Source organism: Enterobacter sp. DTU_2021_1002640_1_SI_PRY_ASU_LCPMC_013 (genome assembly GCF_032389435.1).
GTDB classification, from domain to species: domain Bacteria; phylum Pseudomonadota; class Gammaproteobacteria; order Enterobacterales; family Enterobacteriaceae; genus Enterobacter; species Enterobacter hormaechei_C.
Genome location: NZ_CP135594.1, coordinates 3,333,938 through 3,449,280 on the forward strand (window position 1 = coordinate 3,333,938; position 115,343 = coordinate 3,449,280).

Annotated in this window: 104 protein-coding genes and 1 tRNA gene (2 of these 105 running past the window's edge); 32 read left to right on the forward strand and 73 right to left on the reverse strand. The window is 56.4% G+C overall.

From position 1 onward, the window contains the following. Positions 1 to 770, reverse strand: the 5' portion of a protein-coding gene (locus tag RS584_RS15960; RefSeq protein WP_039270334.1) for a porin OmpC. 325 nt of this gene lie to the left of the window's left edge; 770 of the gene's 1,095 nt are visible here — the first part of the coding sequence; the start codon lies at positions 768 to 770; the stop codon falls past the left edge of the window. A 744-nt stretch (positions 771 to 1,514) separates the two neighbouring features. On the opposite strand from RS584_RS15960, the gene rcsD reads away from it, so the two are divergent. Further along, positions 1,515 to 4,187, forward strand: coding sequence for a phosphotransferase RcsD (rcsD, locus tag RS584_RS15965; RefSeq protein ID WP_017383411.1), 2,673 nt, complete (start codon positions 1,515 to 1,517; stop codon positions 4,185 to 4,187). A 16-nt stretch (positions 4,188 to 4,203) separates the two neighbouring features. Continuing rightward, positions 4,204 to 4,854 (forward strand): response regulator transcription factor RcsB, encoded by a 651-nt coding sequence (rcsB, locus tag RS584_RS15970; protein WP_003859405.1) that lies wholly within the window; start codon positions 4,204 to 4,206, stop codon positions 4,852 to 4,854. A gap of 84 nt (positions 4,855 to 4,938) precedes the next feature. On the opposite strand, the gene rcsC is transcribed toward rcsB, so the two are convergent. Next, the gene (rcsC, locus tag RS584_RS15975; protein ID WP_047741413.1) at positions 4,939 to 7,785 is read right to left on the reverse strand and encodes a two-component system sensor histidine kinase RcsC; all 2,847 of its coding nucleotides are present in this window, start codon (positions 7,783 to 7,785) and stop codon (positions 4,939 to 4,941) included. Positions 7,786 to 7,920: 135 nt separating this feature from the next. Then, on the reverse strand, positions 7,921 to 10,557 hold the full coding sequence (gyrA, locus tag RS584_RS15980; RefSeq protein WP_015572288.1) for a DNA topoisomerase (ATP-hydrolyzing) subunit A: 2,637 nt from the start codon (positions 10,555 to 10,557) through the stop codon (positions 7,921 to 7,923). Positions 10,558 to 10,703: 146 nt separating this feature from the next. Here gyrA and ubiG point away from each other — a divergent pair, with 146 nt between their 5' ends. The 4 genes from ubiG to yfaE all read left to right on the forward strand — a co-directional run bounded on the left by ubiG (position 10,704) and on the right by yfaE (position 15,560). Then, on the forward strand, positions 10,704 to 11,432 hold the full coding sequence (gene ubiG / locus RS584_RS15985) for a bifunctional 2-polyprenyl-6-hydroxyphenol methylase/3-demethylubiquinol 3-O-methyltransferase UbiG (protein WP_006811346.1): 729 nt from the start codon (positions 10,704 to 10,706) through the stop codon (positions 11,430 to 11,432). Positions 11,433 to 11,781: 349 nt separating this feature from the next. Continuing rightward, complete coding sequence (gene nrdA / locus RS584_RS15990; RefSeq protein WP_023295072.1) at positions 11,782 to 14,067, forward strand: class 1a ribonucleoside-diphosphate reductase subunit alpha; 2,286 nt, start codon at positions 11,782 to 11,784, stop codon at positions 14,065 to 14,067. A 108-nt stretch (positions 14,068 to 14,175) separates the two neighbouring features. Continuing rightward, positions 14,176 to 15,306, forward strand: coding sequence for a class Ia ribonucleoside-diphosphate reductase subunit beta (gene nrdB / locus RS584_RS15995; RefSeq protein ID WP_026080618.1), 1,131 nt, complete (start codon positions 14,176 to 14,178; stop codon positions 15,304 to 15,306). Then, positions 15,306 to 15,560 carry a class I ribonucleotide reductase maintenance protein YfaE gene (gene yfaE / locus RS584_RS16000; RefSeq protein WP_003859419.1) on the forward strand — a complete coding sequence of 85 codons (255 nt, stop codon included), beginning with the start codon at positions 15,306 to 15,308 and terminating at the stop codon, positions 15,558 to 15,560. Before nrdB ends, yfaE begins: the two co-directional genes overlap by 1 nt. Positions 15,561 to 15,662: 102 nt before the next feature. Here yfaE and glpQ read toward each other — a convergent pair whose 3' ends face one another. Continuing rightward, entirely contained in the window at positions 15,663 to 16,721 is a 1,059-nt protein-coding gene (glpQ, locus tag RS584_RS16005) for a glycerophosphodiester phosphodiesterase (RefSeq protein WP_315748326.1), read from the reverse strand. A gap of 11 nt (positions 16,722 to 16,732) precedes the next feature. After that, positions 16,733 to 18,085 (reverse strand): glycerol-3-phosphate transporter, encoded by a 1,353-nt coding sequence (glpT, locus tag RS584_RS16010; protein WP_023295074.1) that lies wholly within the window; start codon positions 18,083 to 18,085, stop codon positions 16,733 to 16,735. Positions 18,086 to 18,335: 250 nt separating this feature from the next. Between glpT and glpA the strand changes: the two genes are divergently transcribed. From glpA to glpC, 3 genes are read left to right on the forward strand one after another with little or no spacing between them, the layout of a single operon-like run. Beyond that, positions 18,336 to 19,964: an anaerobic glycerol-3-phosphate dehydrogenase subunit A gene (gene glpA / locus RS584_RS16015; protein ID WP_193042309.1), complete on the forward strand. Its 1,629-nt coding sequence runs from the start codon at positions 18,336 to 18,338 to the stop codon at positions 19,962 to 19,964. Then, positions 19,954 to 21,171, forward strand: coding sequence for a glycerol-3-phosphate dehydrogenase subunit GlpB (glpB, locus tag RS584_RS16020; protein ID WP_193042310.1), 1,218 nt, complete (start codon positions 19,954 to 19,956; stop codon positions 21,169 to 21,171). The genes glpA and glpB overlap by 11 nt, the downstream gene beginning before the upstream one ends. Beyond that, positions 21,168 to 22,352: an anaerobic glycerol-3-phosphate dehydrogenase subunit GlpC gene (gene glpC, locus RS584_RS16025; protein WP_315748327.1), complete on the forward strand. Its 1,185-nt coding sequence runs from the start codon at positions 21,168 to 21,170 to the stop codon at positions 22,350 to 22,352. Before glpB ends, glpC begins: the two co-directional genes overlap by 4 nt. Positions 22,353 to 22,383: 31 nt before the next feature. On the opposite strand, the gene RS584_RS16030 is transcribed toward glpC, so the two are convergent. From RS584_RS16030 to tctD, 4 genes are all read right to left on the reverse strand, one after another. Then, positions 22,384 to 23,583 carry a nicotinamide mononucleotide deamidase-related protein YfaY gene (locus tag RS584_RS16030; RefSeq protein WP_017693016.1) on the reverse strand — a complete coding sequence of 400 codons (1,200 nt, stop codon included), beginning with the start codon at positions 23,581 to 23,583 and terminating at the stop codon, positions 22,384 to 22,386. 94 nt (positions 23,584 to 23,677) lie between these two features. Continuing rightward, positions 23,678 to 24,220, reverse strand: a complete 543-nt coding sequence (locus RS584_RS16035; RefSeq protein WP_003859436.1) for a YfaZ family outer membrane protein — start codon at positions 24,218 to 24,220, stop codon at positions 23,678 to 23,680. Positions 24,221 to 24,348: 128 nt separating this feature from the next. Continuing rightward, positions 24,349 to 25,758 carry a sensor histidine kinase gene (locus tag RS584_RS16040; protein WP_315748328.1) on the reverse strand — a complete coding sequence of 470 codons (1,410 nt, stop codon included), beginning with the start codon at positions 25,756 to 25,758 and terminating at the stop codon, positions 24,349 to 24,351. Further along, on the reverse strand, positions 25,745 to 26,419 hold the full coding sequence (tctD, locus tag RS584_RS16045; RefSeq protein WP_193042312.1) for a transcriptional regulator TctD: 675 nt from the start codon (positions 26,417 to 26,419) through the stop codon (positions 25,745 to 25,747). The genes RS584_RS16040 and tctD overlap by 14 nt, the downstream gene beginning before the upstream one ends. A 152-nt stretch (positions 26,420 to 26,571) precedes the next feature. Between tctD and RS584_RS16050 the strand changes: the two genes are divergently transcribed. From RS584_RS16050 to RS584_RS16060, 3 genes are read left to right on the forward strand one after another with little or no spacing between them, the layout of a single operon-like run. Further along, complete coding sequence (locus RS584_RS16050; protein ID WP_315748329.1) at positions 26,572 to 27,552, forward strand: Bug family tripartite tricarboxylate transporter substrate binding protein; 981 nt, start codon at positions 26,572 to 26,574, stop codon at positions 27,550 to 27,552. 11 nt (positions 27,553 to 27,563) lie between these two features. Next, positions 27,564 to 27,995: a tripartite tricarboxylate transporter TctB family protein gene (locus RS584_RS16055; protein WP_003859443.1), complete on the forward strand. Its 432-nt coding sequence runs from the start codon at positions 27,564 to 27,566 to the stop codon at positions 27,993 to 27,995. Between the two features lie 11 nt (positions 27,996 to 28,006). Then, positions 28,007 to 29,521, forward strand: a complete 1,515-nt coding sequence (locus RS584_RS16060) for a tripartite tricarboxylate transporter permease (protein ID WP_104469198.1) — start codon at positions 28,007 to 28,009, stop codon at positions 29,519 to 29,521. Here the strand turns inward: RS584_RS16060 and menE are convergent, their stop codons facing one another. The 8 genes from menE to RS584_RS16100 all read right to left on the reverse strand — a co-directional run bounded on the left by menE (position 29,522) and on the right by RS584_RS16100 (position 37,433). Further along, the gene (menE, locus tag RS584_RS16065; protein ID WP_315748330.1) at positions 29,522 to 30,883 is read right to left on the reverse strand and encodes an o-succinylbenzoate--CoA ligase; all 1,362 of its coding nucleotides are present in this window, start codon (positions 30,881 to 30,883) and stop codon (positions 29,522 to 29,524) included. It abuts the gene before it with no gap. Continuing rightward, positions 30,880 to 31,845 carry an o-succinylbenzoate synthase gene (gene menC / locus RS584_RS16070; protein ID WP_163313250.1) on the reverse strand — a complete coding sequence of 322 codons (966 nt, stop codon included), beginning with the start codon at positions 31,843 to 31,845 and terminating at the stop codon, positions 30,880 to 30,882. The genes menE and menC overlap by 4 nt, the downstream gene beginning before the upstream one ends. Further along, complete coding sequence (gene menB / locus RS584_RS16075) at positions 31,845 to 32,702, reverse strand: 1,4-dihydroxy-2-naphthoyl-CoA synthase (protein ID WP_003859452.1); 858 nt, start codon at positions 32,700 to 32,702, stop codon at positions 31,845 to 31,847. Before menB ends, menC begins: the two co-directional genes overlap by 1 nt. After that, on the reverse strand, positions 32,699 to 33,475 hold the full coding sequence (menH, locus tag RS584_RS16080; RefSeq protein ID WP_315748331.1) for a 2-succinyl-6-hydroxy-2,4-cyclohexadiene-1-carboxylate synthase: 777 nt from the start codon (positions 33,473 to 33,475) through the stop codon (positions 32,699 to 32,701). Before menH ends, menB begins: the two co-directional genes overlap by 4 nt. Then, a complete protein-coding gene (gene menD / locus RS584_RS16085; RefSeq protein ID WP_315748332.1) occupies positions 33,472 to 35,142 on the reverse strand; it encodes a 2-succinyl-5-enolpyruvyl-6-hydroxy-3-cyclohexene-1-carboxylic-acid synthase in 1,671 nt (556 codons plus the stop codon). The genes menH and menD overlap by 4 nt, the downstream gene beginning before the upstream one ends. An 88-nt stretch (positions 35,143 to 35,230) precedes the next feature. Further along, complete coding sequence (gene menF, locus RS584_RS16090; protein ID WP_315748333.1) at positions 35,231 to 36,526, reverse strand: isochorismate synthase MenF; 1,296 nt, start codon at positions 36,524 to 36,526, stop codon at positions 35,231 to 35,233. 86 nt (positions 36,527 to 36,612) lie between these two features. Then, positions 36,613 to 36,918, reverse strand: coding sequence for a stress response protein ElaB (gene elaB / locus RS584_RS16095; RefSeq protein ID WP_017693006.1), 306 nt, complete (start codon positions 36,916 to 36,918; stop codon positions 36,613 to 36,615). Positions 36,919 to 36,968: 50 nt separating this feature from the next. Then, positions 36,969 to 37,433, reverse strand: a complete 465-nt coding sequence (locus RS584_RS16100) for a GNAT family N-acetyltransferase (RefSeq protein WP_017383427.1) — start codon at positions 37,431 to 37,433, stop codon at positions 36,969 to 36,971. Between the two features lie 71 nt (positions 37,434 to 37,504). On the opposite strand from RS584_RS16100, the gene rnz reads away from it, so the two are divergent. Beyond that, the gene (gene rnz / locus RS584_RS16105; RefSeq protein ID WP_315748334.1) at positions 37,505 to 38,422 is read left to right on the forward strand and encodes a ribonuclease Z; all 918 of its coding nucleotides are present in this window, start codon (positions 37,505 to 37,507) and stop codon (positions 38,420 to 38,422) included. Between the two features lie 64 nt (positions 38,423 to 38,486). Next, positions 38,487 to 39,491, forward strand: coding sequence for a chemotaxis protein (locus RS584_RS16110; protein WP_315748335.1), 1,005 nt, complete (start codon positions 38,487 to 38,489; stop codon positions 39,489 to 39,491). Between the two features lie 105 nt (positions 39,492 to 39,596). On the opposite strand, the gene nuoN is transcribed toward RS584_RS16110, so the two are convergent. The 14 genes from nuoN to lrhA all read right to left on the reverse strand — a co-directional run bounded on the left by nuoN (position 39,597) and on the right by lrhA (position 56,107). Beyond that, entirely contained in the window at positions 39,597 to 41,054 is a 1,458-nt protein-coding gene (gene nuoN / locus RS584_RS16115) for an NADH-quinone oxidoreductase subunit NuoN (RefSeq protein ID WP_315748336.1), read from the reverse strand. A gap of 6 nt (positions 41,055 to 41,060) precedes the next feature. Then, positions 41,061 to 42,590 carry an NADH-quinone oxidoreductase subunit M gene (gene nuoM, locus RS584_RS16120; RefSeq protein WP_003861498.1) on the reverse strand — a complete coding sequence of 510 codons (1,530 nt, stop codon included), beginning with the start codon at positions 42,588 to 42,590 and terminating at the stop codon, positions 41,061 to 41,063. Between the two features lie 76 nt (positions 42,591 to 42,666). Then, positions 42,667 to 44,508 (reverse strand): NADH-quinone oxidoreductase subunit L, encoded by a 1,842-nt coding sequence (gene nuoL / locus RS584_RS16125; protein ID WP_003861497.1) that lies wholly within the window; start codon positions 44,506 to 44,508, stop codon positions 42,667 to 42,669. Beyond that, the gene (gene nuoK / locus RS584_RS16130) at positions 44,505 to 44,807 is read right to left on the reverse strand and encodes an NADH-quinone oxidoreductase subunit NuoK (protein WP_003861496.1); all 303 of its coding nucleotides are present in this window, start codon (positions 44,805 to 44,807) and stop codon (positions 44,505 to 44,507) included. Before nuoK ends, nuoL begins: the two co-directional genes overlap by 4 nt. Next, positions 44,804 to 45,358, reverse strand: coding sequence for an NADH-quinone oxidoreductase subunit J (gene nuoJ / locus RS584_RS16135; RefSeq protein WP_003861493.1), 555 nt, complete (start codon positions 45,356 to 45,358; stop codon positions 44,804 to 44,806). Before nuoJ ends, nuoK begins: the two co-directional genes overlap by 4 nt. A gap of 10 nt (positions 45,359 to 45,368) precedes the next feature. Further along, positions 45,369 to 45,911: an NADH-quinone oxidoreductase subunit NuoI gene (gene nuoI, locus RS584_RS16140; protein ID WP_003861491.1), complete on the reverse strand. Its 543-nt coding sequence runs from the start codon at positions 45,909 to 45,911 to the stop codon at positions 45,369 to 45,371. Positions 45,912 to 45,925: 14 nt separating this feature from the next. Continuing rightward, on the reverse strand, positions 45,926 to 46,903 hold the full coding sequence (gene nuoH, locus RS584_RS16145; RefSeq protein ID WP_003861490.1) for an NADH-quinone oxidoreductase subunit NuoH: 978 nt from the start codon (positions 46,901 to 46,903) through the stop codon (positions 45,926 to 45,928). After that, positions 46,900 to 49,623 (reverse strand): NADH-quinone oxidoreductase subunit NuoG, encoded by a 2,724-nt coding sequence (gene nuoG, locus RS584_RS16150; RefSeq protein WP_003861488.1) that lies wholly within the window; start codon positions 49,621 to 49,623, stop codon positions 46,900 to 46,902. The genes nuoH and nuoG overlap by 4 nt, the downstream gene beginning before the upstream one ends. Positions 49,624 to 49,677: 54 nt before the next feature. Further along, positions 49,678 to 51,015, reverse strand: coding sequence for an NADH-quinone oxidoreductase subunit NuoF (nuoF, locus tag RS584_RS16155; RefSeq protein WP_003861487.1), 1,338 nt, complete (start codon positions 51,013 to 51,015; stop codon positions 49,678 to 49,680). After that, complete coding sequence (nuoE, locus tag RS584_RS16160) at positions 51,012 to 51,512, reverse strand: NADH-quinone oxidoreductase subunit NuoE (RefSeq protein ID WP_006176513.1); 501 nt, start codon at positions 51,510 to 51,512, stop codon at positions 51,012 to 51,014. The genes nuoF and nuoE overlap by 4 nt, the downstream gene beginning before the upstream one ends. Positions 51,513 to 51,514: 2 nt before the next feature. After that, complete coding sequence (nuoC, locus tag RS584_RS16165) at positions 51,515 to 53,317, reverse strand: NADH-quinone oxidoreductase subunit C/D (RefSeq protein WP_072204069.1); 1,803 nt, start codon at positions 53,315 to 53,317, stop codon at positions 51,515 to 51,517. Between the two features lie 89 nt (positions 53,318 to 53,406). Then, entirely contained in the window at positions 53,407 to 54,081 is a 675-nt protein-coding gene (gene nuoB, locus RS584_RS16170; RefSeq protein WP_003861482.1) for an NADH-quinone oxidoreductase subunit NuoB, read from the reverse strand. A gap of 15 nt (positions 54,082 to 54,096) precedes the next feature. Beyond that, positions 54,097 to 54,537 carry an NADH-quinone oxidoreductase subunit NuoA gene (gene nuoA, locus RS584_RS16175; protein WP_003861475.1) on the reverse strand — a complete coding sequence of 147 codons (441 nt, stop codon included), beginning with the start codon at positions 54,535 to 54,537 and terminating at the stop codon, positions 54,097 to 54,099. 631 nt (positions 54,538 to 55,168) lie between these two features. Next, positions 55,169 to 56,107, reverse strand: coding sequence for a transcriptional regulator LrhA (lrhA, locus tag RS584_RS16180; protein WP_017693002.1), 939 nt, complete (start codon positions 56,105 to 56,107; stop codon positions 55,169 to 55,171). A gap of 937 nt (positions 56,108 to 57,044) precedes the next feature. On the opposite strand from lrhA, the gene alaA reads away from it, so the two are divergent. Next, on the forward strand, positions 57,045 to 58,259 hold the full coding sequence (alaA, locus tag RS584_RS16185) for an alanine transaminase AlaA (protein WP_003861471.1): 1,215 nt from the start codon (positions 57,045 to 57,047) through the stop codon (positions 58,257 to 58,259). A 117-nt stretch (positions 58,260 to 58,376) separates the two neighbouring features. Beyond that, positions 58,377 to 58,976: a 5'-deoxynucleotidase gene (yfbR, locus tag RS584_RS16190; protein WP_033487380.1), complete on the forward strand. Its 600-nt coding sequence runs from the start codon at positions 58,377 to 58,379 to the stop codon at positions 58,974 to 58,976. A gap of 80 nt (positions 58,977 to 59,056) precedes the next feature. Here the strand turns inward: yfbR and RS584_RS16195 are convergent, their stop codons facing one another. From RS584_RS16195 to yfbV, 4 genes are all read right to left on the reverse strand, one after another. Then, positions 59,057 to 60,889, reverse strand: coding sequence for an SLC13 family permease (locus RS584_RS16195; RefSeq protein ID WP_315748337.1), 1,833 nt, complete (start codon positions 60,887 to 60,889; stop codon positions 59,057 to 59,059). Positions 60,890 to 60,964: 75 nt separating this feature from the next. Continuing rightward, positions 60,965 to 61,624, reverse strand: a complete 660-nt coding sequence (locus RS584_RS16200) for a sugar phosphatase (RefSeq protein WP_315748338.1) — start codon at positions 61,622 to 61,624, stop codon at positions 60,965 to 60,967. A gap of 11 nt (positions 61,625 to 61,635) precedes the next feature. Continuing rightward, complete coding sequence (locus tag RS584_RS16205) at positions 61,636 to 62,130, reverse strand: YfbU family protein (protein ID WP_003861461.1); 495 nt, start codon at positions 62,128 to 62,130, stop codon at positions 61,636 to 61,638. Between the two features lie 92 nt (positions 62,131 to 62,222). Then, on the reverse strand, positions 62,223 to 62,678 hold the full coding sequence (yfbV, locus tag RS584_RS16210) for a terminus macrodomain insulation protein YfbV (RefSeq protein WP_017383434.1): 456 nt from the start codon (positions 62,676 to 62,678) through the stop codon (positions 62,223 to 62,225). Between the two features lie 337 nt (positions 62,679 to 63,015). On the opposite strand from yfbV, the gene ackA reads away from it, so the two are divergent. Together ackA and pta are read left to right on the forward strand one after the other, a co-directional pair. Continuing rightward, positions 63,016 to 64,218, forward strand: a complete 1,203-nt coding sequence (ackA, locus tag RS584_RS16215) for an acetate kinase (protein ID WP_015572267.1) — start codon at positions 63,016 to 63,018, stop codon at positions 64,216 to 64,218. A gap of 75 nt (positions 64,219 to 64,293) precedes the next feature. Continuing rightward, positions 64,294 to 66,435: a phosphate acetyltransferase gene (gene pta, locus RS584_RS16220; RefSeq protein WP_063619654.1), complete on the forward strand. Its 2,142-nt coding sequence runs from the start codon at positions 64,294 to 64,296 to the stop codon at positions 66,433 to 66,435. Between the two features lie 108 nt (positions 66,436 to 66,543). Here pta and RS584_RS16225 read toward each other — a convergent pair whose 3' ends face one another. From RS584_RS16225 to RS584_RS16245, 5 genes are all read right to left on the reverse strand, one after another. Continuing rightward, the gene (locus RS584_RS16225) at positions 66,544 to 67,497 is read right to left on the reverse strand and encodes a transketolase family protein (protein WP_015572265.1); all 954 of its coding nucleotides are present in this window, start codon (positions 67,495 to 67,497) and stop codon (positions 66,544 to 66,546) included. Beyond that, positions 67,490 to 68,320, reverse strand: coding sequence for a transketolase (locus RS584_RS16230; protein ID WP_039270261.1), 831 nt, complete (start codon positions 68,318 to 68,320; stop codon positions 67,490 to 67,492). The genes RS584_RS16225 and RS584_RS16230 overlap by 8 nt, the downstream gene beginning before the upstream one ends. Beyond that, positions 68,317 to 69,708 carry a PTS ascorbate transporter subunit IIC gene (locus RS584_RS16235; RefSeq protein ID WP_017383437.1) on the reverse strand — a complete coding sequence of 464 codons (1,392 nt, stop codon included), beginning with the start codon at positions 69,706 to 69,708 and terminating at the stop codon, positions 68,317 to 68,319. Before RS584_RS16235 ends, RS584_RS16230 begins: the two co-directional genes overlap by 4 nt. Before the next feature lie 21 nt (positions 69,709 to 69,729). Then, positions 69,730 to 70,002: a PTS sugar transporter subunit IIB gene (locus tag RS584_RS16240; protein WP_003861447.1), complete on the reverse strand. Its 273-nt coding sequence runs from the start codon at positions 70,000 to 70,002 to the stop codon at positions 69,730 to 69,732. A 79-nt stretch (positions 70,003 to 70,081) separates the two neighbouring features. Further along, positions 70,082 to 70,525, reverse strand: coding sequence for a PTS sugar transporter subunit IIA (locus RS584_RS16245; protein ID WP_017383438.1), 444 nt, complete (start codon positions 70,523 to 70,525; stop codon positions 70,082 to 70,084). Positions 70,526 to 70,761: 236 nt separating this feature from the next. Here RS584_RS16245 and RS584_RS16250 point away from each other — a divergent pair, with 236 nt between their 5' ends. After that, positions 70,762 to 71,781: a LacI family DNA-binding transcriptional regulator gene (locus RS584_RS16250; protein WP_017383439.1), complete on the forward strand. Its 1,020-nt coding sequence runs from the start codon at positions 70,762 to 70,764 to the stop codon at positions 71,779 to 71,781. Between the two features lie 3 nt (positions 71,782 to 71,784). Here the strand turns inward: RS584_RS16250 and yfcD are convergent, their stop codons facing one another. The 3 genes from yfcD to yfcF are packed head-to-tail and all read right to left on the reverse strand — an operon-like array spanning position 71,785 to position 73,659. Further along, positions 71,785 to 72,351, reverse strand: a complete 567-nt coding sequence (yfcD, locus tag RS584_RS16255) for an NUDIX hydrolase YfcD (RefSeq protein ID WP_006811396.1) — start codon at positions 72,349 to 72,351, stop codon at positions 71,785 to 71,787. Between the two features lie 55 nt (positions 72,352 to 72,406). Further along, on the reverse strand, positions 72,407 to 72,958 hold the full coding sequence (yfcE, locus tag RS584_RS16260; protein WP_003861437.1) for a phosphodiesterase: 552 nt from the start codon (positions 72,956 to 72,958) through the stop codon (positions 72,407 to 72,409). A gap of 56 nt (positions 72,959 to 73,014) precedes the next feature. Beyond that, a complete protein-coding gene (gene yfcF / locus RS584_RS16265; RefSeq protein WP_017692996.1) occupies positions 73,015 to 73,659 on the reverse strand; it encodes a glutathione transferase in 645 nt (214 codons plus the stop codon). A gap of 140 nt (positions 73,660 to 73,799) precedes the next feature. Here yfcF and yfcG point away from each other — a divergent pair, with 140 nt between their 5' ends. The 4 genes from yfcG (at position 73,800) to RS584_RS16285 (ending at position 76,358) form a co-directional block, all read left to right on the forward strand. Then, positions 73,800 to 74,429: a GSH-dependent disulfide bond oxidoreductase gene (yfcG, locus tag RS584_RS16270; RefSeq protein ID WP_003861434.1), complete on the forward strand. Its 630-nt coding sequence runs from the start codon at positions 73,800 to 73,802 to the stop codon at positions 74,427 to 74,429. A 75-nt stretch (positions 74,430 to 74,504) separates the two neighbouring features. Continuing rightward, the gene (folX, locus tag RS584_RS16275) at positions 74,505 to 74,873 is read left to right on the forward strand and encodes a dihydroneopterin triphosphate 2'-epimerase (RefSeq protein ID WP_149603781.1); all 369 of its coding nucleotides are present in this window, start codon (positions 74,505 to 74,507) and stop codon (positions 74,871 to 74,873) included. 13 nt (positions 74,874 to 74,886) lie between these two features. Further along, positions 74,887 to 75,780, forward strand: coding sequence for a TIGR01777 family oxidoreductase (locus RS584_RS16280; protein ID WP_315748339.1), 894 nt, complete (start codon positions 74,887 to 74,889; stop codon positions 75,778 to 75,780). 44 nt (positions 75,781 to 75,824) lie between these two features. Continuing rightward, positions 75,825 to 76,358 carry a GNAT family N-acetyltransferase gene (locus tag RS584_RS16285; RefSeq protein ID WP_252010711.1) on the forward strand — a complete coding sequence of 178 codons (534 nt, stop codon included), beginning with the start codon at positions 75,825 to 75,827 and terminating at the stop codon, positions 76,356 to 76,358. A gap of 97 nt (positions 76,359 to 76,455) precedes the next feature. On the opposite strand, the gene hisP is transcribed toward RS584_RS16285, so the two are convergent. The 15 genes from hisP to pdxB form a co-directional block, all read right to left on the reverse strand. Further along, positions 76,456 to 77,229, reverse strand: a complete 774-nt coding sequence (gene hisP / locus RS584_RS16290; protein ID WP_315750002.1) for a histidine ABC transporter ATP-binding protein HisP — start codon at positions 77,227 to 77,229, stop codon at positions 76,456 to 76,458. 9 nt (positions 77,230 to 77,238) lie between these two features. Then, the gene (locus tag RS584_RS16295; protein ID WP_003861424.1) at positions 77,239 to 77,952 is read right to left on the reverse strand and encodes an ABC transporter permease; all 714 of its coding nucleotides are present in this window, start codon (positions 77,950 to 77,952) and stop codon (positions 77,239 to 77,241) included. Further along, a complete protein-coding gene (locus tag RS584_RS16300) occupies positions 77,949 to 78,635 on the reverse strand; it encodes a histidine ABC transporter permease HisQ (RefSeq protein WP_315748340.1) in 687 nt (228 codons plus the stop codon). Before RS584_RS16300 ends, RS584_RS16295 begins: the two co-directional genes overlap by 4 nt. An 88-nt stretch (positions 78,636 to 78,723) precedes the next feature. Next, positions 78,724 to 79,506: a histidine ABC transporter substrate-binding protein HisJ gene (hisJ, locus tag RS584_RS16305; RefSeq protein ID WP_023295090.1), complete on the reverse strand. Its 783-nt coding sequence runs from the start codon at positions 79,504 to 79,506 to the stop codon at positions 78,724 to 78,726. A 226-nt stretch (positions 79,507 to 79,732) separates the two neighbouring features. After that, entirely contained in the window at positions 79,733 to 80,515 is a 783-nt protein-coding gene (gene argT, locus RS584_RS16310) for a lysine/arginine/ornithine ABC transporter substrate-binding protein ArgT (protein WP_015572255.1), read from the reverse strand. A gap of 290 nt (positions 80,516 to 80,805) precedes the next feature. Next, positions 80,806 to 81,375: a UbiX family flavin prenyltransferase gene (locus RS584_RS16315; protein ID WP_015572254.1), complete on the reverse strand. Its 570-nt coding sequence runs from the start codon at positions 81,373 to 81,375 to the stop codon at positions 80,806 to 80,808. 89 nt (positions 81,376 to 81,464) lie between these two features. After that, complete coding sequence (gene purF, locus RS584_RS16320) at positions 81,465 to 82,982, reverse strand: amidophosphoribosyltransferase (RefSeq protein WP_006811407.1); 1,518 nt, start codon at positions 82,980 to 82,982, stop codon at positions 81,465 to 81,467. Positions 82,983 to 83,015: 33 nt separating this feature from the next. After that, positions 83,016 to 83,504, reverse strand: coding sequence for a colicin V production protein (cvpA, locus tag RS584_RS16325; RefSeq protein ID WP_000262116.1), 489 nt, complete (start codon positions 83,502 to 83,504; stop codon positions 83,016 to 83,018). 221 nt (positions 83,505 to 83,725) lie between these two features. Beyond that, a complete protein-coding gene (dedD, locus tag RS584_RS16330; protein ID WP_017383444.1) occupies positions 83,726 to 84,421 on the reverse strand; it encodes a cell division protein DedD in 696 nt (231 codons plus the stop codon). Further along, the gene (gene folC, locus RS584_RS16335) at positions 84,411 to 85,679 is read right to left on the reverse strand and encodes a bifunctional tetrahydrofolate synthase/dihydrofolate synthase (RefSeq protein ID WP_023295092.1); all 1,269 of its coding nucleotides are present in this window, start codon (positions 85,677 to 85,679) and stop codon (positions 84,411 to 84,413) included. Before folC ends, dedD begins: the two co-directional genes overlap by 11 nt. A gap of 70 nt (positions 85,680 to 85,749) precedes the next feature. Next, positions 85,750 to 86,655 (reverse strand): acetyl-CoA carboxylase, carboxyltransferase subunit beta, encoded by a 906-nt coding sequence (accD, locus tag RS584_RS16340; RefSeq protein WP_014884667.1) that lies wholly within the window; start codon positions 86,653 to 86,655, stop codon positions 85,750 to 85,752. A gap of 154 nt (positions 86,656 to 86,809) precedes the next feature. After that, positions 86,810 to 87,469, reverse strand: a complete 660-nt coding sequence (locus tag RS584_RS16345; protein ID WP_003861406.1) for a DedA family protein — start codon at positions 87,467 to 87,469, stop codon at positions 86,810 to 86,812. Positions 87,470 to 87,497: 28 nt separating this feature from the next. Beyond that, positions 87,498 to 88,310, reverse strand: a complete 813-nt coding sequence (gene truA, locus RS584_RS16350; protein WP_001286071.1) for a tRNA pseudouridine(38-40) synthase TruA — start codon at positions 88,308 to 88,310, stop codon at positions 87,498 to 87,500. Further along, positions 88,310 to 89,323 carry an aspartate-semialdehyde dehydrogenase gene (locus RS584_RS16355; protein WP_015572252.1) on the reverse strand — a complete coding sequence of 338 codons (1,014 nt, stop codon included), beginning with the start codon at positions 89,321 to 89,323 and terminating at the stop codon, positions 88,310 to 88,312. Before RS584_RS16355 ends, truA begins: the two co-directional genes overlap by 1 nt. 66 nt (positions 89,324 to 89,389) lie before the next feature. Beyond that, positions 89,390 to 90,526 (reverse strand): 4-phosphoerythronate dehydrogenase PdxB, encoded by a 1,137-nt coding sequence (gene pdxB, locus RS584_RS16360; protein ID WP_315748341.1) that lies wholly within the window; start codon positions 90,524 to 90,526, stop codon positions 89,390 to 89,392. A 111-nt stretch (positions 90,527 to 90,637) separates the two neighbouring features. Here pdxB and flk point away from each other — a divergent pair, with 111 nt between their 5' ends. Next, positions 90,638 to 91,642 carry a flagella biosynthesis regulator Flk gene (gene flk / locus RS584_RS16365; protein ID WP_315748342.1) on the forward strand — a complete coding sequence of 335 codons (1,005 nt, stop codon included), beginning with the start codon at positions 90,638 to 90,640 and terminating at the stop codon, positions 91,640 to 91,642. A gap of 86 nt (positions 91,643 to 91,728) precedes the next feature. Here flk and RS584_RS16370 read toward each other — a convergent pair whose 3' ends face one another. Together RS584_RS16370 and fabB are read right to left on the reverse strand one after the other, a co-directional pair. Then, the gene (locus tag RS584_RS16370) at positions 91,729 to 92,856 is read right to left on the reverse strand and encodes an MFS transporter (RefSeq protein WP_315748343.1); all 1,128 of its coding nucleotides are present in this window, start codon (positions 92,854 to 92,856) and stop codon (positions 91,729 to 91,731) included. Positions 92,857 to 92,924: 68 nt separating this feature from the next. Next, the gene (gene fabB / locus RS584_RS16375) at positions 92,925 to 94,142 is read right to left on the reverse strand and encodes a beta-ketoacyl-ACP synthase I (protein ID WP_017383449.1); all 1,218 of its coding nucleotides are present in this window, start codon (positions 94,140 to 94,142) and stop codon (positions 92,925 to 92,927) included. Between the two features lie 158 nt (positions 94,143 to 94,300). On the opposite strand from fabB, the gene mnmC reads away from it, so the two are divergent. Beyond that, positions 94,301 to 96,298: a bifunctional tRNA (5-methylaminomethyl-2-thiouridine)(34)-methyltransferase MnmD/FAD-dependent 5-carboxymethylaminomethyl-2-thiouridine(34) oxidoreductase MnmC gene (gene mnmC / locus RS584_RS16380; RefSeq protein WP_315748344.1), complete on the forward strand. Its 1,998-nt coding sequence runs from the start codon at positions 94,301 to 94,303 to the stop codon at positions 96,296 to 96,298. A 58-nt stretch (positions 96,299 to 96,356) separates the two neighbouring features. On the opposite strand, the gene RS584_RS16385 is transcribed toward mnmC, so the two are convergent. From RS584_RS16385 to prmB, 6 genes are read right to left on the reverse strand one after another with little or no spacing between them, the layout of a single operon-like run. Next, positions 96,357 to 96,635, reverse strand: coding sequence for a YfcL family protein (locus tag RS584_RS16385; RefSeq protein ID WP_017383451.1), 279 nt, complete (start codon positions 96,633 to 96,635; stop codon positions 96,357 to 96,359). 13 nt (positions 96,636 to 96,648) lie between these two features. Then, positions 96,649 to 97,194, reverse strand: coding sequence for an elongation factor P hydroxylase (locus RS584_RS16390; protein ID WP_003861390.1), 546 nt, complete (start codon positions 97,192 to 97,194; stop codon positions 96,649 to 96,651). Then, positions 97,194 to 98,003: a sulfite exporter TauE/SafE family protein gene (locus RS584_RS16395; RefSeq protein WP_003861386.1), complete on the reverse strand. Its 810-nt coding sequence runs from the start codon at positions 98,001 to 98,003 to the stop codon at positions 97,194 to 97,196. Before RS584_RS16395 ends, RS584_RS16390 begins: the two co-directional genes overlap by 1 nt. After that, entirely contained in the window at positions 98,003 to 98,827 is an 825-nt protein-coding gene (gene mepA / locus RS584_RS16400) for a penicillin-insensitive murein endopeptidase (protein WP_315748345.1), read from the reverse strand. Before mepA ends, RS584_RS16395 begins: the two co-directional genes overlap by 1 nt. A 2-nt stretch (positions 98,828 to 98,829) precedes the next feature. Further along, positions 98,830 to 99,915 carry a chorismate synthase gene (aroC, locus tag RS584_RS16405; protein ID WP_015572247.1) on the reverse strand — a complete coding sequence of 362 codons (1,086 nt, stop codon included), beginning with the start codon at positions 99,913 to 99,915 and terminating at the stop codon, positions 98,830 to 98,832. A 60-nt stretch (positions 99,916 to 99,975) separates the two neighbouring features. Further along, entirely contained in the window at positions 99,976 to 100,908 is a 933-nt protein-coding gene (gene prmB, locus RS584_RS16410) for a 50S ribosomal protein L3 N(5)-glutamine methyltransferase (RefSeq protein ID WP_003861381.1), read from the reverse strand. Positions 100,909 to 101,053: 145 nt separating this feature from the next. Here prmB and smrB point away from each other — a divergent pair, with 145 nt between their 5' ends. Beyond that, positions 101,054 to 101,605 carry an endonuclease SmrB gene (gene smrB / locus RS584_RS16415; protein WP_015572246.1) on the forward strand — a complete coding sequence of 184 codons (552 nt, stop codon included), beginning with the start codon at positions 101,054 to 101,056 and terminating at the stop codon, positions 101,603 to 101,605. A gap of 46 nt (positions 101,606 to 101,651) precedes the next feature. On the opposite strand, the gene sixA is transcribed toward smrB, so the two are convergent. From sixA to RS584_RS16435, 4 genes are all read right to left on the reverse strand, one after another. Next, entirely contained in the window at positions 101,652 to 102,137 is a 486-nt protein-coding gene (gene sixA / locus RS584_RS16420; protein WP_003861375.1) for a phosphohistidine phosphatase SixA, read from the reverse strand. Between the two features lie 209 nt (positions 102,138 to 102,346). Next, positions 102,347 to 104,494 carry a fatty acid oxidation complex subunit alpha FadJ gene (gene fadJ, locus RS584_RS16425; protein ID WP_023295098.1) on the reverse strand — a complete coding sequence of 716 codons (2,148 nt, stop codon included), beginning with the start codon at positions 104,492 to 104,494 and terminating at the stop codon, positions 102,347 to 102,349. Further along, the gene (gene fadI / locus RS584_RS16430; RefSeq protein ID WP_193042327.1) at positions 104,494 to 105,804 is read right to left on the reverse strand and encodes an acetyl-CoA C-acyltransferase FadI; all 1,311 of its coding nucleotides are present in this window, start codon (positions 105,802 to 105,804) and stop codon (positions 104,494 to 104,496) included. Before fadI ends, fadJ begins: the two co-directional genes overlap by 1 nt. 228 nt (positions 105,805 to 106,032) lie before the next feature. Beyond that, complete coding sequence (locus tag RS584_RS16435; protein WP_017383455.1) at positions 106,033 to 106,317, reverse strand: YfcZ/YiiS family protein; 285 nt, start codon at positions 106,315 to 106,317, stop codon at positions 106,033 to 106,035. 372 nt (positions 106,318 to 106,689) lie between these two features. On the opposite strand from RS584_RS16435, the gene fadL reads away from it, so the two are divergent. Further along, positions 106,690 to 107,973, forward strand: a complete 1,284-nt coding sequence (gene fadL / locus RS584_RS16440; RefSeq protein ID WP_032102746.1) for a long-chain fatty acid transporter FadL — start codon at positions 106,690 to 106,692, stop codon at positions 107,971 to 107,973. 44 nt (positions 107,974 to 108,017) lie between these two features. On the opposite strand, the gene mlaA is transcribed toward fadL, so the two are convergent. Next, positions 108,018 to 108,770, reverse strand: a complete 753-nt coding sequence (mlaA, locus tag RS584_RS16445) for a phospholipid-binding lipoprotein MlaA (RefSeq protein ID WP_003861365.1) — start codon at positions 108,768 to 108,770, stop codon at positions 108,018 to 108,020. Positions 108,771 to 109,084: 314 nt separating this feature from the next. Between mlaA and RS584_RS16450 the strand changes: the two genes are divergently transcribed. Beyond that, positions 109,085 to 110,014, forward strand: a complete 930-nt coding sequence (locus RS584_RS16450; protein WP_048229778.1) for a formate/nitrite transporter family protein — start codon at positions 109,085 to 109,087, stop codon at positions 110,012 to 110,014. Positions 110,015 to 110,089: 75 nt separating this feature from the next. After that, positions 110,090 to 110,161, forward strand: a tRNA-Arg gene (locus tag RS584_RS16455). Positions 110,162 to 110,174: 13 nt separating this feature from the next. Here the strand turns inward: RS584_RS16455 and RS584_RS16460 are convergent. Further along, the gene (locus RS584_RS16460; RefSeq protein ID WP_315748346.1) at positions 110,175 to 111,554 is read right to left on the reverse strand and encodes a diguanylate cyclase; all 1,380 of its coding nucleotides are present in this window, start codon (positions 111,552 to 111,554) and stop codon (positions 110,175 to 110,177) included. Positions 111,555 to 111,822: 268 nt separating this feature from the next. Between RS584_RS16460 and lpxP the strand changes: the two genes are divergently transcribed. Then, positions 111,823 to 112,743: a kdo(2)-lipid IV(A) palmitoleoyltransferase gene (gene lpxP / locus RS584_RS16465; protein ID WP_086524742.1), complete on the forward strand. Its 921-nt coding sequence runs from the start codon at positions 111,823 to 111,825 to the stop codon at positions 112,741 to 112,743. Between the two features lie 359 nt (positions 112,744 to 113,102). After that, positions 113,103 to 113,174: a membrane protein YpdK gene (gene ypdK / locus RS584_RS16470; protein ID WP_099458937.1), complete on the forward strand. Its 72-nt coding sequence runs from the start codon at positions 113,103 to 113,105 to the stop codon at positions 113,172 to 113,174. 57 nt (positions 113,175 to 113,231) lie between these two features. Here ypdK and alaC read toward each other — a convergent pair whose 3' ends face one another. After that, positions 113,232 to 114,467 (reverse strand): alanine transaminase, encoded by a 1,236-nt coding sequence (alaC, locus tag RS584_RS16475; RefSeq protein ID WP_234664949.1) that lies wholly within the window; start codon positions 114,465 to 114,467, stop codon positions 113,232 to 113,234. 386 nt (positions 114,468 to 114,853) lie between these two features. Between alaC and RS584_RS16480 the strand changes: the two genes are divergently transcribed. Continuing rightward, positions 114,854 to 115,343, forward strand: the 5' portion of a protein-coding gene (locus RS584_RS16480) for a LytS/YhcK type 5TM receptor domain-containing protein (RefSeq protein ID WP_193042330.1). Its footprint extends 1,208 nt past the window's final position; 490 of the gene's 1,698 nt are visible here — the first part of the coding sequence; its start codon is at positions 114,854 to 114,856; its stop codon lies off the right edge, out of view.

The following is a 115,343-nucleotide window of genomic DNA, read 5'->3' on the forward strand; positions in this document are numbered from 1 at the left end:
GTATACTGTGCAGCCAGGTAGATGTTGTTCGCGTCGTATTTCAGACCACCGGTATAGGTCTCTGCGCGATCGCCTTCACCGTAGTAGCCCGCAGCGTTCTGGTCAGCAGTACGTTTAGAACTGGTGACTGCCGTACCGATAGCGAAGCCTTCGCCCAGATCGTAGGTCAGAGAGCCGCCGTAGCCATCACCGTTCTGACGCAGCGCGTCACGACCGTTGTTGGTCTGGCCTTCGCCGCTTGGGCTGCCGTTTTTACCCTGGTACTGCAACGCGAAGTTCAGACCATCAACCAGACCGAAGAAGTCCTGGTTACGGTAGGTCGCGAAGCCGTTACCACGCTGCTGCATGAAGTTGTCAGAACCGTAGGTATCGCCGCCGAATTCCGGCAGAACGTCGGTCCATGAAGTCACATCGTAAACAACGCCGTAGTTACGACCGTAGTCGAATGAACCCGCATCCGCGAATTTCAGACCTGCGAACGCCACACGCGTCCATGAGTTGTTTTCGTTCTCACCAGAGTTACCCTGGATCTGGTATTCCCACTGGCCGTAACCGGTCAGCTGGTCGTTAACCTGAGTTTCGCCTTTGAAGCCCAGACGCATGTAGGTCTGGTCGCCGTCTGCACTGTCGTCATCAGAGAAATAGTGCAGACCATCCACTTTACCGTACAGATCTAATTTGTTGCCGTCTTTGTTATAAATTTCAGCCGCATTTGCTGCGCCTGCCACCAGCAGAGCTGGTACCAGGAGGGACAGTACTTTAACTTTCATTTTATTAACCCTCTGTTATATGCCTTATTATTTACCACTGCTTACTGGTCAACCCTCTTAACCAGTCGGCAAGTTCATTCTCCTCAAAAATGCAGAATAATCCAACAGGAATATGATACGAAAACTTTGAAGATGTTTCACTTTACCATCAACATGTTTCAATTTGTAAATTTGAAGGAACTTTTACAGAGCATAAATAGTTTAAAAATATAGCACGGATAATCAAAACAAAAATATATTCTATTTAATACAAGTGATTAGCTTAAAAAACAGTACAGCACTGAATGACAAAAAAATTCCCTTCAACACCACTAAAATAACTCTCGCTATCATCATTAACTTTATTTATTACCGTCATTCAGTTCTGAATGTCTGTTTATCCCTAATTGAACCGGATGCTTCGCATTCGGTTTTTTTTTACCTTTCTTTACGTCAGCCTACATTTTATGTGCTACCCCTCAGAAATGATAACGACTATTAACTAAATCCAGCATCCGGCTTTCGCTGAATTCTTTTTTATGCTATTGAAATTAATTTCTTGTTTATTCGTGCTATTTTCCTGCCGGTGCGATCGCGTATTTATACATTTCACGGGGTTTTGTACACCTTTCATCCGGGGACGTTGAAGCCGGTTACCCGGATAAAAAGTCAAGGTCATACCGTTAACGACGCTGGAAATTCAGTTATTACCCTTTATACTGCCCTATCCCATTACCGCGCGGCCATTACGGGTTAAACACATCGATGAGTCAGACTGAAACTACCGCCCCGAGCAAATTCTCCCTTCTACCGGGCAGCATCACCCGTTTCTTTCTTCTGTTGATCGTTGTGCTGTTAGTCACAATGGGGGTGATGGTTCAGAGCGCCGTTAATACCTGGCTTAAAGATAAAAGCTATCAAATCGTCGATATCACCCATGCGGTGCATAAGCGCATTGATACGTGGCGCTATGCGACCTGGCAAATCTACGACAATATCGCTGCCGCGCCTGCCACCTCGTCAGGCGAAGGGTTGCAGGAAACGCGCCTTAAGCAGGATGTGTATTACCTTGAAAAACCGCAGCGCAAGACGGAAGCCCTGATTTTCGGCTCGCACGACAGCGCAACGCTTGAGATGACGCAGCGGATCTCCTCCTATCTGGATACCCTGTGGGGCGCCGAGACCGTACCGTGGTCAATGTATTACCTGAACGGTCAGGACAACAGCATGATCCTGATCTCGACCCTGCCGCTTAAGGATCTCTCCTCCGGCTTTAAAGAGACCACCGTTGGCAGTATTGTGGATTCCCGTCGGGCAGAAATGCTGCAACAGGCCAACGCGCTGGACGAGCGAGAAAGTTTCTCGTCACTACGCCGTCTTGCCTGGCAGAATGGCCACTACTTTACGCTGCGAACCACCTTTAACCAGCCGGGCCATCTGGCGACCGTGGTTGCCTTCGACCTGCCGATTAACGATCTCATCCCACCGGATATGCCGCTGGACAGTTTCCGTCTGGAGCCAGACAACAGCACCCAAAATATGCGCACGCCGTCGGATAAAGAAGGCGCGGACAGCGTAGCGATCTCCTTTAATGGCTCAAAGATTGAGATTGCCTCATCGCTCAACTCAACCGGTATGCGTCTGGTGTGGCAGGTGCCGTTTGGCACCCTGATGCTTGATACTCTGCAAAACATTCTGCTGCCGCTGTTGCTGAATATTGGCCTGCTGGCGCTGGCGCTGTTTGGCTACAGCACCTTCCGTTTCCAGTCGGGCCGCCAGAGCGACTCGACGTCGGTATCAGCCGGGACCAGCAACGAGTTGCGCATTCTTCGTGCCCTGAATGAAGAGATTATTTCCGTGCTGCCGCTTGGGGTGCTCGTTCACGACCAGGAGGCTAACCGCACGGTAATGAGCAATAAAATTGCCGATCACCTTCTGCCGCATCTTAACCTGCAAAATATTACGGCCATGGCGGACCAGCACCAGGGCGTTATTCAGGCCACCGTTAATAATGAACTGTATGAGATCCGTCAGTTCCGCAGTCAGGTCGCCTCGCGCACGCAAATCTTCATCATTCGCGATCAGGATCGCGAAGTGCTGGTGAATAAAAAGCTCAAGCAGGCGCAAAGGCTGTACGAGAAAAACCAACATGGCCGCGCGGCGTTTATGCAAAATATTGGCGATGCCTTTAAACAACCGTTGAAGTCACTCGCCACGCAGATTGCTGATCTGAGCACGCCGGAAAGCCGACAGCTAAGCAGCCAGGCCGACTCCCTGGTTCGTCTGGTGGACGAAATCCAGCTTGCGAACATGCTGGAAAATGATATCTGGAAGGGCACCCCTACGCTCTTCTCCATCCAGGACCTGATTGATGAGGTGGTGCCGGAAGTCCTGCCGGTGATCAAGCGCAAGGGACTCCAGCTGCTGATCAACAACCATTTACCGGCCAACGACGAACGTCACGGCGATCGCGATGCCCTGCGTCGCATCCTGATGATGTTGATACAGTATGCCGTCACCACGACGCAGATCGGCAAGATCACCCTTGAAGTCAGCACCGATGAGTCCACCGACGATCGTCTGACGTTCCGCATTCTGGATACGGGCGAAGGCGTCACAGTGAGCGAAATTGATAACCTGCACTTCCCGTTCCTGAACGATACCCAGCGCGACCACTACGGTAAGGCGAATGCCCTCACCTTCTGGCTTTGCGATCAGCTGGCGCGTAAGCTGGGCGGTCATCTGAACATTAAGGCCCGCGAATCCCTCGGCACCCGCTACTCTTTACACGTGAAAATGGCGGCGAATCCCCAGGAAGAGGATGAAGAGCGTCTGCTGGACGATGTGGTGGTGATGGTGGATGTGACCTCCAGTGAGATCCGAAATATCGTCGTTCGTCAGTTGGAAAACTGGGGGGCGTCCTGCATTACCCCGGACGAAAGGCTCGCGAGTCAAGAATTTGATCTATTTTTAACTGATAATCCGTCTAATCTTACTGCCTCAGGCTTGCTTTTAAGCGATGATGAGCCAGGCGTGCGGAAAATCGGCCCTGGGCAGCTGCGCGTCAACTTTAATATGAGCAATGCAATGCAGGAAGCTGTATTACAACTGATTGAAGAGAATCTGGCGCAGGAAGAGATCCTGGAGTCACCGTTAGGCGGCGATGAAAATGCCGAACTCCATGCCAGCGGATATTATTCGCTCTTCGTTGATACAGTACCAGATGATGTTAAGCGGTTGTATACTGAGTCCGCTGCGCAGGATTTTGCAGCGCTGGCACAGACAGCACACCGGCTTAAAGGGGTGTTTGCCATGCTTAATCTGGTTCCCGGCAAGCAGTTATGTGAAACGCTGGAACATCTAATTCGTGAGAAAGATGCCTCTGGCATTGAAAAATACATCAGCGACATTGACGCTTACGTCAAGAGCTTGCTGTAGCAAGGTAGCCTTATACATGAACAATATGAACGTAATTATTGCCGATGACCATCCGATTGTACTGTTCGGTATTCGCAAATCACTTGAACAGATCGAGTGGGTGAATGTAGTCGGTGAATTTGAAGATTCCACAGCCCTCATTAACAACCTGCCTAAACTTGATGCGCACGTGCTCATTACCGATCTCTCCATGCCTGGAGATAAGTACGGTGATGGGATCACGCTCATCAAATACATTAAACGCCACTTCCCGGACATTTCGATCATTGTTCTGACCATGAACAATAACCCGGCGATCCTGAGCGCCGTTCTGGATCTCGATATTGAAGGGATTGTGCTGAAACAAGGCGCACCTACCGATCTGCCAAAAGCGTTGGCGGCGCTACAGAAAGGGAAAAAATTCACTCCTGAGAGCGTCTCACGCCTGCTTGAAAAAATCAGCGCGGGTGGTTATGGCGACAAGCGTCTCTCGCCTAAAGAGAGTGAAGTTCTGCGTCTGTTCGCTGAAGGTTTCCTGGTCACTGAAATCGCCAAAAAGCTGAACCGCAGTATTAAAACCATCAGTAGCCAGAAAAAATCCGCGATGATGAAGCTGGGTGTGGATAACGATATCGCCCTGCTGAACTATCTCTCTTCCGTGACGCTGAGCGCAACGGACAAAGATTGATCTTCGCTGTCTACGCCGGGTGGCGCTCGCGCTTACCCGGCCTACAGCCGCCGGAGAAATAAAAAAGGCCCTTTCGGGCCTTTTTTATTGTCTCGCTTTTCGTACCCGCTCCGCATACACGGACAGCGTCTGCTTCAGTACATCCAGCGTGACCGGCTTCGACAGGCAGCTGTCCATTCCTGACTCCAGACAGCGCTGCTTCTCCTCCGCCAGCGCGTTGGCTGTCACCCCGACCACCGGCAGCGTCAGCCCCAGCTGTCGGATACGCTGCGTCAGACGGTAGCCGTCCATGTTAGGCATGTTCACATCGCTGAGCACAATATCAATATGGTTCTTACTTAAGACATTCAGGGCATCCACGCCATCATTGGCCGTTTTACACTGATAGCCCAGAGAGCCAAGCTGATCTGCGAGCAGACGACGGTTAATTGGATGATCGTCGACGACCAGAATCATCATATCGTCGTTCACCGACGCCAGCTCATCAGGGGAAGCCAGCACGGTGGCGCCGTCGTTGTCCTCAAGCTGCACGCTGTAAATACGCGCCAGCAAGCCCAGCAGCTCGTGCGGTGTCGCCACGCTGTGCACCCATACCCCAGGCGAACGCTCAAGCGGAATACCGATATGACGGCGGCAGAACATCACTACGCCCCGCCCCGCCCACGCCTGCTCCGGCTCAACGTCGGTGATCAGCATGTCATCCGCGTCCGGCGTCTGGCCTTCGTAGCGTGAAACCCGCACGCCGCTGCTGGTCAGCATCGAGGTCAGGAAATCATGTAAGGAGGCGTTGTGCACCGCCAGCCAGCAGTGCTTATCGCTCAGCCCGTCGACGGTGGTTTTCGCCGGATAGTGCGCCGAATAGAGCGGAATACGAATGGTGAACTGGCTGCCCATGCCTGGCTCTGTATCGACGGAGATATCTCCATCCATCATACTGATAAGCTTCTCGCAAATCGCCAGACCTAGCCCGGTCCCCTGGAAATTACGCTGGACGCCGGTTCCCACCTGGAAGAACGGATCGAACAGGCGAACGACCTCTTTCGCCGGAATGCCAACACCCGTGTCGCGCACGCGAATGGTCAGGTACTCCCCTGCCCGACAGACGTGCAGCACAATACAGCCGATATCGGTGAATTTGATGGCGTTGCTCAGCAGGTTTGAGATGACCTGTTGCAGACGCATCGGATCGCCATGCAGCGTCAGCGGCACATCCGGCTCGATAAAGCAGTACAGCCCAAGCTGTTTACGCACCACCAGCGGCAGGTAGTTAGCGCAGATATGGTTCATCACTTCGCGCGGGGAGAACTCGCGCGGCTCTATTTTCAACTGCTCGGATTCAATTTTAGAGAAATCGAGAATATCGCTGATGATTTTCAGCAGCAGGCTGGACGAGTTGTTCATGGCCGTCACCAGCCGGTCGACCCCTTTCGGCAGCTCTTTGGTCTGGAGCAGGTCGAGGTTACCGATAATGCCGTACAGCGGCGTTCGCAGCTCATGGCTGACGGTCGCGAGGAACATCGATTTCGACTGACTGGCCTGCTCCGCCGCCTGCGCCATATCCTGCAATGACTCTTCCATTTTCACGCGCGCAGAGACGTCCACCAGCACGCAAATGGCCACGTTTTCATTGCGGTAGCGAGAATGGACGAAGCTGATTTGCAGGTTGGTGTGGGTGCTGGTCAGCACATCCACAAAGTTAACCTGCTGACCGCAGATGATCTGCGTTAACCGCTGGCGGTCTTCATGCGTGAGCATGTTCAGGTAGTTATGGGCAAGCTCGTTACTGAGGATATTTGTCCCGTCCTGAGTACGCAGGATGCAGATCCCCACCGGCGCCGAGGCGACAATTTTACGGTTAAACTGCTCATGCTCTTCCAGACGCTGAGCATCCGCTTCCGCCGGAATAAAGATCCGCCGCTCATACATTCTCGCCAGCATAAACAGCGCGACGCCTACCGCGATGTTCAGCAAAATGGCGTTAAGGATCAGGATGCGAATGCGCTCCAGGACCTTGTCCACCGGCAGCGAGTAGACAATGCTCAGCGACGATGGCGGTAAACTTTTCTTCAGCACCAGCTCGCGGAACCCGGAGGTATAGCCAAACCATGACCGCTCCTGCATCCAGCTGGGTTCCACCTTCAGGCGGTTTTCAGGCCCGGTAAGGGAGATGAGCGGATGGCCGTTTTCATCCAGAATGGTCACGCCCATCGGCAGACTGCCCGGCGTGAAGAAGTTTTCCATACGGATGGTTTGTTCAATCCCCAGCAGCGCTTGCAGGCGGTTTCCGAGGTAAACCGGAGTCAGGGCATAGAAATAGCCGACGCCCATGCGCGGCCCCTGGCTTATCCAGAAGATGTTGTTCCCGCGCTCTTCCTGAGGCGCATTGCGGTATTTCACTATACGCTCATGCAGACTTTTCAGCGCGTCTTCGCGTTCGACGGGCATATCCCGCAGGCCGAAATCCGCCATGCAGAGATTTTCGTTGCCAATCAGGTAGACACGGTTCAGATCGTAGGCGGCCGAGAAATTATCGCGCCAGTAGCGCATAAACCATGAGAGGGACTCCAGTGAACCACGCCAGGCTTTGCTCATGGCGGAACAATCGGAGTCCGGGAAGAGCGGTTCGAAATCAGGTACTTCGGTTTTTTCATCCCGACCGCGGATAGCAAGAATGCCGTTCTCCGCCGTGAGTCGATTCTCAGCAATATACTTAAGCTCTTTCATCACGTCAGACGTGCGCTGGATATAGCGCTGAGCCTGATCCGAGCTTAAGTTAAACTCCTGGCGGATCTCCGCTTCTTTCTGGTGTAACGCGTTAACGATGTAAAACACCGAGAGCAGTGCCACCAGCAACCATAGCAGTAGCGCAAGCGCCCGAAACAGATAGCGAGAGACTTTTAACGTGGTACGAAAGGAGACGAGGTATTTCAAAGGGGCGAGGCTCCGCCGTCGGGGTCAAAAAGAATGTGGTTAAGGTAGCGGTAAACGCGGCTTGTCGCAACGTTCACTTGTCTGCTTGCGCAAAACAAAAGGGCCGGAAACCGGCCCTTTATGCGTCAGGAGACGTTACTCGTCAGCGTCATCCGCTGCTTCATCATCGGTGTCCGCTTCCGGGGCGATTTCATCATCCCCTTCCGCAACGCTGCCGTCGATAGAGTCGAGCTCTTCGTCATCCACCGGCTCAGCAACGCGTTGCAGACCGACGACGTTTTCATCTTCCGCAGTGCGGATGAGGATAACGCCCTGGGTGTTACGACCCACCACGCTGATCTCAGACACGCGGGTACGCACCAGCGTACCGGCATCGGTGATCATCATGATCTGGTCCGCGTCGTCCACCTGCACCGCGCCAACAACGGAACCGTTGCGCTCGGTCACTTTGATGGAGATAACGCCCTGCGTGCCGCGTGACTTGGTCGGGTATTCGCTTTCCGCCGTACGTTTACCGTAGCCGTTCTGGGTGACGGTCAGGATTGCGCCTTCGCCACGAGGAACGATCAGGGAAACCACGCTGTCTTCACCCGCCAGCTTGATACCACGCACGCCGGTCGCCGTACGACCCATTGCGCGCACGGCGTTCTCTTTAAAGCGCACCACTTTACCGGCCGCAGAGAACAGCATGACTTCATCAGAACCGGAGGTCAGATCCACGCCGATCAGCTCATCGCCTTCGTTCAGGTTCACCGCGATGATCCCGGCAGAACGTGGACGGCTGAACTCGGTCAGCGCGGTTTTCTTCACGGTACCGCTCGCGGTCGCCATAAAGACGTTCACGCCCTCTTCGTACTCGCGTACCGGCAGAATAGCGGTGATACGTTCGTTCGCTTCCAGCGGCAGCAGATTGACGATAGGACGACCCCGCGCGCCACGGCTCGCTTCCGGCAGCTGATAGACTTTCATCCAGTACAGACGGCCCCGGCTGGAGAAGCAGAGGATCGTGTCGTGGGTGTTGGCCACCAGCAGACGGTCAATGAAGTCTTCTTCTTTAATACGCGCCGCAGATTTGCCTTTACCGCCACGACGCTGTGCTTCGTAGTCGGTCAACGGCTGATACTTCACGTAGCCCTGGTGAGACAGCGTCACTACCACGTCTTCGCGGTTGATCAGATCTTCAATGTTGATATCAGAGCTATTGGCTGTGATTTCGGTGCGACGCTCGTCGCCGAACTGATCGCGAACCAGCTCCAGCTCTTCACGGATCACTTCCATCAGGCGCTCTGCGCTACCCAGGATATGCAGCAGCTCGGCAATCTGCTCCAGCAGCTCTTTGTACTCGTCGAGCAGTTTTTCATGCTCAAGGCCGGTCAGTTTCTGCAAACGCAGATCCAGAATCGCCTGGGCCTGCTGTTCAGTCAGGTAGTACTGACCGTCACGCACGCCGAATTCCGGTTCCAGCCACTCAGGACGCGCAGCGTCATCACCGGCACGTTCCAGCATTGCCGCCACGTTGCCCAGATCCCATGGACGCGCAACCAGCGACGCCTTCGCTTCTGCCGGCGTCGGCGCACGGCGGATCAGCTCGATGATCGGGTCGATGTTCGCCAGCGCAACGGCCAGTGCTTCAAGGATATGGGCACGGTCGCGCGCTTTGCGCAGTTCGAAGATGGTACGACGGGTCACCACTTCACGGCGGTGACGCACGAACGCGCTCAGGATCTCTTTCAGGTTCATGATCTTCGGCTGGCCATGGTGCAGCGCAACCATGTTGATACCGAAGGAGACCTGAAGCTGAGTCTGGGAGTAAAGGTTGTTCAACACAACTTCACCCACCGCGTCGCGCTTGATTTCAATCACGATGCGCATACCGTCTTTATCAGACTCGTCACGCAGCGCGCTGATGCCTTCAACGCGTTTTTCTTTTACCAGCTCGGCGATTTTTTCAATCAGTCGCGCTTTGTTCACCTGATACGGGATCTCGTGAACAATAATGGTTTCACGGCCGGTTTTAGCGTCCGCTTCCACTTCGGCGCGGGCACGGATGTAAATCTTGCCGCGACCGGTGCGGTACGCTTCTTCAATACCGCGACGGCCATTGATGATTGCCGCCGTCGGGAAGTCCGGGCCCGGGATGTGTTCCATCAGCCCTTCAATGCTGATGTCTTCATCGTCAATGTAGGCCAGGCAGCCGTTAATCACTTCCGTGATATTGTGCGGTGGAATGTTGGTTGCCATACCGACGGCGATACCGGACGAACCGTTCACCAGCAGGTTTGGGATCTTCGTTGGCATAACGTCAGGAATTTTTTCCGTGCCGTCGTAGTTATCAACGAAATCAACCGTCTCTTTTTCCAGGTCAGCCATCAGCTCATGGGCAATCTTCGCCAGACGGATTTCCGTATAACGCATTGCCGCGGCGGAGTCGCCGTCGATAGAACCAAAGTTACCCTGACCATCTACCAGCATGTAACGCAGCGAGAAGGGCTGCGCCATACGGACAATGGTGTCGTACACCGCGGAATCACCATGAGGATGGTATTTACCGATTACGTCACCAACGACACGGGCAGATTTTTTGTAGGCTTTATTCCAGTCATTGCCCAATACGTTCATGGCGTATAGTACGCGACGGTGTACCGGCTTCAGGCCATCGCGGACGTCCGGCAGCGCACGGCCAACAATGACCGACATCGCATAGTCCAGATAGGAGCTTTTCAGCTCTTCCTCGATGTTAACCGGTGTAATTTCTCTCGCAAGGTCGCTCATCTAACCGCTATCCCTCTACTGTATCCCGGATTCAAAGGTCGCAAATTATAACACAGCCGCGGTGATACAGGTAAACCTATACGCTTTATTCACAGGGATTGCCTGATATACTCATTTGTCTTGCTAAATAAGGAGTAAAAGCGCCCATGAATGCCGAAAAATCCCCGGTGGCTCACAACGTTGACCACGAAGAGATTGCCAAATTTGAAGCGGTGGCGTCCCGCTGGTGGGATCTCGAAGGTGAGTTCAAACCTCTGCATCGTATTAACCCGCTGCGTCTGGGCTATATCGCGGAGCGTTCCGGCGGTCTGTTCGGTAAGAAAGTGCTCGACGTCGGCTGCGGCGGCGGCATCCTGGCGGAAAGTATGGCGCGTGAAGGGGCCACCGTCACCGGTCTGGACATGGGCTTCGAACCTCTACAGGTTGCGCGTCTTCATGCGCTGGAGTCCGGCGTACAGGTAGAATATGTCCAGGAAACCGTGGAAGAGCACGCGGCAAAACATGCGCACCAGTATGACGTGGTGACCTGCATGGAGATGCTGGAGCACGTTCCCGATCCGCAGTCGGTGGTCAGCGCCTGTGCAAAACTGGTGAAACCGGGTGGACAGGTCTTCTTCTCGACCATCAACCGCAACGGCAAAGCCTGGCTGATGGCCGTGGTAGGCGCGGAATACGTGCTGCGCATGGTGCCGAAAGGGACGCACGACGTGAAGAAGTTCATCAAGCCTGCCGAACTGCTGGGCTGGGTTGACCAGACATGGCTTAAGGAGCAGCACATGACGGGTCTGCACTACAATCCGCTGACGGATAAATTCAAACTTGCCCCAGGTGTGGATGTTAACTATATGTTGCACACAACCGCCAAAAACGACTAACGTCATCCGTTATTCTTATAATGATTGCGCGACATCATGTTGCGCAATTCTGACCTCCCGTTGAAGAAATCAGCACTCGATCAAATTTTGAATTTTTTTTCTTAATTATTGACATCTCTTCCAGGCCTTACGGCACGAGGACTTAGCCTTTTTTACCCTTTCACAACCTCAATTTAACGTCAAAATCAACCCTTGTGCTGAAAAGATTCGATACTAGAATACTCACCATATAGCGTTCTTCTTATCGCAAAACCCCTATATGTAGTATTTATCCACAGAGTTAGTCACAAGACGGTTCTGTGGATAAGCGGGGGATATTTTTTTATTTCACGGACAGGTAAAAACCCACATGAATCAGAGTCTGCTGGTGACAAAGCGCGACGGTACCACCGAGCGTATCAATCTGGACAAAATCCATCGAGTTCTCGACTGGGCAGCAGAAGGACTGAACAACGTATCTATCTCCCAGGTTGAACTGCGTTCTCACATTCAGTTCTACGACGGCATCAAAACGTCTGATATCCACGAAACCATTATCAAAGCCGCGGCAGATCTGATCTCCCGCGACGCACCGGATTATCAGTACCTCGCTGCGCGTCTGGCGATTTTCCACCTGCGTAAAAAAGCCTACGGCCAGTTCGAGCCGCCGAAGCTTTACGATCACGTAGTGAAAATGGTCGAGCTGGGCAAATACGACACGCATCTGCTGGAAGACTATACGGAAGAAGAGTTCGAGCAGATGAACGGGTTTATCGATCACTGGCGCGACATGAACTTCTCCTACGCGGCGGTGAAGCAGCTCGAAGGCAAATACCTGGTTCAGAACCGTGTGACGGGCGAAATCTACGAGAGCGCCCAGTTCCTCTATATTCTGGTGGCCGCCTGCCTGTTCTCTAATTACCCGCGTGAAACCCGTCTGGACTACGTGAAGCGTTTCTACGATGCGGTCTCTACGTTCAAGATTTCTCTGCCGACGCCAATCATGTCTGGCGTGCGTACCCCTACCCGTCAGTTCAGCTCCTGCGTACTGATCGAGTGTGGTGACAGCCTGGATTCCATCAACGCGACCTCCAGCGCCATCGTGAAATACGTCTCCCAGCGTGCCGGTATCGGCATCAACGCCGGCCGTATCCGTGCGCTGGGCAGCCCGATCCGCGGCGGTGAAGCGTTCCACACCGGCTGTATTCCGTTCTACAAGCACTTCCAGACGGCAGTAAAATCCTGCTCTCAGGGCGGCGTGCGTGGTGGTGCAGCGACCCTGTTCTACCCGATGTGGCACCTGGAAGTGGAAAGCCTGCTGGTTCTGAAGAACAACCGCGGCGTGGAAGGCAACCGCGTGCGTCACATGGACTACGGCGTGCAGATCAACAAGCTGATGTACACCCGTCTGCTGAAAGGGGAAGATATCACCCTGTTCAGCCCGTCCGACGTCCCGGGCCTGTACGATGCGTTCTTTGCCGATCAGGACGAGTTCGAACGTCTGTACACCAAATACGAAAAAGACGACAGCATCCGCAAGCAGCGCGTGAAGGCGGTAGACCTGTTCTCCCTGATGATGCAGGAACGTGCTTCTACCGGTCGTATCTACATCCAGAACGTGGACCACTGCAACACCCACAGCCCGTTTGACCCGGTGGTTGCCCCAGTGCGCCAGTCTAACCTGTGCCTCGAGATCGCCCTGCCGACCAAACCGCTGGAAGACGTGAACGACGAAAACGGTGAAATTGCGCTCTGTACGCTGTCTGCGTTCAACCTGGGTGCGATTAAGAGCCTGGACGAGCTGGAAGAGCTGGCCGTGCTGGCGGTTCGTGCGCTCGACGCCCTGCTGGATTACCAGGATTACCCAATCCCGGCGGCAAAACGCGGTGCAATGGGCCGTCGCACTTTAGGTATCGGCGTGATCAACTTCGCCTACTGGCTGGCGAAAAACGGCAAGCGTTACTCCGACGGCAGCGCCAACAATCTGACGCACCAGACGTTCGAAGCGATCCAATACTACCTGATGAAAGCCTCTAACGAGCTGGCGAAAGAGCAAGGCGCGTGCCCGTGGTTCAACGAAACCACCTACGCGAAAGGCATTCTGCCGATCGACACCTACAAAAAAGACCTGGATGCGATCGTCAGCGAGCCGCTGCACCTCGACTGGGAAGGCCTGCGCGAGTCCATTAAAACTCACGGCCTGCGTAACTCCACGCTCTCTGCCCTGATGCCGTCCGAGACCTCTTCGCAGATCTCCAACGCCACCAACGGTATTGAGCCACCGCGCGGCCACGTCAGCATCAAAGCGTCGAAAGACGGCGTGCTGCGTCAGGTGGTGCCGGATTACGAAACGCTGGGTGACAACTACGAGCTGCTGTGGGAAATGCCAAACAACGACGGCTATCTGCAACTGGTGGGTATCATGCAGAAGTTTATCGACCAGTCGATCTCTGCCAATACCAACTACGACCCGACGCGCTTCCCGTCTGGCAAGGTTCCGATGCAGCAACTGCTGAAAGACCTGCTCACCGCCTACAAATTTGGCGTGAAAACGCTGTACTATCACAATACCCGTGATGGTGCGGAAGACGCCCAGGACGACCTGGTGCCGTCAATTCAGGACGATGGCTGCGAAAGCGGCGCATGTAAGATCTAATAAATTCCCTCACCCTAACCCTCTCCCACAGGGAGAGGGAACTCTTTCCCCCTCTCCCTGTGGGAGAGGGCCGGGGTGAGGGGAAATAACACCACAGGACTCACCGCAATGGCATATACCACCTTTTCACAGACGAAAAACGACCAGCTCAAAGAGCCGATGTTCTTCGGCCAGCCGGTCAACGTGGCACGCTACGATCAGCAAAAATATGACATCTTCGAAAAGCTGATTGAAAAGCAACTCTCCTTCTTCTGGCGTCCGGAAGAAGTTGACGTTTCCCGCGACCGTATCGATTTCCAGGCGCTGCCGGAACACGAAAAGCACATCTTCCTCAGCAACCTGAAGTACCAGACGCTGCTGGACTCCATTCAGGGCCGTAGTCCGAACGTGGCGCTGCTGCCGCTGATCTCGATTCCTGAGCTGGAAACCTGGGTAGAAACCTGGGCGTTCTCCGAGACGATCCACTCCCGCTCTTACACCCACATCATCCGCAACATCGTGAACGATCCGGCGGTGGTGTTTGACGATATCGTCACCAACGAGCAGATCCAGAAGCGCGCGGAAGGCATTGCGCACTACTACGATGAGCTGATCGAGATGACCAGCTACTGGCATCTGCTGGGCGAAGGCACGCATAACGTGAACGGCAAAACCATTACCGTAAACCTGCGGGCCCTGAAAAAGCAGCTGTACCTGTGCCTGATGAGCGTTAACGCGCTGGAAGCGATCCGCTTCTACGTGAGCTTCGCCTGCTCCTTCGCCTTTGCCGAGCGCAAGCTGATGGAAGGCAACGCCAAAATCATCCGCCTGATCGCCCGTGACGAAGCCCTGCATCTGACCGGAACTCAGCACATGCTGAACCTGCTGCGCAGCGGCGCGGACGACCCGGAAATGGCTGCGATTGCCGAAGAGTGCAAGCAGGAATGCTATGACCTTTTCGTGCTGGCCGCCCAGCAGGAGAAAGAGTGGGCAGACTACCTGTTCCGCGACGGCTCCATGATTGGCCTGAACAAAGACATTCTGTGCCAGTACGTTGAGTACATCACCAACATCCGCATGCAGGCTGTGGGTCTCGATCTGCCGTTCCAGACGCGCTCTAACCCGATTCCGTGGATCAACACCTGGCTGGTGTCCGATAACGTGCAGGTTGCGCCGCAGGAAGTGGAAGTGAGTTCTTATCTGGTCGGTCAGATTGATTCTGAAGTCAACACCGACGACCTGAGCGATTTCCAGCTCTGATGAGCCGCGTAACGCTGAGCCTTTCTGGTACAGAGGTGTTGTGCCAGGAAGAGCACCCTTCTCTGCTGGTGGCGCTTGAAGCGCATCAGGTAGAAGTAGAGTACCAGTGTCGTGAAGGCTACTGCGGCTCCTGCCGCTGCCGTCTGGTCGCAGGCCAGGTAGACTGGCTGACCGAACCGCTGGCCTTTATCAGTGAAGGGGAAATTTTGCCCTGCTGCTGCCGGGCAAAAGGCGATATTGAGATCGAGATGTGATTGCCCTTGTCCCCTCTCCCTGTGGGAGAGGGTTAGGGTGAGGGCATCAGGCCGCAGAGCCTGATTGTCGGGTGGCGGCTTCGCCTTACCCGACCTACAAACCTACTTCCGGTGAATGAATTCGACCGCTTTATCCGGGAAATCCGTAAACAACCCGTCCACGCCCGCCTGGTTATACAGCACGTCGTAAAGCTGATTCACGTCCGTCGCATACTCCGGCAGCTGGTCTGCGCGTACGGTATACGGATGCACCTGCATCTTGCTCGCATGCGCCTCTTTCACCATCGCCGTCAGCTTCACGTGACCTGGCGTTGAGCCTTCCGCCACCAGCATGTGGTAATCCGGCCCGATGCCGTCGGCGTACTGCGCAATCTGCTTCATCGCGCCCGGCTTAAACATCCAGTCGTAGCTGTAGTTCACCCAGTTCCCGTCCGGCTGTTTTTCCTGGGTTTCATTCCAGTCGGTATACGCAATCAGCTGCACCAGATTGAGATCCATCCCCATTTTCGGCTCCAGCTCGGTTTTGATGCGCTTCAGTTCCGCGGCGTCGAAACATTGCAGGAAAACCTTATCCTGCTTGCTGGTGTAGCCGTACTTTTTCAGTACCTCCAGCGTCTTCGCGGCAATGTCCTTCCCTTCCTGATGGTGGAACCATGGCGCTTTGATTTCCGGGTAGATACCGATATTTTTGCCTGTCGAGTGGTTCAGCCCCTGAACAAACTCGATCTCCTCTTCGAAGGTGTGAATACGGAAGTCAGACTTGCCCATCGGGAAACGTCCCGGATAGACCTGTACCTTCTTACCGTTTTCAATCTCGAAGCCCTCGGTAAACTTCAGCGAGCGGACCTCCGCCAGCGTGAAGTCGATGGCGTAGTAGCGACCATCTTTACGGGCGCGATCCGGGAAACGCTCCGCCACGTCCGTCACGCGGTCAAGATAGTGGTCATGCAGAACGACCAGCTGGTCGTCCTTCGTCATCACCAGATCCTGCTCCAGATAATCCGCGCCCTGGGCATAGGCCATCGCTTTTGCCGGCAGCGTATGCTCCGGCAGATAACCGCTGGCGCCACGGTGGGCGATCACGATCTTATCCGCCGCCAGCGCGGAGCTTGTCATCAGGCCCGCCAGCAGCAGACCTGTCGCTAACTGAGTTAATTTCATCGCAATGCTCCTTATTGACGACGCGCCAGCACTTCGGCGTGGTGACGTTTTTCACCAATCATCACAACAACCAGCAGCAGAACAGCCAGCACGCTGCCGCCAATCATTACCATAAAGCCGCCGTCCCAGCCGAAGAAGTCGACGGTGTAACCGACGATGGCACTTGCCGCCACTGAACCGCCGAGGTAGCCAAACAGACCGGTAAAGCCTGCCGCCGTGCCTGCCGCTTTCTTCGGCGCCAGCTCCAGGGCATGCAGACCAATCAGCATCACCGGACCATAAATCAGGAAGCCGATGACGATCATACAGGCCATATCCACACCCGGATTACCCGGCGGGTTTAGCCAGTAAATGACCGTCGCGATGGTGACCAGCGTCATAAAGAACACGCCCGTCGCCCCACGGTTGCCCTTAAACACTTTGTCCGACATCCAGCCGCAGATCAGCGTGCCGGGAATGCCCGCGTATTCATACAGGAAATAGGCCCAGGAGGATTTATCCAGCGCGAAGTGCTTCACCTCTTTCAGGTAGGTTGGCGACCAGTCGAGGATGCCGTAACGCAGCAGGTAGACAAATACGTTCGCCACCGCGATGTACCACAGCAGCTTGTTTGGCAGCACATACTTCATGAAGATCTGCTTTGCCGTCAGCTCTTCTTCGTGCTTCTCGCTGTAATCATCCGGGTAGTCGTTTTTGTACTCTTCAATCGGCGGCAGGCCGCAGGACTGTGGGGTGTCGCGCATCAGAGCGAAGGCGATAATCGCCACCAGAATGGCGCCAAAGGCAGGCATGTAGAGCGCCGCGTGCCAGTCGTTGAACCAGGCCATCCCCAGCAGGAACAGCAGCGGCGGAAGCCCGCCCCCGACGTTATGCGCACAGTTCCAGACCGATACAATTCCACCACGCTCTTTCTGTGACCACCAGTGAACCATGGTGCGTCCGCATGGCGGCCATCCCATCCCCTGGAACCAGCCGCAGAGGAACAGCAGCACGAACATGATGGCAATGCTGGAGGTCGCCCACGGCACAAAGCCCATGAACAGCATCACCGCTGCCGCGAGGATCAGACCGGCGGGCAGGAACACGCGCGGATTCGAACGATCCGACACCGACCCCATAATGAACTTCGAAAAACCGTACGCGATGGAGATCCCCGACAGCGCAAATCCCAGATCGCCGCGAGAGAAGCCCTGCTCCACCAGGTACGGCATGGCGAGCGCAAAGTTTTTACGTACCAGATAGTACGCCGCATACCCGAAGAAGATCCCGAGGAAGATTTGCCAACGCAGACGGCGGTAGAGAGGATCAATCTCTGCCTCTGGCAGTCGCGCCCGATGTGGCGCAGGTTTAAAGATACTGAGCATAACAGCCTCCGTGGCCTTTCAAAAAATGACCGGGCATCTCGCGCCCGGCTACAGAGGCGGCGATGTTAAGAAATCACGGTGAATGTTACTGTGAATCAACGCACAGATTGTTACAGAAATATGACAGAATGCGCAAAAAAGCGCATGAAATCACGTTTCACTTTCGAATTTCGCGCGTTTATGTTCGAAATCAAACAAACCACACGATCAATGTGGCTAAATGCTAAAAAACGAACATAGAGGAAAGGCAATGACAATTCACGATCCACGCTTCAGCGATGTGATTATCATTGGCGGTGGCGCGACGGGCGCCGGCATCGCACGCGACTGCGCCCTGCGGGGATTGAGCGTCACGCTTCTGGAACGCCACGATATCGCCACCGGCGCGACGGGACGTAACCACGGTCTGTTGCACAGCGGCGCCCGCTATGCGGTCACTGACGCTGAGTCAGCGCGCGAGTGTATCGCTGAAAACCAGATCCTCAGGCGCATCGCCCGCCACTGCGTTGAACCGACCAACGGTCTTTTTATCACCCTTCCAGAAGATGACCTCGGCTTTCAGCAAACCTTTATCACCGCGTGCACGGCGGCAGGCATTCAGGCCGAGGCGATCGATCCTGCGCAGGCGCGCCGACTTGAACCCTCGGTAAACCCGGCGTTACTGGGCGCGGTAAAAGTACCGGACGGAACCGTTGATCCTTTCCGCCTGACCGCCGCCAATATGCTCGACGCGCGGGAACATGGCGCCCAGATCCTGACCGGGCATCACGTCACCGGGCTTATTCGTGAAGGTAATACCGTGCGCGGAGTGCGCGTGTTTGATGCGCAGTACAACGAACACCGCGAGCTGTATGCCGCCGTCGTGGTCAACGCGGCGGGGATCTGGGGCCAGCGCATCGCGGAATACGCGGACCTGTCGGTGCGCATGTTCCCGGCGAAAGGCTCGCTGCTGATCCTCGACCACCGCATCAATAACCATGTCATCAACCGCTGCCGTAAACCGTCTGACGCCGATATCCTCGTGCCGGGGGACACCATTTCGTTAATCGGCACGACCTCAATGCATGTGGACTACAGCGAAATTGATTACAACCGCGTTACCGCTGAAGAGGTGGATATCCTGCTGCGCGAAGGGGAAAAGCTGGCCCCGGTGATGGCGCAGACGCGTATTCTGCGTGCCTACGCGGGCGTGCGTCCCCTCGTCGCCAGCGATAACGATCCGAGCGGGCGTAACGTCAGCCGCGGCATCGTGCTGCTCGATCACGCCGAACGCGACGGCATGGACGGGTTTATCACCATTACCGGCGGCAAGCTGATGACCTACCGGCTGATGGCCCAGTGGGCCACCGATGCCATCTGCCGTAAGCTCGGCAACACCACGCCGTGCGTGACGGCGGAACAGGCTCTGCCCGGCTCGCAGCAATCGACAGAAAAAACGCTGCACAAGATCATTTCACTCCCTGCCCCGCTTCGCGGTTCGGCGATTTACCGCCACGGCGACCGCACCCCAACCTGGCTCGGTGAAGGGCGACTCAGCCGCAGCCTGGTGTGCGAATGCGAAGCCGTGACCGCAGGCGAGGTGCAGTATGCCGTGGAAAACCTGACGGTGAACAACCTGCTCGATTTACGCCGCCGCACGCGCGTCGGGATGGGCACCTGTCAGGGGGAGCTGTGCGCCTGCCGTGCCGCCGGGCTGCTGCAACGTTTTCACGCCACCACGTCAACCCAGTCGCTTGCCCAGCTCAGCGATTTTTTAAACGAGCGCTGGAAAGGCATTCAGCCCGTCGCCTGGGGCGATGCCCTGCGCGAAAGCGAGTTTACCCGCTGGGTCTATCAGGGGCTTTGCGGTCTGGAGAAGGAGCACAACCATGAAATTTGATACCGTGATTGTGGGTGGGGGGCTGGCGGGCCTGCTGTGCGGCCTCAAACTGACGCAGCGGGGTCTGCGCTGCGCCATTGTTACTCGCGGTCAGAGTGCCCTGCACTTCTCCTCCGGCTCGCTGGATTTACTGGGCGCGCTATCGTTCGCCGATCTGCCGCCTGAACATCCCTACCGCCTGACGGGCGCAGAGAATATGGCCCGCTTTGCCTGCGAAACCGAACACCTGCTCACCACCTGCGGCGCACGCATGCAGGGTGACGCCGAGCAAAATCATCAGCGCGTCACGCCGCTCGGCACCCTGCGCGCCGCCTGGCTTAGCCCGGAAGAGGTGCCTGTCGCCCCCATCGCTGCCGAGCGCGTGCGGGTGGTGGGGATCAGCGGCTTCCTCGATTTCCAGCCGCATCTGGCCGTCGCGTCTCTCAGACAGCAGGGTGTTCAGGTGGATACGGCGGAGATTGACCTCCCTGAACTCGACGTGCTGCGCGAAAACCCCAGCGAGTTTCGTGCGGTGAACATTGCCCGCCTGCTGGATAATGAAAGTTACTGGCCGCAGCTGTACGCGGCGCTTCAACCGCTCGGCGAGACCTGCGACGCCCTGTTTATGCCCGCCTGTTTTGGCTTAACGGACAACCGGCTCTGGCGCTGGCTCTCGGCGCGCCTGCCCTGTACGCTCGGTTTACTGCCGACGCTCCCCCCTTCCGTGCCCGGCATTCGTCTGCACACCCAGCTTCAGCGTCAGTTTGTTGCCCAGGGTGGCGTCTGGATGGCAGGCGACGAGGTGAAAAAAATCACCCTGGCTGAGGGCGCGGTAAGCGAAATCTGGACCCGCAACCACGGCGACATCCCGCTTCGCGCACGCTATACGGTGCTGGCAAGCGGCAGTTTCTTCAGTAACGGTCTGCTGAGCAGCCGGGATGGCGTGCGTGAGGCGATCCTCGGTCTGGACGTCCGGCAAAGCGCTTCCCGCGCGGACTGGTATCAAAGCGATTTCTTCACCCCGCAGCCCTGGCAGCAGTTCGGCGTGATCGTCGACAGCCAACTGCGCCCGCGGCTGGGCGGGGAACCGGTTGAAAATCTTTACGCCATCGGCTCGGTTCTGGGCGGGTACGATCCCGTGGCGCAGGGCTGCGGTGGCGGCGTCTGCGCCGTCACCGCGCTGTATGTCGCGGAGCAGATTATCCAGCGCAGGGAGGGAGCACAATGAACGACACCCGATTTGAAAGCTGTATCAAATGCACGGTCTGCACCACGGTTTGCCCGGTCAGCGGCGTCGATCCGCGCTATCCCGGCCCGAAACAGGCCGGTCCCGACGGGGAACGTCTGCGCCTGAAGGATGGCGCGCTCTACGACGAGGCGCTGAAATACTGCATCAACTGCAAACGCTGCGAAGTTGCCTGCCCGTCGGACGTGAAAATAGGCGATATCATCCAGCGCGCCCGCTACAGTACGCAAAAACCGACGCTGCGTGACGCGATACTGAGCCACACCGATCTGATGGGTAGCCTCTCGACGCCTTTCGCGCCGGTCGTCAATGCCGCCACCGCCCTGAAGCCGGTGCGCAGGCTGCTGGATGCGACGCTCAAAATCGACCATCACCGCAGTCTGCCGAAATATTCTCACGGCACCTTCCGCCGCTGGTATAAATCCGTGGCAGCAGAACAGGCGCAGTTCGCTGAGCAGGTCGCCTTCTTCCACGGCTGCTACGTGAACTACAACCATCCGCAGCTGGGGAAAGACCTGCTGAAAGTGCTGAACGCCATGGGAACGGGCGTTCAGCTGCTGAGCAAAGAAAAGTGCTGCGGCGTTCCGCTGATTGCCAACGGCTTCATCGACAAAGCGCGCAAGCAGGCGAGCAGCAACGTCACCTCTTTACGTGAGGCGATCGTCGACAAACGGATACCGGTACTGGCGACGTCGTCAACCTGTACCTTCACGCTGCGCGATGAATATCCGCATCTGCTGGAGGTGGATAACACCGGCCTGCGCGAGCACATTGAGCTGGCGACCCGTTTTCTCTGGCGCAAACTGGACAGCGGGCAGACGTTACCGCTGGGCAAATTGCCGCTGAAGGTGGTGTATCACACGCCATGTCATATGGAGAAGATGGGCTGGTCGATCTATACGCTTGAGCTGCTGCGGCTGATCCCCGGGCTGGAGCTGACGGTGCTGGACTCACGCTGCTGCGGCATCGCAGGCACGTACGGCTTCAAGCGTGAAAACTACCCAACGTCACAGGCCATTGGCGCGCCGCTGTTCCGGCAGATTGAAGAGAGCGCCGCAGATATCGTGGTGACGGACTGCGAAACCTGCAAGTGGCAGATCGAGATGTCCACCAGCAAACGCTGTGAACATCCCATTACCTTGCTGGCAAAAGCGCTGGCGTAACCGTTGCCGGGGACACGGCCCCGGCACACTCTCACTCCACGAACAGCGATTCGACGACGTTGATCCAGCCGTGCTCGCTGGCGACCTCTTTCCCGTTCAGCCAGCGGCGCAGCATGTTCAGCGCCATCATCGCGCACACCTCCTGACGCACGGCCAGGCTGTGGCGGGTAATGCTCATCCTGACCCGCAGGGCGTGCGTCCCTTCCGGCGTTGCCAGGGCAAAGTTGAGGTGCTCCTCATCCAGCCCGCCCACAAACAGCGCCAGCCCGGCGAAATGCTTCACTCTGCGCTCGGACGCCCAGCGCGCCGTCTGCGCCAGCGTCTCCTGCTGGAACGGCACCACTTCACTGGCCAGCAGCGGCGCACCCGCCCGGGTAAGCTGAAGCGCCAGAAGCCCACCGGTAAACTGCTCGCTTAACGTCACGCTCAGCTGGCGGGACTGCAAATGCGCTGCGATCTGCGCCGGCAGCCCTTCCGTTCCTTCGAAAATCAGGCTTTCCCCGGCGACGCGCTGCACTTCCGGCCACAGCGCCAGCATGGCGGCTTTCTCTGACGCCGGTCCGGTCAGCTTCAGTTCAATAATCGGCATGGAGGAGCGATAGCCCATCGACACGCCGGGAGGCAGTTGCAGGTGATCGAGGCTCTGGGCCAGATCGCTTTCCGAGCGACCAAAGGTGGTCAGACGCAGGCACAGCGGCGGTTCAGGCAGCGTGAAGCGCGCGCGCAGGCGCGGCAGGATCTGCTGCTCGACCATCACTTTAAATTCCGACGGCACGCCCGGGGTGAAGAACATCAGGCAGCGGTTCAGTTGAACGGCAAACCCGCAGGCGGTGCCAACCGGGTTATCAATCAGTTCCGCGCTGGCGGGAATTTCAGCCTGCTTGCGGTTGCTGGGGGCCATCACGCGGCCACGCCCGGAGAAAAAGCGCTCCATCTGCGCCAGCCACGCCTCGTGCAGGACCAGGCCTTCGCCTTTGGCCGTGGCAGCGGCCAGCGCGCTGAGATCGTCGCTGGTGGGTCCCAGCCCGCCGTTCACAATCAGCACATCGCAGCGTTCGCTGCGCTCGCGAAGAACGTTGACCAGCGACTCAAGATTGTCACCTACGGTGTTGCGGCGCGTTAACGGTAATCCTTGCTCAAAGAAGAGATCGGCGAGCCAGGCGGCATTGGTATCAATGATTTGCCCATGCAGCACTTCGTCGCCAGTGGATAACATTTCCACATTTATCATTGTGTTCTCCCATTTCAATGGTCAAAACACTATAGCGCAATCGAAGACCGTGGGAAGAGAGAAACTGGCGCGACTGAACGCCGCGCCGAGAGGATTAGAAACCGGCGCTAACGCCGACGTACGGACCGTCTGCCAGGGCGTTGTCGCGGTTGCCGTCTTTACCGGCCAGGTTCAGATAGCGATAGCCCGCTTCGATGGTGATCGGACGCATGATGGTCCAGCGCGCGCCGGCATTAGCTTCCTGATAGCTGTCGATACCGCTGGAGAGGGAATCCGGGGAGTAGTAGTACTCACCGAACAGGCCAAAGCTGTCGCCAATTTTCCACTGCAAGCCGCCACCCACTGCCGCCGCGTAGCCTTCGTCGCCGTCGTTCGGGTTGGTGTAAATGCCTTTACCGCCGACGGTCGCCAGGAAGGGACCCAACGGCACGTTGAAGCCGAGGCCCAGGCTTGCCGCATCCCCATCGTCGTCGTTGTGCGTCCAGCCGCCGGTCATTGCCAGGCCTGCGCTATCCGTGCCAAGACCAAAGCCCAGATGGGTATAATCTTGTCCCGCCGAGCCGTTGAAGGAAATTGCGTTTGCCGCTGCTGAAACAAACATCAGGCCGCTTAAGCCCATTAATGCCACTTTTTTCATTGTCGTGATCCCGCACAATTTATTCAGAGATGTCCAAAACCGCGAGATTTTAACCTGACTGCCTGTGTGATCAATGGACTCCGCGTGCGGCGGGCAATTAGTTTGTAACGATTTGATAATATCGGCATTTATACCAGCATCAGAAAGCGCATTTTCACGCTCAGCCCACCCAGATTTTCACTGGGCATTAGCTGAAGATGGCTGCGGTGCAGGCGGGCAATATCGTTAGCCAGCGCCAGGCCAATGCCGGACCCGGCGGCATCGCCCACGTTATCCAGCCGATGAAACGGCAGCATGGCCTGGGAGATCTGGTCTTCAGCAATACCCGGTCCGCTGTCCTCCACGCTCAGCTCAACGGCATCGTGGTCTGTGCGCAGGTACACCGTCACGACGCCCTGCTCCGGGGTGTATTTGATCGCGTTCTCCAGCAGGTTGGCGCAAAGTTCGCCCAGCAGCACGTCATCCCCCTCAATCATTACCGGCTGCTGTACGCCGTCATAACCGAGATCGATACCCTTGCTGCGCGCCTGCGCCAGCCGGGAAAAGCAGCAGTTTTGCACCACCTGTACCAGATCGACAGACGCAAACTGTCGCTCCCCCTGCTCTTTTCGCTTCACCGCCGAAAGCTGCAACAGCCTTTCCGTCAGCACGATGGTGTTATCCAGCGTGACGTTCATCGCCCGTAAGCTCTCCTGCCACAGGGCCGGATCGTTACGCGTCAGGGCAACCGATACCTGGGTTTTCAGCACCGCCAGCGGCGTTTTGAGCTGGTGTGAGGCGTCGGCATTAAAGCGCGCCTGCCGCGAAAGCACGCCACGTAACCTGTCGATATAGCGGTTAAATGCCACAATCAGCAGCCGCGTTTCCGACCAGGGCAGCAGCTCCGGCAGCGGGGCCAGCAGCCCGGGCTCACGGCGCACCATCAGCGAAGAGAGCTGCCGCATCGGGCGCAGCACGCGACGCAGCAGCCAGGCGGTCAGGACCAGCGTCAGCAGCACCAGCAGCCCCTGCGACACGAGCGAGGAAAACAGCAGCTGAGTGGCCAGATAGCGCCGCGACTGCAAGGTTTCGGCGACGTAGATCTCCGCCATCCCGAATACACTGTCCTCGTTAACCGGCTGGAGCAGCTTCGCCACGCGGATCGCCTGCCCGCGATACTCGGTATGATAAAACCACGCCAGCGCCGGATAGTGTGTAGTGCGCGACGTGGAGGGAGGCATATTCGGCAGATCGTCGTAGCCGGAGATCGTCCGCCCGTCAGGGTCCACGACCTTGTAATAGAGGCGATCGTTCATGTTCAGCTCGAAGCTGTCGAGCACGACCCAGGGCACGTTCACCTGGAGCTTGCCGTTGTGCACCACCAGCCGCTCTGACACCGTGCGCGCCGAGGATAACAGCGTGCGGTCATAGGCCTGCGTCGCCGCCTGTAACGCGCTAACGTAGCTGTTAAAGGCTGACAGCCCCCATAACAGCAGCAGCGGCAAACCCAGAAAAAGCAAAAGTTGCAGGTAAAGCGACTGCGGCTTAACCCACCTCATCGCCGCACTCCAGCACGTAGCCCAGCCCCCGGAGGGTGGTGATCCGCACCCCGCTGCCGGTCAGCTTCTTGCGCAGGCGGTGAATATAGAGATCGATGCTCTCGGGGCTGACGTCGTCGTTCAGGCTGAACACCTGGTCGAAAAGCTGTTGCCGGGAGACGGGACGGGTCCGGCGGTGCATCAGCACCTTCAGCAAAGAGAGTTCGCGCGGCGTGAGGGAAAGGGATTCATCGCGCAGCAGAAAAAAGCCTTCATCATCGTACTCCAGCTCTCCCAGCCGCTGGCGCTCCTGGGTTCGTCCTTCGCTGCGGCGCAGCAGCGCGCGCAGGCGGGCATCAAGCTCCTCCAGCTCGAACGGTTTCGGCAGGTAGTCATCCGCCCCGGCATTCAGCCCCTTCACCCTGTCTGCAACGTTGCTGCGGGCGGTAAGAAACAGCACCGGCAGCGTCTGCCCGCGCTTTCTCAGGCGATGCACCACCTCCAGCCCGTCGAAGCCGGGCATGCCGATATCAAGGATCGCGACGGCATAGTTTTCTCCCTGCAAAAGATGATCGGCCGCCCGTCCATCGTTAACGCAATCCACGGCAAATCCGTTTTGTACCAGCGCTTTTTCCAGCCAGTGAGCCAGCTCACGATTATCTTCCGCCAGTAAGAGACGCATATCACATCCTGTAAAGTTGGTGTCGCAGTGAAAGGGAAATGAAAGGTTATTGTTTTAACAATCACGCAACGGAACCGCTACAAGGTGGTTCACATAATCAGAAAAAATACACCCGTACCCGTACTCCCGGTTCTCCGGCGTGAGGATAAACGATGAAAAAACAATTACTTTCTACCCTTGCTGCAAGCGCATTGCTGTTGAGTGCCTCTGTCGTCCAGGCGCAGGACGCGCCATCCCGTACCGAATGTATCGCCCCGGCCAAACCCGGCGGCGGCTTCGACCTGACCTGTAAGCTGATTCAGGTCAGCCTGCTGGAGACGAAGGCCATTGAGAAACCGATGCGCGTTACCTACATGCCCGGCGGCGTGGGCGCGGTAGCCTATAACGCCATCGTCGCGCAGCGCCCCGCCGAAGCGGGCACCGTGGTGGCCTTCTCCGGCGGTTCGCTGCTGAACCTGTCGCAGGGGAAATTTGGTCGTTATGACGTGAATGACGTGCGCTGGCTCGCCACCGTAGGCACCGATTACGGCATGATCGCCGTGCGCGCGGACTCTCCGTGGAAATCCCTGAAAGATCTGCTGACCGCCATGGAAAAAGATCCGAACAGCGTGGTCATTGGCGCGGGCGCCTCTATCGGCAGCCAGGACTGGATGAAAGCCGCGCTGCTGGCGCAGCAGGCCAAAGTGGATCCGCACAAGATGCGTTACGTGGCCTTTGAAGGCGGCGGCGAGCCGGTGACGGCGCTGATGGGCAATCACGTCCAGGCGGTATCGGGCGATCTCAGCGAAATGGTGCCCTACCTGAGCGGGGATAAGATCCGCGTGCTGGCGGTCTTCTCGGAAAACCGTCTGCCGGGCCAGCTGGCAGACGTTCCAACCGCCAAAGAGCAGGGTTATAACCTGGTCTGGCCGATCATCCGCGGCTTCTTCGTCGGGCCAAAAGTGACCGACGCCGAGTACCAGTGGTGGGTGGATACCTTTGCAAAACTTCAGCAAACCGAGGAGTTCAAAAAACAACGCGATCTGCGCGGGCTGTTTGAGTTCAACCTGAACGGCAAGCAGCTGGACGAGTATGTCAAAAAACAGGTGAATGACTACCGCGATCAGGCGAAAGCCTTTGGTCTGGCGAAATAACCGGAGGCGCTATGAGCGATCGCATTTTTGCCGGGATTTGGCTGCTGCTCTGCATTGGCGGCATGTTCGTCGCCTGGCAGATCCACAGTGAATACAGCTATGAACCCGTGGGGCCACGCCCCTTCCCCGTCGGCATTGTCGGCCTGATGCTGCTCTGCTCGGTGGCGCTGCTGCTGCGCCATCCGGATACCGTGGAGTGGCCGCCACGCCGTACGCTGCAACGTCTGCTGGTAATGGTAATTGTTCTGCTGATGTATGCGTGGGGCTTTGAGTGGCTCGGCTTCCCGATTGCCACCGCCCTGCTGACGATGGTGATTGGCATACTGTTTAACGCCTCGCTGCCTGCGGCGGGGATCTCCGGGGTCGTACTGGGCATTTTACTCTGGTACGCCTTCGACCGCCTGCTGGACGTGACCCTGCCGCTCGGCGCATGGTTTAACTAACGGAGCACGCTATGGATACCTGGATCTATCTCTCTCAGGGGTTCGCGGTAGCGATGACCCCGGAAAACCTGGTGATCGCCCTGATCGGCTGTTTCGTCGGGACCATCGTCGGCCTGCTGCCGGGCCTTGGCCCTATCAACGGCGTGGCGATTTTACTGCCGCTGGCCTTTGCGCTACACCTGCCTGCGGAATCGGCGCTGATCCTGCTGGCGACGGTTTATATCGGCTGCGAATACGGGGGGCGTATTTCCTCGATTCTGCTTAACGTGCCCGGCGATGCCGCCGCCATTATGACCGCGCTGGATGGCTACCCGATGGCGCAGCAGGGGCGCGGCGGCGTGGCGCTCTCTATTTCTGCCGTCAGCTCGTTCTTTGGCTCCCTGATCGCCATTGGCGGCATCATCCTCTTCGCCCCGGCGCTGGCCCAGTGGTCGCTGGCGTTTGGACCGGCCGAGTATTTTGCCCTGATGGTGTTCGCCATCGCCTGTCTCGGCAGCATGATGGCGCAGAATCCGCTGAAGTCGTTTTTGTCTGCGTTGATTGGCCTCAGTCTGGCCACCGTCGGCGTGGATGCCAACACCGGGGTTTATCGTTTTACCTTCGACAGCGTTCATCTCTCCGACGGCGTGCAGTTTATCGTCGTGGTGATTGGTCTGTTCTCTGTCTCAGAAATCTTACTGATGCTGGAGCATACCAGCAGCGGGCAGACGCTGGTGCGTAAAACCGGACGTATGCTCTTTAATGCCAAAGAGGGGGCGCAGTGTGTGGGCGCCACCCTGCGTTCGTCGGTGATCGGTTTCTTCGTCGGCATTCTGCCCGGCGCGGGGGCTACTATCGCCAGCGCTATCACCTACATGACCGAGAAAAAGCTGAGCGGTAACAGCGACAGCTTCGGCAAAGGCGATATCCGCGGCGTGGCAGCGCCGGAGGCGGCGAATAACGCCTCGGCCTGCGGCTCGTTTATCCCGATGCTGACCCTCGGCGTGCCGGGCTCCGGCACCACGGCGGTAATGATGGGCGCGCTGACGCTCTATAACATCACCCCGGGTCCGGCGATGTTTACCGAGCAGCCCGATATCGTCTGGGGTTTAATTGCCGCCCTGCTGATCGCCAACGTGATGTTGCTGGTAATGAACATCCCGCTGATCGGCCTGTTCACCCGCATGCTGACCATTCCCCTGTGGTTCCTGGTCCCGGCCATCGCCGCCGTCTCTGCGGTTGGGGTGTACGCGGTGCACAGCACCACCTTCGACCTGGTGTTGATGGTGCTGCTCGGCGTGCTGGGCTACATTCTGCGCAAGATGCACTTCCCGATGTCGCCGCTGATTTTAGGGTTTGTGCTGGGGGAAATGCTGGAGCAGAACCTGCGCCGCGCCCTCTCCATCAGCAACGGCAACATGGGGATCCTGTGGGAGAGCAGCGTGACGAAGATCCTGCTGGCAATGGCGATTATGGTGATTGTCGTGCCGCCGGTGCTGCGCTGGGTCCGCCGACGCCAGCACAAACCGCAGCCGGATATCGGTTGATTAGCCCCTCAACAGGGCATTGACCCACTGCTTTAACGCCTGGCGGGAGATTTTAATCCCGCCATTTTTCAGTTCTGACGGCAGCGCCAGCCAGTGTACCGGCTGCTCAAAGCGCGCCAGCCTGCCCTGAACCCACTCCGGCAGCAGCGTGATATCCGTGCCCGGCTCGCATTCCACTACCGCCACCGGACGTTGCCCGTACTCGGCATCATCCAGCGGAACGACAAACGCCTGGCTTACCTGCGGATGCGTGGCGATAACGCGCTCCAGCGCTTCGGGCTGGATCCCTTCTCCACCGCTGAAAAAGAGATTGTCCATTCGGCCCAGAATGGTCAGGCGTCCGTCATGCCACTCGCCGCGATCGCGGGTGGCAAACCAGCCCTGCTTATTGACCAGCGGCAATAATGCGCCGTCTCGCCAGTAGCCCGCCGCCATGCTTTCCGCCCGGAGCCAGACTTCACCGTTCACCACCTGAACGTCTCTGCCCGGCAGCGCGCTGCCCACGTCCGGCGCGCCGTCGGCCTCTTTGGCGCAGACGGTGGAGGCGAACTCGGTCAGACCGTAGCCGCAGAACGTACGGATCCCCTGCTCGCGCGCCTGTTCGGTCAGCGCAACGGGGATTTCCGCCCCGCCGAGCAGCACGGCTTTCAGCGCGACGGGATGGTGTGAATTAAGCAGCCGCCACAGCTGCGTTGGCACCAGCGAGGCGTGGGTACAGCCCTGTAGCGCCTGCTCCAGCGGCTGTTTTTCACGCACGGTGAGACGGCCTCCGCCCTGCAACCAGCGCCACAAAATCCCCTGACCGGAGACGTGAAACAGCGGCAGAGAGAGCAGCCAGTCGTCGCTACCGCCGTAAGGCATCAGCGCCAGCACGCCCTTTGCGCTGGCAAGGTGGGCGGCACAGGTGTGCACCGCCGCTTTCGGCAAGCCGGTGGAGCCAGAGGTGAGCGTCATTGAGGCCAGCCGTTCTGCCCGCCACGTCACGCCGCCCTGCCTCTCGCCCTCTCTTAATACCAGCCCGGGCAGACCGTCATACTCACCGTTAAGCACCAGCGCAAAGCGCAGGGTCATCTGCGGCAGGAGGACGTCCAGCAGCGAACGGGGAAGCTGAGGGTTCACCGGCAAAATGCGGGCGCCGCACTGAAGCAGCGCCAGCCAGGCCAGCAGGGTCTGCGGATGGTTGTGGGCGAGCAGCATGACGCCGTCACCGTCCGTAACGCCCTGAGACTGAAAACCGGCTGCGAGACGATCGATACGCTCGCCCAGCTGAGACCAGCTGAGCGTTACATCGTCTAAACGCAGCGCGGGTTTATCGGCACGCCGGGTGCGCCAGTGCCGCCACGGCCAGTCGGTAAAACTCATCGCAGTGGCTCCAGCGCCCCGACGTCGAGGCACGGCAAGGTGCTGCCAGGCCACTGGCGAATCAGCTGGGCCTGCATCAGGTTTAGCGTATCGAGACCGGGAACGGTGTCCGGCGTTAACCATGCAGCGATGCGCGCCAGCTGCGTCAGCCCGAGGCTGGATTCGATGGATGAACTGATCACCGCCGTCAGCCCTGCGGCATGGGCCGCCGCAACCTGCTCGCGCACCTTGTCGAGGCTGCCGGTCAGCGTTGGCTTAATCACCACGGCCCTGACGCCCGGCTCGGCGGCAAACGCGAAATCGGCTTCGCGCAGGCTCTCATCCCAGGCAATGGCAATGCCGGTTTCCCGGGCAAAGGCGCGCGAGTCGTCGCGCGTTTTGCACGGCTCTTCGAGAAACGCTATGCGGCTGCGGTACGCCGGGTTGACGTACTTCGCAAACTGTTGCGCCCTGAGCGGCGTCCAGGCGCGGTTGGCGTCCAGGCGCAGGTGTAGATCGGGAATGGCTTCCAGTAACAGGTTAACCACCATTCCGTCGCGCACTGCTTCGTACAGGCCAACCTTTATTTTCGCCACCTTCTCGCCAGGCATCGCGGAAAGGAGCGCGAAAAGTTCATCCGGATCGCCGGTACAGAGCGGCGCGGCGCAATAGTTCGCCGCGTCTGGTAAACTGCCGTCCAGCTCTGCCAGCGCACAGCTGATGCCGAACGCGGCGGAAGGAACGTCCGGCAGCGCCGGATCTGCTCCCTCACGCCATTCGTACGTCCAGGCCATCAGCGCAGCCTGCGCCTCGTCCAGCGTTTCCAGGCTAAAACCCGGAAGCGGGGCGATTTCGCCCCACCCTTCCCGCTCGCCCTGCCGGAGATGCACGCAAAAGCCGTCACGGGTTTTTAACCGCCGTTCACGCAGCACCACGCCCGCGTCCATCGGTATCTGCCAGCGGTAAACCTGCGCGCAACGCATTACGGGTTCCGTTTGTATTTGCTGAAGTCCGGCTGGCGTTTTTCGTTGAACGCGTTGCGCCCTTCCTGACCCTCTTCGGTCATATAGAACAGCATGGTGGCGTTACCTGCCAGCTCCTGAAGGCCCGCCTGACCGTCACAGTCGGCGTTGAGGGCCGCTTTCAGGCAGCGCAGCGCCATTGGGCTGTTTTGCAGCATTTCGCGACACCAGCGCACGGTCTCTTTTTCCAGATCGGCGATCGGCACCACGGTGTTAACCAGCCCCATATCCAGCGCTTCCTGGGCGTTGTACTGACGGCACAGGAACCAGATTTCGCGGGCTTTTTTCTGACCGACAATGCGCGCCATATAGGACGCGCCCCAGCCGCCGTCGAAAGAGCCGACTTTCGGGCCAGTCTGACCGAAAATGGCATTTTCCGCCGCGATCGTCAGGTCACACATCATGTGCAGCACGTGACCGCCGCCGATGGAATACCCTGCCACCATCGCGACCACCGGTTTTGGACAGGTGCGGATCTGGCGCTGGAAATCCAGCACGTTCAGGTGGTGCGTGCCCGCATCATCCTGGTATCCGCCGTAGTCACCGCGGACTTTCTGATCGCCGCCGGAGCAGAAGGCTTTCTCCCCTTCCCCGGTGAGGATGATGACGCCGATAGTGTCGTCGTAGCGGGCATCCGCCAGCGCCTGGATCATCTCTTTTACGGTCAGCGGACGAAATGCGTTGCGCACCTGTGGACGGTTGATGGTGATTTTGGCGATACCATCGGCGGATTTGTGGTAACGAATGTCGGTGTAGCCTTCGGAGCAGTCCTGCCATTCAACCGGCGCGTAAAGCATGTGTTCATCAGGATAGATCATAGCGTGTCCTTTGTTCGATAACGCAGTATCTGAGCCAGACTCGCGGCAACCGCGTCCGGGTTGTCCCGGTGGGCGTTGTGTCCGGCGTGAGGGATAGCATGACGTGTGGCGTTAAGTTCAGCGGCGATGGCTGCAAACTTCCCGTCACGTTCGCCATAGAGATAGTCAAAAGAAAAATCACGCGCGATGAGCGCGGGACGTAAATCAGGCTGAACGGCAAGCGAGGTGGCCTCCAGCATCTCTGCCAGCCTCGGGCCGTTGTTCCGGCTGCGCAGCGCGATCAGCGCCCTGCGCTGATCATCCGTAAGTGAGGCAAAGACCGGCTGTTGATACCAGTCGGCAAAGACGGCCTCCAGCGGCTCACTGCGAAACCGTGACGCCCAGCGGCGGTCAGAGATCAGCCGGGCCTGGCGCGCATCGGCGTCTTGCAGGCCCGGGTGTCCACCTTCCACCATCAGCCCGTCCAACCCCGCAGGATGCTGACAGGCATGGAACATCGCAATGCGGCCGCCGAGGGAGTACCCCACTAGCCAGTATCTTAGTATGTTGTAACTAACAAGGGTATGCGAGAGCAACTCACTTACCTCTGCAAACCCCGTCACGCCCGTATCCGCTGAACCACCGTGCCCGGGCAGGTCAAGGTAGAGCCGGGGGTAGTCATGCAGCGACGCCCCGACAGCCTGCCACTCGCGACAGTCGCCGGAAAAACCGTGCAGGAAAACCAGCCAGGGGTAGCCTGGTTTTCCTGGCTGGGAGACGCCTGCGAGGATCACAGGTGACTCACCTGCGCAAGCAGATGTTGCAGCTTCTGCGCGCCGTCAGCATCGTTTACCACCAGCTCAATCAGCGTCGCGCCAGGCTGCCGCCAGGCGGTGTTCAGCGCCGTCTCCAGCGCGTCCCAGTTTTCCGGGCGATGGTACTTCAGGCTGAACATGGCGGCGGCGTGTTCGAACTGCACGTTTTGCGGCATCAGATAGAAGCGCTCACGCTCGCTTTGCGGCGTCGGCAGCAACGAGAAAATCTGCCCGCCGTTATTGTTCACAACAATCAGCACGAACGGGGCCGACGCCTGACGCAGGAGCGCCAGCGCATTGAGATCGTAGAGCGCTGAGAGATCCCCCACAATCGCCAGCGTGGATTTCGCGCTGGCCCGCTGTACGCCAGCGGAGGTGGAGATCAGGCCGTCAATGCCGCTCGCGCCCCGGTTGCTGTACACCGGATATCCCGCCGGCAGCTGCGAAAAGGCGTCAATCAGGCGCACCACCAGGCTGTTACCGACAAAAAGTTGTCCCTGTTCGGGAAGATATTTGCGGATACGGTGCGCCAGCCCGGCTTCACTGAACGCCTCGCACTGCGCTTTTGTGAGTTCCCACGCCTGACGTGACAGCGCCGGGATCTCCGCCGCCCAGGGTTTGCGTTTTTCCGCCGGATGCAATTCCAGCCAGCTGTCAATATCGCTCACCAGGCGGCGGCCGCGATGGTGCGCCGGGTCAAGGCGTCCTTCGAGCGGATCCACCAGCCAGTACTCTTCTGGGGTACAGGTGGCCTGCCACTGGAGCAGACGCTTCCCCGTCAGGCTCGATCCCAGCTGGACGACAATCTGCGCCTGCGCCAGCTCGGTAACCGCTTTCGCGTTACCCAGCCAGAGGTCGGCGCAGGGCAGCGGCTGGCCCGTCTGGGAAAGCACGTCACCAATCAGCGGCCAGCCAAGCGTTTGTGCCCACTCCGCCGCCAGCTTGCCTTCCGCCGCACTCATCCGCCCGGCAATCACCACGCCGCGCTTCTGGCGCCAGAAGAACCAGTCGCGCTGTTTTGCGCTTTCCAGATGCGTCTGCTCGCGCAGCCAGGGTTTTTCGCTCTCCCACCAGCCTCCCAGCTGCTGTTGCCAGACGAGGCCAGTATCGTTCATTTCACCGTACAGCGGCTCGGCAAACGGGCAGTTAATGTGCAGCCCGCCGCTGCGCAGTGCGTTCATGGCGTGGTCGAGGGTTGAGACCAGCCAGCTGGCGGGAATATCCTGGGTGGGGCGCGGCAACGAGACCGTCTGTGAAGGATGCGAGGCAAAAATGCCAGGCTGACGAATCGCCTGATTAGCACCGCAGTCAATAAGTTCCGGGGGACGGTCGGCAGTGATTAAAATCAGCTTTTCGCCGGTTAATCCCGCTTCTATCAGCGCCGGATAGAGGTTCGCCACCGCCGTGCCGGAGGTGACTATCACCGCCACGGGCGCTTTGCTGACTTTCGCCAGCCCGAGCGCCAGATGGCCCAGACCCCGCTCATCAAAATGGGTGTGGTGAATAAAAGCCCGGTTTTCCGCGGCAGCAAGGGTGAGCGGCGTGGAGCGAGAGCCCGGGGCAATACACACATGCCTGACACCATGACGGGTCAGGGCTTCAAGGATCACCGCCGCCCAGCGTCGGTTAAAAGAACTTACTGACATGAGATTGTCCAGTATCAAGAATGCGACACAGTATAAATAATAGAAAAAGTCAGAATTTTGATATGAATCGGGATTGCACGAATCAGTATTAATCCCTTAGGAGAAGGGAACGCAGCCCGGCGGCCTTGTTTTCGATCTCCTGCCACTCCTGCTCCGGATCGGAGCCGCTGACGATGCCCGCCCCCGCATAAAGACGCAGCGCAGCGTCGTGAACGCGGGCGGAGCGTAATGCCACACAGAATTCGCTTTGATCGCGCGATAAATAGCCCGCCGACCCGGCGTACCACTCCCGGTCAAACGGCTCCACTTTCGCAATAAATTCTCGCGCCGCCTGTCGCGGCAGCCCGGCCACCGCCGCCGTTGGTTGCAAAATATGCAGACACTGTTCGTCGTCAGGCTGTTTAAGTTCGGTCCAGATACAGCGGCGTAAATGCTGCACCTTGCGCAGACGCAGCACCTGCGCAGGCAGGATCTCCAGCGTCCGGGTATGGTGCTGAAGACGCTGGCAGATATCTTCCACCACCAGCATATTTTCCCGCTGATTTTTGTCGTCATTCATCAGCCAGTCGCCCAGACGCTGGGCCTGCTTATCGTCAGAATGGCTGGCGACGGTGCCTGCCAGCGCTTCAGTACGCAGCAGCGTGCCGCGTCGCCGCCACAGGCGCTCGGGCGTCGAGCCGAGGAACGCGTTGCTGGCGTCAAAGACCATACAAAAATGATAGCAGTTGAGGTTTAGCGCGCGGCTGGCAGCCATCAGCGCGATGGCGTTCACGGGCTGCTGGCACTGCACGTCTGTAGCACGTGCGAGGACCACTTTCTCAAAATCGCCGCGAGCAAGGGTATCCGTCGCCTGACGAATCAACGCCAGCCATTCCGGTTTTTCCGGATGATGGGTTTCCTGCACAATCTGCACGGACAACGGGCGGATCGGCGCGGCGTCGCGCAGGTTATCGACAAAATTCAGCGCCTCACGGGCATCTTCCCGCAGCGACGTTTCGCTCCACAGTTGCAGACGCAGCGTGGCGACCCCGCCAGACCGTCGCCAGAGAAGGCGCGGTAAAAACAGCTTGCCCTGCGCCGGGTTGAAGGCGTTCAGGCCGCAGATACGGGTGTCATTGGCTACGTCGTGGGTGTGCAAAAAACGCGAGGCCGAGGCCAGAGAATCAAAATGGGCGAGGCTTCCGAGCGCGGCAAGTTCTTCATCGCCGCTGCGCTGTTGCCAGTAAAACTGAGGATAGCATCGCTGCACACCCAGCCAGGCCAGCGGATCGAAGGCGTCGTTTAACGGGAAAGAGACATCGAAATGGCGTAAACCGGGTGTAGCAGGCAATGCTTGCGCAAGCTGAGTGCGCAGGCTTTGCAGCGCGAGGAAAATCGAGTGCACGCGAACCTCTCCCTGTTAAAGCCTTATATTATACGGGGTACTGACGATAAATAGCAGTACCCACGTGTAGGGAGTGGTTTACCGGCTTAACGACGGGCTAACAGCAGACCCAGCACCAGCCCTACGGCCGCACCGACCCCAATGCCCTGCCACGGTTTTTCATGCACATAATCGTCAGCACGATAAACCGCCTGCTTAGCGCGGTAGTAGTAATTGTCGGATGCGTTACTGACGCGGTTTTTCACGTCATGCAGCGCCTGCTCGGCGCGGGCTTTGAGCTCAATGTACTTCTGATCGGCAGGATCGCCTGAAGAGCGCAGCACTTCTTCCAGCGTTTCGCTCAGCAGCGTCAGGTCGTCGTCGACTCGGGTATCCCAGGATTGAAATGACATATTTTTCTCCATGTTAGTACACCAGTCCGGTAACTATAGACAAGGTCTTGCTATTGCGCCTGTTTCGCTTCGCGTGCCATGCCGATGTGTGGGATGCCGTCTTCGTCGTAAATGTCCGTGACCGGGGTAAAACCAAAATGACCATAGAATGATTGCAAATGCGCCTGCGCGCCCAGGTATAACGCCTTGTCCGGCCACTGTTTCTGGCATGCGTCCAGCGTTTTTTCCATCAGCTGATAGCCCAGCTTTTCACCGCGCGCGCGGCCGCTGATAATGACGCGGCCAATGACGACAGGGTCAAAATCCTCTTCGCTTTTCAGAATCCTCGCATACGCCACCAGCTCGTTATCGCGCCAGCCGAGGATGTGCCGGTTCTCGCCGACCAGGTCATCGCCGTCGATATCCTGATACGGGCAGGTTTGTTCAACCACAAAGACTTCGCAGCGCAGCTTGAGCAGGGCGTAGAGTGAATGCACGGTCAGTTCGCTGTGGTGTAGATCTTGCCACTGGATCATGTGTTTCTCCTTCCTGGGGTTCATCACGTTATACTAAACCCCTTCCCATTCGGCAAAGGGCTGATTGCGTTATGGAACTGATTTTTCTGGGTACGTCCGCCGGGGTGCCAACCCGCTCACGAAACGTGACGGCGATTCTGCTGGATCTTAAGCATCCTACCCGCGGTGGGCTGTGGCTGTTTGACTGCGGCGAGGGTACGCAACATCAGCTGCTGCATACCTCATACCACCCGGGGAAAGTGGATAAAATATTTATCACCCATCTGCACGGCGACCATCTGTTTGGCCTGCCGGGCCTGCTGTGCAGCCGTTCGATGGCCGGTAACGCTAACCCGCTGACCATTTATGGCCCCGCGGGTATTCAGGAATTCGTTGAAACCACGCTGCGCCTGAGCGGCTCATGGACCGATTATCCGCTGGAGGTGGTGGAGATCGGCGAAGGTCTGGTGTTCGATGACGGAGATTACCTGGTGCGCGCTTACCCGCTTAACCATCCGGTGGAATGCTACGGCTATCGCGTTGAGGAGCATGACAAGCCCGGGGCGCTGAACGCCGCCGCGTTGCAGGCCGATGGGGTGAAACCAGGCCCGCTGTTCCAGCGTCTGAAGCACGGCGAGATCGTCACGCTGGAAGACGGGCGCGTCATCAACGGTCAGGATTACCTCGCCCCACCGCAGCCGGGCAAAAAACTGGCTATTTTTGGGGATACCGCCCCCTGCCCTTCGGCGCTCAGGCTTGCCAGAGGTGTAGATGTGATGGTGCATGAGGCGACGCTGGAAGCGGCGATGGAAGAAAAAGCCAACAGCCGGGGGCACAGCTCTACGCGTCAGGCGGCGCAGCTGGCACGTGAGGCTGGCGTCCGGAAACTGATTGTTACTCACGTCAGCTCACGCTATGACGTCCGCGGCGCTGAAAGCCTGCTGGCAGAGTGCCGGGAAGTATTTCCGGCATGCGAGCTGGCGGAAGATTTTGCTCAGGTCAGCGTTTAGTCCTTCATTTTTCCCTCAGCGTGCCGATAACGATTAAAAGGCCAGCATTTCTCTTGAGGGTAGAATGGATAATTTCCAGAAAGATATTGATGACAGGGCAAACCTGACCCTGTCCAACCGTTTTGAACTGTTGCTGTTCCGTCTTGGCACCTCTCTGAACGAAAATAAATCCGAGCTGTTCGGCATCAACGTATTCAAATTGCGCGAAATTGTGCCGATGCCGACCTTCACCAAACCGGCGGGAATGAAGTCTCCGCTGATGGGGATGGTGAACATTCGTGACCAGGTGATCCCGGTGATCGATCTGGCCGCCGTCGCCGGCTGCAAACCAGCCACCGGGCTGAACATCCTGCTGATCACCGAATATGCCCGCAGCGTGCAGGCGTTTGCCGTAGAATCGGTGGAAAACATCATGCGTCTGGACTGGAAGCAGGTGCACGCCGCGGAAACCGCCGTCAGCGGTCGCTACATCACCAGCATTGCCTGTCTGGACGAGAAGACCGATACCAACGATCTGGCGATGGTGCTGGACGTGGAGCAGATCCTGTACGACATCACCCCGGCGAACCACGATCTGCACGCCACCCATCTGGAAACCACCAAATTCAACATCAAGCCTGGCTCTGTCGCGATTGTTGCAGAAGATTCAAAAGTAGCGCGCTCAATGCTGGAGAAGGGATTGCAGGCGATGGAGATCCCGGCCCAGCTGCATATCACCGGCAAAGACGCATGGGAGAAAATCACTCAGCTGGCCGCGCAGGCACAGGCCGAGGGCGTTCCCGTTACCGATAAGATTGCCCTGGTATTAACCGACCTCGAAATGCCGGAGATGGACGGATTTACGCTGACGCGCAAAATCAAATCCGACCCGGTACTGAAAGATATTCCGGTGGTGATCCATTCGTCTCTTTCCGGCAACGCGAACGAAGATCATATTCGCAAAGTGAAGGCGGACGGCTATGTGGCGAAGTTTGAGCTGAACGAGCTGGCGTCGGTAATTGAAGAGGTGCTGGACCGCTCGATGAAGAAGATTGAAGGGCCGCTTATAAGCAGGAAGCAGTTAGCTTAGTCGGGTGACGCTTCGCTTACCCGACCTACAAAACCCGTAGGCCCTGCAAGCGTAGCGCCGCTGGGCAATAAAAAAGGCAACTTTCGTTGCCTTTTTGCTTTCATCTTACATCAGCGGCATCGCGCGCTGCACAATCTCAATCAGCGGCTGCGGATAGATACCGAAGATCAGCACCAGCAGCGCGGAGATGAGAACCACAATCCCGCCGGCGCTGTACTGCCAGTTGGTTGGCGCATCGCGGTTGAGCTGCTGAGGCGCGCTCAGGTACAGGCTCACCGCTACGCGCAGGTAGTAGTAGAGACCAATCGCGGAGCCGATAACGACACCCGCCGTCAGCCACCACAGACCCGCCTGCACACCGACGGCCAGCACGTAGAACTTACCGATAAAGCCCAGCGTCATCGGGATACCCGCCAGAGAGAGCATCATCACGGTCATTACCGCAGACAGAATCGGACGGTGCCAGAACAGACCACGGTAGGAGAACAGGGAATCCGCATCCGGGCCACGGTACGGGCTGGACATCAGGCTCACCACGCCGAACGCGCCGAGGCTGCTGAACAGGTAACCGGCCAGATAGACACCCACGGTTTCCATCGACATCTCACCGCTTTGCAGCGCAATCAGCGCCACCAGCAGGTAACCCAGATGGGAGATAGAGGAGTAGCCCAGCAGACGCTTGATGTTGGTCTGGCTCAGCGCCATCAGGTTACCGAAGATGATGGAGACGAACGCGATGATGCCCAGCACCACGCGAACCGCTTCGCTGTCACCCACCGGGGCGTACAGGAACAGACGCATGACCACACCGAAGATAGCGATTTTGCTCGCCGTCGCCAGGAAGGTCGAGACCGGTGCAGGGGCGCCCTGGTATACGTCTGGCGTCCACAGGTGGAACGGAACCAGAGAGAGTTTAAAGCCAAGGCCAACAATCATCATGCCCAGACCCGCCAGCAGCAGCGGCTCATGCAGCATGCCGTCGCCGAGGCTCTTACCGAGCGCCATGAAGGAGAGGTTCCCCGTCTGTGCGTACAGCAGCGCGATACCGAACAGCAGGAACGACGACGCGGCAGCAGACAGGATCGTGTACTTGATACTCGCTTCCAGAGAGCGCTTCTGGCGGAAAGCGTAACCAATCAGGCCGAACAGCGGGAGTGAGATCAGCTCAATACCGAGGAACAGCGCGGCCAGGTGGTTCGCGTTCGCCAGCAGAATGCCGCCCAGTGCGGCAATCAGTACCAGCAGGTAAAACTCTTCTTTGTTGTCGTTGTACCCTTCAAGCCACGGGTACGCAAAGGTACAGGTTGCCAGGCTCGCCAGCAGCACCAGACCGGTGTAGAGCATGGCGTAACCGTCAACGCGCATCAGCGGCGTGACGTCCATCGCTCCCGCCTGGCCAACAAACCAGAGGGAAACTAACGCAGCGTTCAGACCCAGAACGGACAGGGTCGCATTCAGGAAGTGATTGCGTCGCCACGCAATGGAGAGCATCACAACCACCACCGTCAATCCGACGATCAGCAGCGGTAGCAGCGCGATCAGTTGTTGTGGAGTTATTGTCATGGCGAATTACGGCCTTGTAGTAGAAGCAGAATTAACAAACCACTGCTGGATATTACCCATCGCGGAGTGCGAGGTATCCAGAATCGGCTGCGGATAGAAGCCCAACAGCACCAGCAGTACGACCAGCAGCAGGATGATGAACAGCTCACGCAGCGACATCCCCGGCAGTTCTTGTGCAGCAATTTCACTCTTCGCTTTACCGAAGTAAGCGCGGTGCAGCATCGCCAGTGAGTAGACGGAAGCGAACACCAGACCAAAGGTGGAGATGACGGTGATCGTCGGTACCACGTTGAAGCTGCCGAACAGGATCATAAACTCGCCGACGAAGTTACCGGTGCCCGGCATACCCAGCGTCGCAACCGCAAAGAACATGGAGAGCGCTGGCAGCCATTTCATTTTGCCCCACAGGCCGCCCATCATGCGCATGTCGCGGGTGTGCAGACGTTCGTACAGCTGACCACACAGGATGAACAGACCGGCAGCGGAGAGACCGTGCGCAATCATCTGGATCACCGCGCCCTGGTACGCCAGCTGGCTGCCGGTGTAGATGGCAATCAGCACGAAACCCATGTGGGAAACGGAGGTGTAGGCAATCAGACGTTTGATGTCGTACTGCGTAAAGGCCATCCAGGCACCGTAGAAGATACCGATCACGCCAAGCCACATGGCAATCGGCGCGAACTCTGCGGAGGCGTTCGGGAACAGCGGCAGGGAGAAACGCAGCAGACCGTAGGCCGCCGTTTTCAGCAAGATACCCGCAAGGTCAACGGAACCCGCCGTTGGCGCCTGAGAGTGCGCGTCCGGCAGCCAGCCGTGCAGCGGTACGACCGGCATTTTCACCGCGAAGGCGATGAAGAAGCCGAGCATCAGCAGGTATTCCACGCCGTGGGACATCGGGGTCTTCAGCAGATCTTCATAGTTGAAGGTCCAGACGCCGGTAGCATTGTAATGCACGAATACCAGCGCCAGGATAGCAATCAACATCACCAGACCACTCGCCTGGGTGTAGATGAAGAACTTGGTGGCCGCCGTGATACGCGTTTTACCGTCGGATGCCTTGTGGCCCCACAGCGCGATCAGGAAGTACATCGGCACCAGCATCATCTCCCAGAAGAAGAAGAACAGGAACATGTCGATGGCAAGGAACACGCCGATAACGCCGCCCAGGATCCACATCAGGTTCAGGTGGAAGAAGCCCTGGTATTTTTCGATTTCTCGCCAGGAGCAGAGTACCGCCAGAACGCCGAGCAGACCGGTCAGCACCACCATCAGCAGCGACAGACCGTCAATCGCGAGGTGGATCGTAATACCGAAACGTGGGATCCACGGCAGAATGAACTCAGACTGCCACTGCGGAAGGCCCGCGGACTGGGTCAGTGAGTAGCCACCCTGCAACCAGAGTTGCAGACCAAGCGCGAGCGTCAATCCCATGGTGATCAGCGCGATCCAGCGCGGCATCTTCACGCCAAAGCGTTCAGTCTGCCAGCACAGGAAGCCGCCGATGAAGGGAATTAATATTAGCCAGGGTAGTAACATGGCGATTTACATTCCTTTTTAAGGCCCCCAGCAGGGGCCTGATTTTCAACGAATTCGAATAAAATTCACTTAACGATCAACGCAACACCATCAGCAGCGCCAGTACGACAACCGCACCGATGCTCATGGACGCCACATACCAGCGCAGATAACCGTTCTCGCTGAACAGCAGGCCTTTACCTGCAAAGCGAGAGAGGATCGCCGGGATATTCATCAGGCTGTTCAGTGGATCGCGCTTCAGCAGCCACGCAATGCCCAGGAACGGCTTCACGAAGATCATGTCGTACAGCCAGTCGAAGCCCCACGCGTTGTACCACCAGGTGCCCAGCAGACGGCCCGGCGCGCTGTTGGCAACGGCAGTCACCAGCGTGCGTTTGCCCAGCCACAGCCATGCGGCAATCAGGATGCCCGCGATAGCCACAACGCCGGAGGTGATTTCAAGCGTCAGAACGCGACCGTGCTCAAGCTCGGTTGTTGCCGGCAGTACGCCCTGCAACGGTGGCACAATCATCGCGCCAACGAAGGTGGACAGGACCAGCAGCACAATCAGCGGCAGGTGGTGGGTAATCCCCTTCCCTGCGTGAGCATGAATTTGTTCTTTACCGTGGAAGACGATGAAAATCATACGGAAGGTGTACAGGGAGGTCATAAACGCACCGACCAGACCCGCAACCATCAGATTGATATGACCATTCGCCATGGCGCCCGCCAGGATTTCGTCCTTACTGAAGAAGCCTGCGGTAATCAGCGGCAGTGCCGCCAGCGCCGCGCCGCCTACCAGGAAGCAGACATAAACCAGCGGGATGGACTTACGCAGTCCGCCCATTTTGAAGATGTTCTGCTCGTGGTGGCAGGCCAGGATCACCGAACCGGATGAGAGGAACAGCAGCGCTTTAAAGAACGCGTGCGTCATCAGGTGGAAAATGGCGGCGTCCCACGCCTGAACGCCCAGCGCCAGGAACATGTAACCAATCTGGCTCATGGTGGAGTACGCGAGCACGCGCTTGATGTCGGTCTGCACCAGCGCGGCAAAGCCTGCCAGCACCAGCGTAACCGCACCGACAATACCCACCAGATGCAGAATTTCCGGGGTCATCAGGAACAGGCCATGGGTACGCGCAATCAGGTAGACACCGGCGGTGACCATGGTCGCGGCGTGGATCAACGCGGAGACAGGGGTTGGACCCGCCATCGCGTCGGCCAGCCATGTCTGCAACGGCAGCTGCGCGGATTTACCCACAGCGCCACCCAGCAGCATCAGCGTTGCCCACCACAGCATGTTGTTGCCTGCTTCGAAGTGCGCCGGCGCCAGTTCCACCATTTCGCGGAAGTTTAGCGTGCCCAGTTCGTTGTAAAGAATGAACAGCGCGAAAGCGAGGAACACGTCACCCACACGGGTCACGACGAACGCTTTCATGGCCGCTGCGCCATTCTTCGGATCGGTGTAGTAGAAACCGATCAGCAGGTAAGAACACAGACCCACGCCTTCCCAGCCCAGATACATCAGCAGCAGGTTATCGGCCAGCACCAGAACCACCATGCTGGCGATAAACAGGTTGGTGTAGGCGAAGAAGCGGGAGTATCCCTCTTCACCGCGCATGTACCAGGAGGCGAACATGTGGATCAGGAAGCCGACGCCGGTGACCACGGAGAGCATGGTCAGAGACAGACCATCCAGCACCAGGTTGAAACCGATGTTGAAGTTACCGACCGACATCCAGTTCCACAGCGGTACGCTGTAGGCCTGACGTCCATTGTTAAAGAAGTCGATACCCGCATACGCCGTGACCAGCGCAGCCAGGCCGATAGAGCCAATGCCCACGGTGGCAGACAGATTCTCAGACCAGCGGCCGCGAGAAAACGCCAGCAGCACGAAGCCAATCAGCGGAAAAATAATGGTTAAGGCAAGCATGTTCATCCACGCAACTCACTTACTGAATCGATGTTCAGGTTCTGGCGGCGACGATGGAGCTGTAGCAACAGCGCCAGGCCAATACTCGCTTCAGCAGCCGCGAGGCTGATGGCGAGAATGTACATCACCTGACCATCGGTCTGGCCCCAGTAGCTGCCGGCGACCACAAAGGCCAGCGCGGAAGCGTTGATCATGATTTCCAGACCGATCAGCATAAACAGCAGATTGCGGCGGATAACCAGACCGGTTAAGCCCAGAACGAATAAAATCGCAGCGAGGATCAGTCCATGTGTTAAGGGGATCATGCGCGTTCCTCCGTTTTTCTTTTCGCGCGGTCGTCAGTGCGGTTGCTCAGCACCTCGCCGACACGCTCTTCGCGGCCAACGTGGAAGGCCACAACCAGACCCGCCAGCAGCAGCATTGAGGCCAGCTCAACCGCCAGAACGTACGGACCAAACAGGGTGATACCCACGGCTTTCGCGCTGATTGGCGTCCCGTCGATACCCTGGTCGTTGACGCCCAGAATGGCGTAAACAATCACCGCCAGCATGATGGCCGACAAAATTGCCGGACCAATCCACACCTGCGGTTTTAACCACTGACGTTCCTGCTCAATTTCAGAGCCGCCCAGGTTCAGCATCATCACCACGAACACAAACAGCACCATGATGGCCCCGGCGTAGACGATGATTTCCAGCGCACCAGCGAAGTGCGCGCCCAGCGCAAAGAACACCCCGGAAATAGCCAGCAGCGAAATGATTAAATACAGCAGCGCATGCACCGGATTGGTGTGCGTGATCACTCGCAGCGTAGCCAGGATGGCGATAAGGCCACAGATATAAAAAGCGAATTCCATTGCCCTCTCCTTACGGTAACAGGCTCTTGACGTCGATAGGCTTAGCTTCGTTCTCTGCTTCGCCTTTATCTTTGCCGTCGATTGCCATACCCGCCATCCGGTAGAAGTTATATTCCGGGTATTTGCCCGGACCGGAAATCAGCAGATCCTCTTTCTCGTACACCAGATCCTGACGCTTGTACTCACCCAGCTCGAAGTCTGGAGTCAGCTGAATCGCCGTGGTTGGGCACGCTTCTTCACACAGACCGCAGAAAATGCAGCGTGAGAAGTTGATGCGGAAGAACTCAGGGTACCAGCGGCCGTCTACCGTCTCTGCTTTTTGCAGAGAGATACAGCCCACCGGACACGCTACCGCACACAGGTTACAGGCAACGCAACGCTCGGAACCGTCCGGGTCGCGCGTCAGCACGATACGTCCACGGTAGCGCGGCGGCAGATATACCGGCTCTTCCGGGTACATCCGGGTTTCGCGTTTGGCAAACGCATGCAGGCCGATCATCCAGATACTGCGTACCTGAGTGCCGAAACCTACCAATAATTCTTTTAAGGTCATGATCTCAAAGCCCCTTATGGCTGCTGCCAGAGAATGACAGCCGCCGTTACCAACAAGTTGACGAGCGTCAGCGGCAGGCACACTTTCCAGCCGAAGGACATTACCTGGTCATAACGCGGACGCGGTAACGCTGCGCGAATCAAAATGAACATCATCATGAAGAACGCGGTTTTCAGCGCGAACCAGATGAACGGCGGTAAGAACGGGCCATGCCAGCCACCAAAGAACAGCGTTACCATCAACGCGGAAATGGTGACGATACCGATGTACTCGCCCACGAAGAACAGACCGAACTTCATACCGGAATATTCAATGTGGTAACCGTCGGCCAGTTCCTGTTCGGCTTCTGGCTGGTCAAACGGGTGACGGTGACACACCGCCACGCCCGCGATGGCAAAGGTAATAAACCCAAAGAACTGCGGGATAACGTTCCAGATGTCGGCCTGGTTGTTGACGATGTCGGTCATGTTAAATGAACCGGCCTGCGCCACCACACCCATCAGGGAAAGACCCAGGAACACTTCGTAGCTCAGCGTCTGCGCGGAAGCACGCATCGCACCCAGCAGCGAGTATTTGTTGTTACTGGACCAGCCTGCGAACAGCACCGCGTAAACCGCGAGGCCTGCCATCATCAGGAAGAACAGAATGCCGATGTTCAGGTCAGCCACCACCCAGGTCGGGCTGACCGGAACGATAGCAAACGCCAGCAGCAGCGAGGTGAAGGCAATCATCGGTGCCAGCGTAAAGATCACGCGGTCCGAGAAGCGCGGAACCCAGTCCTCTTTAAAGAACATCTTGATCATGTCCGCGACCAGCTGGAGTGAACCACCCCAGCCCACGCGGTTCGGTCCGTAACGGTTCTGGAACAGACCGAGCAGACGACGTTCACCAAAGCTCATGAACGCGCCGCAGGTGACAACCACCAGCAGAATCACAACCGCTTTCAGAATGCTCAGCAGGATGTCGATAAGATCCGGCGTTAACCAACTCATGCTTTTGCCTCCTGAAGGTTATCAAGATGCGCCCCCGCCAGGACCGGCGCGATGCCAGGCATACCCATCGGCAGACCCACCTGCCCTGCTGACAGGCGTTCAGAAATAATCAGCGGCAGGCTGATAGTCTGGCCGTCGTAGCTAAAGGCAATGTTCGCACCCGCGTTAACGCCAAGCTTCGCGGCATCCGCCGGGTTGAGCTTGATGTACGGCTGCGGCATACGCTGCTGGAATACCGGAGAACGCTGGGACATTTCGTCGCTACCGAACAGATGGTAGTACGGTGCAATACGCCAGTGACCTTCCTGCGCCTGGAAGCTCGCCGGAACGGTGGTGAAGAAGTCCAGACCGGTTTCGGAGGCTTCAATCAGACGCACGCCCGGATCGCCGTGGCGCAGGTGACCGCCCACTTCAGCCTGGAACTTGTTCCATGCCTGCGGGGAGTTCCAGCCCGGTGCCCATGCAAACGGGATTTGCGAACGCGGCGCAGACGGCTGGTTGTTCCCTTCCATCGAGAAGGCAAACATGGTGTCTTTATCCTGCGGCTGACGCGGTTCGTGCACGCTGATGTTGGCGCGCATCGCGGTACGACCGCTGTAGCGGTGCGGCTCACGCGCCAGTTTCTGGCCGCGAATGCGGAAGCTTGCGTCAGGCGCGGCGTCTTTAATGCCCGCCAGCTGAGGCAGTTTCTCAACAACCGCGTCAATAACGTGGTCGAGCTGCGTCCAGTCCACTTCACGGCTCTGCACGGTGCTGTGCAGAGAGTGCAGCCAGCGCCAGCTTTCCAGCATCACGGTGTTGCTGTCGTAGTAGGCCGGGTCATAAACCTGGAAGAAACGCTGGGCGCGGCCTTCGTTGTTGATCACCGTCCCGTCGCTTTCTGCGAAGCTTGCCGCAGAGAGCACGAGGTGCGCTTTGTCCATGATCGCGGTGCGCTGATGGTCGATAACCATCACCAGCGGCGCTCTGGAGAGCGCGGCGTCAACGCGAGCGGCAGAAGCATGGCGATGCAGGTCGTTTTCCAGCACCACAACGGCGTCAGCGGCACCGGATTCCAGTTCGCTTAACGCGTCTTCCAGCGAGCCGCCGCCAATCATACCCAGACCGATGCTGTTCACCGCACGGGCAATCATGGTGACACCGACGTCAGCGCCGCGGCCCTTCAGGGCTTTGGCAACGTTCGCTGCGGCCTGAATGATTTCAGCGCTACCGGCGTTGGTACCGGAAATGATCAGCGGTTTTTTCGCCCCCGCCAGCGCCTGAACAATCACGTCGACCTTGTTTTGCAGGTCGCGATCCAGTTCAACGGCCGGCGAGTTGCTGTCCAGCGCGTGGGCAATGGCAAAGCCGAGACGCGCCTGATCTTCAACCGGCGCGCAGTAGGTCCACGCGGCGATATCGTCCAGACGGGTGTTGTCGACGTTAGTCACAAACAGAGGATGCTTCGCGCGCTGACCGATGTTAAGGATGGCCGCAATCTGCCAGTCAGCCACTTTCTGCGCCGCTGCCATTTCACGTGCTTTGCCTTTCACCGCCTGACGAACCGCCAGAGCCGCGCGTGCGCCAGTCTGCGTCAGGTCTTCACCCAGCACCAGAACCGCATCATAAGATTCGATTTCGCGCAGCGCAGGCGTATGAATGCCGCCTTCACGCAGCACTTTCAGCACCAGCTGGAGACGTTCCTGCTCGCCCTGGGCGATACCGGTATAGAAGTTTTCCGCCCCAACCAGCTCGCGCAGCGCGAAGTTGCTTTCGATGCTGGCGCGCGGGGAACCGATGCCGATCACTTTCTTCGACTGACGCAGAATATCTGCCGCGCCCTGCATCGCCTGCTCAGCGTTGAGGGTAATGACGTCATCGCCACGGCGCTGTACCGGCTGACGCGGACGGTCTTTCAGGTTCACATAGCCATAGCCGAAACGACCGCGGTCGCAGAGGAAGTAGTGGTTAACGGTACCGTTGTAACGGTTTTCGATACGACGCAGTTCGCCGTAACGTTCACCCGGGCTGGTGTTACAGCCGAGGGAGCACTGCTGGCAGATGCTTGGCGCAAACTGCATGTCCCATTTACGGTTGTAACGTTCAGAGTGGGTTTTATCCGTGAATACGCCGGTCGGACAGATTTCTACCAGGTTACCGGAGAATTCGCTTTCCAGCGTACCGTCTTCCGGACGACCGAAGTAGACGTTGTCATGCGCGCCATATACGCCCAGATCCTGACCGTCTGCATAATCTTTGTAGTAACGCACGCAGCGGTAGCAGGCGATGCAGCGGTTCATTTCGTGAGAGATGAACGGCCCCAGATCCTGGTTACGGTGGGTACGCTTGGTAAAGCGATAGCGACGGAAGCTGTGACCGGTCATGACGGTCATATCCTGAAGGTGGCAGTTACCGCCCTCCTCACACACCGGACAGTCGTGCGGGTGGTTGGTCATCAACCACTCCACCACGCTTTCACGGAACTGTTTGGCTTCTTCGTCATCAATCGAAATAAAGGTGCCTTCGGCGGCTGGCGTCATACAGGACATCACCAGGCGACCACGCGTGTCTTCCGCGTTTTGATATTGCTTCACCGCACACTGGCGGCAAGCACCGACGCTGCCCAGCGCCGGATGCCAGCAAAAGTACGGAATATCGAGGCCAAGAGACAGACAAGCTTCCAGCAGGTTGTCCGCCCCGTTGACTTCGTATTCTTTGCCGTCTACATGAATCGTAGCCATTAGCATGCTTCCAGTTGGCTCGGCCGAAACCGAGCGTTAATCAAAATTCTGTTTTTACCAGCGCGCTTTCAGCAGGTTCGGCTGAATACCATTGATCGAATGGGTATTGCTGAACGGCTGCTTGATGCCTGCTTCGAATTCGTCGCGGAAATATTTAATCGCGCTTTGCAGCGGCTCGACGGCGCCCGGTGCGTGGGCACAGAAGGTTTTACCCGGCCCTAAGAATCGACACAGTTGCTCAAGTGTCTCGATATCGCCAGGCTGGCCTTCGCCACGTTCGATAGCACGCAGGATCTTCACGCTCCACGGCAGACCATCACGGCACGGTGTACACCAGCCGCAGGACTCGCGGGCGAAGAACTCTTCCAGGTTACGCACCAGGGATACCATGCCGATCTCGTGGTCGACGGCCATCGCCAGCGCGGTACCCAGACGGCTGCCTGCTTTACCAATGCTTTCGAACTCCATTGGCAGGTCAAGGTGGGCTTCGGTAAGGAAGTCCGTCCCTGCCCCACCCGGCTGCCAGGCTTTGAATTTCAGGCCATCGCGCATGCCGCCGGCGTAGTCTTCAAGAATTTCACGTGCGGTGGTGCCGAACGGCAGCTCCCAGACGCCAGGGTTCTTCACGCGACCGGAGAAGCCCATCAGCTTGGTACCGGCATCTTTGCTTGAGGAGATGCCCTGATACCACTCCACGCCGTTCGCGAGGATCGCCGGGACGTTGCACAGGGTTTCGACGTTGTTGACGCAGGTCGGTTTACCCCACACGCCGGAGCTTGCCGGGAACGGTGGCTTGGAGCGCGGGTTCGCGCGGCGGCCTTCCAGGGAGTTAATCAGCGCGGTTTCTTCACCGCAGATATAACGCCCGGCACCGGTGTGCACGAACAGCTCGAAGTCAAACCCAGTGCCCAGGATGTTTTTACCCAGCAGACCGGCTTCAGTGGCTTCGGCAATCGCGCGACGCAGGTTTTCAGCCGCTTCGATGTACTCACCGCGCAGGAAGATGTAGCCACGGTACGCTTTCAGCGCGAACGCGGAGATCAGCATGCCTTCCACCAGCAGGTGCGGCAGCTGTTCCATCAGCAGGCGGTCTTTATAGGTACCCGGCTCCATCTCATCGGCGTTACACAGCAGGTAACGGATGTTCATGGATTCATCTTTCGGCATCAGGCTCCACTTCAGACCGGTGGAGAAGCCCGCGCCGCCGCGGCCTTTCAGGCCAGACTCTTTCACCGCGTTAACGATGTCGTCCGGCGCCATGCCGCCAAGGGCTTTACGCGCGCCGGCATAGCCGTTTTTGCTCTGATATTCGTCGAGCCAGACCGGCTGTTTGTCATCACGCAGACGCCAGGTCAGCGGATGCGTCTCAGCAGTACGAATTACAGTTTTCATTTGTACTGCTCCAGCAGGTCAGGAATCGCTTCCGGCGTCAGATGGCTGTGAGTGTCCTCATCAATCATCATGGTCGGCCCCTTGTCGCAGTTACCCAGGCAGCAGGTTGGCAGCAGAGTAAAGCGTCCGTCGAAGGTGGTCTGGCCCGGCTTGATATTGAGTTTCTTCTCAATCGCAGCCTGAATGCCCTGATAACCGGTGATGTGGCAGACCACGCTGTCACAGTAGCGGATCACATGGCGGCCTACCGGCTGACGGAAGATCTGGCTGTAGAACGTGGCTACGCCTTCTACGTCACTTGCCGGAATGCCCAGCACTTTTGCGATCTCGTAGATCGCCCCATCCGGCACCCAACCACGCTGTTTCTGTACGATTTTCAGCGCTTCAATGGACGCCGCACGCGGGTCTTCGTAGTGGTGCATCTCGTGCTCAATGGCGGCACGCTCTGCTTCACTCAGCTCAAAAGCCTCGGTTTGTGGTTGTTGATTCTCGTGCATAATTAGCGGTCCACATCTGACATAACAAAATCGATACTACCCAGATACACAATCAGGTCGGAGACCAGACTGCCGCGAATGGCGGCCGGGATCTGCTGCAAGTGCGCGAAGCTTGGCGTACGCACGCGGGTGCGGTAGCTCATGGTGCTGCCGTCGCTGGTGAGGTAGTAGCTGTTGATACCCTTGGTCGCTTCAATCATCTGGAAGGATTCCTGTGCCGGCATGACCGGGCCCCAGGAAACTTGCAGGAAGTGGGTGATCAGGGTTTCGATATGTTGCAGCGTGCGCTCTTTCGGTGGCGGCGTCGTCAGCGGGTGATCCGCCTTGAACGGGCCTTCCGGCATGTTGTTGAGGCACTGCTCAAGGATGCGCAGGCTCTGGCGCAGCTCTTCCACTTTCAGCATCACGCGGGTGTAGCAGTCGGATACGCCGCCGCCAACCGGGACTTCAAAGTCGAAGTTCTCGTAACCAGAGTAAGGACGCGCTTTACGCACGTCGAAATCAATCCCGGTCGCACGCAGGCCAGCACCTGTGGTTCCCCACTCCAGCGCTTCTTTCGCGCCGTAGGCAGCAACGCCCTGGGAACGGCCTTTCAGGATGGAGTTACGCAGCGCGGCTTTCTCGTAAGACGCCAGACGTTTTGGCATCCAGTCGAGGAATTCACGCAGCAGACGGTCCCAGCCGCGCGGCAGATCGTGCGCCACACCGCCGATGCGGAACCAGGCCGGGTGCATACGGAAACCGGTAATCGCTTCCACCAGATCGTAGATTTTCTGACGGTCGGTAAAGGCGAAGAAGACCGGCGTCATCGCGCCGACGTCCTGAATGAACGTGGAGATGTACAGCAGGTGGCTGTTAATACGGAACAGTTCAGACAGCATCACGCGAATCACGTTAACGCGATCCGGGACGGTGATGCCTGCCAGCTTCTCAACGGCCAGCACGTATGGCATTTCGTTCACGCAGCCGCCGAGGTATTCGATACGGTCGGTGTACGGAATGTAGCTGTGCCAGGACTGACGCTCGCCCATCTTCTCGGCACCACGGTGGTGATAGCCGATGTCAGGCACGCAGTCGACAATCTCTTCGCCGTCAAGCTGAAGAATAATACGGAATGCACCGTGCGCAGACGGGTGGTTTGGACCGAGGTTGAGGAACATGAAGTCTTCGTTTTCGGTGCCGCGCTTCATGCCCCAGTCTTCCGGCTTGAAGGTCAGCGCTTCCATCTCCAGATCCTGCTTGGCTTTGGTCAGCTCAAACGGGTCAAATTCGGTGGCGCGTGCCGGGTAGTCTTTACGCAGCGGGTGGCCGGTCCAGGTCTGCGGCATCATGATGCGCGTCAGATGCGGGTGACCGTCGAAGGTCATGCCGAACATTTCCCAGGTTTCACGCTCGTACCAGTTGGCGTTCGGGAAAAGTTTGGTGATCGTCGGCAGATGCATGTCGTTTTCAGACAATGCCACCTTGAGCATGATATCCGCGTTGCGGTCTATTGAGATCAGGTGGTAGAAAACGGAAAAATCCGCAGCAGGGAGACCCTGGCGGTGCGTTCTCAGACGTTCGTCCATGCCGTGTAAGTCAAACAGCATGACGTAAGGTTTTGGCAATTTCTTGAGGAAATCGACAACTTCCAGTAATTGCTCACGCTTCACCCAAACAACGGGTACCCCGGTGCGGGTGGCCTGAACAGTAAAGGCATCCGGCCCAAAACGGTTGCGCAGTTCGCCAATGACGGGGTCATCGAGATGATCCCGGGTCTGCCAGGCGGCTTCTTGCGCGGTTAAGTCGGTCATATTGTTCACCATTGCAAATGGTCCGTGGTGACTGTTAAGCCTGGCTTCGCGCTATTTGAGTAGTGATATGCGAAGGTGTTCTCCAGGCCCACAGGCGCGAATTAAATTTCGTCAGGCGTACGCAGGTTGGTGACGGCAATACGTTCACCACGTTTACGCTCGCGCTCAGACTGCATGTTCGCGCGATAGACACCCTGATCGCCAACAACCCATGAAAGCGGGCGGCGTTCTTTACCAATTGACTCCTGGAGCAGCATCAGCGCCTGCATATAGGCCTCTGGACGCGGCGGGCAGCCCGGGATGTACACATCCACCGGAATGAACTTATCAACGCCCTGCACAACGGAATAAATGTCGTACATACCGCCGGAGTTTGCACATGCGCCCATGGAGATAACCCATTTTGGCTCCAGCATCTGGTCATAAAGACGCTGAATAACCGGTGCCATCTTGGTAAAGCAGGTCCCGGCCACCACCATCAGGTCAGCCTGACGTGGAGAAGCACGCAGTACCTCGGCCCCAAAACGCGCAACGTCATGCACCGCAGTGAATGACGTCACCATTTCAACGTAGCAGCAAGAAAGGCCAAAGTTGTATGGCCAGATGGAGTTCTTACGACCCCAGTTGACCATGTCGTGCATGGCATGTTCGAGCTTGCCCATGTACACGCTTTTGTTGACTTCTTGCTCCAGGGGGTCGGTTACGATCTCCTGTTTTTGCAGGGGGTAACGGTCATTCTCACCGTTAGGATCTATGCGGGTGAGCGTATAATCCATCTTATTGCCTCGCTGTTACTGCTGACGATTAGAGATACTGTTTTCCGGGTTGATGTGTTCACGGCGTGAACGCACAGGTGTCCAGTCCAGCGCGCCAATACGCACCAGATAAACCAGACCGGCCAGTAACACTAAAATGAAAATTGCGGCCTCGACAAAGCCCACCCAACCACTTTCGCGAATGGAGGTAGACCACGCGAAGAGGTAAAGCGCTTCCACGTCAAAAATGACGAAGAACATGGCTACCAGGTAGAACTTGGCAGACAGGCGTAAGCGAGCGGTACCTACTGAATCAATACCTGATTCGAAAGGTGTGTTTTTGTGCCTTGCGCGGGCGCGACCGCCCAGGAACCAGCCGCCGACTAACATCAGGCAGCACAGGCCAATGGCTACAATAAGAAAGATTGCGAATGCCCAGTGATGAGCGATGACTTCTGTGGATGTTGACATACTCATTGCTTACTCATCAAAAGTGATACCGACGACACTGCTCTTGCTGGCAGATGGGCATCACATCGATTCATGGGGAGGAACAAAATAACCTTACACTAACTGTCAGAAATGAGACATAGACAGCAAAATGATGGGGTTTTTTACTCCTTTCTATAACCTTTTGTCAACTTTAACAAAGGTTTCTTCACATTAAATTACAACGTGCGATTCTCATTAACATTTGGTGCCCTTTAACCCTGGTGGGTACATGACTTTCCGTCAAATGCATCTTGTTGAATCGTGTCCGTTTTGGAAGTAAAAAAAATAACCCTCCTATTTTGACAGGATTTGCCAACGATTCCTCCCCCCAAATGGGAGTATTTTCTTGATCTGAGACACGCTTTTGTTAATTCAATCAAAAAAACAGCAACATATTTCCTGTTTTTTTAACATCGGCGGGGTATGAGGTAAGTTAGAACAGGTATTGTTTACATCTTAACCAAAAACATTTTCTGCATTGATAAATAAGCGGTATTTGCTTTATCCCTGCTCCGTTCACGGTTATGAATAGCAAAAAAAACCACTCGCAGGAAAAAATCATGCGAGTGGCTCTTTTTTGCACTTACATTTTGTTACGAGAATTTTGAGGGAATGATCACTCAAAATCCCCTTCCACGATCAGGGAGTCGTCCCCTCCTTCGGGAGTAACAGGCGCGTACTGCCATGGATTGTGGTAGTTTTCCATTGCCTCGAACACCACTTTTGCCAGCTCGTTGTTGCTGGCGGCGTTATGGCACAGCAGGTACTCCGTATCCGGCAACGACGGGAGTCCCTCGGATTGACCCAGCACACGCAGATCGGGGCTCATCATCTCCACCGGACGGGCCGTTACGCCAAGCCCGGCCTTCACCGCCGCTCGCACTGCGGGCAAGGTTGACGCCACGTACGCCAGGCGCCATGGAATACCGGCTTCGTTGAGCGCAGCCAGCACCATATCGCGGAACGGACTCGGATCGTCCAGCAGGACCAGGGGTATCGGCTCACCTTTCTGCAATACATACTCTGCGGCACAGTACCAGTGCGTTGGAGAAGTACGCAGCGTCAGGCTGTCAAACTGGCCAGGTCGATGCGTGGTGACCACCAGGTCAACCTCGTTTTCTTTCAGCATCTCAACCATGAAGGCATTGCGTTTAACGCTAACGTCCAGGGCAAGCTTCGGATAAACCGAGCTAATTCGGTTGAGAAGGAAGGGTAAAATGGTATCTGCTGATTCATCTGACGCCCCTAATGTTAACACTCCCTGAAGGTTGCTAAACATTAATGACATACAGGCTTCATCATTAAAGCGCAGTATCTTTCTGGCATAACCCAGAAGCTGAATACCATGTTCTGTTAAAAGCTTATTACGTCCATGACGCGCAAAAAGCTCTTTACCAACCAGTTGTTCCAGCCGCTGCATTTGCTGACTCACGGCGGACTGGGTACGGCAAACGGCGGCAGCAGCTGCTGCAAAAGTGTTGAGATCGGCGACCGCAACAAACGTTCTCAGCAGATCGAGGTCGAGATTCATTATCGGACGATTTGCATTTATCATATCTTTTCACTTTCAGGTTGCTCGTGCGGAGCTGCCCGGGTTGAAGCTGTGTGTAACAGTTAAGCAATTCCTTCTGAAGAGTTTCCCTCGCATCCCGGCCCGGCAGACTGCCTGACAGATAGTTATTGTACTGCGGTATATCACCAGTCAGAAATCACGTTTCATGACGTTATTTTTATTCTCTTGCGTCCAGGATATTTCGTTGTTTGCAGGTCGATGTTAATACCATAAAGAGTAAGACATGTTTTCTGCCATCTATATCGCAGCGTTGGCAACGTAGCAAGATGTGACTTACCCAATCAGCCAGAGATAACTTTAACAATAACAATCGATTAATACAGGAAAGCAGTATCCGATATACGTAACAGGCCTATCGCTATGCTGCATTCCCGAAACACATCTTAACCCAAATCCACTATATTTATAAGTCTTATTGCAATATTAAGGATTTATCGCCAATGATAAGCAACTACACTCTTTTTATTAAAATTAACGAAAGTTGCATTTTCGTCGTTAATAATAAATAAAGTTTAATTTAGATTCAGGCCATTCATTAATAACCCTTAACATTAATTTCACATGAGTAACTTTTAACCTGGCTTTGCTAATATGGCAATCGGTATCTCAGCATTCAGGTTTTACGAATGGTCACTCAGAGGGACTAATGCATCAGCCCGAATCGTCTTTTTATTTATTCCAGAATAATATTCATCTTTATATGAAATTTTTAGCATAAACAACCCATCACCCCTCTTTATCACGATAAATTCAGGCACAAAATCACTCCGTCGTTAGAGTAAGCGATCACCGCGGCATTGCCCGGTTGGACGAAATCTTCTTCTGTGCGCCCTTCAAAACGAAGCGCGGTGGGAGTACATTGTTCCGTGCTCACTTCCACGGCAGGAAGTTGCAATAATAGCGAAAAGGTTAAAGGTTCATGTCCCCTATCGAAAAATCCAGCAAGCTCGACAACGTCTGTTACGACATCCGTGGCCCGGTACTCAAAGAGGCAAAACGCCTTGAAGAGGAAGGCAATAAGGTTCTGAAACTCAACATCGGCAACCCCGCGCCATTTGGTTTTGAAGCGCCGGATGAGATCCTGGTGGATGTGATCCGCAACCTGCCCACTGCACAAGGCTACTGCGATTCAAAAGGGCTTTATTCCGCCCGTAAAGCCATCATGCAGCACTATCAGGCTCGCGGTATGCGCGACGTCACCGTTGAAGATATCTACATTGGCAACGGTGTCTCGGAGCTGATCGTTCAGGCGATGCAGGCGCTCCTGAACAGCGGCGATGAAATGCTGGTTCCTGCCCCAGATTATCCGCTGTGGACGGCTGCGGTGTCCCTGTCCAGCGGTAAAGCGGTGCACTACCTGTGCGACGAATCCTCTGACTGGTTCCCGGATCTGGATGATATTCGCGCCAAAATTACCCCGCGCACCCGGGGTATCGTGATCATTAACCCGAATAACCCGACGGGTGCGGTCTATTCAAAAGAGCTGCTGATGGAGATCGTCGAGATCGCCCGCCAGCACAACCTGATCATCTTTGCCGACGAGATTTACGACAAGATCCTGTACGACGCGGCGCAGCACCACTCTATCGCCGCGCTGGCGCCCGATCTGCTGACGGTCACCTTTAACGGACTGTCTAAAACTTATCGCGTTGCCGGTTTCCGTCAGGGCTGGATGGTACTGAACGGTCCGAAAAAACATGCGAAAGGCTACATTGAAGGGCTGGAGATGCTGGCATCCATGCGTCTGTGCGCCAACGTACCGGCGCAACATGCGATCCAGACAGCACTCGGCGGCTATCAAAGCATCAGCGAGTTTATCGTTCCAGGCGGCCGCCTGTATGAACAGCGCAACCGTGCATGGGAATTGATTAATGATATTCCGGGCGTCTCCTGCGTGAAGCCTAACGGCGCTCTGTACATGTTCCCGAAAATCGACGCGAAGCGCTTCAATATTCACGACGACCAGAAAATGGTGCTCGACTTCCTGTTGCAGGAAAAAGTGCTGCTGGTTCAGGGGACGGCGTTTAACTGGCCGTGGCCGGATCACGTGCGTATCGTCACCCTGCCGCGCGAAGACGATCTCGAGATGGCCATCAGCCGCTTCGGGCGCTTCCTCTCCGGGTACCATCAGTAACGCTGACTTTCCGCCGGGTAGCGCTGCGCTTACCCGGCCTGCAACATCCGCAAATTTGCATCTTCCCTCCCCTCCCCGCACAATGAAGTCTGTCGCAGTGAAGACATAAGGTAACCTATGAGTCAGAGTCATTTCTTTGCCCACCTCTCCCGCCTGAAACTCATCAACCGCTGGCCGCTGATGCGCAACGTGCGTACTGAAAATGTGTCGGAGCACAGTTTGCAGGTTGCCATGGTCGCGCACGCGCTGGCCGCGATTAAAAACCGCAAATTCAACGGGCAGGTGAATGCCGAACGTATCGCCCTGCTGGCGATGTATCACGATGCATCTGAAGTGCTGACCGGTGATCTGCCTACGCCGGTGAAATATTTCAACTCGCAGATTGCCCAGGAATATAAGGCCATTGAGAAGATTGCCCAGCAGAAGCTGATCGACATGGTGCCTGAAGAGCTGCGCGATATCTTCGGGCCGCTGATCGACGAGCATCAGTATACGGAAGAGGAGAAATCCCTGGTTAAGCAGGCTGACGCGCTGTGCGCCTACCTGAAGTGTCTGGAAGAGCTGTCCGCCGGGAATAACGAGTTCCTGCTGGCGAAATCACGCCTGGAGAAGACGCTCGACTCCCGCCGTAGCGAAGAGATGGACTACTTTATGCGCGTGTTTGTGCCGAGCTTCCATTTGTCGCTGGATGAGATTAGCCAGGATTCGCCACTCTGATTTTCGCCCAGCGGCGCTGCGCTTGCAGGGCCTACGGGGTTGTAGGCCGGGTAAGGCGTAGCCGCCACCCGGCAAAATGCTCAGAACGGAAACAGGACCGGTATCAATACCACGCACACCACCATCACCAGGACGGTGAACGGCACACCCAGCTTCACGAAATCACTGAACCTATAATTCCCGGGCCCCAGCACCAGCGTATTGACCGGGGAAGAGACCGGCGTCATAAATGCCGCGGACGCCGCCATCGCAACCATCATCGCAAACGGATACGGCGAAACGCCCATCGATTTTGCCATCGCCAGCGCAATGGGCGCCATCAGCACCGCCGTTGCGGTATTGGAGATGAACAAACCAATGGTGGCGCACATGACGAACAGGCAAACCATCATCAGGTACGGACCATATCCCCCTCCCGCGTCCATTAAGCCTTTCACGATCAAATCCACCCCGCCGGTTTTCTGTAGCGCCAGGGCGAAGGGCATCATCCCGACGATGAGAATGATGCTCGGCCAGTGAATCGCTTTGTAAGCGCTTTCGGCGTCAATACAGCGGAATTTGCCCATTAACAGACAGGCGATTATCGCCGCCACCGGGTTAGGGATCTCGTCCGTCAGCATCAGCGCGACCATCAATACCAGGCAAAAAATCGCATGGGGCGCCTGGCTGTGCGCCGGTGATGCATCGTTCTCTTCAATCGGCATATTCAGCACCACAAAATCGCGGCCTTTCTGCCCGAGCTGGCTAATCAGTTTCCAGTTGCCGACCACGAGGAAGATATCCCCCAGCAGGATCGGCTCATCCACCACCGCCCCTTCAAGGGCTACGCCATCGCGCTTCAGGCCCACCACGTTGAGGCCATAGCGGGTACGAAAACCGATTTCACGCACGGTTTTGCCCAATAACTCCGATTCCGGGATCAGCGACACCTCGGCCATTCCCACATCCAGCGCCTGGTCAGAGAAATACTCGCCGCGCAGGACCATCGGCTCCAGCAGCTGCTCGCTACAAAACTCCCGCAGATCCACGTCTGCGGTGGACATATCAATCAGCAGGACGTCACGCGCGCGAAACTCTGACACCCCGTTCACGTTAACGATCACCCGACGAAAACGACGCCAGCGCTCAACCCCGATGACGTTCGCGCCATAGCGTTCGCGTAGCTTAAGGTCATCCAGCCGCTGCCCCACCATAGGCGACCCCGGGCGGATAGCCAGACGTCGGGCACGCCCGGTCAGACGATACTCTTTAATCAGATCGCGGAAAGAGCGCCGCTTCCAGCCCTCTTTGGCTTTATCCAGCTTCTCCCCTTTCAGCGCGAAACGGGTCAATAGCATATAGATAATGCCCATCACCAGTACCACCAGCCCGATCGGCGTAACGCTGAAAAAGCTAAACCCCTCAAGCCCCTCACGGATCAGTTCGCTGTTCACGACGAGGTTCGGCGGCGTCGCGACCAGCGTCATCATGCCGCTGATGAGCCCGGCGAAGCTCAACGGCATCATCAGCCGCGACGGGGAGATCTGCATCCTCATGCAGACGCTCAGCACGACCGGAATAAAGATGGCCACGACGCCCGTAGAGCTCATAAACGCGCCCAGCCCGGCGACCGTCAGCATCAGGTAAATCAGCATTTTGGTTTCGCTGCTGCCCGCCACCTTAACCAACCACGACCCCATCATCGTCGCCACGCCGGTGCGTACCAGCCCGTCGCCAATAATAAACAGGGCGGCAATCAAAATAACGTTGGGATCGCTAAACCCGGAAAAGGCTTCCGGCAGGGAAAGGGTACCGCTCAGAACGAATGCGACAATCACAAACAGGGCGACGGCATCCATGCGCACCTTGCCCGTGGCAAAAAGAATGATGGCGATTAACAGCAGGCTCAGGACCCAAATCAGTTCACCGTTCACAACATGTCCTTGTCAGTGGAGGAGAAGCAATTCTGCCATAAAAAAGCCCCGGTAATGCGGGGCTATATCATGGGATTACATTTTTAGCGAGACGGTTACAACTCCGTCTGACGCCTTCGAGACGTCGATGGCGGTCAGGGTGTTAAGCACGAAATCCGCCTCCTCCAGCCGGGGGGAACCCGCCGGGACGTTAACGGCAATGACGTGGCTTCCGGCGTTCAGCCCGGCCAGCACGCCTGCTGCCGCGTCTTCCACCACCACGCACTCCGCTGGCGCAAGGCCAAGCAGTTCAGCGCCGAGCAGAAACGCATCCGGTTCAGGCTTGCCGCGCTTCACGCGCTCAGCGGTAATGAAGACGTCCGGCGTCGGTAAACCAGCCGCCTTATGGCGGGCATGCGCGACGGGAACCGAGCCGGAGGTGACGATAGCCCACGGGATCTGCGCTTCATTCAGGTGCTCAAGCAGTTCACGCGCACCGGGCAGCGCGGTGATGCCCTCGGTATCGGTAGCTTCAATCTCCTCAAGATAGCGGAACTCCGCCTGAATCTCTTCCTCAGAACGTCCCGCCAGGAAGTGCCGCAATGAGGTAATGGCCTGTTTGCCATGGATGAAATTCAGTACGTCCTGATGGTCGATGCCGTGCCGGTCGGCCCAGTGGCACCACGAGCGCTCCACCACCGGTAGCGAATCCACCAGCGTACCGTCCAGATCAAACAGAAAACCTTTACACTGCACACACACCTCCGTCAGGCATTAATGATTTGTTGAATTTCGTTGCTGCTTAAATGGTACTGACGCGGACAGGCGTGCCACGCGCTCAGCATACGTTGATACTTATCCCACATCGGGGTCTGGGCGTTGAAGCCGTGCGTACCCGCATCAAAATGGGTGTAACGCCCTTCGGTATTCACCATAAAGCGTACATAGCTCAGATAGCGCGCTTCCGTCGCAGCATCAAAGCCCAGGAACGTCACGCGGCGCTCGTCAATGGTCTGCTGGTCCTTCAGATTGGTCCAGGACACATGCAGCGCATGGTACATCTCCATGATGTCGATAACGATACGGCAGGTTTCCTCTTTCAGTTCGCCAAATTCGCGATCCAGTTCGCGCATCTGCAAGCCAAAACCACGTTCAACAATGGTTTGCAGGCGGCTGTAGCGCGCAGCGTTATCGGGATCAAGCATAGTCATCATCTTGTACTGGTTAGACAAAATCAGACGTTGAGCATGGGTCATTTCCATCTTTCGACTCCTGTAGCGCATTGCACTGTAAAAAAAAGACACGGTAACTGATTGTTACTGTGCCTTCTTTTGGTCGTCGTTTCGATGATCAATCACAAGTCATCGAGGAATGTTTTATCAAGCTGTTTAAACGCACGCTTGAGGGTATCCGCCAGCGCCTGATAGTCTGGCTTGCCTTCAACCGGTGCCAGCGCCTGGCCCGCCTCCTCCAGTTTTCCACGCACTTCATAAAACCAGTGTAAAACAGAAGGCGGAAGTGGCGTGACGGAACGTTTGCCTAACCACCATAGCCCCTGCATCGGCAGGCTTAACGCAAAAAGCGCCGTCGCGACGGCAGGGCCAAGCTGTCCACCTAACGCTATCTGCCAGCACAGGGTAAAAACGGCAATCGGGGGCATAAAGCGAATCGCATAGCGCGTGGCGCGAATAGTGCGATTTTCAATAAACATGGGCGCGAGGCGCTTTTCCATCGGCCATGTCTTTGCGTAATGCTGTCCCCGACGAAACAGACTAAAAAAGTTCACGGACGGGATTTCGGGTGTCGACATGGCTGTACCTCAACTTCACATATAAAAATTAAAATTTTCGTGCAAAACCACAACAGGCTATGACAACGTTCAAAATATTTTGTCATCGCTACCCCGTATCGGGTATCCTGTGCCAGCCTGATAGGGCCGTAGACGATAAGCGTTAACTCGTCAAATTATCGCATATTATGCCATTGTCTGAAAAATGTTCAAAATGGCTTAAAATCATAGGTATTTCTTCCATCCTGCCAGAATGTTTGATTGGCATGATGTTAATCATAAATGTCTGGGTCAGCATGCGTTACGCTTTTAGACTCACTGACGTTTTTTTAGCCACGTATCAATAATAGGTACTTCCATGTCGAGTAAGTTAGTACTGGTTCTGAACTGCGGTAGCTCCTCACTGAAATTCGCCATCATCGATGCGCTCAACGGTGACGAGTACCTCTCTGGTTTGGCCGAATGTTTCCATCTGCCTGAAGCACGTATCAAGTGGAAGATGGACGGCAGCAAACAAGAAGCGGCTTTAGGTGCAGGCGCCGCTCACAGTGAAGCGCTGAACTTTATCGTTAACACTATTCTGGCACAAAAACCAGAACTGTCTGCTCAGCTGACCGCAATTGGTCACCGTATCGTCCACGGCGGCGAAAAATACACCAGTTCCGTGGTAATCGACGACTCCGTGATCCAGGGTATCAAAGACTCTGCGTCTTTCGCACCGCTGCATAACCCGGCTCACCTGATCGGTATCGCTGAAGCACTGAAATCCTTCCCGAGTCTGAAAGACAAAAACGTGGCCGTGTTTGATACCGCGTTCCATCAGACCATGCCGGAAGAGTCTTACCTCTATGCCCTGCCATACAGCCTGTACAAAGAGCACGGCGTCCGTCGTTACGGCGCACACGGCACCAGCCACTTCTATGTGACTCAGGAAGCCGCAAAAGTGCTGAACAAGCCGGTTGAAGAAGTCAACATCATCACCTGCCACCTGGGCAACGGTGGTTCTGTTTCCGCTATCCGCAACGGTAAGTGTGTTGACACCTCTATGGGTCTGACCCCGCTGGAAGGTCTGGTGATGGGTACCCGTTCCGGTGATATCGACCCGGCGATCATCTTCCACCTGCACGACACCCTGGGCATGAGCGTTGACGACATCAACAAAATGCTGACCAAAGAGTCTGGCCTGCTGGGCCTGACCGAGGTCACCAGCGACTGCCGTTACGTTGAAGACAACTACGCAGAAAAAGCTGACGCTAAACGTGCAATGGACGTTTATTGCCACCGTCTGGCGAAGTACATCGGTTCTTACACCGCGCTGATGGAAGGCCGTCTGGATGCTGTTATCTTCACCGGCGGTATCGGTGAGAACGCGGCAATGGTACGTGAACTGTCCCTGGGCAAACTGGGCGTTCTGGGCTTCGAAGTTGATCATGAGCGTAACCTGGCTGCCCGCTTCGGCAAGTCTGGCTTCATCAACAAAGAAGGCACCCGCCCTGCTATCGTTATTCCAACTAACGAAGAGCTGGTCATCGCGCAAGACGCGCACCGCCTGACTGCCTGATTCCACACCGCCAGCAATGCTGGCGGTGCTGTTTTGTAACCCGCCCAACGCGGCGGTAACGAAAGAGGATAAACCGTGTCCCGTACTATTATGCTGATCCCTACCGGAACCAGCGTCGGCCTGACCAGCGTCAGCCTCGGCGTGATCCGCGCTATGGAACGCAAAGGCGTTCGTCTGAGCGTCTTTAAGCCTATCGCCCAGCCACGTGCCGGTGGCGATGCGCCAGACCAGACCACCACCATCGTTCGCAAGAACTCCAATCTGCCAGCGGCTGAACCGCTGAAGATGAGCCACGTTGAATCTCTGCTCTCCAGCAACCAGAAAGACGTGCTGATGGAAGAGATCATTGCCAACTACCACGCAAACGCGCAGGACGCGGAAGTGGTGCTGGTTGAAGGCCTGGTCCCGACCCGTAAACACCAGTTTGCCCAGTCTCTGAACTTTGAAATCGCGAAAACCCTCAACGCAGAGATTGTTTTCGTGATGTCTCAGGGCACGGATACCCCAGAGCAGCTGAAAGAGCGTATCGAACTGACGCGCAGCAGCTTCGGCGGTGCGAAAAACACCAGCATCACCGGCGTGATTGTTAACAAGCTGAACGCGCCAGTAGATGAGCAGGGCCGTACGCGTCCTGACCTGTCCGAAATTTTTGACGACTCTTCCAAAGCGAAAGTCATCAAAGTTGACCCGGCTAAGTTGCAGGATTCCAGCCCGCTGCCAGTTCTGGGCGCGGTGCCATGGAGCTTCGATCTGATTGCCACCCGTGCAATTGATATGGCGCGTCACCTGAACGCCACCGTGATCAACGAAGGCGATATCAACACCCGCCGCGTGAAGTCCGTAACTTTCTGCGCACGCAGCATTCCACACATGCTGGAGCACTTCCGTGCAGGTTCCCTGCTGGTAACCTCCGCAGACCGTCCGGACGTGCTGGTTGCAGCCTGTCTGGCCGCGATGAACGGCGTGGAGATCGGCGCGATCCTGCTGACCGGTGCCTACGAGATGGACCCACGCGTAAGCAAGCTGTGCGAACGTGCGTTCGCCACTGGCCTGCCAGTCTTCATGGTGAACACCAACACCTGGCAGACCTCCCTGAGCCTGCAAAGCTTCAACCTCGAAGTGCCGGTTGATGACCACGAGCGTATCGAGAAAGTTCAGGAATACGTTGCGGGCTACATCAACGCAGACTGGATCGAATCCCTGACGGCGACCTCCGAGCGCAGCCGTCGTCTGTCTCCTCCAGCCTTCCGTTACCAGCTGACCGAGCTGGCGCGTAAAGCGGGCAAACGCGTGGTTCTGCCAGAAGGCGACGAACCACGTACCGTTAAAGCGGCAGCCATCTGTGCAGAACGCGGTATCGCGACCTGTGTGCTGCTGGGTAACCCGGATGAGATCAACCGCGTTGCGGCGTCTCAGGGCGTTGAGCTCGGCGCGGGCATCGAAATCGTTGATCCTGAGGTGGTCCGCGAAAGCTACGTTGCCCGTCTGGTTGAGCTGCGTAAGAACAAAGGCATGACCGAAGCCGTTGCGCGCGAGCAGCTGGAAGACAACGTGGTGCTGGGTACGCTGATGCTGGAGCAGGACGAAGTTGACGGTCTGGTTTCCGGTGCGGTTCACACCACCGCGAACACCATCCGTCCACCGTTGCAGCTGATCAAAACTGCACCGGGCAGCTCTCTGGTCTCCTCCGTGTTCTTCATGCTGCTGCCTGAACAGGTTTACGTTTACGGCGACTGCGCGATCAACCCGGACCCAACCGCAGAGCAGCTGGCAGAAATCGCTATCCAGTCTGCGGACTCCGCGATTGCCTTCGGTATCGAACCACGCGTCGCGATGCTCTCCTACTCCACCGGCACCTCTGGTGCAGGTAGTGACGTAGAGAAAGTCCGTGAAGCGACCCGCATTGCACAGGAAAAACGTCCGGATCTGATGATCGACGGCCCGCTCCAGTACGATGCCGCGGTAATGGCTGACGTGGCGAAATCCAAAGCGCCGAACTCGCCGGTTGCAGGTCGCGCTACCGTGTTCATCTTCCCGGATCTGAACACCGGTAACACCACCTATAAAGCGGTACAGCGTTCAGCAGACCTGATCTCCATCGGGCCAATGCTGCAAGGTATGCGCAAACCTGTGAACGACCTGTCCCGTGGTGCGCTGGTTGACGATATCGTCTACACCATCGCGCTGACGGCGATCCAGTCTTCGCAGCAGCAGTAAGCTAAAAAGCCCGGTGGCGCTAGCGCTTACCGGGCCTACGGTTTTGTAGGCCGGATAAGCGAAGCGCCATCCGGCAAGAGAGGCGACCACAAATGGTCGCCTTTTTTATTACAGCAGCTCCCGCGCCGCCGACACAATGTCATGTGCCGTCAGGCCATACTCCTTTTGCAAGAAGTCCTGCGTGCCCACCTGACCATATCGTTCCTTCACCCCCACCCGCCGCATAGGCACCGGACAGGTTTCCACCAGCACTTCCGCCACCGCCGACCCCAGCCCGTTGTGAATGCTGTGGTTTTCGCAGGTCACAATACGCCCGGTTTTCTCGGCATAGTTTTTCACCAGCATCCGATCGATGGGCTTCAGGGTAAACATGTCGATGACCGCTGCGCTTACCCCCTCCTGCTCCAGCTGGCGCGCCGCCTCCAGCGCTTCCGCCACCATAATGCCGTTAGCAATCAGGGTAATATCGGTTCCCTCGCGCAGCACGTTGCCCTTGCCGATGGTGAAGGTTGACCCCGGGGCATACACGCTCGGCGCCTGTTTACGGATGGTCCTTACCCAGTAAAAGCCTTCCAGGTCGATAAGCTGACGCAGCACATCTTCGAACATCACCGCATCGGTCACCTCCAGCACCACTGAATGCGCCAGACCGCGCACGATGCCCATATCCTCAAACGACATATGCGTCCCGCCGTTGTGACAGGCCGTCACGCCCGCATCCGAGGCAATCACCTTCACGTTATTGCGCTGGTAGTCCAGGGACATAAACAGCTGGTCAAAGCAGCGACGGCTGGCAAAAGCGGTAAAGGTATGAACGAACGGCTTACGTCCGGTGAGCGACAGCCCGGCGGCCGTCCCAATCACGTTGGCCTCCATAATGCCGCAGTTGATGACGTGCTGTGGGTAATCACGCGCTACGCCGTCCATCGCCATCGAACTCATCAGATCCGCTTCGAGCGCAATGATCTCGCTCCCGGCCTCAATCTGTTTTGCCACAAAACCCGCGTAGACCTTACGCATCTCAACGGCATCTTTCTGTCCTGTCGGTGCAACCTTAATCATGTGAAGCCTCCAGTTGGCGAATCGTCTCGTTAAGCGCCGCTTTGCTCTCCTCGGTTAATCGCAGGTGATGCGAGTTGCTGAGCTGTTCCAGGTATGGCACCCCCTGCCCTTTGATGCTGTCGAGGATCACCACCCGCGGACGCGCATCGGCCTCAGGGATCGGCGCGGTCACCTCCAGCAGCGCCGGAATGTCATCCCCTTTCACCGTCACCACGTCAAAACCAAAGGCGCGGAATTTGCCTTCCAGGTCGAAGGCGCTGATGATTTCGTCCAGCTCGCCGTCGAGCTGCTGTTTGTTCCAGTCCACGAATACCGTCAGGTTATTCAGTCGATGGTGAGCGATAAACTGGAAGGCTTCCCAGCACTGCCCTTCATTCAGTTCTCCGTCGCCAACGATGCAAAACACCCGGTTTGGCCTTCCTGCCAGCTTGTGCGACAGCGCCATGCCGCCAGCGATGGAGATCCCCTGCCCCAGTGAACCGGTGGTGGCATCCACGCCGCGTGTTTTCAGGCGATCCGGATGACTTGGCAGACGCGTCCCGTTCTGGTTCAGCGTGCTCAGCTCTTCAATCGGGAAGTAGCCCTTAATCGCCAGCGTGCTGTACAGCGCCGGCCCCGCATGGCCTTTCGACAGCACAAAGTAATCGCGCTCTGGCCAGTCCGGATCGGCCGGGTCAATTTTCATTACCGCGCCGTACAGAACGGCCAGCGTTTCAACGACTGACATGCTGCCGCCGTAGTGCCCAAAACCCAGCTGCGTAAGGGATTTCAGCGTCTCAAGGCGGATCTGACGCGCCAGTTCGGTTATTTCATTCTCATTCATGATTTGGCTCCGGGGTTTTCCTGCGCGTTACCGCTGGCAGGTTTGTTTTTAGCGAAGACGTTGTAGGCCACCAGCAGCGCGAACAACACAACAACCAGTCCGGTAATGGCAAGCGGCGACAGGAAGCGTGCCAGGTTGCCCAGCACAATCCCGACCGCACCAAAATCAGCGTCCGAGAAGGTCGTATTCGCAAAGCCAATTGCGCCCAGAACAGGCAGCAGCAGGACCGGCAGGAAGGTGATCAGCAGGCCGTTAGCAAACGCGCCAATCATCGCCCCGCGACGTCCGCCGGTGGCGTTACCAAACACGCCTGCTGTCGCACCGGTGAAGAAATGCGGCACAACGCCCGGGAGGATCAGCACCCAGCTAAACTGACCGCAGATGAACAACCCAACAATCCCGCCGAGGAAGCTAAACAGGAAGCCAATCAGCACCGCGTTTGGCGCATACGGGTAGACTACCGGGCAGTCCAGCGCAGGCCGCGCATTGGGCACCAGTTTTTCCGAGAAGCCGGTAAAGGCCGGGACGATTTCCGCCAGAATCAGGCGCACGCCCTGCAAGATGATGAACACGCCTGCCGCGAAGGTGATGGCCATAATGATGGCGTATACCAGGTAGTTTTGGCCGCCGCTGAAGGTGGCCTCCACGTACTCACGTCCGGCGCTCACCGCCATGATCAGGTAGATAATCATCATGGTCAGGGAGATGGAGATTGAACTGTCACGCAGGAAGCTAAGGTTCTTCGGCAGGTTCATCTCTTCGGTGGAGCGCGAGCCTTTCCCGACCTTGCTGCCAATCCAGCCGGACAGCACGTAGCCCAGCGTGCCGAAATGACCGAAGGCGATCTCATCGTTGCCGGTAATACGCTTCATATAGCGCTGCGCAATCGCCGGGAAGAAGGCCATAATCAGGCCGAGGATCAACGAACCGGTAAAGACCAGCCCGACCCCCTCGAAGCCTGCAACCGTCAGGATCACGCCGATCATGCATGCCATGTAGAAGGTGTGATGCCCGGTGAGGAAGATGTACTTCAGGCGGGTAAAGCGCGCAACAATAATATTCGCCACCATCCCGAAGGCCATAATGAGCGCGGTGGAAGCGCCATATTTTTCCAGGGCAATCGACACAATAGCTTCATTGTTGGGAATAATGCCCTGAATATTAAAGGCGTGCTCAAACATACCGCCGAGCGGATTTAAAGAGCCCACCAGCACAGTTGCGCCGCCGCCCAGTACAATAAAGCCGAGAATGGTTTTAATTGTGCCTTTTACCACATCCGAAAAGGCTTTTTTCTGCGCCACAAGACCAATCAGAGCAATTAACCCGACCAGCACTGAAGGGACTTTTAAAATATCAACAACGAAATTCAGCGTTTCAAGGATAAACATATCCACCTCGCCTTATCAGGATTATTGTCTTTCGAACCAGGCGCGCAGCTGCGCTTCGAGTTCGTTGATATCGATGATATTGTTGATTACCACCAGCTGGCTTTCCGGCACGCTGGCGCTGGCGGCAATGTCTTTCGCCATTACAAACAGGTCCGCCGCGCCCGGCGTGGCCGAGGAGAGATCGGAGTGTTCAACCTCGGCCTCAATTTCCAGTTTTTTGAGCACCTTTTTAATATTCATTTCGACCATAAAACTGCTGCCCAGGCCGGAGCCGCAAATAGCCATGATTTTCATTGTTATCCCCTTTTTTAAGTAGAGTACGTCCCATCACGCTGACGCGTAATGTTGAGATGAATCGGATTAAATAATTAAATCAAAAGCGATCGATAACGGTTTTTATCTCCTCCAGCGTATTCGCCCGATGTAATTCAGCCATATCTTCGTCGCTGGAAAATAATTCCGCCAAGGCTGAGATCATTTCGATATGGCTATGCTTGTCCGGTGCCGCCAGCATCACAATCACATCGACGGGGTCAAACTCACCGGCACCAAAAGAGACGCCCTGTTTTAGTTTTAATAATGACAGGCCAAGTCCTTTCGCCCCTTCTTCCGGTCGCGCATGTGGCATTGCCAGCCCTGGAGCCAGCACATAGTAGGGACCTAACGTCTGGTGCTGCTCGATGATAGCCGTGACATATTCCGGCGCAATGACCTGCAAATCCAGCAGCGGTTTCGCGCACAGTTCCAGCGCCTGGGGCCAGCTTTCAACGCTATCCTGTAGGATGATGGTTGTATCATATATCCACTTTTTGAGCATTTTTCACTCCCGCTAAAGACCAGACATGGGCAAACTCTATTCAACCCATCAATCAATGACTGCGATCGCGATCACAAAGATAGCGCTACCAACGACTAACATGCAGAACTGTGATAGCGCTATCAAATTGCTATCATGGTGCGAAATCACAGCAAAAAAAGGGATTTAAGGCGTATACTGCCTGTCACGTAAAATGAAGGATGAAACTGAATCGCGTCCTGTCAGCAGGAAGATGTATGTCTTTAACCCGAAAACGGCGCAGTACCGGAAAAGTAACGCTCGCGGATGTCGCACAGCTTGCCGGCGTAGGCACGATGACTGTTTCCCGTGCCCTCCGCACGCCCGAACAGGTTTCCGATAAACTGCGTGAAAAAATTGAAGCCGCGGTGCAGGAGCTGGGTTATATGCCCAATCTTGCCGCCAGCGCACTGGCATCGGCGTCGTCATGGACGATTGCGATGGTAGTTCCCAATCTTTCCGAAGCTGGCTGTTCCGAGATGTTCGCCGGGCTACAGCAGGTGCTCCAGCCAGCCGGATATCAGATCATGCTGGCGGAATCTCAGCATCGTCTTGAACAGGAAGAGAAACTGCTCGAAACGCTGCTGGCATCGAATATCGCCGCGGCGATACTGCTCAGCGTTGAGCACTCCGATACCGTACGCCACTGGCTAAAAAACGCCTCTATCCCGGTGATGGAAATGGGTGCAATGCGTGCCGATCCGATTGATATGAATATCGGGATTGATAACGTCGCCGCCATGTATGAGCTTACCGAGATGGTGATTCAGCGTGGCTACCAGAATATCGGCCTGCTGTGCGCTAACCAGGAGCAGTGGATTTTTCAGCAGCATTTGCAGGGCTGGTACAAGGCGATGCTGCGCCACCACCTGTCGCCGAACAGAGTGATTAATGCCGCCATGCCGCCGAACTTCTCCACCGGTGCGGCACAACTGCCAGAGTTCCTGCTGGCGTGGCCGGAACTGGATGCGCTGGTGTGCGTATCAGATGAACTGGCCTGCGGCGCGCTGTATGAGTGCCAGCGTCGGCGCATCAAAGTGCCGGACGATTTAGCGGTCGTGGGCTTTGGCGACAGCGACGTCAGCCGCGTCTGCCAGCCGCCGCTGACAACGATGGCAGTACCGCATCGCAAGATTGGGATTGAAGCCGGGAAAGCGTTACTGGAACGTCTGAATGACGGAGACTGGCGCGATCATAAACCCATCGCGTCCAGCCTGTGTCTGCGGGAAAGCTGTTAAGGCTTACTCAGCCTCTTCCTCTTTTTCTGCCTTATTTTCCGGTTTAGCGGATTCGTTTTTGGCGTTGCGGGTCATCCACAGCGCCAGTGCTTTAAGAGAATCCGGCGTGAACTCGTCGCAACGCGCGGTGATCTCTTCCGGCGTCATCCAGCACACTTCGCTCACTTCCTCTTCCTGCAAGGCGAAAGGTCCGTGGGAAACGCAGCTAAACAGCCCGCCCCAGACGCGACAATGCTCATCTTCGAAATAAAACTGTCCGTGCTCGGCAAACGGCACGCCAGCGATACCTAACTCTTCTTCCGCTTCACGACGCGCGGAATCCAGCAATACTTCATCGGCCTGCACGACGCCACCCGCTGTGGCATCCAGCATACCAGGAAGAAAATCTTTGGTGTCGGTGCGACGCTGGACCAGAATCTTGCCCATGCCGTCATGAACAACGATGTAAGTCGCGCGGTGACGCAGACGCTCCGCACGCATTTGTTCGCGGCTGGCCTGCGCGATCACTTCATTCTCTTCGCTGACAATGTCAACCCACTCAGTACTTGCCAAATGATTCTGCTCCACCATCGGGAAACCTTCTCGTCTAAGCGCTCTTTCGGCGCGTTTGCAGTTGTGGTGTAACTTACGGATTAATCGCTATCTGCGCAATAACTTGCTGATCATTAAGTGCGATAACGCTTAATGTCCCGTCTTCATACATGCCGTAGCTTGCCGGGTTGCCGCCTTTAGGAATGCTGACAGACCCGGGATTAAAGTGATAAAACGCCCCGCGTTTTTCCGCCACCGGAATATGAGTATGACCATAAACCAGGACATCGCCAGCGGCGAGTGACGGCAGGTTATCCGGGCCGAACAGGTGCCCGTGGGTCAGGAACAAACGGCTGTTTTCCATCAACACCTGTTGCCAGGGAGCGGTGATGGGAAAATTCAGCAGCATCTGGTCAACTTCGCTGTCACAGTTGCCGCGAACGGCGATAATGCGCGAGGCAAAATGATTAAGTTTTTCCGCCACCTGCGCGGGAGCGTAGCCTTCCGGCAACGCATTGCGTGGGCCGTGGTTTAACACGTCGCCCAGGATCACCAGCCATTGCGCTCCGCTTTGGGCGAACAGAGAAAGCACGCGTTCGGTCGCGGGCAGCGATCCATGAATATCCGACGCAAACATCAGTTTCATCAGTTACTCCTCAGGAATTCAGACTGCCCCTATCATACCTCAAGCGCCCCGTCTTATCAGCCCGCGCGCTTAGCAGAGAGTGCCAGATAGCGCTGTACCGACGCGCGTTGCCACTGGAATGTGGCGTAATCCACCAGCAGCTGTGGGACGTCATCGCCATTGAGGATCAAGCGATTGAGCATCAGCGCCAGATCGGTGTCGGCAATACACCACTCGCCAAACAGGTTGGGGTTACCCTGCGCCAGCAGCGATGAGGCAGTTTCGATCAGCTTCCGGGCGCTGGATAAGCCTTCCTCGCTGAGGGCGGGCTTTTTGACGCCAGCAAACACCACGTCCGTAGAGCGTTCTGTGCGAATCGGCACCAGGTCGCTACGCAGCCATGCCTGGATCTGGCGGGCGCGGGCGCGCTTTTGCAGATCGTGAGGATAGATGCGTTCCCACTCTGGCGGGGCAAAGCGGTCCTCAAGATACTCGTCAATCGCCGAGGATTCACTCAACTCAAAACCGTCGATCTCCAGCACAGGGACTCGGCGAGTGAGCGCGTAGCCCTGCCACTGGGGCTTCAGATGTTCGCCGCTGTCCAGGTCGACGGTTTTCAGACTAAAAGTAAGCCCCTTTTCTGCCAGCGCCACATAAACGCTCATGACATAAGGAGAAAAAAAGTTCGCATCGGACCACAACGTTATTACAGGCTGGCTCATAACATCCTCATCGGCTGATCGGTTTTCACTCAACATATAATCTCTTTGCCTCGCTGTCACTTGATGAAAACTCACGATTTACAACAAGCACCTATACTGATTTTTTATGGCAACACTATTCGCACTGACAGGAGTTGAGAATGATAGATCTCTATTATGCCCCCACCCCTAATGGCCATAAGATCACCCTCTTTCTCGAAGAAGCCGAAGTGGACTACCGGATCATTCGCGTGGATATCAGTAAAGGCGACCAGTTCCGCCCCGTTTTTCTGGCCATATCGCCCAACAATAAAATTCCGGCCATCATTGATAACCTGCCTTCTGACGGCGGCAAACCGTTAAGCCTGTTTGAGTCTGGAGAGATTTTGCTCTATCTGGCAGAGAAAACCGGCAAGCTCCTGAGCGGTGAATTGCGCGAGCGTCATCACACGCTGCAATGGTTATTCTGGCAGTCGAGCGGCCTGGGGCCAATGCTGGGGCAGAATCACCACTTTACCGCCTATGCGCCGCAGACGATCCCTTACGCCATTGAGCGATATCAGGTCGAAACCCAGCGCCTGTACGGGGTCCTGAACCGTCGGCTGGAAAAATCACCGTGGCTGGGAGGTGAGCATTACAGCATCGCAGATATCGCCTGCTGGCCGTGGATCAACACCCATGAACGCCACCGGATCGATCTGGCCACTTATCCGGCGGTGAACAACTGGTTTGAGCGCATCCGGACCCGCCCGGCAACCGAACGCGCCATGCAAAAAATCCATCAGATTTGAGCCTGCGCCCCGTTGGGTGCAGGTGTTCTCCTCATGTATGATGAGGTGAAAATACTGACACGGAGAAGACCTGCAATGTCCCAGCATGACGCTATTATTTGTATAAAAAACTTACGCTTACGCACGTTCATTGGTATCAAAGAGGAGGAGATCGCGAATCGCCAGGATATCGTGGTGAATGTGGTGATCCACTACCCGGCAGACAAGGCGCGCGCCAGCGAAGACATCAATGACGCGCTGAACTATCGCACGATCACCAAAAGCATCATCCAGTACGTTGAGAACAACCGTTTTGCGCTACTGGAAAAATTAACTCAGGATGTGCTCGACATCGCACGCGAACACCACTGGGTCACTTATGCTGAAGTGGAGATCGATAAACTTCACGCCCTGCGCTACGCCGACTCCGTCTCCATGACGTTAAGCTGGCAGCGCCAGGCGTAAACCTGGAGGTTGTATGAAGATCCTGCTCACCGGCGGTACGGGCCTGATTGGTCGCCATCTCATTCCACGTTTGCAGGCGTTGCATCACGACATTACCGTGGTCACGCGCAGCCCGGAGAAAGCGCGCCAGGTGCTGGGCGTCGGCGTTGAGATCTGGAAAGGCCTGGCGGAAAGGCAGGATCTGAACGGCTTTGACGCCGTCATCAACCTTGCTGGCGAACCTATCGCCGATAAACGCTGGACCGAAGAGCAAAAACAGCGTTTATGCAGCAGCCGCTGGAACATGACCGAAAGGCTGGTTGAGCTGATTCGCAGCAGCGAGACGCCGCCTTCGGTGCTGATTTCAGGTTCTGCTACAGGCTACTATGGCGATCTCGGTGAAGTGGTGGTGACCGAAGAGGAGCCGCCGCACAACGAGTTTACTCATAAACTCTGCGCCCAGTGGGAGCGCATCGCCTGCGCGGCGCAAAGCGATCGTACCCGCGTCTGCCTGCTGCGCACCGGCGTGGTACTTGCGCCGAAGGGCGGTATTCTCGGTAAAATGCTGCCGCCGTTTAAAATGGGGCTTGGCGGGCCCATCGGCAATGGTCGTCAGTATCTGGCGTGGATCCATATCGACGATATGGTCAACGGCATTCTCTGGCTGCTGGATAACGATCTGCGCGGGCCATTTAACATGGTATCCCCTTACCCCGTACGTCATGAACAATTTGCTCACGCCCTGGGGCATGCCCTGCATCGCCCGGCGGTGCTGCGCGTGCCTGCAACGGCGATTCGTCTGTTGATGGGTGAGTCTTCGGTGCTGGTGCTGGGCGGGCAACGCGCGCTGCCAAAACGGCTGGAAGCGGCCGGGTTCACGTTCCGCTGGTATGACCTGGAAGAGGCGCTGGGGGATGTGGTGCAGTGAATATGTTAGAGTTATACGCCATGTCTGGATGAGATGGCGTAACTATGGCAACCATTACCACAACCCGGCTTCACCTCACCCCTTTCGAACCTTCTGACTGGGCGTTCTTCCGCTCTCTGCGTGAAGACCCCGCCATCATGCGCTATATGGCCGCTATCACGCCGGAAAAAGAGACGCGCCGCGTATTTGCCGCGCGCCTGATGGCGGAGCATGTCTTTGTGATCCGTCTGCATAACGACGTTACGCCGCTCGGGGATATCGGCCTGCAAATCAGTGCGGCGAACCGTGAAGAGGCGGATATTGGCTACACGGTTGTGCCTGCCGCGCAGGGAAAAGGCATTGCCAGCGAAGCGCTGCGCGCGGTGTGTGAGTATGCATTTAACCAGACGGGCGTGAAGGCGATAAACGCGTACGTGCTGGCGGATAACGTTGGGTCGGTGCGGGTCCTTGAGAAAGCGGGTTTTGTGCGCACGCAGGTGCTGGAGAAGGCGTACGAGATTAACGGCGTACGGTATGACGACTGGGTGTATCGGCTGGAGTGTGGTGCGCGGGCGGCACTGCGTTTACGGGTTTTGTAGGCCCGGTAAGCGAAGCGCCACCGGGCAATTGGGCGGCTCTGCGGCCTGATGCCCTCACCCCGGCCCTCTCCCACAGGGAGAGGGAGAAAGACCAAACCTACTTCAACGAGCCTTTCAGGAACTGCTGCAACCGCGGGCTTTGCGGGTTCGCCAGCACCTCATCCGGATGACCCTGCTCTTCAATCTTGCCCTGATGCAGGAAGATAACGTGGTTAGAAACGTTACGGGCGAAGCCCATCTCGTGCGTCACCACCACCATCGTTTTGCCCTCTTCCGCCAGCTTTTGCATGATGCGCAGCACTTCGCCAACGAGTTCAGGATCCAGCGCGGAAGTCGGTTCGTCAAACAGCAACACTTCCGGCTCCATCGCCAGCGCACGGGCGATAGAAACACGCTGCTGCTGCCCCCCTGACAGGTGCACCGGATATTTGATCTGCTGCCGCTCGTCGATACCCACTTTCGCCAGGTATTTGACCGCACGCTCGCGGGCTTCCTGCTTGGTTAAGCCGAGCACCTGAACCGGCGCTTCCATCACGTTCTCCAGCACCGTCATGTGGCTCCAGAGGTTGAAGTGCTGGAACACCATCGTCAGGCGTGTACGCAGCAGGCGCAGCTGGTTTTTATCCGCCACTTTAAGCTGGCCGTCTTTATCACGGACCATGTTGATGTTCTGTCCGCTCACCACAATCGATCCTTCGCTCGGCTTTTCGAGGAAGTTGATGCAGCGCAGGAAGGTACTTTTACCCGAACCTGATGAGCCGATAATACTGATCACGTCGCCCGCGTTAGCCTCCAGCGACACCCCTTTCAGCACTTCATGTTCGCCGTAGCGCTTGTGCAAATCAATTACGTTTAATTTGTTCTCAGCCATCATAAATTCTCAGTGCGTCGACGGTTTTATATGCTGCAACCAGCGTTTTTCAGCCTTACGGAACAGGCTGATCAGGACGTAAGAAATGATCAAATAGAGCACTGCCGCAATGCCAAACGCCGTAAACGGCTGGTAGGTAGCAGAGTTAATATCGCGGGCAATCTTTAACAGATCCGGTACCGTGGCGGTAAACGCCAGTGCCGTCGAATGCAGCATTAAAATCACTTCGTTGCTGTAGGCCGGCAGCGCAATACGCAGCGCCGAAGGCAGAATAATACAGCGGTAGAGCTTCACGGACGAGAAGCCGTACGCGCGCGCCGCCTCGATCTCACCGTGCGGCACAGAACGGATGGCCCCGGCGAAGATCTCGGTGGTATAGGCGCAGGTATTGAGGGTCAGCGCCAGCACCGTACAGTTCAGACCGCTGCGGAAGAACGCGTTCAGCATCTCAGTGCCTTTCACGATCTCCAGCGTGTACATCCCGGAATAGAACACCAGCAGCTGCACGTACAGCGGCGTACCGCGAAACACGTAGGTGAACAGCCAGATAGGGAACTGGATAAATTTATTGTTCGACACGCGGCCAATGGCAAGAAACACCGCCAGAATGCCGCCCATTACCACCGAGGAGATCAGCAGCCACAGCGTGATGGCCACGCCAGTAAAGCGGTAACCATCCGTCCACAGCAGGGATTTCCAGTACTCCTGAATAATCTCAATCACAGGTCAGCCCTCTTCACACCCACGGAGTAGCGACGTTCGAGCAGAAGCAGCACACCATTGGAGACGGTCGTAAAGACCAGATAGATCACGCCGCAGACCACCGAAAAATAGAACGGTTCCCAGGTGCTTTTACCCGCCAGCTGCGTGGCCTTCACCACATCTTCCAGACCCAGCAGAGAGACCAGCGCCGTAGCCTTGAGAATAACCTGCCAGTTGTTACCGATGCCCGGCAGCGCGTAGCGCATCATGGCCGGGAACATGATCCGGCGAAACGTTTGTGAGGAGGTAAAACCGTAGGCGGTCGCCGCTTCAATATGCCCTTTCGGCACGGCCATGTAAGCGCCGCGGAAAGTCTCAGTGAAATAGGCACCGTAGATAAAACCAAGGGTAATAATACCGGCCACCATCGGGTCGATATCGATCTGCTCCATGCCGATGGCATCCGTCACGCCGTTAAGTGCGATTTGCAGGCCGTAAAAGATCAGCAGCATCAGCACCAGATCAGGCACGCCGCGAATCAGCGTGGTATAGCCTTCAAATATCAGCGCCAGCGGTCTGTTGGCGGATAATTTTGCCCCCGCGCCCGCCAGGCCTATCAGCACCGCCAGCACCACGGAGCTGATAGCCAGCTCAAGGGTGACAAGCGCGCCCTGTAAAATAACGCCAGAAAATCCGTACAGCATACCGCGTGCCCTGTCGTCTCGTGAGTGGTGGAACCGTGTCTTTTCCCCTCCCGCCACGGGAGGGGCCGCACGTTATCAGACGGGGCGATTAGCCGCCGTAAACATTAAAATCGAAGTACTTTTTAGCCAGCTTGTCATAGGTGCCGTCCGCGCGCATCTCGGCGAACGCTTTGTTCAGGGCTTCACGCAGTTCGTTGTCTTCTTTACGCAGGCCCATACCGGTACCGACGCCAAAGAGTTTTTCGTCCTTAATGGACGGACCGCCGAACTTGTAATCTTTACCCACAGGCTGTTTCAGGAAGCCTTCGCTTGCCGCCACTTCATCCTGGAATGCCGCGTCAATACGGCCTGCCGTGAGGTCTGCGTAGATGTTTTCCTGGCCCTGGTAAGAGACAATTTCAATCCCCTTTGGCGCCCAGTGCTCGTTGCCGTAGGTTTCCTGCGTCGTACCCTGCAACACGCCCACGCGTTTGCCTTTCAGAGATTCAAGGGTTGGCTGAATGTCAGAGGATTTCGCCACCACCAGACGTGAGTCCGCCGCATAGAGTTTGTCCGTGAAGGCAATCTCCTGCTGACGTTTTTCTGTGATGGACAGGGAGGACATGATCACGTCAATTTTCTTCGCTTTCAGGGACGGGATCAGCGCATCCAGCGGGTTTTCAACGTAGGTACATTGCACTTTAATGCGTTTGCACAGCTCGTTAGCCAGATCGATGTCAAAACCGACCAGTTCTCCCTTCGCATTCTTCGATTCGAAAGGTGCATAGGTTGGGTCAGTTCCAATACGAATTTTCTGCGGAATTGCTGCGAATGCCGCGGTGGCGCTGGAAAAAGCCAGTACCAGAGAAAGTGACAACACCAGTTTTTTCATATCTGTCCTCAACAAACTGTCTTAATACGAGATTTTTACGACGACGGGGTGTTGTTAATGTGCCATTAATCCCCTCATTCAGGCAAAGATTAATGCCTTTGAACGGGAATTTTTGCATTTTAAATGCTTAACTATGCACATAACGATCCAGTATGGTGCATGCATTGCACCATACTGGAACATAACCCCGCCGGGATGCACCACTTCAGTGCATCTCATTCAGGCATTAATCACCGTAGACGTTGAAATCGAAGTATTTCTTCGCCAGTTTGTCGTAGGTACCGTCTTTACGCAGCTCATTAAACGCTTTGTCGAAGGCGGCTTTCAGCTCGGTATCATCCTTACGCAGGCCAATACCGGTACCGTCGCCAAAGTATTTTTTGTCTTTTACCGACGGGCCGGCAAAGGCGTACTCTTTACCCGCAGGCTGTTTCAGGAAGCCTTCGCTCGCGGCGACTTCATCCTGAAACGCGGCATCCAGACGGCCTGCCGCCAGGTCAGAGTAGATCAGATCCTGGTTCTGGTAAGCCACAACATCGACGCCCTTCTCGCGCCAGTTAGCATTGGCGTAACCTTCCTGGGTCGAGCCCTGAAGCACGCCAACATGTTTGCCTTTCAACGAGTCGATGGTCGGCTGGATTGGCGAGCCTTTCGCGGCAATCAGACGTGAGTCGGCAGCGTAGAGCTTCTCAGAGAAGGCGATCTCCTGCTGACGTTTTTCCGTGATGGAGAGAGAAGAGATAATGGCATCAATTTTCTTGGCTTTCAGCGACGGGATCAGCGCGTCAAAGTCACTGCCCACCCATGTGCATTTCACTTCCATGCGTTTGCACATCTCATTTCCCAGATCGATATCAAACCCCACGAAGTCGCCTTTCGCATCCTTAGAAGAGAATGGCGCGTAGGTTGCGTCTGTACCGATACGAACTGTCTGTGGAAGCGCTGCATAGCTACTTGCTGCTGCACTCAAGCCCACGAGCAAAGACAGAGCCAGAACCGTCTTCTTCATACATTTACCCTCAAGAACCGTGATTTTATTATGGTTTATGTTGTGTGTTGTGTTGCAGGCTGTTCTTGCAGGTCTTATGCCACATTGTCGTCGGGTTAAAACTACGACGTTAAATATGTTAATAAAACGTTGCGATACTGCCTTAATGGTGAAAGATAGCAGGTCTGCCGAACGAACCGGAAAGAGAAAAAGGGAAAAAGCGAATTAAATGTCGAGGATATGATCGCGGTTGCAGTTTTGCCCTGAAACAGGGCAAATTGTCTTTTCATGCACCTTGTTCGTGCACAGCTTCACGCCCCCTGCCAGCGGGTAAAGAGATCTTCCGGCAGGTCGATATCGAACTGATCCAGTACGCGGTTAACGGTCTGGTTGATGACATCGTCCAGCGTTTGCGGACGATGATAGAACGCGGGGACCGGCGGCATAATCACGGCCCCCAGTTCGGCTGCCTGCGTCATTAAACGCAGATGTCCCAGGTGCAGCGGCGTTTCCCGCACGCAGAGCACCAGAGGACGACGCTCTTTCAGCACCACATCCGCTGCACGCGTCACCAGCGTGTCGGTATAGCTGTTTACAATGCCGGAAAGGGTTTTAATCGAACAGGGCAAAATAACCATGCCGGCCGTTTTAAACGAGCCCGAAGAGATGCTGGCGGCGATATCGCGGGCATCGTGGACAACGTCAGCCAGGGCCTGAACGTCGCGCAGAGAGAGATCGGTTTCAAGAGAGAGGGTCTGACGCGCCGCCTGGCTCATCACCAGATGGGTTTCTACGCCTGCAACGTCACGCAGCACCTGTAACAGCCGGACGCCATAAATCGCGCCGCTGGCACCGCTGATCCCTACAATGAGTCGTTTCATGATTTTCGCCCTTGCTGATTTCAGGGCAGACTGTGCAGGATTTTACGGGGAGTTGCAAGTGAGGGCGAGCGCCCTCACCTGCATACGCATCAACCTTCGTTGTGCATCTCTAAGCTTTCGAGATCGTTTTGCAGCTGGACGGCTTTCGCATCGTCGTTACGCAGCGAATCCAGATAGTCGAGATACTGCTGGTCAACGTCTTTCGTTACGTAGATCCCATTGAATACCGAGCATTCGAACTGCTGAATATCCGGGTTCTCGGCGCGCACCGCGTCGATCAAATCGTTCAGATCCTGGAAAATCAGGCCGTCGGCACCGATGATCTGCCGAATTTCGTCTACTTCACGACCGTGAGCAATCAGCTCGTTAGCGGTTGGCATATCAATGCCATACACGTTCGGGAAGCGAATTTCCGGCGCTGCGGAGGCGAGATACACTTTCTTCGCCCCGGCCTCACGCGCCATCTCAATGATCTGCTCAGACGTCGTGCCGCGCACAATGGAATCGTCCACCAGCAGCACGTTCTTGTCGCGGAACTCGGCACGGTTAGCGTTCAGCTTACGACGTACGGACTTACGACGCAGCTGCTGGCCCGGCATGATAAAGGTGCGGCCCACGTAGCGGTTTTTTACGAAGCCCTGACGGTACGGCTTGTCCAGAATACGGGCAATTTCCAGCGCGATATCACAGGAGGTTTCAGGGATTGGGATCACGACATCAATGTCGAGATCGTCCCACTCGCGGGCAATCTTCTCGCCCAGCTTCGTCCCCATGTTGACGCGCGCGCTGTAAACGGAAATCTTGTCGATGAACGAGTCCGGACGCGCGAAGTAAACGTATTCGAACAGGCACGGGTTGCTCACCGGGTTGTCGGCGCACTGACGGGTAAACAGCTGGCCCTTCTCAGTGATGTAGACCGCTTCGCCTGGCGCGACATCACGCAGGAATTCGAAGCCCAGAGTGTCCAGCGCCACGCTTTCGGAGGCAACCATGTACTCGGAACGGCCATCGCCGAGGTCACGTTTGCCGAGCACCAGCGGGCGAATGCCGTTTGGATCGCGGAAGGCCACCATGCCGTGACCGATGATCATCGCCACGCAAGCGTACGCGCCACGGATAAGGCGGTTAGTCGCGGCAACGGCGGCAAAAATGTTGTCTGCTTCCAGCGGATAATGGCGGAAGTTATCCAGTTCGCTGGCAAAGATATTGAGCAGGATTTCAGAATCAGAGGTGGTGTTAATGTGGCGACGTTTCTCTTCGAACAGCTTTTTACGCAGCTCGTGGGCGTTGGTCAGATTGCCATTGTGGGCAAGCGTGATGCCATACGGGGAGTTAACGTAAAAAGGCTGAGCCTCAGAGGCGCTGGAACTGCCAGCAGTAGGATAACGAACGTGACCGATCCCCATATTACCTTGCAGACGCTGCATATGGCGGGCTTCAAACACATCGTTTACCAGGCCATTCGCCTTGCGTAAACGGAAGCAGTTGTTTGCATCAATGGTGATGATACCCGCAGCATCCTGCCCACGGTGCTGAAGCACCGTTAACGCGTCATAAATCGACTGGTTTACCGGCATGAAACCGGCGATACCGACAATACCGCACATTCGTCTTTTCCTCGTTAAGCCACATCTCAGGGTTTATGCCCTGGGCAAGAAACTCGACGAGCTTTGCAGATAGTCAAAGAACCATCTGATAATGAAGCTGAACTCCGGAATGAGCTGCGATTTTTGCCAGTCTTCACTTTTGGAGAACCCGGTAAAGGTATCCAGGAAGAACAGGATCGCGGCCACAATAAGCACGCCTCGCAACGCGCCGAAACAGATGCCGAGTACCCTGTCCGTTCCTGACAGACCGGTTTTCTCGACCAGCTGACCTATCACGTAATTGACGATAGCGCCGACAATCAGCGTCGCGATAAACAGCACCGCGATGGCGATTCCGTTTCGGACCAGTTCATCTTCAAAGCCCGTGAACCAGACAGACAGGTAAGTGTAGTAATGACTGGCAACAAAGAAAGCACAACCCCAGGTTACCAGCGATAACGCTTCACGAACAAAGCCACGGATCAGGCTAACCAGACAGGAAAAACCAATCACCGCAATGATGGCGTAATCAATCCAGACCATATGTGTCCCACGATTAAACGCCCTGTCATCCAGTTCGGGGCGAATTCTAACAGAAAAAGAAAACGTTTGCGTAGGGATTTCCTTCCCACGCGTAAATAAAAAAGGCGCTGAAAAAATGCTCAACGCCACCGCACCTTTGACGTTTCTGTGAACGTCTGCCTCCCCCTCACCCCGGCCCTCGCCCCTTTGGGGAGAGGGTTAGGGTGAGGGGGTAATTTCTATCAGTTTGCGCTGTAGTTCATCACCACACCGCTCAGGCCGGAGATTTGCTTCAGCTCGCCAAGCGAACCTTTGAGCTTATCTTTAGACGCATCCGGCCCCACGAGGATACGGGTAATTTTACCCTGTACCGGCGTGGTGGGTGAAGTATAAACACGGTATCCCGCGCCGCGCAGTTTACTCACGATCTCATTGACCTTATCTGCATTTTTCAACGCACCGAGCTGAACGACATAGGCTTTACCCGTAGGGGCGGCCTCCTGCTGGGTCTGTTTGGCCGGTGGCGGCGTTTCCGTTGCCGCAGCCAGCTGCTCGTCGGCTTTGTCACGCTGCGGTTTAGGCTGCGTTTTCTCTACCGGCTTCGGTTTTTCAACCGGTTTGGGTTGCTCTACCGGTACAGGATCGATTTCAACGTTGTTATTCGCGGCCAGACGCGACGGATCAAGAGACGGCGCGGCTGCATCACCTGCGCGCACCTCTTCCGCTGCGCCTTCTGGCGGCTGGGCAGGCAGCGCCTGCGTTGCCGCTGGCAGCATATCGGGCTCGTCGCGATCGCCCGGTTTGGGTACCAGCGGAATGGCCGCAAATTCATCCTGGTAATGCTTTTTTTGCCCGTCGAGCAGTCCCGGGAGAATAATCACCCCGAGCGCGACCAGCACAATGGTTCCTGTTAAACGGTTCTGAAACTTACTCGCCACCGGTTCTCCCCGCGTCCATCACTTCCATGACATGTGCCACCGTGTGGAATGACCCACACACCAGCACGGTATCTTCTGGTTTAGCCTCTGCCATCGCGGCACGCCAGGCCGAAACCACACTGCTGTAGATTTCGCCTTTGCCGAGATGTTCCATCAACTGCTCAGCAGTCGCGCCGCGCGGCCCTTCCAGAGGAGCACAATACCAGCTATCGACCACACTCTCCATGCAGGCCAGCGTGCCGCCGATATCTTTATCATGAAGCATACCGATAACCGCCAGCACGCGCCCGGTTTTTGGTAACGATTTGAGACGTCCTGCGAGGTACGCCGCCGCATGCGGGTTATGTGCAACATCCAGAATCAGACGCGGTGACTCACTCACAATCTGAAAACGTCCCGGTAACAGTGCGTTCTGAATGCCATCGCGGATCGCCTGCTCGCTTACCGCTAATCCGCTGGCGCGCAGGGCTGCCAGCGCAGTCGCCGCGTTAGGCTGTGGCACCTGCGGCAGCGGCAGATTCTCCAGCACGCCCTGCGCATCGCTGAAGCGCCAGCCTTTGTCCTGCACCTCATACTGCCAGTCCACGCCGCGACGCAGCAGACGAGCGCCCTTCTCTTTCGCTACCTCAGCAATGGTGTGCGGCATGTCCGGTTCGCCTACCACGGCAGGCTTATTGGCCCGGAAAATACCGGCCTTCTCACGGCCAATGCTCTCGCGGTCCGGGCCCAGCCAGTCGGTGTGATCCAGCGCGATGCTGGTGACGACGGCGACATCCGCATCCACCATATTGGTGGCATCCAGACGCCCGCCCAACCCCACTTCCAGGATCACCACGTCCAGCTGCGCCTGCTTAAACAGCCACAGCGCCGACAGGGTGCCGTATTCGAAATAGGTTAATGAGGTTTCGCCGCGCGCCGCTTCGATAGCGGCAAACGACGCCGTATGGGCGGATTCCGCCAGCTCGGTGTTTTGCACGCGCACGCGCTCGGTATAGCGCACCAGATGCGGCGAGCTGTAAACGCCAACCTTGTACCCCGCCGCCATCAGGACAGATTCCAGCGTGCGGCAGGTGGTGCCTTTACCGTTAGTGCCGGCCACGGTAAATACGAAAGGCGCGGGTTTCAGCACGTCAAGACGCGCGGCAACCTGGCTTACGCGCTCAAGGCCCATATCGATAGTTTTACTGTGCAGGTTTTCCAGATAAGAAAGCCACGCGGCCAGGGGCGACGTGGCTTGAGGAATGCTTTTATTTTCCATGATGCCCGGTTGTCATTAACGGTTTAGAAAGCAAAAGGGCAGCGCCATTCGGCCCTGCCCTTTTCAGTTATCAGGCCTCGGGTTCCTGATCCGGTACCACCACGCCTTCGCGCGGCTCGTCCGGGTTCGGCGCCGGCAGATTCATCAGCTTCGCCAGGACGCTTGCCAGTTTCAGGCGCATTTCCGGACGGCGGACGATCATGTCGATGGCGCCTTTCTCAATGAGGAACTCACTGCGCTGGAAGCCCGGCGGCAGTTTCTCACGTACGGTCTGCTCGATAACGCGAGGACCCGCAAAGCCGATCAGCGCTTTTGGCTCAGCGATGTTCAGGTCGCCCAGCATCGCGAAGCTTGCAGAAACGCCGCCCATGGTTGGATCGGTCAGTACCGAGATGTACGGCAGACCGCGCTCCTGCATTTTCGCCAGCGCCGCAGAGGTTTTCGCCATCTGCATCAGGGACATCAGCGCTTCCTGCATACGTGCGCCACCGGAGGCGGAGAAGCAGATCAGCGGGCAGTTGTCTTCCAGCGCCTGCTCAACGGCACGCACGAAGCGCGCGCCAACCACAGAGCCCATTGAGCCGCCCATAAAGGAGAACTCAAACGCGGCGGCAACCACCGGCATCTCGTGCAGGGTGCCTTTCATGACGATCAGCGCATCTTTCTCGCCGGTCTCTTTCTGTGCAGAGGCCAGGCGATCTTTGTATTTTTTGGAGTCGCGGAACTTAAGCACATCTTTTGGCTCCAGTTCGCTGCCCAGTTCTACCAGAGAACCTTCGTCCAGCAGGCTATGCAGGCGGTTGCGCGCCGACATACGCATATGGTGGTCACACTTCGGACACACCTCAAGATTGCGTTCCAGCTCTGCGCGATACAGAACCTGGCCGCAGCTATCACACTTCGTCCATACCCCTTCAGGAATGCTCGCTTTACGCGTTGGGGTAATGTTGCTTTTAATTCGTTCAATCCAGCTCATTGATAACCTTTCTGCCTGAACCTGGTCGTATGCCAGTTTTGCTGTAAGAGGCGAATAATGCCATTTTTGCCTCCAACAGACCATGAATGTTGCACATTAAAACATAACAGCCCGAAACTTTGGATAAAAAAGTGGTCGAACCGCCAGCGTGCATTTACTTCGCTTGCTTTGCCGCCGCGCGTTTGTGACGGATAATTTCGATGACGCCAGGCAGTACGGAAAGCACAATAATCGCTACAATCAGTAACTTAAGGTTTTCCTGAACCACCGGCAGATCGCCAAACAGGTAGCCTGCATAGGTGAACAGCAGCACCCACAGCAGCGCGCCCACCACGTTGTACATGGCAAAATGACGATAGGACATGTGACCCATTCCCGCCACAAACGGTGCAAATGTACGCACAATAGGCACAAAACGGGCAAGGATTATGGTCTTACCGCCATGGCGCTCATAGAACGCATGGGTCTTATCTAAATAACTGCGGCGGAAAATCTTCGAGTCCGGATTACTGAACAACCGCTCGCCAAACACCCGCCCGATGGTGTAATTGACCGCATCACCAACAATCGCGGCGATGATCATCAGGACCACCATCAGATGGACATTCAGGTCATTCGTTGGCAGTGCGGATAACGCGCCCGCCACGAACAGCAGTGAATCTCCCGGCAGGAACGGCGTAACCACAAGGCCGGTTTCACAGAACAGAATGAGGAACAGAATGGCGTACACCCAGACGCCGTACTGCGCGACCAGCTCCGCCAGGTGAACATCAATATGCAGGATGAAATCAATCAGAAAACGTATTACGTCCATATTGTCTAAGCCCTAATTGCACCTTTGTTTAGTCCGCTAAAAACAGCGGGCCCATTGGCGGTTTTGGCAGGTCGAACCGGTCCGGATAATCCACCGAAACCAGATACAGCCCTTCCGCTTTCGCCGTTGCTGCCGCAAGCGTTCTGTCCTTCGCTGCCAGCAGTTCTGCAATCCAGCTCTCCGGCTGGTGTCCGGCGCCCACTTCCATCAGGCTGCCTACAATATTCCGCACCATATGATGTACAAAGGCATTGGCTTTGATATCCACCACCACATACGCGCCATAACGACTGACGTTAATGTGCATGACGTTACGCCACGGCGTACGGGACTGACACTGCACCGCACGAAACGACGTAAAATCATTCTCTCCAATCAGACACTGCGCCGCACGCTGCATACGTTCTGCATCCAGCGGTTCATAAAAATGCGTCACGCCCTGGCTTAACACCGCCGGGCGCAGGCGCTGGTTATAGATGACATAACGGTAGCGCCGCGCCGTCGCGCTGAAACGCGCGTGAAAATCATCCGGCACAGCTTTCACCCAACGCACGGCAATGTCACCAGGCAAATTCGCATTTACACCCAGCGTCCAGGCCGCGTCTTTGCGCACGGCGGTGGTGTCAAAATGCACCACCTGCCCCGTGCCGTGAACGCCGGCATCGGTGCGGCCCGCACAGAAGACGCTTATCGGTTCATTCGCCACCTGAGAGAGCGCTTTCTCCAGCTTCTCCTGGACGCTGCGCACCTCATTCTGCCGCTGCCAGCCATAGTATTTACTGCCATCGTATTCAATGCCGAGGGCAATTCTGTGGACCGGCTTTTGTTCCACATCTGACATCAGTACAGATACTCCTGCACCAGTTTTTCCGCGATTTTGACCGCCATCAGCGCGCCGCCAAAACGCACGTTGTCGGCAACGGACCAGAACTGCACCTGCTCCGGCATACCGTAATCGTTACGCACGCAGCCCACAGAGAGATGCGCGCTGCCGGTGGCGTCGCCCACCTGCGTCGGGAATTCGCTCTCTTCAGACAGGACAATGTCCTCACCGCGGCCAAACGCGTCGCGGGCTTCTTCAGCCGCCAGCGGACGCAGGGCTTCAAACCCGACCATCTGCGCGTGGCCGTAAAAGACCGGAGACTGCACGACATTCGCGGAGATCATCAGCCCGTCATCCTGCAAAATTTTGCGTGCTTCATCGACGATACGACGCTCTTCCCGCACCGAACCTTCACGATCCGGCAGAAGCGGCAGCATGTTGAACGCCAGCTGGCGGCCAAAGAAATCATCTTCGTCGATCGGAATACCGTTCAGCAGCTTCGCGCTCTGCCCTGCCAGTGCGTCTACGGCTTTTTTACCGTTAGCGGAGGCTGAAAGCAGGCTGGTCACGGAAATACGCGACAGGCCACCGTCGTCGATCAGCGGCTTCAGCGCGGTCAGCAGCTGGCTGGTGAGGCTGTTCGGTACTGCAATGATGTTGCGGTTGCGGTAGTCAGCCAGCACAAACGGGTTGACGTCCGGCACCACCAGCGGCACATCCGGCTCCAGGGAGAACAGGCCGCTCAGGTCGATCACCAGACAGCCTGAATTTGTCGCTTCTTCAATGTAAGACGCCGTGGCTTCCGCACCTGCGGCAAAAAACGCCAGCTGAGCCTGCGTCCAGTCAAACGCGGCGGCGTCCTGCACCATCACGGATTTCCCGCCGAAACGCAGATGTTCTCCTGCGCTGTCGGTACGCGCCAGTGCGTAAATCTCACCCACCGGGAACTGACGCTCAGCAAGGGTTTCAAGCAGGGCTTCGCCCACGGCGCCAGTGGCACCCAAAATGGCAATGTTCCAGCCTTCAGACATGGTGGTTTACTCCAGAAATAAAAAGCGTCCCTGCCGGAGCATCCGACAGGGAGCATTAAGAAGACATTAACGTGCCGGGTGGTGAACGGCGTTAAATCCCAGTTTATGCAGCAGCCCCGCCGCTGACGCGTCATCGCACATGACATACAGGGAAGACCACTCGCGGCGCTCAAGGTAATTTTTGCGCAGCTTGTCAAACTCACCCGGAATACCCGCCACTTTACGCAGCAGCGCGTCATCGCGGCGCACATCATACACCAAATGCACCAGTCTTTTCAGCGTTGCCTCATCCAGCGGGCCATGAAGGGTAATGCGGCCGAATTCCGGGGCGGGCAGCAGCGTATCCAGCGCCACCTGCTGCGGATGGCCGATAAAGGCGCTGTAAGCCTCAAACACCTGGGTTGTGCCACGCGCTTTGCCTTCAAGGGTATAACCCGCGATATGCGCGGTACCCACGTCCACCTTATTCAGCAATGCGACGTTGAGATCCGGCTCTGGCTCCCAGACGTCCAGCACGACGCTAAGATCTTGTCTTTCGTCGAGACATGTCAGCAGCGCCGCGTTATCCACCACTGGTCCCCGGCAGGCATTTATCAGAATAGTGCCAGCCTTCAGACGGCGGATCAGCTTTTCGTCGGACAGGTGCAGAGTCTTGTACGGCCCCTCTTTAAAGAGCGGCGTATGGAAGGTGATGACGTCGCACTCGTCGACCAGCTCATCCAGCGTGCGGAAGTCGCCTTCATCGCCGTTATCCTTACGCGGCGGATCGCACAGCAGGGTGCGGATACCCCAGGCTTCCAGACGCTTTTGCAGACGTCCGCCCACGTTGCCCACCCCCACAATCCCGACGGTGCGGTCTTTCAGCGCAAAACCATCGCGCTCGGCCAGCATCAATAGCGAGGAGAAAACATATTCCACGACGGCAATGGCGTTACAGCCTGGCGCCGCGGAAAAACCAATCCCCGCCTGCTTAAGCCACTGGTCATCCACATGATCGGTCCCGGCCGTTGCCGTCCCGACAAATTTTACCCCTTTGCCGGTGAGCAGCGCCTCATTTACTTTGGTCACCGAGCGCACCATCAGGGCGTCTGCATCGTCCAGTTCGCTGACCGGAATCGGGCGACCAGGGACAGCCTTAACCTCACCCAGGCGGCTGAACAGCTCACGGGCGTAAGGCATATTTTCATCAACGAGGATTTTCACGTCTGAGTACCTGTTTGAGAGGAAGTAAACCTGCCAAGTGTGCCATAATCTCGCCGCCGGGCATATATCTCCGCCCGGTTACGCAGAGTTTGACTTTAAGGATTTTTGACGATGCAGCCCATTTCAGGTACGCCTCCGCGCCCTCCGGGTGAAGGCCCCGTAACGCCCAACACGCCAGGCGAACAACCGCTCTCCACGCAGCAACGCACCGTACTGGAGCGTCTGATCACGCGTCTTATTGCGTTAACCTCACAGCAAAACGCAGAGGTATGGGCCGGCGTTAAGCACGATTTGGGCGTAAGAAACGATGCGCCGCTACAGTCGCGCCATTTCCCTGCCGCCGAACAAAACCTGAACCAGCGTCTTACAAGCGCACAGCAGCAACATACTACCCGCCAGATTATCTCGCAGCTGACCGAGCTGTTGGGCCAGGGGAATAATCGCCAGGCGGTGAGTGATTTTATCCGTCAACAGTACGGTCATACCGCCCTGAGCCAGCTTTCGCAAGAACAGCTGAAAACCGTGTTGACCCTGCTACAAAGCAATCAGCTTTCTATCCCGCAGCCGCAACAGCGCCCGTCTACAGAGCGGCCATTGCAGCCTGCGGAGCATAATACGCTCAAGCAGATGGTCACTAAGCTGGCTGCCGCTACCGGCGAACCCACAAAGCTTATCTGGCAATCCATGCTGGAACTTTCCGGTGTGAAAGCGGGCGAGATGATCCCGGCAAAACAGTTTACCCATCTGGTCACCTGGCTCCAGGCGCGTCAGACGCTCAGCACCCAGAGCGCCCCGACCCTGCACAGCGTACAGGCGGCGCTGAAACAACCGCTGGAACCGCACGAGTTCGATATGATTCGGGATTACGCTCAGCAGAGCTGGCAGGCTACGCCGCAAACGGTGCTGACCACCGCGCAGGTGCAGGATGTGCTCAATCAGATCTTCATTCGCCGCGCCGAGCGGGAAGGCGGCGTGCCGGAGGTAAGAAACATTCAGCCGATCTACAACCCGCTGTTTGCCCACGTAGTTGATACGTTCAAAACGCTTTCTGCCCGTCCGGGATTGATGTTTATCGCGTTGGTGATTGCGCTGGCGATTTTCTGGCTGGTTGCTTAAAACTGCCGGGTGGCGGCTTCGCCTTACCCGGCCTACGGTTCGCGCGGTTGTAGGCCCGGTAAGGCGAAGCCGCCACCGGGCAAAAACTACGACCTGCGAAACGCCATCAGCGTCACCACAATCCCCACCACCGCAGAAACTGCACCGGCCAGGAAGACGGACGGGTAGCCAAACGAGGTGGCTAACACCCCGGCCAGCGGCCCGGTGACCCCGTATGAGATATCCTGAAACGCCGCATAGCCGCCCAGCGCCGGGAAGATCAGCGAGCAGCCGCAGCCGGTTAACGCCGCACCCAGCAGCGCAACGGATGCAGAGGGCGCCTGCCAGAGCAGTACCAGACCCACGGTCTCAATGACAAGTGACGCCACGGCCACCTTCACGCCGCCAAAGCGATCCGGCATCCAGCCAAACAGCACGCGCATCAATACAAACGCGCCGCCAAAGGCCGTCAATGTAAAGCCCGCCATCACCCAGCCGCGGCTCATGAAATAGAGGGAGACAAAGGTACCAATAACCGCGAAGCCCACCCCCTGAAGCGCCAGCCCAAGCCCCGGCTGCCAGATTTGCCCCACCACGCTCCACAGCGAAGGACGCTCGCCTTTATGGGCGGGCACCTTACGCACCGAACCGTTAAACGCCCATGCCAGCAGCGGCAATACCATGGTGGTGCCTGCCAGCGCCGCAAAACCAAACTGGCTGTGGATCAGCAGCCCCAGCGGTGCTCCTGCCGCCAGCGCGCCGTAAATCGCCATCCCGTTCCAGGACATCACTTTTCCGGAACGCGCAGGCCCCACCAGCCCCATTCCCCAGGTCAGGGTGCCGGTCAGCAGCTGGCTTTCGCCAAAGCCGAGGATCAGACGCCCTGCCACCAGCAGCGCGAATTTATACCCTGCATCTATCGGCAACAGCGCCGCCAGCAGCCAGGCGCCCCCCGCCAGCCCGCAGGCAAACATGCCCTGCAACGCCGAGCGTTTTGCGCCGTGCTGATCCGCCAGGCGACCGGCGTAGCCCCGGGTTAATACCGTCGCTAAAAACTGAATGCCCACCGCAATGCCGACCATGGTGTTGCCATAGCCCAGCTCCTGGTGAACGAACAAGGGGATCACCGGCAGCGGCAGGCCAACGGTCATATAGGTCAGAAACACCGCAAAGGCGATGCGGAAAAGGGAAAGGTTCCCGGAAGGAGCGCTCTTCTCAGGGGTAACAGCCTTCATGCATAACTCCGTGTTCAGGCATAAAAAAAAGGAGCCGCGCGGCTCCCTTCTACTATACCTTCAAACGCTTACGCTTTCAGCTTACGCATCACCAGCGTGGCGTTGGTGCCGCCGAAACCGAAGCTGTTGGACATAACGGTCGTCAGCTCACGTTCGGTGGTTTCAGTCACGATGTTCAGGCCAGCCGCCTGCTCGTCCATCTCTTCGATGTTGATGCTTGGCGCGATAAAGCCGTTTTCCAGCATCAGCAGAGAGTAGATCGCTTCCTGCACGCCCGCCGCACCCAGAGAGTGACCGGTCATGGCTTTGGTTGCAGAGATAGCCGGGCTGTTGTCGCCGAACACTTCACGGATCGCACCCAGCTCTTTCACGTCGCCTACCGGCGTTGAGGTGCCGTGGGAGTTCAGGTAGTCGATTGGAGTATCAACACCGTGCATCGCCATCTTCATGCAGCGCACCGCGCCTTCACCGGATGGAGCAACCATGTCAGCGCCGTCAGACGTTGCGCCGTAGCCCACGATCTCAGCATAGATGTGCGCGCCACGCGCCAGCGCGTGTTCCAGCTCTTCAACCACAACCATACCGCCGCCGCCAGCGATAACAAAACCGTCGCGGTGTGCGTCATAAGTACGGGACGCTTTGTCTGGCGTTTCGTTGTATTTGGTGGACAGTGCGCCCATCGCGTCGAACTCACAGGCCATTTCCCAGCCCAGCTCTTCGCCGCCGCCAGCAAATACGATGTCCTGTTTGCCCAGCTGGATCTGCTCAACCGCATTACCGATACAGTGTGCGGAGGTCGCACATGCGGAGCTGATGGAGTAGTTCACACCGTGGATTTTGAACGGCGTTGCCAGGCACGCGGAAACCGCTGACCCCATGGCTTTGGTCACAACGTATGGACCGACCGCTTTCAGGCCGCGCGGGCTGCGCATGGCGTCAGCACCGAACACCTGAGCTTTAGAGGAACCGCCGGAGCCTGCAATCAGGCCCACGCGTGGGTTGTTCTGGTAAGCGTCTTCGCTCAGACCAGAATCCTTGATAGCTTCCTGCATGGAAAGATAGGCGTAGATAGAGGCATCGTTCATGAAACGAACCACTTTACGGTCAATTAAACCGGTGGTGTCCAGTTTAACGTTACCCCATACGTGGCTACGCATTCCAGAATCTTTAAACTCTTCAGAGAAAGTGATCCCGGAGCGTCCTTCACGCAGAGATGCCAGGACTTCCTGCTGGTTATTACCGATGCTGGAAACGATGCCCAGGCCAGTAATCACTGCACGTTTCATTCAATACCTCTGTAAGTCGCACTATAAAAAGTTTCGAGTCGCACAATAGCGTACACTTGTACGCCGAACAAGTCCGATCAGCCATTTTCTGTGGAAATTTGCACCGATGGGCTCACATCGCTAAGATCGTGCCACTGCCTGTCGGACGAGTAACTTACGTGAAACAAAACGCCATACAACCTGCCAACCTCGAATTCAACGCTGAGGGTACACCTGTTTCCCGAGATTTTGATGACGTCTACTTTTCTAATGATAACGGACTGGAAGAGACGCGCTATGTCTTCCTCGAAGGAAATCATCTCAGCACCCGCTTCCCTGAGCATCCGCGCAGCCTGTTTGTCGTAGCGGAGAGCGGTTTCGGCACCGGGCTGAATTTTCTGACCCTCTGGCAGGCGTTCGACCAGTTTCGCGCTGCACACCCCGAGGCTACCTTACAAAGATTACATTTCATCAGTTTCGAAAAATTTCCGCTTACCGCGCACGATCTGCGGCTTGCCCATCAGCGCTGGCCGGAGCTTATCCACTGGGCGGAACAGCTTCAGGCCCAGTGGCCTCCGGCTATCGGTGGCTGTCATCGTCTGATTCTGGACGACGGACGCGTCACGCTCGACCTGTGGCTTGGCGACATTAATGACCTGACCGATAAGCTTGATGACTCAATGAATCAGAAGGTGGACGCCTGGTTCCTGGACGGTTTTGCGCCCGCCAAAAACCCGGACATGTGGAGCCCGCACCTGTTCAGCGCCATGGCACGTCTGGCACGCCCGGGCGCGACGCTTGCCACCTTCACCTCGGCGGGCTTTGTCCGACGTGGGTTGCAGGAGGCGGGGTTTACCATGCGGAAAACTAAAGGCTTTGGCCGCAAACGCGACATGCTGGTCGGGGTGATGGAACAGGATCTGGCGATCCCGGCGCAGGCCCCCTGGTTTGCCCGTCGCGCCAGCACCTCGCGTGAGGTCGCCATTGTGGGCGGGGGTATCGCCAGCGCCCTGCTCTCGCTGGCGCTGCTGCACCGTGGCTGGCAGGTGACGCTCTACTGCGCTGACGAGGCGCCGGCGACGGGCGCATCAGGCAACCGTCAGGGCGCGCTTTATCCCTTATTAAGTTCACACGATCCGGCACTGTTCCAGTTCTTCCCGGCGGCGTTTACGTTTGCTCGCCGCCTTTACGATAGCCTGCCGGTTGCGTTCGACCACGACTGGTGCGGCGTGACGCAGCTCGGCTGGGATGAGAAGAGCCAGCAGAAGATCACACAAATGCTGTCGCTGGGGCTGCCGGAGGACATCGCCCATGCAGTGACGGCACAGCTGGTTGCAGAGACCACTGGCGTCGACACCGGCTGCGGCGGTATTCAGTATCCACTCGGCGGCTGGCTGTGTCCGGCTGAACTGTCTTCTGCGGCGATAGCCCTCGGGCAGTCGCGTGGGTTGACAGTGCATTATGCCCATAAGGTTCAATCGCTAAGCCGCACTGCGCACTGGAAACTGCGTTTCGCTGACGGCAAAGAGGCCCAGCATGCCAGCGTTGTGCTGGCCAACGGGCATCATATCAGCCAGTTTACCCAGACAGCATCATTGCCGGTTTATCCAGTTGGCGGCCAGGTGAGCCATATCCCAACCACCCCCCAACTGAGCAAGCTGCGTCAGGTGCTGTGTTACGACGGCTACCTGACGCCGCAAAATCCGTCCAACGGCCATCACTGCATCGGTGCCAGCTACCATCGCGGTGAAACAGATATGCAGTACAGCGAAGCGGATCAGCAGCAAAACCGCCAGCGCCTGCTCGACTGTTTCCCGGATGCGTCGTGGGCAAAAGAGGTGAATGTCGGTGAGGGTCAGGCGCGCTGCGGCGTACGCTGCGCGACCCGCGATCACCTGCCGATGGCGGGAAACGTGCCGGACTATGACGCCACGCTTGAAGTCTATCAGGATCTTGCAGACAACAAAGAAACGGCGGTAAGCGCGCCCGTTCATCCCGAGCTGTTTATGCTGGGTGGCTTAGGCTCGCGGGGATTATGCTCCGCGCCGCTGCTGGCTGAAGCGTTAGCCGCGCAAATGAGCGACGAGCCGGTTCCGCTGGACAGGGTTACGCTCGCGGGGCTGAATCCAAACCGACTGTGGGTGCGGAAATTGCTGAAGGGGAAAATGGTCAAGTAGGGTGCGGTCTGGTGCCCTCACCCCGGCCCTCTCCCTGTGGGAGAGGGCGGTGATACACTTACTTCGCTTTCGCCTGCTGGAACAAATTGTCCCACATGCCCAGCACTAAAGACTGGTCGCGCGGAGAGAGTTCCCCGGCCAGAATGGCTTTTTCCAGGCTGCGAGTGACTTCCGCGTGAACGGCGTCGGCAGAGTGATCGTCCCCGGCTTCCAGCGCGGCTACCGCCAGCGTCAGGTGACCACGCAGATAACCGCTGGCGAACAGCTCATCATCACTGGCGTGTTCCACCATGTCATCAATTAACGCCAGAATGCGTGATTCAAATTCTGCGATCATCTTCTTTCCTCTGTTAAAGATCTTCCGGCCACGGGAAGCATTCCGCCGTGATCTCCGGCGTGTGGTAATAATTTTGTAAAGCCTCGATCAGGCGTGCCGGACGTGCCGGGATGCCTTTCTCAAGATATTCCATCACCTGCGCATGAACGCGGCGCTGGAAGACGATACGGTCTGGCTCGAAGTCGCCTTCGAGGTTGTCACAACTTACGTTGAACGGGAAACCCGCCGCTACGCAGAACAGCCATTCCAGCGCCTGAGGTTTCACCTCCACATCTTCGAACTGCCCCTGGGTGGCGGCGTCGCGCCCGTCCGGGCAGTACCAGTAACCAAAGTCCACCAGCTCGCGACGCGCTTTCCCGGCGATACACCAGTGCGAAATTTCGTGCAAACCGCTGGCGTAAAAGCCATGGGCAAAGATGATGCGGTTATACGGAACCTCGTCATCAGCAGGAAGATAGATCGGTTCGTCGTCGCCTTTAATCAGACGGGTATTAAAATCATCAGCGAAACAGCTATCGAAGATCTCAATCAGCTGTTCGTAGTTATGCGTACTGTTCATTAGTTCATCCCCAACCAGGTGAGGATCTCCTGTCCATGGCTGTCATAAAGAAGTTTGGCGCTCATCACCGCCGAGACGACAACAATCATCGGGCGGATCAGCTTTTGTCCTTTGCTTAATACCAGACGCGAGCCTGCGCGCGCGCCCAAAAACTGCCCTGCCATCATCACAAATCCGGTTGCCCAGATAACCTTGCCGCCAATGATAAACAGCAGCAGACCGCCAACGTTGGAGGTCGCGTTGAGGACTTTGGCGTGGGCGGTGGATTTGGCGAGGTTGAACCCGGCCAGCGTCACGAATGCCAGCGCATAAAACGAACCTGCCCCCGGGCCAAAGAAGCCATCGTAAAAACCGACGCAGCCACCGGCAATCAGCGCAAACGGCAGGCCGTGAAGACGACGCTGTCGATCTTCTTCCCCGAGCTTTGGCATCAGCAGGAAATAGAGGCCGATACAGATAACCAGCAGCGGCAGGATCTGGCGCAGAATGTCGGACTGTACGTGCTGGACCAGCAGCGCACCCGCCGTTGAGCCAATAAACGTCATCAGGATATTGAGCTTCTGATCGGCGAGATTCACCACTTTGCGCCGGATGAAATAGAGCGACGAGGAGAGCGAACCGCCGCATGCCTGGAGTTTGTTGGTGGCAAGCGCCTGGGCAGGGCTCATGCCTGCCGCCAGCAGCGCCGGAACGGTGAGCAACCCGCCGCCGCCCGCCAGGGCATCGATAAATCCGGCTAACATCGCAACAAAAAAGAGCACCGCCAGCAGCAGCGGTGACACCATGAACAGATCGACGAAATTATCCATTAAAGTACATGCTCATCCAGTAGCGCCTGGCAGGAAGGCGGCAACGGAGGCGGTGTCTTCTTCTCAGGCTTAGAGGTTCCAGGCTTGGCCGGTTCAAACCAGCTTTGCAGTTCGTAACCACAACCATCGCCAGGCGGTGGCAGCGGCTGATCTTCACATTCCAGGCTGTTCGCCGGACAGCGCAGGCGAACATGCATATGCGCCCGGTGCTGGAACCACGGGCGCACTTTACGCAACCAGTCGCGATCCGTTCCCGCATCCAGGCAAAGCTGCCGCTTGATGGCCGGATTAACAAAGATCCGCGTGACGTCGTTATCCTCTGCCGCCAGCTTAATCATGCTGGAAATTTCCGGCGACCAGCGCGAGGCGACGACCCGTTTACCGTCGGCCGAGACCAGATCCAGCGCCTGCGGTTTCAGCAGTTGCGCTGAGCTCCAGCGTGTTTTCGGCAATTGCAGGAAAATATCCACATCCAGTCCGGTCTGGTGGCTGGCGTGACCGCCGTTGAAGCGACCACCGGCAGGCATCCCCATATCGCCAATCAGCATCGTCCCCAGCCCCAGGTTATGCACCTGGTTACCAAGACGCTGAATAAACAGCAGCAGGTCAGGATGGCCGAAATAACGGCGCTGATCGGTACGCATCACCTGATAAGTGTCCGACTGCAACGGCAGCGCCTGCGCACCGACGATACACCCGTTGGAGAAAGCGCCAATGGACTGCGCGCTCCCCGCTACCGGGTGGGTGATTTTCTGCCACGGCGTAGCGGCCAGGCTTGCTCCACTGGCCAGCAGCGCCAGCAGAGCGATTGCGGTTTTTTTCATAGTTACCAGCGTGGAATGGTGGTCGTCACATCCGCATTCTGCGCGCGCTGGCGCAGGAAGTGATCCATCAGCACGATCGCCAGCATCGCTTCTGCGATCGGCACCGCGCGGATCCCCACGCACGGATCGTGACGCCCTTTGGTGATCATCTCAACTTCATCGCCAGCGCGGTTAATCGTGTGGCCCGGGACGGTAATGCTGGACGTTGGCTTCAGCGCGATATTGGCAATAATTTGCTGCCCACTGCTGATGCCGCCCAGAATGCCGCCCGCATGGTTACTCTGGAAACCCGCCTTCGTGATTTCGTCGCGGTTCTGGCTGCCGCGAAGCTTGACCACGTCAAAACCGTCGCCGATTTCGACGCCTTTCACCGCGTTGATGCTCATCAGCGCGTGGGCGATATCGGCGTCAAGGCGGTCAAATACCGGCTCGCCCCAGCCAGCCGGCACGCCGTCGGCCACCACGGTGACTTTCGCACCAATGGAGTCGCCCTCTTTTTTCAGGCCACGCATCAGCTCATCCAGCGCGTCCAGCTTGTCGGCATCGGCGCAGAAGAACGGGTTGAGCTCTACCTGATCCCAGTCTTTGATTGCCAGCGGAATGTCGCCCATCTGGGACAGACAGCCGCGGATAACGATGCCGAATTTCTGCTGGAGATATTTTTTGGCAATTGCCCCTGCCGCCACGCGCATCGCGGTTTCACGCGCGGAAGAACGCCCGCCGCCGCGATAGTCGCGAAAGCCATATTTTTGTTCGTAGGTATAGTCGGCGTGACCAGGACGGAAAACGTCCTTAATCGCGCCGTAGTCCTGAGAACGCTGATCGGTGTTTTCAATCAGCAGACCAATGCTGGTTCCTGTGGTACGGCCTTCAAATACGCCGGAGAGAATTTTGACCTGGTCCGGCTCGCGACGCTGCGTGGTGTAGCGAGAGGTACCCGGACGACGACGGTCAAGGTCATGCTGTAAATCGGCTTCGGTCAGTTCGATGCCTGGCGGGACGCCATCAACGATACAACCCAGTGCCAGACCGTGCGACTCGCCAAAGGTGGTCACACGGAATACCTGTCCAATACTGTTTCCTGCCATCACGGCTCCGATGTTGTTGTTTGTGTTTGAGCGTTGTGAAACGGGCCGAAGCCCGCTGGATTAATCTTTGTAAATGCTGAAGTATTCGCGTGCATCAAGCAGCTGCGCTTTGGTCAGCATAAAGACGCCGTCACCGCCGTTGTCGAACTCAAGCCAGGTGAACGGCACATCCGGGTACTGCTCTATCAGATGTACCATGCTGTTGCCCACTTCACAAATCAGAACGCCGTCGTCGGTCAGGTAATCCGGCGCGCACGCCAGGATGCGGCGGGTCAGCTTCAGCCCGTCAGAGCCTGACGCCAGGCCCAGCTCCGGCTCGTGACGGTACTCGTTCGGCAGGTCGGACATATCTTCTGCATCCACGTACGGCGGATTGGTGACGATCAGGTCGTATTGCAGCGTCGGCAGGTCGCGGAACAGGTCAGAGCGGATAGGCGTGACGTGATGAATCAGCCCGTGCTCTTCAATGTTGTGTTCGGTGACGGCCAGCGCGTCGGTGGAGATATCGACGGCGTCCACTTCCGCTTCCGGGAAGGCGTACGCGCAGGCAATGGCGATGCAGCCGCTGCCGGTGCACATATCAAGAATGTGCTGCGGCTGATGGTTAATCAGGCCGTCAAAATGGTTGTTGATCAGCTCGCCAATCGGCGAACGCGGCACCAGCACGCGCTCATCAACGTAGAATTCGTGGCCGCAGAACCAGGCTTTGTTGGTCAGGTAAGCAACCGGAATGCGCTCGTTCACGCGACGGATCACGCGCTCAACGATGCGGTGTTTTTCACTGGAGGTCAGGCGCGCGGTGCGCATGTCTTCCGGAATATCCAGCGGCAGGTAGAGAGACGGCAGCACCAGCTGCACGGCCTCATCCCATGGGTTATCCGTACCGTGGCCGTACCAGATATTGGCGGCGCTGAAGCGGCTAACCGACCAGCGCAACATGTCCTGTATGGTATGCAGCTCGTTTACTGCTTCATCGACAAAAATTTTATCCACTCTTTCCTCCAGGGCATGCTCGCATAATTTTCGGCGGCTAGTTTGCCATGAAGACGGCGATAAATCAGCAATGACGCGTACCGCTTGAGGTTAAAAAATGCGTTTAGTCGGGTACACTATCGGAAATACGAGATGAGAATGACGAATGAAAAAGAAAACATCGCTCAGCGAGGAGGATCAGGCTCTCTTCCGCCAGCTGATGACCGGGACGCGTCAAATCACGCACGACACCATTGTCCATCGCCCGCAGCGTAAAAAAGTCAGCGAGGTACCGGTCAAACGGTTGCTCCAGGAGCAGGCCGATAACAGCCACTATTTTTCAGATGAGTTTCAGCCGCTGCTAAATACCCAGGGTGCGGTGAAATACGTGCGCGAAGACGTCAGCCATTTTGAACTGAAAAAATTACGCCGGGGAGATTACTCGCCGGAGCTGTTCCTCGATCTGCATGGGTTGACCCAGATGCAGGCGAAACAGGAGCTGGGGGCGTTGATCGCGGCATGTCGTCGCGAGCATGTTTTTTGCGCCTGCGTGATGCACGGCCACGGCAAACATATTCTTAAGCAACAGACACCGCTGTGGCTGGCTCAGCATCCACACGTGATGGCTTTTCATCAGGCGCCAAAAGAGTACGGCGGAGATGCCGCATTGCTGGTATTGATTGAGGTGGAGGAGTGGCAGCCGCCAGAATTGCCCTGACAGGATGGCGGGAGGCACGCTGCACCCCGCCATATCGCACGTCACGTCAGATGGCTTTTGCCATCTTCAGGTTGCACGGACTCATTTGCCAGTTAAAGACCCCTTTGCCGGTTTCGTCGAGGGTGACGTTGGCAATGGCGGACGTTGTGAACATCGGTGGCGTTTCGCCCGGGCACAGCTCAGATACCAGATAGCCGACCAGCGGCAGGTGGGAAATGACCAGTGCGGAAGCGACACCTTCATTGCACAGCGCCTGAAGGTAAGCACTGACAAGGCCAACATCGCCACACGGCGTGAGTTCAGGGAGAACATCCACACTGGATGGCAGGTTCATACACTCCCCTACCACATCCAGCGTCTGTTCTGCCCGCAGGAACGGACTCACCAGAACGCGTTCAATGTCCACTTTTTGACCTTTAAGCCATGTCGCCATCTGACGGGATTCGTCGCAGCCACAGACGGTTAAAGGACGTACTGAGTCACTGGCGGCATCGAGTGCCGCGTCGCCGTGACGCATGATAAAAACTTGCATATTGCACCGCTTTTGTTAACCAGAATCACCGGCGTTAACTACCCGCGATTAATGCTCTGAGGTAGAAAACCCGATGGCCGGGCATTGTGCCTGATCCATTCGGTGAATGAAACGCTGTTTTTTACCTCAATGGCGTAAGTATAGTCAATCTCTGTTTACAATTTCGCCAGAACAGGTTCCATCACCTCAGGATTTACCCTTCTTTGACTTCAGTTTACGCAATCAGTTTCCCTTGCGGGCCAGAATGTCTGACCCCGTTCCGCCATCTGCAATAATTCGTCACAAGGTGTAAACCGTGGACCATATTGCGAGGCCAGACGTTGCAGGATCGCAACCACTTCACCCGCCCCGAGGGTATCCATATACCGGAACGGACCGCCAAGGAATGGCGGAAAACCGATACCAAACACGGCGCCGATGTCGCCGTCGCGCGCGCTTTTGATCACCTGCTCACCAAAGCAGCGCGCCGCTTCATTGAGCATCATCATCACGCAGCGCTCAGCACACTGAACCGCCGACAGTTTTCCCTGACCCGTGACAGGAATAAGCGCATAAACCGAAGGGTCGACCTGTTTCTTGCTTTTACGCCCTTTCGCGGCGTAAAGATAGAAACCACGTTCATTTTTTCTGCCTTTGCGATCGTCCTTCAAAATTGCGGAAACAAAGTTTGCAGGCGGCGCAAAACGATCGCCATAAGCCGCTTCCAGCACTGGGATAATTTTAGTCCCCGTATCAATTCCTACCTCATCCAAAAGTTGGATTGGGCCGACGGGGAATCCAAACTTCACCAGAGCGTCATCGACGTGCTCAATTTTCTCCCCTTCCGTCAGCAACCGCATCGCTTCGTTAATGTAAGGCGCCAGAATGCGGTTGACGTAGAAGCCGGCTTTGTCCGCGACCACAATCGGGGTTTTGCCCTGTTTTTTCGCCAGTTTCACCACGGTGGCAATAGTTTGCGGGCTGGTTGTGGCATGTGGAATAACCTCCACCAGCGGCATTTTTTCGACAGGGCTGAAATAGTGCAGCCCTATCACCTGCTCCGGGCGCACGGCTTTCGCCGCGATGTCGCCGATCGGCAAAGACGAGGTGTTTGACGCGAAAATGGTGTGCGGCGCGCAATGCTGTTCAACGTCCGCCACCATCTGCTGCTTAAGGGCCAGATCTTCGAACACGGCTTCAATCACCAGATCGCGGTGTGCAAACCCACTGTAGTCGGTGGCGCCAGTGATCATCGCGAGGGTTTTATCGCGCTCACTGGCCTTGATATGGCGGCGCTTCACTTTGCGATCAAGGTTCTGCCAGCTGTACTGCAACGCGTGGTTGATACCCTTAGGGTTGATATCTTTGATACGTACGGGCAATTTGCCTTTGCTGGCGGTGACAAATGCGATGCCGCCGCCCATCAGCCCACCACCCAGAACGCCAACGGCGCGCAGCGGAGCCGGTTCAGCTTCACTGCCCGGATCTTTTTTAACCTCCGTGCTGGCAAAGAAAATGCCGCGCAGCGCCTGCGATTGCGGCGTCATCGCCAGCTCGCCAAAGGCTTTCGCTTCCGCGGCATAACCGCTGCTGCTGCCCTGCGATAAACCGGTTTCAATCACCTTCAGAATGCGCGTCGCTGCCGGATAGTTCCCTTTGGTTTTTTGCTCGGTTTTTTTACCCACCATATTGAACAGCAGCGTGCGCCCCAGCGGCCCGGCGAGGATACGCTCGCGCACCGGCAGAGGGCGTTTCGCCTGACGACCTTTCAGCGCCCGCTCAACGGCGGCCTCAAGCAAGATGGCGTGCGGAACGACCTCATCAACCAGACCCGCCTTTAACGCCTGGCGGGCGCGCAGCTGTTTACCGGTTAAAATCATCTCCAGCGCCGTACTGACGCCCACCAGACGCGGCAGGCGCTGCGTGCCACCTGAACCGGGCAGCAATCCAAGCTGTACCTCCGGCAGTCCGAGTACGGTTTTCGCATCGTCGGTACAAATGCGGCTGTGACAGGCCAGCGCCAGCTCAAGCCCACCGCCCAGGCAGGCCCCGTGGATCGCAGCGACAACGGGTATCGACAGCGCATGGATCTCCGCCATTACCTGCTGCCCCTGACGCGCCAGGTCTTCTGCTTCCTGAGCGCTTTTCGCCCGGGCAATCATGTTGATATCGGCCCCGGCAATAAAGTTATCCGGCTTTGCCGAGATAAATACCAGGCCACGTATCGCTTTGTTTTCGCGGATCTGTCTGAGCATCGCACGCACCTGAACGCCGAACTCGGCCTTCAGGGTGTTCATCTTTTCGTCGGGTACATCAATGGTGATAACAGCCACGTTATCAAGGCGAACAGCCAGGTTAAATGCAGATGTCGTTTCCATTATTCAGCCTCCAGAACCATTGCTGCACCCAGGCCGCCCGCCGCACAGGCGGTAACGAGACCAAAACCGCCGCCGCGGCGACGCAGCTCGTGCAAAGTCTGGGTTATCATTCTCGCGCCGGTCGCCGCAAATGGATGGCCGTAGGCGATGGATCCGCCAAGCACGTTAAACTTACTCTGATCCACTTCGCCGGTCGCGTGGGCGCGGCCCAGTACATCGCGCGCGAAGCGCTCGCTTGCCAGCAGCTGAATGTTTGCCAGGGTTTGTGCGGCAAAGGCTTCGTGCATATCGATCAGGGTTAAGTCAGCCAGCGTCAACCCCGCACGCTCCAGCGCCAGCGGCGTGGACCAGGCCGGACCGAGCAGCATGTCCTGCCTGACATCAATGGCGGTAAAGGCGTAGCTACGCAAATAGCCCAGCGGTGTTATGCCAAGCTCTTTCGCCCGGGATTCCGTCATCAGGATCACGGCGGCGGCACCGTCCGTCAGTGGCGTACTGTTGGCCGCCGTAACGGTGCCATGTTTACGATCAAACGCCGGGCGCAGTTTTGCGTAATCCTCCAGCGTCGAGGTGCCACGGATATTGTTATCTTCCACCAGCGGTTCGCGGAAAGGCGGGATGTAAGCCGTCATCACCTCGTCGGCAAGTTTGCCTTCCGACCAGGCCTTCGCAGCGAGCTGATGCGAGCGATGCGCCAGTGCATCCTGCTGTTCGCGGGTAATACCGTAGGTTTTTGCCATCTGCTCGGCAGTGTCGCCCATACGCAGGCCGGTGGAGTATTCAGCAACGGCAGGTGGCACGGGCATGAGGTCGCGCAGACGTAAACGCGAGAAGAGTTTGAGCTTCGCACCGGTGGTCCGGGCTTTGTTGGCATCCACGAGGATGCGGGCCAGCTGTTTGCTAACACCGATGGGCAGCACGGATGAGGAATCCGCGCCGCCGGCGATCCCCGCGCGAATGGTCCCCGCCATCAGGCTTTCCGCCACGTTCGCCACCGCCTGGAAACTGGTGGCGCAGGCGCGGCTGACGCTGTATGCGTCGGTGTGAACATTCATGCCGGTGCCCAGCACGATTTCACGTGCGATATTGGGCGCTTCCGGCATTTGCACCACCTGGCCGAAAACCAGTTGCTCAATAACCTCTGGCGGGATCTCGCTGCGAGCCAGCATCTCCCCCACCACCATTTTTCCCAGTTCGACAGCCGGTATACCGTGAAACGCGGTTGCCTGACGCGCAAACGGCGTACGTAACCCGCTGACAATGGCAATGCGGTCACCGTGTCGGGTGATAAGCGGTAATGCCTGACTCATAACACTCCCCTGTAAAAAAATTTTCCGCACACATTAAGTGGTCTGACCTGATAATAGTCTTAACTATTTTTTTACATTGAGCCAATCGGGGAAGCCAAAAATTGCGAGCTAAGGCACAGAGAAGAAAAAGAAAATGCCCCTGCATGGCAGAGGCATTTGTGAGATTTGTTGCCGGGTTGCGGCGTTGCCTTAACCGGCCTACACGATCGTAGGCCCGTGCAAAAAGTATTAACGCAGGCCCAGCTGGAAGATCAGCGTTTCTGCTTCGCAGGCGAACACAAAGTCGATATCCAGCCGCACGCCGCCTTCCACTTCCGTGAAGGTGGATTTGATTTCACACGGATCGGATTCGACTTCACGCGCGCGCTGGCTCAGCGCGGCCAGCGTCTCTTCCGCTTCAGCGCGGTTAGGGAATACGCGGCTGTAAGAGGCGGTGCAATCGGTGTTGTCCATAATGGTGCCAACATCCATACAGCAGCAAACCGGGGTTTCATCAGCACTGCATTTACTCATAGCTCAATTTCCTCTGTATTCGCGCAGGGCGCGAGATAAACACGATGCGTCTATTTTACGCCCCCGAACGAGCCCCCTCCAGCCGTTAATGGCGCAAAATCGGATAAGTGAGCAATATCACACTAAAAAATGATCTAAAACAAAATTCCCCTTTTCAGAGGAATCGCACTGGTCACAATTTTGCCAACCAGATCTCGTTTCAAGAAACATATCTGAAAATATTAATAAACAAACTTGCAACATCCCAGCTGGTCAGACCTATACTCTCGCCACTGGTCTGATTTGTAAGTCATACCTCAGACCCTACACTTCGCGCTCCTGTTACGGTATGTAACAATTATTGAATAAAAATAACTCAATGAGGTTATGGTCATGAGCCAGAAAACCCTGTTCAAACAAACTGCTTTAGCAGTTGCAGTGGCAATCGTCTCAACGTCCGCCTGGTCAGCGGGCTTCCAGTTAAACGAATTTTCTTCCTCTGGCCTTGGCCGTGCGTATTCCGGGGAAGGTGCGATTGCCGATGACGCAGGCAACGCGAGTCGTAACCCGGCACTGATCATGATGTTTGATCGCCCTACCTTCTCTGCCGGTGCGGTTTACATCGATCCTGATGTCAATATTTCTGGCAAATCTCAGTTCACCGGCGCAGATCTGAAGGCGGATAACATTGCGCCGACCGCGTGGGTGCCTAACCTGCACTTTGTTGCGCCAATCAATGAACAGTTTGGTTGGGGTGCCTCTGTCACCTCTAACTATGGCCTGGCAACGGAATTCAATAACAACTATCCGGCCGGGGAATACGGCGGTAAAACCGACCTGACGACCCTGAACCTCAACCTGAGCGGCGCATATCGTCTGAACGATAACTGGAGCTTTGGTCTGGGCTTTGATGCTGTCTACGCCGATGCAAAAATCGAGCGTTACTCCGGGGAGCAAACTGCTGCGCTGCCAAAAAACAGCAATAAAATTGCCAGCCTGAAAGGTGATGAATGGGGTTACGGCTGGAACGCCGGTATCCTGTATGAACTGGATAAAAACAACCGCTGGGGTCTGACCTATCGCTCAGAAGTGAAAATTGATTTCGATGGCGATTACAAAAGCGGCATCCTGAGCCCAGTCAACGGTATGGTGCCAGGCGCAGGTACCACCATTCCATGGGGTACCTCGAATCAAACCGTACCGGGCTCACTGTCGCTGCATCTGCCAGAAATGTGGGAAGTGTCAGGTTATAACCGCGTTGCGCCGCAGTGGGCAATTCACTACAGCCTCGCGTATACCAGCTGGAGCCAGTTCGAGGAGCTTAAAGCCACCGGCAGCAACGGCCAGACGCTGTTCTATAAAGACGAAAGCTTCCACGATGCTTACCGTATCGCGCTTGGTACGACCTATTATATGGATGACAACTGGACGTTCCGTACCGGCGTGGCATTTGATGACAGCCCGGTACCGGCCGATAAACGTTCTATCTCCATTCCGGATCAGGACCGTTTCTGGGTGAGTGCGGGGGCAACCTACGCGTTCAACGAGAATGCCTCTATCGACGCGGGCGTGTCGTACATGCATGGCCAGAAGGTGACCTTCCAGGAAGGCCCATACGAGTTTACCTCTGAAGGTAAAGCCTGGCTGTTTGGTACCAACTTCAACTACGCGTTCTAATCCCAACACGATTAAAAAAGGTGAGCATTGCTCACCTTTTTTATTTATTCCGAATCGATATCTTTTAATTCGTTCTCAATGGCTTTCGCGTTCGGATTATCTTCCGGCTTCAGCTTACCGCCGTTGGCAATAAAGTCATGGTTCTGGAAGTAGGCCTCGCGGACCATGATGTACGGATCGGAAGACTGACGCAGCAGACCATCAGAATCCAGCAGTTGCGCACGCGTTTCAATTCCTTCCACGGTCCATTTACCAATCGACAGCGGCCAGGTGAGCCATGACAGTACAGGATACAGCGTATCCACCATGTCGCCGCCATCATCACGCACGGTAAAGCTGCCGTAGAATGGCAGGTGCACATACGGACCATAACCTACGCCATAATGACCCAGCGTGCTGCCGAAACGGTGCGGCTGTTCACGCTGTAATTTCGGGTTCGCCATGCCTGCGACATCAATTAAGCCGCCCATACCCAGCAGGGAGTTCAGGAAGAAGCGGGTGAAATGCACCATCCCCTGATACGGGTCGCCCTGGAGGAAGTAGTTCACCATAACCGCTGGCTCTTCCAGGTTACTGGTAAAGTTGCTCAGCCCGTTACGCGCCGGCTGCGGAACGTAGTCACGCCATGCCACGGCAACCGGACGAACCAGATATGGATCCAGCACATTATAGTTAAAGCTGTACATTGAACGGTTAAATCCTTCGAGAGGATCGGAGCGTCCCGTTTGCTCGCCAGAGCTGGCGCAGCCCACAAGCATTGTTACGCCCAGCGCAAGCGCCGACAGCCGAAGCTTCATAAATTTCTCCCTGTTCAATATGGCTATCGTTGAATGCCATCTGTGACGGAGCCTGTGATGCTCCGCCTGAAACGTGCAAGTGATTGTAACAGCACGCTTACCGATGTCTACGAGGACAATGACGACCCGCTCGCGTCATCACGCTAATTTCAGCATAGCCTGTCTTTCAGAATTCGTTTCGCTGGCAATTTTATATTGGCTTTGAAAGAGATGTCTCACCTTTATTGCCATTTTCAGCAATTTAAGAGCATCCCCACGGGGAAAGCGCTAAAAGCCGCTACGCTTAAATGAGCAATTACCCCGAAGGAGCTGTTATGAAAGACATTAGCGAAGAGAAAATTGGTGAAAGCAAAGAGGAGCTTGAGATTGAAAGTGAGGAGAAAGACCGGGGAGAAGAGATAGAAGTCGATGAAGATCGCCTGCCGTCGCGCGCCATGGCTATTCATGAGCATATTCGCCAGGACGGGGAAAAAGAGATGGAGCGCGACGCGATGGCCCTGCTGTGGTCAGCCATTGCAGCCGGTCTGTCGATGGGCGCCTCTCTGCTCGCCAAAGGGATATTTCACGTTCAGCTGGAAGGCGTGCCGGGCGGTTTTTTGCTGGAAAATTTAGGCTACACGTTCGGCTTTATTATCGTCATTATGGCGCGACAGCAGCTATTTACGGAGAATACCGTCACTGCCGTACTGCCCGTCATGCAAAATCCGACCCTCGGTAATTTCGGTTTACTGATGCGCCTGTGGAGCGTCGTGCTGCTGGGTAACCTGATCGGTACGGGCATAGCCGCCTGGGCGTTCGAGTATATGCCAATATTTGATGAACCGACCCGCGACGCATTTGTGAAAATTGGCATGGATGTGATGAAAAACACGCCGGTTGAAATGTTCTCTAATGCCATAATTTCCGGCTGGATCATCGCCACTATGGTCTGGATGTTCCCGTCAGCGGGCAGCGCGAAAATCGTGGTAATTATCCTGATGACCTGGCTTATCGCACTCGCCGATACCACACACATTGTTGTCGGAACCGTTGAAATCCTTTATCTGGTATTTAACGGCACACTCCACTGGAGTGACTTTTTCTGGCCGTTCGCCCTGCCAACCCTCGCAGGCAACATTTGTGGCGGGACCTTTATCTTTGCGCTGTTGAGCCATGCGCAAATCCGTAACGACATGTCCAACAAGCGTAAGGCCGAGCTTAAGGCTCAGGAAAAAAAGGATAAAACTGCTGAAAAATCGGCGTGAACGGTGACTCTTTGACCAGTCAGGCGGCAATGCGCTTAACGAAAAGTGTAAATAACGCTATACTCTTGCCGCTTCGTCCCCTTAGTTAAATGGATATAACGAGCCCCTCCTAAGGGCTAGTTGCAGGTTCGATTCCTGCAGGGGACACTTCTGTCTTTCCTTACGCCCCCTTCCAAAGCTCCACGCAGTTTCGGCCACGCCGTTTCGCGCCGTATAAGGCTTCATCCGCCGCCTGAAACAATCGCTCGTAATCGGGATGCCCGTTGAACATCGCAACGCCTATCGAGAGGGAGAGCGGGATAATATCGCCGGTTGGGGAGTTAACCTTGATTTTTTCCACCCGCCTGCGGATACGCTCGGCGATTCGCAGCGCGTCCACCTCTGAGATTTCCGTTAGCACAATCAAAAATTCATCGCCGCCGTAGCGAAAAACGTAATCACAGGTTCGCACGTTGTCGTAGAACGCGCCGGAGACTTTTCGCAGGATCTCGTCCCCGGTATTGTGCCCCCAGGTATCGTTGATTTGTTTAAATTTGTCGACGTCAATCAGCAGCGTCGAGAGCTTTATTCCCGCCCGGGTGGCGTGCAGGATTTCGCGTTTGAAGATGGTTGGCAGGAAACGGCGATTCAACAGGCGGGTCAGGACATCAACCCCCACCTCGTGTCGCGACACTTCGTCAAACAGTTCGCGCAAAAGCGTGATGATTTGCGAGAGGGTATTACGCATTCGCTGCAAGAATTTATCCCGCTGCGCTTTATCACTCAGACCCTGCCCTGCAAGACGGACCTCGTTAAAAAGGTCATCGAATTCCTGAATCAGACGAGAGATATGACCGGCCTCAGCGATGCCGCTGAAATAGTGCCGACCTTTATGGCTAAACCACAGTCCAAATTCAGACTGCCCCAGCGGCAGACTGTTGCCGATACTGGAATTAAGCGTGATCTTATACAGAAGCACCATTTCCCATGACAGCAGCGCCGCGGTCTGTCTCTCCTTCTCCTCTTCTGCGTTCTCCATTAAGGAAAAGATGCGATAATTTTCGTCCTCTTTCGCCGCATTGTTCTCGCTAAATACATAGGCCCGCGACATCACTTCCATGGCCAGATCGATACTGTTTATCGCGTAGTGATAAATATGCAGCTTCACCTCAGGCGAATGGGCGCTGGTAGTAATGACAGGTAACAGCAGCTTTTTCAGAACACGGAAGCCCATTTCAACTAAATCAACCGAAATACCAATACGGGCATGAACATCCGCAGCGCGCTGCTGCGCCCGCATCTGCTCTTCAACCTGCTCCACACGGCATGAAAGCACATCAATAAGCCAGCGACGAAGCGCCTCCTGAAGCTGCCTCTCCACCTGTTCGGTTGTCAGGAATTCAGCTGCCGATGGATCTGCCAGCACAACACAATAGAATTCAGCGACCAGGGGAGTTGCGTTGTCTCTGGCAAGCTCAGTCGCAAGCCGATGCACATCGGGATCGGTTTCATTAATCAGCTTCACCCACTCTTCTTTCACCGTTTGCAGGTAGGTTTCCATGGTCTGCACCTTCAGGAGACATGCGGGAACGCAGATTTAACAATAGCAAAATCAAACCACTCCGTAATTGCCGCTTTTTTCAACAAAAACGAGTGATGGCTCATAATGTATAACGGTGCTACATTATGCCGCCCACCCAAGTCAGCAATGGCCAGGCAACGTCGTAAAGAACGGTAAAGCCTGCAACCATGACCTCGTCCTACGGTCTTAATGGCACGTGGTATCGCGAAGTCTGCGCTACCTTAACAGGCTTTACAAAGGTTCCACTATTTTGTCTCAATCCAAATTTCAGCGGGCGTTTTTGCACCCGCGCTACTGGTTTACATGGTTCGGCCTTGGCGTACTTTGGCTGCTGGTTCAACTTCCATATCCCGTGATCCGTTTCCTGGGTTCTAAGCTCGGCAGCGCATCGCGTTACTTTCTTAAGCGTCGTGAATCCATTGCCCGAAAAAATCTCGAACTGTGCTTTCCGCATTACAATGCGCGGCAGCGCGAAACGCTGATTGCGGAAAACTTTAAATCTATCGGTATGGCGCTGCTTGAAACCGGTATGGCCTGGTTCTGGCCAGACGAGCGTGTCCGTAAATGGTTTGACGTGGAAGGCCTGGATAACCTGAAACGTGCCCAGATGCAAAACCGCGGCGTGATGGTTGTGGGTGTGCATTTTATGTCGCTTGAGCTGGGCGGCCGCGTTATGGGTCTTTGTCAGCCAATGATGGCAACCTATCGCCCGCATAACAGCGCGCTTATGGAATGGGTACAAACGCGGGGCCGCATGCGTTCAAATAAGGCGATGATCAGCCGTAACAATCTCCGCGGTATGGTTGGCGCCCTGAAAAAAGGTGAAGCCGTCTGGTTTGCCCCGGATCAGGACTACGGTCCTAAAGGCAGCAGTTTTGCCCCTTTCTTTGCGGTTAAAGATGTCGCTACGACGAACGGTACCTTTGTGATTTCACGTCTCTCAGGCGCCGCGATGTTGACGGTGACCATGGTCAGAAAAGCGGATAAGTCAGGCTATCGTCTGCATATCTCCCCAGAGATGGCGAACTATCCTGAAGATGAGAGTGAAGCCGCGACCTTTATCAATAAGGTGATTGAGTTTGAAATTATGCGTGCGCCTGAGCAGTATCTGTGGATGCACCGCCGCTTTAAAACCCGCCCCCTGGGCGAAGCCTCGCTCTATATCTGACCCCTTTCGAAGGTTAGTTTCGCTAAGAAACTAACCTTTTCAAACACCTGTAATCGCAGTGCGTAACGGCTTTTTTCGACCGTCGCTCAACAGGCATTTATTGCGTACCGAAATCAAACTGTCGCCGTTCCACGACACTCGTAAGTGTAGGAAATTATTTAAAAAAATGCCTCTTGTCACTCCTGAAATTTAGGCGTACATTAGCGCCGTCTGGCGACAGGAAAGCACAGAATTCAGAGCTGAAGTTAGCGACGTAACGGGATAATTCCGATTTCCCCTTTCGCATGATTTCAACTCTCTATACTCAGTTGGACTCTGTTTTTTTAATGCGTACCGGAAGATACGCGGAGCGATGAAACGTGAAATATTTCTTTATGGGCATTTCGGTTATTGTTTTAGTTTGGGCCGGAACGTTTGCTCTGATGATCTAGTTAAGAAAATGCAGTCAAAAAAACAGGCGCCGTTGGCGCCTGTTTTTTTGTTGTCCGTTACGACTCGGGTTGTTCCGCAACGCTCTTCGCTGCAAGCAGGTCATCCGCGCGGAACATGCTTTTAATGCCCCGCACTGCCTGACGGATACGGTCGCTGTTTTCAATCAGCGCGAAACGCACATGCGTGTCACCGTAGTCACCAAAGCCAATGCCTGGAGAGACGCAAACCTTCGCGTCCTGAAGCAGTTTTTTAGCAAATTCCAGAGAACCCATCGCCGCATACGGCTCAGGGATTTTCGCCCAGACGTACATAGAGGCTTTTGGCATTTCCACCATCCAGCCTGCTTCATGAAGCCCTTTTACCAGCACATCACGGCGGCGTTTGTACTGAGCGGCAATATCGAGCACGCATTGCTGATCCCCTTCCAGCGCCGCGATGGCCGCGACCTGTAACGGCGTAAAGGTGCCATAGTCATGGTAGCTTTTAATACGCGCCAGGGCGCTCACCAGCGTTTTGTTTCCCACCATAAAACCAATTCGCCAGCCCGCCATGTTGTAGCTTTTCGACAGGGTGAAAAACTCAACCGCCACATCACGGGCACCCGGCACCTGCATAATTGACGGCGCTTTCCAGCCATCATAAACGATATCGGCGTAGGCGAGATCGTGTACCACCAGCACGTCGTAACGCTTAGCCAGCGCGACCACTTTCTCGAAGAATTCGAGTTCAACGCATTGTGCTGTTGGGTTTGACGGGAAACCGAGGATCATCATTTTCGGCTTCGGATAGCTTTCACGAATCGCCCGTTCCAGCTCGTTAAAGAAGTCGACGCCTTCCACCAGCGGGACAGAACGCACCTGCGCGCCGGCAATCACCGCCCCATAGATGTGAATCGGGTAGCTTGGATTCGGCACCAGTACGGTATCGCCGTGATCCAGCGTCGCCAGCATCAGGTGGGCCAGCCCCTCTTTGGAGCCAATGGTCACAATCGCTTCACTTTCAGGATCGATATCGACCTGATAACGATCCTGATACCAGCGGGAGATCGCCCGACGTAAGCGTGGAATGCCGCGTGAGGTGGAATACCCATGGGTATCGGGACGCTGGGCAACCGTGCAGAGTTTCTCAACGATATGCGGCGGCGTTGGGCCGTCAGGGTTACCCATACTGAAATCGATAATGTCTTCGCCGCGCCGACGCGCAGCCATTTTCAGTTCAGCAGTGATATTGAAAACATAAGGGGGGAGACGATCGATACGCGTAAAACGGCGTTCAGGACTGAATTCAGCCATAGATTCCTCAGAGTCACGTTAGCGCCCGGACCGTCCGAGCGACGCTGCCACCCGTGTGGCGTGCTTAGAAAATAACCTGAAGAAAAAGACGCTGTCGAGAGGATAACGGCAAAACAATATTTTGCGCTAAAACGGGAATGCGATTGCAGTGAAAAGCGGAACTCTTATCGCGAACAGGCAGTTTTAAGCGCTACGATTTAACACAATATTTTCAGTATCGTTACCTGGCTTTTCTCCCCAAACGGAAAAGCACCGGCTTTCAGTCAAAAGCCAGCAATCCCCTTTGAGAATTATGGTTTTTCCCCATTTGATAAATCTGATGGATAGCTGGTCATCAGGCCCTATGTTTTCTATCATAGCTTTTTCCCGTTTTCCCAGGCCTGACCGTGCACGAAATCTTCAATATGCTCCTCGCGGTGTTCGACCGCGCGGCATTAATGCTGATCTGTCTCTTTTTCCTTATCCGCATCCGCTTGTTCCGCGAACTGTTGCATAAATCTGCCCATTCGCCAAAAGAGCTGCTGGCCGTCACGTTTATCTTTTCGATGTTTGCCCTGTTCAGCACCTGGTCCGGGGTGCCGGTAGAAGGCTCGCTGGTGAACGTGCGCATCATCGCCGTCATGTCGGGCGGGATCCTCTTTGGTCCCTGGGTAGGGATTATCACAGGTATCATCGCCGGCACCCATCGATACCTGATTGATATAGGCGGCGTGACGGCAGTCCCCTGCTTTATCACCAGCATTATTGCCGGGCTGCTCTCGGGCTGGATTAACCGCAAAATCCCGAAAAAGCAGCACTGGCGTGCAGGGATTATCGCGGGGATGGTCTGCGAAACGCTGACCATGATCCTGGTCATCGTCTGGGCGCCAACCGTTG

Bases quoted from the DNA above. Each gene is read 5' to 3' on its own strand.
- purF (WP_006811407.1), bottom strand. From the start codon at position 82,982: ATGTGCGGTATTGTCGGTATCGCCGGTTTCATGCCGGTAAACCAGTCG.
- fabB (WP_017383449.1), bottom strand. From the start codon at position 94,142: ATGAAACGTGCAGTGATTACTGGCCTGGGCATCGTTTCCAGCATCGGT.
- alaC (WP_234664949.1), bottom strand. From the start codon at position 114,467: ATGGCTGAATTCAGTCCTGAACGCCGTTTTACGCGTATCGATCGTCTC.
- nuoA (WP_003861475.1), bottom strand. From the start codon at position 54,537: ATGAGTATGTCAACATCCACAGAAGTCATCGCTCATCACTGGGCATTC.
- nuoB (WP_003861482.1), bottom strand. From the start codon at position 54,081: ATGGATTATACGCTCACCCGCATAGATCCTAACGGTGAGAATGACCGT.
- hisP (WP_315750002.1), bottom strand. From the start codon at position 77,229: ATGGCTGAGAACAAATTAAACGTAATTGATTTGCACAAGCGCTACGGC.
- yfaE (WP_003859419.1), top strand. From the start codon at position 15,306: ATGAGCCGCGTAACGCTGAGCCTTTCTGGTACAGAGGTGTTGTGCCAG.
- RS584_RS16435 (WP_017383455.1), bottom strand. From the start codon at position 106,317: ATGAGTAAATGCAGTGCTGATGAAACCCCGGTTTGCTGCTGTATGGAT.
- RS584_RS16050 (WP_315748329.1), top strand. From the start codon at position 26,572: ATGAAAAAACAATTACTTTCTACCCTTGCTGCAAGCGCATTGCTGTTG.
- gyrA (WP_015572288.1), bottom strand. From the start codon at position 10,557: ATGAGCGACCTTGCGAGAGAAATTACACCGGTTAACATCGAGGAAGAG.
- nuoH (WP_003861490.1), bottom strand. From the start codon at position 46,903: ATGAGTTGGTTAACGCCGGATCTTATCGACATCCTGCTGAGCATTCTG.
- nuoN (WP_315748336.1), bottom strand. From the start codon at position 41,054: ATGACAATAACTCCACAACAACTGATCGCGCTGCTACCGCTGCTGATC.
- mlaA (WP_003861365.1), bottom strand. From the start codon at position 108,770: ATGAAGCTTCGGCTGTCGGCGCTTGCGCTGGGCGTAACAATGCTTGTG.
- aroC (WP_015572247.1), bottom strand. From the start codon at position 99,915: ATGGCAGGAAACAGTATTGGACAGGTATTCCGTGTGACCACCTTTGGC.
- argT (WP_015572255.1), bottom strand. From the start codon at position 80,515: ATGAAGAAGACGGTTCTGGCTCTGTCTTTGCTCGTGGGCTTGAGTGCA.
- nuoG (WP_003861488.1), bottom strand. From the start codon at position 49,623: ATGGCTACGATTCATGTAGACGGCAAAGAATACGAAGTCAACGGGGCG.
- glpC (WP_315748327.1), top strand. From the start codon at position 21,168: ATGAACGACACCCGATTTGAAAGCTGTATCAAATGCACGGTCTGCACC.
- rnz (WP_315748334.1), top strand. From the start codon at position 37,505: ATGGAACTGATTTTTCTGGGTACGTCCGCCGGGGTGCCAACCCGCTCA.
- RS584_RS16225 (WP_015572265.1), bottom strand. From the start codon at position 67,497: ATGATTAAGGTTGCACCGACAGGACAGAAAGATGCCGTTGAGATGCGT.
- glpA (WP_193042309.1), top strand. From the start codon at position 18,336: ATGACAATTCACGATCCACGCTTCAGCGATGTGATTATCATTGGCGGT.
- fadL (WP_032102746.1), top strand. From the start codon at position 106,690: ATGAGCCAGAAAACCCTGTTCAAACAAACTGCTTTAGCAGTTGCAGTG.
- folX (WP_149603781.1), top strand. From the start codon at position 74,505: ATGTCCCAGCATGACGCTATTATTTGTATAAAAAACTTACGCTTACGC.
- RS584_RS16100 (WP_017383427.1), bottom strand. From the start codon at position 37,433: ATGATCCAGTGGCAAGATCTACACCACAGCGAACTGACCGTGCATTCA.
- menC (WP_163313250.1), bottom strand. From the start codon at position 31,845: ATGCGTTGCGCGCAGGTTTACCGCTGGCAGATACCGATGGACGCGGGC.
- RS584_RS16060 (WP_104469198.1), top strand. From the start codon at position 28,007: ATGGATACCTGGATCTATCTCTCTCAGGGGTTCGCGGTAGCGATGACC.
- RS584_RS16395 (WP_003861386.1), bottom strand. From the start codon at position 98,003: ATGGATAATTTCGTCGATCTGTTCATGGTGTCACCGCTGCTGCTGGCG.
- nrdA (WP_023295072.1), top strand. From the start codon at position 11,782: ATGAATCAGAGTCTGCTGGTGACAAAGCGCGACGGTACCACCGAGCGT.
- ubiG (WP_006811346.1), top strand. From the start codon at position 10,704: ATGAATGCCGAAAAATCCCCGGTGGCTCACAACGTTGACCACGAAGAG.
- glpQ (WP_315748326.1), bottom strand. From the start codon at position 16,721: ATGAAATTAACTCAGTTAGCGACAGGTCTGCTGCTGGCGGGCCTGATG.
- truA (WP_001286071.1), bottom strand. From the start codon at position 88,310: ATGTCAGATGTGGAACAAAAGCCGGTCCACAGAATTGCCCTCGGCATT.
- yfcE (WP_003861437.1), bottom strand. From the start codon at position 72,958: ATGAAACTGATGTTTGCGTCGGATATTCATGGATCGCTGCCCGCGACC.
- RS584_RS16280 (WP_315748339.1), top strand. From the start codon at position 74,887: ATGAAGATCCTGCTCACCGGCGGTACGGGCCTGATTGGTCGCCATCTC.
- nuoL (WP_003861497.1), bottom strand. From the start codon at position 44,508: ATGAACATGCTTGCCTTAACCATTATTTTTCCGCTGATTGGCTTCGTG.
- RS584_RS16315 (WP_015572254.1), bottom strand. From the start codon at position 81,375: ATGAAACGACTCATTGTAGGGATCAGCGGTGCCAGCGGCGCGATTTAT.
- rcsD (WP_017383411.1), top strand. From the start codon at position 1,515: ATGAGTCAGACTGAAACTACCGCCCCGAGCAAATTCTCCCTTCTACCG.
- tctD (WP_193042312.1), bottom strand. From the start codon at position 26,419: ATGCGTCTCTTACTGGCGGAAGATAATCGTGAGCTGGCTCACTGGCTG.
- RS584_RS16035 (WP_003859436.1), bottom strand. From the start codon at position 24,220: ATGAAAAAAGTGGCATTAATGGGCTTAAGCGGCCTGATGTTTGTTTCA.
- nuoJ (WP_003861493.1), bottom strand. From the start codon at position 45,358: ATGGAATTCGCTTTTTATATCTGTGGCCTTATCGCCATCCTGGCTACG.
- RS584_RS16245 (WP_017383438.1), bottom strand. From the start codon at position 70,525: ATGCTCAAAAAGTGGATATATGATACAACCATCATCCTACAGGATAGC.
- RS584_RS16030 (WP_017693016.1), bottom strand. From the start codon at position 23,583: ATGATAAATGTGGAAATGTTATCCACTGGCGACGAAGTGCTGCATGGG.
- smrB (WP_015572246.1), top strand. From the start codon at position 101,054: ATGAAAAAGAAAACATCGCTCAGCGAGGAGGATCAGGCTCTCTTCCGC.
- glpT (WP_023295074.1), bottom strand. From the start codon at position 18,085: ATGCTCAGTATCTTTAAACCTGCGCCACATCGGGCGCGACTGCCAGAG.
- RS584_RS16345 (WP_003861406.1), bottom strand. From the start codon at position 87,469: ATGGACGTAATACGTTTTCTGATTGATTTCATCCTGCATATTGATGTT.
- ackA (WP_015572267.1), top strand. From the start codon at position 63,016: ATGTCGAGTAAGTTAGTACTGGTTCTGAACTGCGGTAGCTCCTCACTG.
- RS584_RS16205 (WP_003861461.1), bottom strand. From the start codon at position 62,130: ATGGAAATGACCCATGCTCAACGTCTGATTTTGTCTAACCAGTACAAG.
- nuoM (WP_003861498.1), bottom strand. From the start codon at position 42,590: ATGTTACTACCCTGGCTAATATTAATTCCCTTCATCGGCGGCTTCCTG.
- RS584_RS16055 (WP_003859443.1), top strand. From the start codon at position 27,564: ATGAGCGATCGCATTTTTGCCGGGATTTGGCTGCTGCTCTGCATTGGC.
- yfbR (WP_033487380.1), top strand. From the start codon at position 58,377: ATGAGTCAGAGTCATTTCTTTGCCCACCTCTCCCGCCTGAAACTCATC.
- yfbV (WP_017383434.1), bottom strand. From the start codon at position 62,678: ATGTCGACACCCGAAATCCCGTCCGTGAACTTTTTTAGTCTGTTTCGT.
- RS584_RS16355 (WP_015572252.1), bottom strand. From the start codon at position 89,323: ATGTCTGAAGGCTGGAACATTGCCATTTTGGGTGCCACTGGCGCCGTG.
- hisJ (WP_023295090.1), bottom strand. From the start codon at position 79,506: ATGAAAAAACTGGTGTTGTCACTTTCTCTGGTACTGGCTTTTTCCAGC.
- yfcF (WP_017692996.1), bottom strand. From the start codon at position 73,659: ATGAGCCAGCCTGTAATAACGTTGTGGTCCGATGCGAACTTTTTTTCT.
- glpB (WP_193042310.1), top strand. From the start codon at position 19,954: ATGAAATTTGATACCGTGATTGTGGGTGGGGGGCTGGCGGGCCTGCTG.
- menD (WP_315748332.1), bottom strand. From the start codon at position 35,142: ATGTCAGTAAGTTCTTTTAACCGACGCTGGGCGGCGGTGATCCTTGAA.
- alaA (WP_003861471.1), top strand. From the start codon at position 57,045: ATGTCCCCTATCGAAAAATCCAGCAAGCTCGACAACGTCTGTTACGAC.
- RS584_RS16370 (WP_315748343.1), bottom strand. From the start codon at position 92,856: ATGAAGGCTGTTACCCCTGAGAAGAGCGCTCCTTCCGGGAACCTTTCC.
- RS584_RS16300 (WP_315748340.1), bottom strand. From the start codon at position 78,635: ATGCTGTACGGATTTTCTGGCGTTATTTTACAGGGCGCGCTTGTCACC.
- RS584_RS16250 (WP_017383439.1), top strand. From the start codon at position 70,762: ATGTCTTTAACCCGAAAACGGCGCAGTACCGGAAAAGTAACGCTCGCG.
- RS584_RS16235 (WP_017383437.1), bottom strand. From the start codon at position 69,708: ATGTTTATCCTTGAAACGCTGAATTTCGTTGTTGATATTTTAAAAGTC.
- RS584_RS16285 (WP_252010711.1), top strand. From the start codon at position 75,825: ATGGCAACCATTACCACAACCCGGCTTCACCTCACCCCTTTCGAACCT.
- elaB (WP_017693006.1), bottom strand. From the start codon at position 36,918: ATGTCATTTCAATCCTGGGATACCCGAGTCGACGACGACCTGACGCTG.
- nuoC (WP_072204069.1), bottom strand. From the start codon at position 53,317: ATGGTGAACAATATGACCGACTTAACCGCGCAAGAAGCCGCCTGGCAG.
- mepA (WP_315748345.1), bottom strand. From the start codon at position 98,827: ATGAAAAAAACCGCAATCGCTCTGCTGGCGCTGCTGGCCAGTGGAGCA.
- RS584_RS16385 (WP_017383451.1), bottom strand. From the start codon at position 96,635: ATGATCGCAGAATTTGAATCACGCATTCTGGCGTTAATTGATGACATG.
- yfcG (WP_003861434.1), top strand. From the start codon at position 73,800: ATGATAGATCTCTATTATGCCCCCACCCCTAATGGCCATAAGATCACC.
- nrdB (WP_026080618.1), top strand. From the start codon at position 14,176: ATGGCATATACCACCTTTTCACAGACGAAAAACGACCAGCTCAAAGAG.
- rcsB (WP_003859405.1), top strand. From the start codon at position 4,204: ATGAACAATATGAACGTAATTATTGCCGATGACCATCCGATTGTACTG.
- RS584_RS16240 (WP_003861447.1), bottom strand. From the start codon at position 70,002: ATGAAAATCATGGCTATTTGCGGCTCCGGCCTGGGCAGCAGTTTTATG.
- sixA (WP_003861375.1), bottom strand. From the start codon at position 102,137: ATGCAAGTTTTTATCATGCGTCACGGCGACGCGGCACTCGATGCCGCC.
- lrhA (WP_017693002.1), bottom strand. From the start codon at position 56,107: ATGATAAATGCAAATCGTCCGATAATGAATCTCGACCTCGATCTGCTG.
- menB (WP_003859452.1), bottom strand. From the start codon at position 32,702: ATGATCTATCCTGATGAACACATGCTTTACGCGCCGGTTGAATGGCAG.
- yfcD (WP_006811396.1), bottom strand. From the start codon at position 72,351: ATGGTGGAGCAGAATCATTTGGCAAGTACTGAGTGGGTTGACATTGTC.
- folC (WP_023295092.1), bottom strand. From the start codon at position 85,679: ATGGAAAATAAAAGCATTCCTCAAGCCACGTCGCCCCTGGCCGCGTGG.
- nuoF (WP_003861487.1), bottom strand. From the start codon at position 51,015: ATGAAAACTGTAATTCGTACTGCTGAGACGCATCCGCTGACCTGGCGT.
- RS584_RS16110 (WP_315748335.1), top strand. From the start codon at position 38,487: ATGGATAATTTCCAGAAAGATATTGATGACAGGGCAAACCTGACCCTG.
- fadI (WP_193042327.1), bottom strand. From the start codon at position 105,804: ATGAGTCAGGCATTACCGCTTATCACCCGACACGGTGACCGCATTGCC.
- RS584_RS16460 (WP_315748346.1), bottom strand. From the start codon at position 111,554: ATGGAAACCTACCTGCAAACGGTGAAAGAAGAGTGGGTGAAGCTGATT.
- RS584_RS16390 (WP_003861390.1), bottom strand. From the start codon at position 97,194: ATGAACAGTACGCATAACTACGAACAGCTGATTGAGATCTTCGATAGC.
- nuoI (WP_003861491.1), bottom strand. From the start codon at position 45,911: ATGACCTTAAAAGAATTATTGGTAGGTTTCGGCACTCAGGTACGCAGT.
- flk (WP_315748342.1), top strand. From the start codon at position 90,638: ATGCAGCCCATTTCAGGTACGCCTCCGCGCCCTCCGGGTGAAGGCCCC.
- nuoK (WP_003861496.1), bottom strand. From the start codon at position 44,807: ATGATCCCCTTAACACATGGACTGATCCTCGCTGCGATTTTATTCGTT.
- fadJ (WP_023295098.1), bottom strand. From the start codon at position 104,494: ATGGAAACGACATCTGCATTTAACCTGGCTGTTCGCCTTGATAACGTG.
- menE (WP_315748330.1), bottom strand. From the start codon at position 30,883: ATGAGTTTTACCGACTGGCCGTGGCGGCACTGGCGCACCCGGCGTGCC.
- RS584_RS16040 (WP_315748328.1), bottom strand. From the start codon at position 25,758: ATGAGGTGGGTTAAGCCGCAGTCGCTTTACCTGCAACTTTTGCTTTTT.
- nuoE (WP_006176513.1), bottom strand. From the start codon at position 51,512: ATGCACGAGAATCAACAACCACAAACCGAGGCTTTTGAGCTGAGTGAA.
- accD (WP_014884667.1), bottom strand. From the start codon at position 86,655: ATGAGCTGGATTGAACGAATTAAAAGCAACATTACCCCAACGCGTAAA.
- cvpA (WP_000262116.1), bottom strand. From the start codon at position 83,504: ATGGTCTGGATTGATTACGCCATCATTGCGGTGATTGGTTTTTCCTGT.
- RS584_RS16450 (WP_048229778.1), top strand. From the start codon at position 109,085: ATGAAAGACATTAGCGAAGAGAAAATTGGTGAAAGCAAAGAGGAGCTT.
- RS584_RS16230 (WP_039270261.1), bottom strand. From the start codon at position 68,320: ATGAATGAGAATGAAATAACCGAACTGGCGCGTCAGATCCGCCTTGAG.